Source organism: Polynucleobacter sp. AP-Titi-500A-B4, from assembly GCF_018688095.1.
GTDB lineage: Bacteria > Pseudomonadota > Gammaproteobacteria > Burkholderiales > Burkholderiaceae > Polynucleobacter.
This window is the reverse complement of the sequence record NZ_CP061311.1, coordinates 1,900,506-2,012,729: the sequence shown is the minus strand read 5'-3', so window position 1 is coordinate 2,012,729 and position 112,224 is coordinate 1,900,506. Positions and strand designations below refer to the sequence as shown.

Below are 112,224 nucleotides of genomic sequence, written 5' to 3'. Positions count from 1 at the left end.
ATTCAATCTTTTGATGACGATAGGCGCGCACACCGAGTTCGTTGACCACTTCGCCGTCTACCGTCACTAGGCCTTGCTCGATATATGAGTCGGCTTCGCGTCTGGAGCATAAGCCCAGTTCAGATAGCAATTTAGAAACGCGAACTTTTTCTTCCATGCATGCATTATCCGACAAAGCTAGAGCGCACTTGGTGCGGGGCACCATTTCAGAATGACTACACTACGACATTACCGAATATGAAATAAAGGAAAACGTAATGGCCGTTACATTAAAAAAGCCACCAATTTATAAAATCCTTTATTTTCAAGTGCTTGTAGCAGTTGTACTGGGTGTTTTACTGGGCCATTTGTACCCATCTTTGGGTACGGAGATGAAGCCATTTGGCGATGCCTTTATTAAAGGCATCAAGATGCTTATTGCTCCAATCATCTTTTGCACGGTAGTGGTTGGTATTGCTGGCATGGAAGACATGAAGAAAGTCGGCAAAACGGGCGGCATTGCACTTTTATATTTCGAGGTTGTGAGCAGTATTGCTTTGATAGTCGGCCTAGTGGTCGTGAATATTTTGCAGCCTGGCGCAGGAATGAATATCGATCCAGCTAGCTTAGATACTAAAGGGATTGCTGCTTATACCGGCCCAGGAAAAATGGGTACGACAACTGATTTTTTGCTCAACATCATCCCTAGTACTGCAGTAGACGCATTTGCAAAAGGTGAAATTTTGCAAGTCTTGTTCATTGCTATCTTGTTTGGTTTTGCTTTGCATCGCTTTGGCGGCCGCGGTACTTTGGTGTTTGATTTAATCGAAAAATTCTCACACGTACTGTTTGACATCATTGGCATCATCATGAAATTCGCGCCAATTGGTGCATTTGGTGCGATGGCATTCACGATCGGCAAGTATGGAGTTAGCTCCCTGTTTTCTTTAGGGAAGTTAATGGGCGCTTTCTATATCACCTGCTTATTATTCGTATTTGTTGTGCTGGGCATCATCGCACGATTCAATGGATTTAGTATCTTTAAGTTTGTGCGCTATATCAAAGAAGAGCTCCTGATTGTTTTGGGCACCTCTTCTTCGGAATCTGTCTTGCCACGCATGATGGAGAAAATGGAACTCTTGGGCGCCAAGAAAAGTTGTGTTGGTTTAGTCATTCCAACAGGCTATTCATTTAACTTAGATGGCACATCCATCTATCTCACAATGGCCGCAGTTTTCATTGCGCAAGCAACTGATACCCCGATGACGATCACCCAACAAATCACACTCTTATTAGTGCTGTTGCTAACCTCTAAGGGGGCTGCAGGAATTACTGGCAGTGGCTTTATTGTGTTGGCTGCGACCCTCTCGGCAGTTGGGAATGTTCCCGTTGCAGGCCTGGCAATCATTTTAGGTATTGATCGCTTTATGTCTGAGGCGCGCGCACTAACCAATTTGGTTGGCAATGGCGTAGCAACGATTGTGGTTGCGAAATGGACGGGTGAGTTAGATCAAAAACAATTAACCGATGTACTTAACAAAGATAATTGGATCGAAGCTCAAGACCCAGAATTGATTTTGGATCAGAAACAAGAAACGATGAAATAAATTAAGTGCGAACAATATGAACGCTGCAAGGAGCCTCTTCGACAATCTTTGTCATAGAGGTTCTCCAGGGCGTTACTTTATTGGGGAGCTTATGTGAGGCCCCAATCAAAATGAGCGAGGCATCATTGTCTTTAGCAAACTCAACAATGCGTGAAGCCGGATCCATCGCTTCTAGCACATGATATGAAATTCGCTCAGGTGGTAGCTTAAGGGGTTTGGCCCAATCCATTAGTTGTACTAGGTGGCCGCGCACAATACCACTTGCAGTTTCGTTTTCTTGATTTCCTTCAAACGTCGGTGTGCTGCTAATCGTGCTTAGGCAAACAAGACGACTTTCTGGATAGGCTAGCAAAAGATTCTTAGCAGTGAGCTGCATCCGCTCACGTAAATCTTCATCTGATTGGCGTGTATCAATTGCTGCAATCATTAATGGCGCATCATAGTTGCCCATGCTTGGTCTTGGACTGGGTGAGGGCTCATAGCCAGCAGCCTTAAACATGCCCTTGAGGTTGTCCCAGAAGCTCGGTGGCTCAACTTTATCTGCGCGTTGAGTGAGGGTGATGCCATCAGGGTCTCGTAATACCTGGCGTAAGCGTGCAGCGCTCTGATAACGATCAGCAGCACGAGGCTCTAGACATCTGAGTACGACTTCTTGTAGCCAGCGAGGAATTTCTCGGCGAATAGCGCGCGGCGGAAAAGGCTCAGCCCACATGCGCCTTCTGAGGCCACTCATCGTTTGAGGGTTCCCAAATGGCAACTCGCCCGTGAGTAATTCATACATGATGACGCCAATGGAATAAATATCACTCCGCGAATCAGAACGAATGCCAGCAACTTGTTCTGGCGAAATATACGGAGCTGAGCCAACTCCCTTACGCATCTCTTCAGCAAGCAAGTCGGGATAGCGAGCATGATGCGACAAGCCAAAGTCAATCAGTGTTAGTTTTCCCTTACTATCAATCAGAATATTTTCTGGCTTGATATCTAAATGAATAGCATCTTGTGAGTGAAGGGATTGCACGGCCTGTGCAAGATCTGCACCGATGCGCACTACTTCATCAATCGAAAATACTTTGCCTTCTTTGATAAGGTCTTCTAATGGATGCCCTGCAACCCGTTCCATTGCAATATAGGGGCGTGTTGCCATATTACCTGCCCCCAAATATCGGGGAACATAAGGACTTTTGAGCGAGCGCAAAATCGTGAGTTCAGTCTCAAACCCAATCAGACTTTCTACTGGCTGATCTTTTCCGACGCGTGGGATTTTGAGCAGAATCGGCACATCAATCCCATCTTTGGTGGCGGAAAAAAGGCTGGCCATTCCGCCACGATGAACTTCTTTCCCTATAACAAAACCATCAACAACCTTACCTTCTTGAAAGATGTCATCTACTGCTTCAATATCGGCATTGATCGGCATTACATTACTTGCCGGTGATTAAACGGTTTGCTAGATCTTCCGGCAATCCTGCCCGACGAACTTTATCTGCGGCTGTAAAGTGATCATAAGAAACACGGTGGAAGGTAAGTACTTCAATTTCAGGCTCAAAGACTGCGAAGCAGGCCTCTGGATTTCCGTCCCGTGGTTGTCCTAGCGAGCCAACCACACCAACCCATTGCCGATGGTGTAGCACAGGAATTTCATCGCCAGGATGTGGTGCGAAACGAATGAGTTTGCCAACAGCGCTTTGATAAAAGAGGGCTTGCTCGTGAGCATGCCCAACAAAGGTGTAACTTTTTCCTGAGCTTTGAGCACAACGCCATGCACTCATGCTGTCGGTAACGTAATTCCAATCGGCTGGATTGTGTGCAGAAGCATGCACAAAACAAATGTTTTCCTCTTGAACAATCAGTGGCAGATTTTTCAGAAACTGCACGTGACTTTCTTTAAGTTGAGTCTTAGTCCACTCAATAGCAGCGTTTGCGCTAGCATTCATCTGACTACGGCGATCTTTAAATACAGCCTCATCATGATTGCCTAGAATGGCAATCGCTTTTTTCGATTCAACGAGATCAAAAATGCACTCGATGAGAGCGGCTGGGTCAGCGTTGTAGCCAACTAGATCCCCTAAGAAAACCATGCGAGTGACACCTAGCTCTTCAGCTTTGCTGATACAGGCCTCAAAAGCCTCTAGGTTGCTATGGAGATCGGCGAATAGCCCAATACGCTCTGACATCTTCTAATGATAGGACAAAAGTCCTTTAGTTAGAAGGGTTATAGGGGTTTCTTTCATGATTGGGCCGATTTTTAAAGCGCTTATGAACCCAATAATATTCAGCGGGGCGAAGGCGAATTTCTTTTTCAAAAATTTGATTGAGTCGAGCGGTATCAGATTTAACATCAGTCCCGGGAAAATTTTCCAAGGGTTCGCTGATCTCGCAAAGGTATCCAGATTCATCAGCTTTAAGAGTGGTAACCATCATGCAAACATCTGCGCCAGTAATGCTTGCTAAACGGGAGATAGTTGTAATGGTATTTGTTTCAATGCCAAAGAAAGGTACGAACTCAGAGTCTTTCAGCCCTAAATCAATATCGGGGGCAATGATGATGAAATCACCATTACGAATTTCACGAATAATGGCTTTTGCATTGCCCTGGCGGTCAATTGAGTTGCCGCCAAAACGGTTGCGCCATTTCACAATCTTTTCATTAAAAAATGGATTTTTCATCCTCTGAAAAAAACCGGATGTGCGCGGCCAATCCATACGTTTTGCAAGAGCGCTCAAAATAATGCTGCCTTCAATTCCTGTGAAATGCATATTCACCAAAATGCGTGGCGTACGATTTGCTAGATCAACAGCCGATCTCACTTCAATCATGCTGCTTAATTGTTTTTCACTGCCAAACCAAATAATGCTTTTTTCTACCAGGCTGCGACCTAAAAGACGCCAGTGCTTTTTGCTGAGTACATCGATTTCATCTGCGTCGAGATTAGGAAAGCACAACTGCAAATTGGTTTTAACAACCCGGTTTCGATCTCCCGGAAATCTCGCCGCAATAAAGCCTAAGCCATATCCAATCGACACCAAAAGCTTGTAGGGCAGGAGCGACAGAAGTTTGAGAAAAGCAACTCCAACATAATTAGCAAAAGATTTGAGCAAATGAAAATTACTCTGAGTCGTAGCGTTTGATGGATTTAGCGTAGCGCTCAACCATTTCTTCTGTTGAGCTACTCGACATGCCTAAATCATTTACTAGGCCAGTTTCAAGACGATAGGCCCAACCGTGTACTGTGAGATCTTGACCGCGTGCCCAAGCATCTTGAACAATAGTAGTTTCACAGACATTCACCACTTGTTCGATGACATTAAGCTCACACAGTCTATCTTGGCGCTTTGGGGTTGGGATCATATCCCCTAAATAGCGCTCATGTTTTTGATGTACATCTTTGACATGACGTAACCAGTTATCGGCCAAGCCTACCCGTTTATCAGTCAGTGCCGCATGTACGCCAGAGCACCCATAGTGCCCAACAACCAATATATGCTTTACTTTGAGCAAGTCGATAGCAAATTGAATGACCGATAAGCAATTTAAATCGGTATGAACAACGACATTTGCTACGTTGCGATGAACAAATAATTCGCCGGGGAGCAAATTCACAATATCATTCGCTGGAACGCGACTATCAGAACAACCTATCCAAAGGTACTCAGGAGCTTGTTGAGATACGAGGCGCTTAAAGAAGTCAGCATCCTTTGCCACCATGCCTTCGGCCCAGGTGCGATTGTTGATAAATAGTTGTTCTAGAGCTTGGGAATTTTTGTATGGCATGGTTTAAGTTTAAAGTACTTTAATGACGCCGATTTGGTTAAAACAAACCCCCACTGGAATTGCCCTTAATTTGCATTGCCAGCCAGGCGCTAAACAGACGAAAGTGGTTGGCTTGCATGATGGTTGCCTAAAAATTTCTTTACAAGCACCTGCTATAGAAAATAAGGCAAATGAGCTTTTGTTGGCTTGGTTATCCAAGCAATTGAAAATCCCACAAAAGCAGATTCAATTCATTTCTGGACAAAATAGCCGCAAGAAACGATTAGAAATTTGGGGCCCCATTAGCCCCGAGCAAATTATTCAGCTTCTCAAGCCGTAAATGCATTTATTGCTTACCAAAAGATTGCCCATAAAATACCCAGGATGAGTACCCATTTGCCAATGTAATACACGGAGCGATGTTTGGCTTTCAGTTTTTTCGCTTGCGCTCTAAGGTGATAAAAGTAGGTAAACAAGATATTAACAAAGCCGACCTTTTCGCCTGCAACGTTTTGAGAAGCAGCAGCGCTCATAACATAGCGTCCAAACCAGCGGTTTAGCAGTTGCACTGGTTTTGTGTAAACGGGGCGCTCAATGTCACAAAACAAAACAATGCGTTGATGATCTGTTTCATTTGCCGCGAAATGAATATAGGTTTCATCAAACATCACCGCTTCGCCATCTTTCCAGTAATAGCGCTCCCCATCGACCTCAATAAAGCACTTAGGATCATTAGGGGTGACGAGGCCAATGTGATAGCGTAGTGACCCGGCATAGGGATCACGATGTCTTACCAGTGTTGCTCCAGGCGGTAGCGAGGCAAACATGGCTGCTTTAATCGAAGGAATGGATTTAAGTAGGGCCACAGTTTTAGGGCAGCTCGCTTGAGCTGAGGGGAGGTCTTTGCCATACCAATAGAGATGAAAACGCTTCCAGCCAGTCCTAAAGAAGGAATTAAAGCCAATATCGTTATATCCAGTAGCCGCCGCAATAGCGCCATCCGCGTTTAAGGAAAGCGCCTCTTGGCGAATGGTTTCCCAGTTATCTTGCAATGGTTGCAACTCAGGAAACTGGCTTACGGGGATATATGCGCTGGCTTTTACTTTGGAAAACAAATAGAGCAGCGAATTGACTGGTGCCAATAAGACTTGGTAGTCAGTAAGCGATCTAACCACCCCAAAGCGCACTCTACCCCTGAAATAGACATAAATTGCGGAGATTACAAATATAAAAAAGATGATGTGACGAGCTTGCATTCGATCTGCCAATCCAAAGTAATGACTAACATTTTAATTTGTATGCGTGTGCTCAATTGACTATTTCTTGTCTGTATATCCTCATATACTTGATGGAAATCAATTTTGTTACCTGCTTAGGGTTAATGTGGATATAGATCGGAGAAGATCGTATGAATAGCTTTATAAAGTGGCTCTTAAGCCTTGTTTTAATTGGCTTAGTGGGTATTTCTGCCTATACATGGCTGATGCTGACTTGGAGCTATGGAAGCGGTGAGCGAGCTGGTTATGTGCAGAAATTCTCTAATCGGGGATACATTTGCAAAACTTGGGAAGGTGAATTAGCGATGGTTTCGATGCCCGGAACCATGTCAGAAAAATTCCTCTTTACGGTGCGCGATGATGCTGTGGCGCAAAAAATAAATGCTAATTTAGGAAAAAAAGTAGCTCTAAAATACGATCAGCACATTGGATTGCCAACAACGTGTTTTGGGGATACTGAGTATTTCGTGTCCGGTATTGAAGTATTAGAAGAATAATTGGTAGTAGATTTAAAAATTGTTGTTACCCAGCTTTATTTTTGTAATTTTTTGTGGTTAAAATCATGTAAGCGCAATGTGCGCCTACATCAATATCTATAAGGAGCTTCACTTGAACAAAGCCGAACTAATCGCAGCGATTGCTGACGACGCGGAGATCTCTAAAGCCAAAGCTGAATTCGCATTGAATTCTGCTATTGAGACAATTATCAAAGCTGTTACTAAAGGTGATTCAGTACAACTGATCGGCTTCGGTACTTTCGCATCTGGTAAGCGTGCTGCACGTATGGGTCGTAACCCAAAAACTGGCGAGCCACTCAAAATCGCTGCTGCAAAAACTGTTAAGTTTTCTGCTGGTAAAGCATTTAAAGATTCAGTTAACAAGCGTAAGAAGTAATTCTTCCTTTGTTGATAAAAAAGCCCGGCATGCCGGGCTTTTTTATTTCCTCAAAAAATTGAAACTGAATTTCAGCGGCCGTTTACTTAACTTTGCACTAGACGGCGATGGCGATGAATGCTCATTAGGATGCCTGCACCAAATCCCAGCGTTACTAAGGCAGTGCCACCATAACTAATAAAAGGTAAAGGAACCCCTACGACTGGAAGTAAGCCACTGACCATACCAATATTCACAAAAGCGTAGGTGAAAAAAATCAAGGTGACTGCAGCACCCAGTAATCGTGTAAATAAATTGGGCGCGCTTGCGGAGATTGCTAAACCTCGCTTAATGAGCGCAAAGAACAGCGCAAGCAGTACGAGATTGCCAAGCAGACCAAATTCTTCGGAGAAAACAGCAAAGATAAAGTCAGTATGTTTTTCTGGAATGAATTCTAAGTGCGCTTGTGTTCCCTGAAACCAGCCCTTACCAAAAAAGCCACCAGAGCCAATGGCAATCATCGATTGAATAGTATGAAATCCTTTGCCCAGAGGATCACTGCTAGGGTCTAGCAAAGTACAAATACGATGCTTTTGATAATTGTGTACAAAGGGCCAGGCAACATCATGTGCACAAATCGTGCTGCCAAAAATAATAATTAACAGGATGCCAACAACGCCAATGCCTACGAAAGGCAAAATCCACTTCCAAGGAAGGCCCGCAAGAATGATGACGTAAAGACCTGCTGCAAAAACCAATAATGCTGTACCAAGATCTGGTTGACGTGCGATCAAGAAGACTGGAATAGCCAAAATAATTCCCGCGACTGCATAGTCCCAAGTTTTTTGAATGCCCTCACGTTTTTGAAAATACCAAGCTAGCATGAGTGGCATCGCAATCTTCATAATTTCAGATGGCTGAATCACGATACCAATATTGAGCCAGCGACGCGCACCTTTTTTGATTAATCCAAAGACTGCTACCGCAATTAATAGCGCAACACCAAGCCCGTAAATCCAAACGGCCCCCATCTCCAACCACTTTGGAGGAATACGGGAGACGATCCACATTACCAGAAAAGACAATGCGAGATTGCGTAACTCGTCTGCAATTTGAACGGGAGTATTTTGACTTGCCGATAAAAAAGTAAAAAAGCCTACGGCCGCTAAGCCAAGCAGAATAAGGCCTAGCTGGCGATCTAATCCTGAAAAAAAACTAAAGAAGAGCGATTGGATTTTTTTTACGGAGCTCTTTTCCATTCAGGAACCTCCTTAGGCCATTTGCCCTCAATGTAGTAATCCAATGCTTTACGTGCAATTGGAGCAGCATACTGAGCACCAAAACCCGCGTTCTCAACAACCATTGCGATCACAATCGTTGGCTTATCTGCTGGTGCAAAAGCAATATATAAAGCGTGGTCTCGCAAGAACTCTGCAGTAGAGCCATGCTTGTACTCTTTTGAGTTCAAGCTAAATACTTGTGCTGTTCCGGTTTTGCCTCCAGCAACATATCCCGCTCCTTTGAATGCTGCTGCAGATGTTCCAGAAACATTCACCTCAACCATAGCCTTTTTAATCACATCAATATTCTCTTGGCTAAGATCAATGCGATAACTCTCTTTTGGGGTGGTGAGAACTCTATTGCGAGTAAATGGATCTTCAATCGCTTTTACTAAATGGGGTTTCATGACAACGCCATTATTAGTAAGGTTAGCCATGGCGTGTGAGAGTTGCAAAATCGTGAAGGAGTTATAGCCCTGACCAATACCTAATGAAATCGTTTCGCCTTCATACCATTTTTGCTGCTCTGGTTTTTTGAAAGTATTTTTCTTCCATTCAGTGGATGGCAATACGCCTTTTGATTCGCCTTGCAAGTCGATGCCAGTAATTTGACCAAAACCAAAGGGCTTCATGAAGTCATGCATCATGTTCACGCCCATATCGCGCGCAAGCATGTAGTAGTAGGTGTCACAAGAGTCTACGATCGACTTTTGCATATCGACAATGCCGTGCCCACCTTTTTTGTCGTCACGGAAAGTGTGATTGCCAAAGTCAAAATAACCAGGATCAGAAATCGTTTGCGAAGGCGTGCGCTTTTTATTTTCGAGTGCAGCCAGCGCCATGAACGGCTTATAGGTTGAGCCTGGTGGGTAAATACCTTTTAGCGGGCGGTTATACAGTGGCTTTTGTGGAGAATCGTTCAACTCTTTCCAAGTCACTGAGTCAATGCCTTCAACGAAATCATTCGGGTTGAAGTTTGGTTTTGACACGAACGCGAGAATATCGCCCGTTTCAGGTTCGATGGCGACAAATGCCCCACGGAAATTTCCATATAACTGTTCAACTAGGTATTGCAGTTTGATGTCAACAGAAAGCACCACGTTTTTCCCGGGGATGGATGGTGAGCTTGAAAGTGTTCGTACAGGTTTACCCCCTGCGGTAATTTCAACTTGATCGTAGCCGGGTACACCACGCAAAACTGTTTCATAGCTTTGCTCTAGACCAATCTTTCCAACATATTGAATGCCAGGCAAGAAAGAGGCTTGTAATGCATCGGGATCATCTGCTTTTGAGCTCTCAATTTCAGACTGCATCCGTTCTTTGTCACGCTGGGATACACGACCGATATAGCCAATTAAATGGGAAGCTAACTCGTTATAAGGGTACTCGCGAAAGCTTCTGGCCCGTATTTCTACCCCAGGAAAACGGTAGCGATTGGCCATAAATCGGGCTGTTTCAGCTTCATTGAGCATCGCGCGCAGGGGAAAAGTGCCCATATTGCGAGAATCTTCTAAAGAGCGCTTGAAATTGCGCTTATCTCTGGGCGAAATATCAATGATTTCAGAAAGCTCGCTAATGAGCTGATCTACGTTGCCCTTAACCTCTTCGGCGTTTACGTCCAAGGTGAGGGCAGAGTAATTTCTGCCAATCACGATGCCATTGCGATCAATGATTAATCCACGATTAGCTGGCGCTGGAACAAGAGCAATGCGATTGCTTTCAGCAAGTAAAGCATATTTACCGTGGCTGACGAGTTGTAACCAGACTAAGCGGGTGACCAGCAGTAAAAAGCAAAACGTGACAAATAGTGTCGCAATATGAATGCGTTCTTGAAACGAATCGAGGTCAGGTTTTTTAAAAGAAACCATACAGCTTCTTAAAGTGGGCGATTGTGATCAACGTCAATTGGACGACGTTGAGGTGCCAGCAAAATACGAGTTGCGATTGGCCAAAGCATTGCCTCAATCAGGGCTTGAATAGCGCCTGTTAAGGCCCACCAGTAAAGCTCCCCACTCAATGCCCAATGGACTAGAACGGGAAATAAAGAGACCAATAAGAAGATTGGAATCAGATGTAGCGCTTGCGAGAGAACGGTAAGCGCAACAATGCGTCGATGCCATGAGATTGCAACATAGGCAACGAGAGAATAACTAAATGCGTGCAATCCCAATAAATCAGAATTGTGCACATCCATCATCAGGCCCAAGATAAACGCCCAGATCACACCAACATAGCGGTGTTGATGAATATTCCAAAACACAATACACAGAATTAACCAGTCAGGCACCCATCCATAGTTACCAATTGGCAAGAGATTGAGTAGGAGCGCACAAAACAAGCTGAAATAAATAAAGACCGGATTAACCGGGCGAAGAATGTAGCCGCTTTGAAAATCAATCATTGCATTCCTCGCGCACGAGTTTGGCGACGACCGGGCGTATTTGTCAGAGGTGCGCCTGTTGCAGATTTATTGCTAACAGAGGGTGCTTTGGCATCAAACTGTGGGTCATATAAAAAAGCAAGTGCTTGGCGATAGCGATTGACTGCAGCTACCGGTACGCAAAATACGTTTGAGGAATTTTTATCGGCATTGCGTTCGATTTTGCTAATAACGGCTACCGCAAAGCCCGGTGGATAAACCCCGTCAATCCCGGAAGTCAGCAAAATGTCCCCAACCTCAAGATCGCTGGCTACAGGTAAATAGCGTAATTCCAGAGGATTGCCGCGTCCAGCGCCAAAAACGGCTGCTCTCAGACCGTTCCTAGCCACTTGGACTGGAACTGCAAAGTCACGATCTTCTAAAAGCGACACCTCGGCAGAGCGATCGTAAAGACGCACTACCTGGCCAAGAATCCCAGCATCGTTGGCAATCGGATTACCTAACTTTAGGCCGTCATTACTACCGCGATTGATCACAATGCGTTGTGAAATTGGGTTAGGTGGGTTAAACAAAATTTCTACCGGCAGCGTTTTGAATGGGACCTGTTTTTGCAATGCCATTAACTCACGCAAATTTTGATTCTCAACCATCAAGAATTCAGATTGGTTGGCCAGCAAAGAGAGTTCGGCTTGGCGAACTTTCATTACTTGATTTTCTTGATCTAGAGTTGACCTAGTCGTGAAATATTCAGAGCTTGCTTCAAATGCATTGCGTGGCACCATCATGACGTATTCAAGCGGACGCAAAACCCAATTCACATTGTTTCTAATAGGATCGAGTGCTTTGAAACGAAAATCGATCAGCATCAGAGCGATGCTGATCGACAGACAGACAATCAGTTTGAGTAAGGCCGGAATGCCCTGTCTGAAAAGTGGTGGAGCGCTATGTTGCAATTCCCTGATCGACGTGTATGTCGCTTACTCGTGCGAGAACACTCCGCCTAACTTATCCATGCGCTCTAGTGCGATACCGCAACCGCGAGCCACGCAAGTTAATGGATCTTCTGCTACATGAATTGGCAAGCCAGTTTCTTCTAACAAGAGGCGATCAAGGTCGCGCAATAAGGCGCCGCCGCCTGTGAGCATCATGCCGCGCTCTGCAATATCGGATGCGAGCTCCGGAGGAATTTGCTCGAGAGCTGCTTTAACGGCAGTCACGATTTGATTTAATGGATCGGTTAATGCTTCCAGAATTTCATTGCTAGTGACAGTAAAACTGCGTGGAATACCTTCAGAAAGATTGCGACCTTTCACTTCCATCTCGCGCACTTCTGCGCCAGGGAATGCAGAGCCAATCGTTTTCTTAATTAACTCAGCGGTTTGTTCGCCAATCAGCATTCCATAGTTACGACGAATGTAGTTTGTAATCGCTTCGTCAAACTTGTCACCACCAACACGAACAGAACCTTTGTAAACCATGCCACCTAAAGACATCACGCCAACTTCAGTTGTGCCGCCACCGATATCGACAACCATCGAGCCAGCAGCTTCAGAAACTGGCAGGCCAGAACCAATTGCAGCTGCCATTGGTTCTTCAATCAAAAATACTTGTGATGCACCGGCACCCAATGCAGATTCACGAATTGCGCGACGCTCAACTTGAGTAGAGCCACAAGGAACGCAAATGATGATGCGCGGACTTGGCTTTAATAATTTGCTTTCGTGCACAAGCTTAATAAATTGCTTGAGCATTTGTTCAGTGATGGTGAAGTCGGCAATAACACCGTCTTTCATAGGGCGAATGGCTTCAATATTGCCTGGAACGCGACCCAACATCGCTTTTGCCTCTTTTCCGACTGCCAAAATGGTCTTTTTGCCATTTGGGCCACCTTCTTGGCGAATTGCCACAACCGAGGGTTCATCGAGGACAATACCCCGCTCACGCATATAAATTAAGGTGTTGGCGGTTCCTAGGTCGATGGCTAGGTCATTGGAAAAGTAGCTGCGGAAAAAACCAAACATGATGTAGTGGGAAAATAGAAAGTGTTAATAAAAATATATAGGAATGATACTCTAGCGCCCCATGAAACTTGATGATGTCCAGCGCATTGCGCACCTCTCTAGGCTTGAGTTAAATCAGGCAGAAGCCGAGGCAGTTTTGCCTCAATTGCAGGCTATTTTTTCTCTGGTTGAGGAAATGCAGGCTGTTGATACTAGTGGCCTAGAGCCGCTAGCTCACCCCATTCTATTTTTGCGTGAATTGTCTCAACCCTTGCGTGATGACCAGGTTACTGAATCTGACCACCGTTCTGAAAACATGCAATCAGCCCCTGCACAGCAGGATGGCTACTTCTTGGTTCCGAAGGTGATTGAATGAGTTGGCACAACACCCCAATCGCTTTAATGGCAAAAGCACTTGCTGCAAAAGAGGTCTCGAGCAAAGAGCTTACCCAGTACTTTTTAGACCGCATTGAGGCTGGAAAACTGTGGAACGCTTATATAGATGTGAATGCTCACTTAAGTTTAGAGCAAGCAAATAAAGCAGACCTAATGATTTCTGCTGGTAAGGCCGGGAAATTGACTGGTATCCCAGTGGCCCACAAAGATGTGTTCGTCACCCGGGGCTGGAAATCGACTGCAGCCTCCAAAATCCTGGCTGGATATCAAAGCCCTTTTGATGCTACGGTCGTTGCCAACCTCGGAATTCCTGACGAAAGTAACCCCCATGGTGCAGGCATGGTTTGCTTAGGCAAAACCAATATGGATGAATTCGCAATGGGTTCTTCTAATGAAAACTCTGCCTATGGTCCTGTTCTGAATCCCTGGAATGCTGCTCACGTTGCCGGCGGATCTTCTGGTGGTTCAGCGGCAGCAGTCGCTGCTGGCTTAGCCCCGATTGCAACCGGTACGGATACGGGTGGTTCGATACGTCAGCCCGCTGCATTTTGTGGTTTGACCGGAATTAAGCCAACCTATGGGCGCGTTTCTCGTTACGGCATGATTGCCTACGCCTCTTCTTTAGATCAAGCGGGCCCTATGGGCAAAACTGCTGAAGATTGCGCATTGTTACTTTCCGCCATGTCTTCCCATGACCCACGGGACTCCACTTCACTAGCAGATTCTGGCGAAGACTATGGCCGTTATCTCAACAAAGCTTGGCAAGAAGGCAATACTAATTCTGCAAAACCACTAGAGGGATTGCGCGTTGGTTTGCCAAAAGAATTTTTTGCTGAGGGTTTGGCTGCTGATGTTGCAAAGTCTGTGAATGAAGCAGTAAAAACATTGGAAGGTTTAGGTGCCAAATTGGTTGAAGTGAGTTTGCCTAAAACTAAACTCTCCATTCCGGTCTATTACGTTTTAGCTCCAGCAGAAGCTTCCAGTAACTTAAGTCGTTTTGACGGTGTTCGTTATGGCCATCGCGCAAATGAGTACAAAGATCTTGGCGATATGTATCAGAAGTCACGCACCCAAGGTTTTGGTGCAGAAGTCAGGCGCCGTATCTTAATTGGCACTTATGTTTTGTGCCATGGTTACTATGACGCGTACTATCTGCAGGCACAAAAAATTCGTCGCATTATTGCCTCAGATTTTCAGGCAGCATTTAAAGAATGTGATGTCATCCTTGGGCCTGTGGCGCCTGATGTTGCTTGGCGTTTGGGTGAGAAATCAAAAGATCCAGTGCAAATGTATTTAGAAGATATTTATACGCTCTCTACCAATTTAGCGGGCTTACCTGCTATGAGTGCGCCTTGTGGATTTAATGCAAACAATTTACCTATTGGTATGCAGTTGATTGGGAACTATTTTTCAGAGGCTCGCTTGCTACAAGTGGCTCATCAATATCAGCAGGCTACTGACTGGCATTCGCGTTCAGCAGGCGGGGTTGCATGATGGAATGGGAAGTCGTCATTGGTCTAGAGACCCACGCACAGCTGCAAACCCAGTCTAAGATTTTTAGTGGCGCAAGTACGCGCTTTGGTGCTGATCCTAATACACAGGCTTGCGCAGTGGATTTGGCATTGCCCGGTGTATTGCCGGTATTGAACCGTCAAGCCGTTGAGCATGCGATCCGTTTTGGACTAGCTGTAGGCGCAAAGATTTCACCAGCGAGTATTTTTGCGCGTAAAAATTATTTCTATCCTGATTTGCCTAAGGGATATCAGATTAGCCAGATGGAAATTCCAGTGGTGATTGGCGGTAAGTTAGAAATTCTTGTAGGCAATGAAGTGAAGTCGGTTGAGTTAACTCGTGCTCATATGGAAGAAGACGCTGGTAAATCCGTGCATGAAGAGGGTTTTATTGGACCGCATGGCGAGTCATCCAGTGGCATCGATTTGAATCGTGCCGGCACTCCGCTACTAGAGATTGTTACTGAGCCGGTGATGCGAAGCGCTGCTGAAGCGGTGGCGTATGCGAAAGCGCTACACACCCTGGTGGTTTGGTTGGGTATTTGTGACGGCAATATGCAGGAGGGTTCATTCCGCTGTGATGCCAACGTCTCGGTTCGCCCCAAAGGGCAACCTGAGTTTGGAACTCGCTGTGAGATTAAGAACTTGAACTCCTTCCGCTTCTTAGAAGAAGCCATTCAATATGAAGTGCGTCGCCAAATCGAATTGATTGAGGATGGTGGTACCGTTATTCAAGAGACACGTCTCTATGATCCCGACCGTGGTGAAACGCGCAGCATGCGCAGTAAAGAAGATGCGAACGACTATCGCTATTTCCCAGATCCAGATCTATTGCCAGTAGTCATTGATGATGCTTGGATTGCTCAGGTGCGTGGCAGCATGCCAGCTCTACCTGCCCAGTTGCGCGAGCAATGGCAAAGAGATTATGGTCTGAGTGCTTATGATGCGCAGTTACTCACTCAAGATCGCGACACTGCAAAAGTGTTTGAAGAGTTATTAGCCATCGTTGGCAAACAATTGGCAAAAGCAGCAGCCAATTTAATTGCCGGTGAGTTTGCTTCTTCTCTCAACCGCGCAGGCATCGATACTGCGAATGCCCCTTTGAAGGCAGGGCATTTAGCGCCATTACTGACTCGTGTAGCCGACGGCACAATCTCTAACAAGATTGCTAAAGATATCTTTGCCATTCTTTGGGAAGAGGCTGTCGCTGGAAAAGCCATCAGCACAGTTGATCAGATCATTGAAGCTAAAGGCTTAAAACAGATTAGTGATAGCGGCGCATTGGAGGCCATCATTGATCAAGTGCTGGCGGCCAATCAGAAGTCGGTAGAGGAGTTTCACTCTGGCAAAGAGAAAGCTTTCAATGCTTTGGTGGGTCAGATTATGAAAGCCTCTCAGGGCAAAGCTAATCCTGGGCAAGTGAACGAGCTGTTACGCAAGAAATTAAGTTAAGAAAGAAATTAATGAGTGCAATAGATCCAAAGCAGGCAGAGCAAGAAGAATTGGTTGCTGAATGGTTGCGTGCAACCCCAGGCTTCTTTGAGCGTTATGCCAATCTCTTTAATGAGATTCGGATTAAGCATCCTCATGAAGATCGCGCGATCTCTTTGCAAGAGCGTCAGATGACCCTGCTGCGCACTCAAAATCAAGAGCTCAATCGTCGTTTGAGTGAGATGTTGCACTTCGGTAGTCGCAACGATAAAACTCAGCAAAGCTTAGTAGCTTGGCTGTTGCGTTTGATGAAAGCCAACAATAAGGCGGATGTTGAGGCCGCCATTACTTCAGGTTTGGCTGAAGTGTTTGAAGTCGAATCAGCGCAACTACTTTCACCCAATTCTGCGTTTGGTCCTTGGATTGATACTCCTTTATGCGGTTCTGCAAAAGAGTTGGCTGCAGCAAGCGTTGATTTGCTGGCAAGTCAAACTAAGATTGACCCAGAGTGGCAAAGCATGGTGGCTATTGGTTTGCCGCTGGGTAAGAGTGTTGGTGTTAATCAGTCACCGGCGGTACTTCTGCTAGCCAGCAAAGACGAAACCCGCTTTACTGCAGACATGGGCGCTTTCTATTTGCGTCAAATTGCAGAACTGACTGCCGCAGCTTTGGATCGTATCCAAGCTTATGAAGCTAAAGCCGACTGAACTTCATCCACTCATGCAAGAGTATTTGCATGAGCTGCATGTGTTGCGACAGCTCTCTCAACATACCCTTAAGGCGTATGGCATGGATTTGAGTGACCTCCAAAATTTTGCCCTTGAGGATTCAGTTGATTTATTAAAGGTCAGTAATGCGCATGTTCGACGCTGGGCGGGCCGCCTACACTCTAAAGAAAAATCTTCTAGAAGTATTGCAAGAGCTCTTTCAGCATGGCGTGGTTGGTATGACTGGCTCACTGAAAAGGATGCCCGTCGTGATGCACGCGCTGGCAAGGTAACCAGTAATTTAATAGCCAATCCAGTTGATGACGTGAAGGCCCCTAAGCGCCTAAAGTCTTTGCCCAAAGCTTTGTCGGTTGAGCAAGCCCTGGCTTTAGTAAATCAAGCGGTCAAAGAGGCGCAGGAGAAAAAGGATTTTGAATCGATTCGCGATGCAGCGATTATTGATTTACTGTATTCCTCGGGGTTGCGACTATCTGAACTGTTGGGCATCGATGTCATGCAGAGCAAAGACCGTCAGCATGAGTCTGCCGGTTGGCTAGATTGGGATGCGGCTGAAGTCACAGTGTTGGGTAAGGGTGGAAAGAGGCGCTCCGTACCTGTCGGCTCGCCAGCAATGAAGTCCTTGCTTACTTGGCGGGAGATTCGTGATGCGGGTTCCTATGTCGAAGAATCGATCGCATTATTTTTATCTGCCACTGGTAAGCGTTTATCACCGCGCACTGTGCAGGCTCGCCTACGCTCTTTAGCAATCCGCGCTGGTCTACCTACGCATGTGCATCCGCACATGATGCGCCACAGCTTCGCCAGCCACGTTTTGCAATCCTCACAGGATTTGCGCGCTGTGCAAGAGATGTTGGGGCATGCCAGCATTGCCAGTACTCAGATTTATACCTCCTTGGATTTCCAGCACCTTGCTCAGGCATACGATAAAGCGCATCCGCGCGCAAAGGCTGGCAAAGGCTAAGGAACTCGGTAAGATAGTGGGTTTCCCAGTTGGGGAACGCAAGACTCTAGATTGTGATTGGATCATTCATGGCATTAATTCCGGTAACCATATTGACGGGCTTTTTAGGCAGCGGCAAAACCACTTTGTTAAAGCACATTCTCACTGAAGATCACGGTAAAAAAATTGCTGTGATTGAGAATGAGTTTGGTGAAGAGAATATTGACAACGATATTTTGGTTCAGGATCACGAAGAAAATATTGTGCAAATGAGCAATGGTTGCATTTGTTGCACGATCCGTGGTGATCTTGTTGAAGCTTTGAACGAGTTATGGGAACAGCGCAAAGATAAGAATATTAGCTTTGACCGTGTCGTCATTGAAACTACTGGCGTTGCCAATCCAGGCCCAGTAGCGCAAACCTTCTTTATGGATGATGATGTTGCAGACCACTATGTATTAGATGCAGTAGTCACATTGGTAGATGCTAAGCATGGCCAACAACAACTGACTGAGCATGAAGAAGCTCAGCGCCAAGTCGGCTTTGCGGACCAAATCTTTATTACCAAGACTGACTTGGTGACGTCTGCTGAAGTTGAGGCACTCCGCGGCCGCTTAATGCACATGAATCCAAGAGCGCCAATTAGCGCAATTTCAAAAGGTGTAGTGCCTTTGAATGCTGTATTGGATCTCAAAGGTTTCAACCTGAATGCCAAGCTTGATATCGACCCTCATTTCTTAGAGCAAGATGATCACGATCATGCTGATTGTGGGCACGATCACTCCCATGACCATGATCACAGCACTTGTGGGCATGACCATAGCCATGATCATCACCATGGCCATGCAGGCCACACAGATCGCATTCAGTCCTTCGTTTTTCGTAGTGATAAACCCTTTGATCATCAAAAGTTAGAAGACTTCCTGGGGGGCATTTTGGAGGTCTTTGGAGAAAAGATGCTGCGCTATAAAGGCGTGCTCTATGTGAAGGGAAGTAACCGTAAAGTGGTATTCCAGGGCGTTCATCAGATGATGGGCAGTGATTTGGCTGGTCCTTGGGGTGCGGAGCCCAAACAAACCCGGATGGTCTTCATAGGCATTGATTTGCCTAAGGACACCCTACTGGCTGGGCTTGAGGGATGTTTGGTCTAGGCAGATTCGGGTACAATCCGCCGCCACGGTCTAGATTGATGAATATCTAAGAATATTGGTTAAAGGGCAGTAAAAGTTTGGCAGAATGAGGCAATAATGCTTCAAACCCAGGAAAGAATGAGATGACGGCAAAAACAGCAACAAAACCTGCAAGCACTGCAAAGGCAAGCAGCAAAGCAACCAGCACTAAAGCTGTTAAAGGCGCGGCTTTAACTGAAGCTGAATTGCTCAAGATGTCTGACAAGGACTACATGAGTGCTGCCCAGTTAGATTTTTTCCGTCAAAAATTATTAACTCTGAAAGAAGACATTTTAAAAAATGCTTCCGAGACAACAGAGCATTTGCGTGAAAACATTTTGGTTCCAGATCCAGCAGATCGTGCAACGATTGAAGAAGAGCACGCATTGGAATTGCGCACCCGTGATCGTGAACGCAAGTTATTGAAAAAAGTTGAGCAAGCGCTTGGACGTATCGAGTCTGGCGACTATGGTTGGTGCGAAGAAACTGGTGAGCCAATCGGCTTGAACCGTTTAATTGCAAGGCCTACAGCCAACTTATCTCTTGAGGCTCAAGAGCGTCGCGAACTCCGTCAAAAATTATTTGGCGAATAAATTCTATTTGTAATGACTAAGCATTTACCTACTCTTAGCGATATCTCACCTTTGTTAAAAGCAGAGATTCTTGCTGAAGCTTTGCCTTACATCCGTGCATATCACGGTAAGACTATCGTGATTAAGTACGGCGGAAACGCAATGGTGGAAGAGCGTCTTAAAGAAAGCTTTGCCCGCGATGTGATCTTATTGAAATTGGTTGGTATGAATCCTGTAGTGGTTCATGGCGGCGGCCCACAAATTGATGAGGCACTCAAAAAGATTGGCAAGACCGGCACCTTTATTCAGGGCATGCGTGTTACCGATGAAGAAACCATGGAAGTAGTAGAGTGGGTTTTGGGCGGGGAAGTTCAGCAAGATATCGTGATGTTGATCAATCACTTTGGCGGTCAGGCGGTTGGCTTGACAGGCAAGGATGGCGGACTCATTCACGCTAAGAAGATGATGATCCCAAGCGACACAGAGCCAGGCAAAAAGGTCGATATCGGTTTTGTCGGTGAGATTGAGTCTATCAATCCAGCGGTGGTTAAAGCCTTGCAAGATGACGCCTTCATCCCCGTGATTTCACCGATTGGTTTTAGCGCGGAAGGCCAAGCGTACAACATTAACGCTGACTTAGTAGCTGGCAAGATGGCTGAAATTCTTCATGCAGAGAAGTTGGTCATGATGACCAATATTCCGGGTGTGATGGATAAAGACGGTAAGTTATTGACAGATCTCACTGCGAGAGAAATTGATGCATTGTTTGCCGATGGCACTATTTCTGGAGGCATGTTGCCAAAGATTTCGTCTGCCTTAGATGCTGCTAAGAGTGGTGTGAATTCTGTACATATTATTGATGGCCGGATTGAGCACTCTTTGTTATTAGAAATTCTCACTGAACAAGCGTTCGGTACGATGATTCGTTCTAGATAAGTAGATGACTATGCGTGAATCTTTACAGCCGGCAGACATCGACAGCAGCAGTGCTGACGCTGGTAAAACACGCAAGCGCCCTCGCCCAGGCGAGCGTCGCCTACAGATTCTGCAGGTTCTTGCAGAGATGTTGCAAAATCCAAAAGGTGAGCGAGTAACGACTGCAGCTTTGGCGGCCAAGATTGATGTTTCTGAAGCGGCTTTATATCGCCACTTTGCGAGCAAAGCGCAGATGTTCGAAGGCTTAATTTCTTTTATTGAGCAGACTGTTTTTGGTTTAATTAATCAGATTAATCAAAAAGAAGAATCCGGCCTTGCACAAGCGCGCGGCATCTTACAAATGCTTTTGTTCTTTGCTGAAAAGAATCCTGGCATGACGCGTGTTTTATTAGGCGACGCTTTATTGCAGGAGGATGATCGCTTGCAAGAGCGCATCACTCAAGTGCTAGATCGTGTAGAGGCCTCACTTAAACAGGCCTTACGTATTGCTCAAACTCAGGGTGGAGTCTGGGCCCAGCTGGGTCAAGAAGAGGTGAGTATTCGTGCAGCCATGTTGATGAGTTTTGTTTTGGGTCGTTGGCATCGATTTGCCCGTAGCGGCTTTAAAAAATTGCCAACCGATGCTTCTGATGTCAGTTTGCGTTTGCTCTTGTCAGAATGAGCGAGCTACACCTCTCTAGAAATACCATCCACTTTGCCGAGCCCCTGCCTTTGCAGAGTGGCGCCATGTTGTCTGGCTATGACTTAGTCATTGAAACCTACGGCAAACTTAATGCTGATAAAAGTAATGCTGTATTAGTTTGTCACGCCCTCAATGCCTCGCATCACGTAGCGGGACCAAGCCCAGAAAACCCTGAAGATATTGGTTGGTGGGACAACATGATTGGTCCTGGCAAACCAGTTGATACCAATCACTTCTTTGTCATCGGCGTTAATAATTTAGGTTCGTGCTTTGGCTCTACTGGACCGATGAGCATTAATCCTGCGACTGGTAAACCATACGGCGCAGACTTTCCAGTAGTAACTGTAGAGGATTGGGTCAATACGCAAGCACGCTTAGCTGACAAGTTAGGCATTCGTAAATTTGCTGCAGTCATGGGCGGGAGTTTGGGCGGCATGCAAGCCATGGCTTGGGCAATTCAATTTCCTAAGCGTCTAGATCATTGTGTCGTCATTGCATCTACTCCAAAGTTAAGCGCACAAAATATTGCCTTCAATGAAGTAGCTCGTAACGCTATTTTGTCGGATCCCGATTTTCATGGGGGCAACTATTACGAGCACGGTGTAGTGCCCAAGCGAGGTCTGCGTTTGGCTAGGATGGTTGGGCACATCACGTATTTGTCTGATGATGATATGGCTGAGAAATTTGGGCGCGAGTTACAACGTCCCAATGGCGAGTCAAACGACTATCGCTTCAGCTTTGATGTGGAGTTTGAGGTGGAGAGTTATTTGCGCCATCAGGGCGATAAATTTTCCACTTACTTTGATGCCAACACCTATTTACTGATTACACGCGCCCTAGATTACTTTGATCCTTCACGTCGTTATGACGGCAGTTTGAACCGCGCACTTGCTGAAGTGCAGGCGAAGTTCTTAGTGGTGAGTTTTTCGACTGATTGGAGATTCCCGCCTAATCGCAGTCGCGAGATTGTGCAATCCTTATTGAGCAATAAGAGCGAAGTGACATACGCAGAGATTGATGCACCCCATGGCCATGATGCATTCTTGTTAGATGATGAGCGTTATCACAATTTAGTAAGGGCCTATTTCAAGCAAATGCGCGAGGTGCAATCATGACCATGAGTAAGCGCGCCGATTTCGCAGCCATAGCCAAATGGATTGCCCCTAATAGCCAAGTCCTCGATTTGGGTTGTGGTGATGGTAGCTTCCTTGAGTTTTTGCAAAAGCAAAAGCCGGTTCATGCCTACGGTGTAGAGATTGATGATGCACGTGTACTTTCTTGCGTGCAAAAAGGACTGAACGTGCTGCAGCAAGATTTAGAAGGTGGCTTAGCCCTTTTTGAAGACAATAGTTTTGATACGGTTGTTTTATCGCAGACAGTGCAAACGATTCATCAAACAGAAAAGATTTTGCGTGAAGTGGTACGCGTTGGCAAAGAGTCGATCGTGTCGTTTCCGAACTTTGGTCATTGGTCTCACCGACTGGCGGTAGGTCTTGGACGTATGCCTGTATCAAAGAGCTTGCCATATCAGTGGTACAACACGCCTAACGTGCGCGTCTTGACAGTGGCAGACTTCGAGAAGTTGGCTTCCAGCCTCGGCCTTAGGGTAATAGATCAGTGCATCTTGCATGAAGGTCGACAAGTGACTCTTATGCCAAATCTTTTTGGTAGCTTGGCTTTATTCCGCGTTAGCCGTGCCTAAAATGGTTCGGTCTTGGTTACAAGACTTTCGGGTGTATCTCGAATGGCCTTGTTTGCGAATGCTCTTCCTTGGTTTTTCAGCCGGCTTGCCTCTCTTGCTGATACTCGGAACATTAAGCTTCTGGTTGCGTGAGGCTGGCATTGATCGCAGCACGATTGGTTACTTAACTTGGGTTGGCTTGATCTATGCATTTAAGTGGGTGTGGGCGCCCTTGGTGGATCGTGTACAAATTCCATTTCTAACGAAATGGTTAGGCCGTAGAAGAAGCTGGCTGATTTTTGCGCAAGCACTCATTATTCTTGGCTTGGTTGGAATGTCGACCCTTGATCCCAAGCTCGCTCTGAACCCCATTGTTTGGTGTGCTCTTTTGGTGGCTTTTGGGTCGGCGACACAAGATATTGCTTTAGATGCTTTCCGCATTGAATCAGCAAATAGCGATCATCAAGCCGCCTTGGCGGCAACGTATCAAACTGGCTATCGATTGGCCTTGATCTGGGCTGGTGCAGGCGTTCTGTGGCTTGCTGCTAGAGCTGAAACAGGTAGCGGGTATGACGCTGGCGCATGGCAGTTTGCCTATCTTTGCATGGCCGCTTCTATTGGAGTGGGTGTCTTAACAACTTTATTGAGCACGGAACCTGCGCAATATCAGTTAGCTAAGGCGCGCAATGCAAAAGCATGGTTGTACCAAACCTTGATTGAGCCTTTTGCAGAGTTCATTACACGATATCGTTGGCATGCTATTTTGATTTTGTCTCTGATTGCTGTCTATCGGATTAGTGATGTGGTGATGGGCATTATGGCCAACCCCTTTTATGTCGATATGGGCTATACCAAGGACGAAGTCGCGGCAGTGAGCAAGGTGTTTGGCGTCATCATGACTTTAGTCGGCGCATTTGTAGGCGGAGTTCTCACTTTGCGTTTTGGCGTTTTACGAATTTTATTTGTGGGTGCAGTGCTATCAGCCGTTAGCAATTTATTGTTTGCCTGGCTTGCAACTCAAGGGCATGATTTACATGGCTTGATATGGGTAATCTCAGCGGACAATTTAAGTTCTGGCATTGCTAGCGCTGCCTTTATTGCTTTCTTGTCATCGCTGACCAATATTCGTTATTCGGCTACTCAATACGCCTTGTTTAGCTCCATGATGCTGCTCTTACCTAAATGGCTAGCAGGCTTCTCGGGCGTGTTTGTTGATAACTTTGGATACCAGGCCTTTTTCTACGGCACCGCCATTATTGGCGCACCAGTCCTCATTTTGATTTGGGCAACGATTCACTTCAAGATCGTTCAGATCAAAAAAGTAGACGATTAACCCTGTTTTTTACTACTTAAATTTTCCAGTCGTAATCCACGATCAGTGGGGCATGATCTGAAAAGCGCTCATCTTTGTAGACAGCAGTTTTCTTGGCAGTAGCTGCGATGCCAGGTGTGCTGATGTGATAGTCAATACGCCAGCCAACATTTTTTGCGTAGGCTTGACCGCGATTACTCCACCAGGTGTAGCAAGACTCGCCAGCCTCAGGCTCTAGTTTGCGATAGACGTCTACATAACCCACTTTGTTAAAGAGATTAGTAAGCCATGCACGCTCTTCTGGTAAGAAACCAGAATTCTTAACATTACCTTTCCAATTTTTTAAGTCGATCTCGTGATGGGCGATATTGACGTCCCCACAAAGAACAATTTCTCTCCCAGATTTTTTAAGCTTGATGAGGTGGGGCAAAAAGCTATCAAGATAACGATATTTAGCCTCTTGGCGCTCGGGCGAGCTTGAGCCTGAGGGCATGTATACCGAGATCACAGAAAGCCCTTTAAATCTGACTTCCACATAACGACCTTCAGCATCGAACTCCTCATTGCCATAACCGTATAAGACCTCATCTGGTTTGTGGGGTGTATAGATGCCGCAGCCGCTATAGCCTTTCTTCTCGGCATGATGAAAGAAGCCATGCATGCCATCGGGGTTGAGGATGACATCTTCTAGATCATCTCTCTGAGCCTTGAGCTCTTGCATGCAGATGAAGTCTGCTTTCTGCTTCACAGCCCATGGTAGAAAGCCTTTTTTGACTGCAGAACGGATACCGTTGAGGTTCGCTGAAATGATGCGTAACATGTAGGCCTATGAGCTCAAATAATTCAAATCAAGATAACTTTATTCGTTTTGCCTTAGAAGCAAAGGTTTTGTCCTTTGGGGAGTTTAAAACCAAAGCTGGAAGACTTTCGCCTTATTTCTTTAATGCTGGTGGTTTTGATGATGGGGCTAGTTTAGGGGCCTTAGGTCGTTATTACGCCAAAGCCTTGCAAGAATCTAAACTTCAATTTGACATGCTTTATGGACCAGCTTACAAGGGCATCACGCTTGCAGCCGCTACAGCCATTGCATTAGCTGATAACGGTATTAACGTTCCGTATGCCTATAACCGCAAAGAAGCCAAAGATCATGGAGAGGGCGGTGTTTTAGTGGGCGCGCCGGTGAAGGGCAGAGTGGTTATTGTTGATGATGTGATTTCTGCTGGTACTTCAGTCAGGGAATCTGTAGAGCTCATTCGTCAGGCGGGTGCAGAGCCTGCAGCGGTATTGATTGCTTTGGATCGCATGGAAAGATCAGGCACGGCAACCGAGATTGGCGACAAGTCGGCGGTACAAGCGGTTGAGCAAGAATTTGGTTTACCAGTGATTTCAATTGCGAACCTGACTGGCTTGATGTCTTTCTTAACTGCATCTAGTGACGCTCAGCTCACGAATTACTTACCAGCAGTCAAAGCCTATCGCGAGAAATATGGCGTCTAGGAAAAACAAAGTAGTTTTCCTAGATTACTGTTTCACCTTCAAATACGGTGACAGCCGGACCAGTCATGATGACGGGTTGAGCGACATTATTGACAATACCGCCCCAAGTAATTTGTAGATTACCGCCACGGGTGCGAACCTTAACAGGGGAATCCAATAGACCTCTGCGAATACCTGACACCACAGCTGCGCAAGCACCTGTGCCGCAAGCGAGCGTCTCACCAGCACCGCGTTCATAGACGCGCAATTTGATTTCATTGCGATTGACGATTTGCATATAGCCCGCATTTACCCTTTTTGGAAATACAGAATGCCGCTCAATCTCAGGACCTTCTTCTAAAACAGGGGCGCTTTCAATATCGGCGACTACTTGTACCGCATGGGGATTACCCATTGAAAGAACGCCAACAAAACTGTCATGAGTAGCGGGCTGTTCGAGCGGAAGCGCATAAAGCATTTCTTGGAACTCTTGCATGCTGGCTAATCCGTTTGCATTAAACGGGATTTGATGATGTTCAAAAATGGGAGCGCCCATATCTACCTCAACCTGACCATCTGGATGAGATTTAAGGGTGAGGACGGTATGCGCAACCTCAACACGCAAGGGGTTCTTCTTAGATAGCCCTTGATCAAGAACAAAGCGTACAAAGCAACGAGAGCCATTACCGCACTGCTCTACCTCACCACCATCCGCATTAAAAATTCGATATTTGAAATCGGCATCTGCCCTAGAAGTTTTTTCTACCAAAAGAATTTGATCGGCACCGATGCCAAATTGGCGATGCGCCAGAGCTCGCCATTGTTCGCTTGTAATGCCACTCAAATCCTGATCAATCCCATTGAGCACAATGAAATCATTGCCGGCACCATGCATTTTGGTGAAGCGAAGTTTGCGTCCGGCGTTAGATTGATCAGTGCTCAAAATATCTCTTTATTCGTAAAGGCTAGCTTCGCCGGGAGGGCGATGCTTAAAGCGTTTATGTACCCAATAGTACTCTGCTGGCCTTTCTCGAACAAGATCTTCAATGTATTGATTTAATCGCGCAGTATCTTTTTCTACGTCATCGCTTGGAAAGTTCGGCAAAGGTGCGCTGATATGACAGGTATAAGCTTTGCCATCTTTGTTGAGGGTTGTGGTCATTAAACACACTTCCGCCCCGCTTAGTCTTGCTAGGCGAGACACCGATGTAATTGTATTGGTCTGAATGCCAAAGAAAGGCACAAAGACTGAATCCCTGGGACCCAAATCAATATCGGGCGCAATAAAAATAAAGTTTCCCGTTTGAATTTCTCGAATCAGGTCGCGCAACCGACTTTGTCTTTCAATTGATTTTCCGCCAAACCGGTTTCGCCATTCAATCATTTTTTGATTGAAAAAAGGATTTTTCATGTTTTGGTAAAGACCTGCGCCCCTTGGCCAATCGTGCTGGTTGGCCAATACAGATAGCGCCATAAATCCACCCTCTAGACCAACAAAGTGAGGGTTGATGAGCAGACGAGGCTTGCGATCTCCCAAGGTGATTGCAGAATCTATTGTCACGATATCCGTGATCTGTTTTCCACTGCCAAGCCAGATGCGGCTTCTTTCTAATACGCTACGACCAAATAATTTCCAATGCTCGAGCGCAAGCGTATCAATTTCTTTTTCGTTTAGATTGGGAAAACATAAACGTAGATTGGTTTTCACGACTCGGGTGCGACTATTTGGAATATGCGCGGCAAGCCAACCAAGACCATAGCCAACATAGACAGTTATTGCATAAGGAAGAAAGGCAAACAAGCGCAACAAGCTGAGCGCTAAGAAATTGAAGAGGTTAGATAACCAAGCCATTCTAAAAATGATAATGAATCTATTGAATGCTTGGAGGCAATTCTGCACCAGCTGGATGCTTATAGCGGTTATATGACCAGATAAATTGTTCTGGCGCAATCAGTACTGCGTTTTCAATGGCGACGTTGAGTTCAGCCGCAGCGATAGTTGCATCTTCCGAAAGGGGGGCAAGACGGGTTGCTTGCATCAACCAGCCTTGTCCAATGGCTTTACGTTTAGCTGTAAACATGATTACTGGAGTGTTGTTTCGATTGGCTAAGCGGGCAGGTAATGGAGTGGTGTAGGCAGGGCGTCCAAAAAAAGGAACCCATACGCCTTCACCGCCACTGGGGACTTGATCCGGAAGAATGCCGATTGCTTCGCCCCGAGTTAGCGCCCTCGTCATTTGGCGAACGCCATTGAGATTGGTTGGAACAAAGTGCATATTAGGATAGGCGCGACCCTCTTCAACAACTTCGTTCAGCCATTCTTGTCGTGAAGGGCGATACAGAATCGTTGCAGGAAAATGTTGGGCTAATACTCGCGGAATAATTTCAAAGCCACCAAGATGTGGGGTTAGCATCACGAGGCCATGCCCCTCTTGAATCGCCATCTCTACTAAATTCCAGTTTTGCACTTCAACTAAAGTGAGTGCCTTTTGCGGGTTTCGCCAGATCCACAGGCTATCTGAGAAGAGCATGCCAGATGCCCGCACTGCTTCCCAAAGCTTTAGCGGGAGCTTTCGCGCCTTCACGACAGCTTCGTATTGAGGTCTAAAAAGTGAGCGATATTGTTTAGAGCCTACATAAGCTAGAACGCCCAAAAGAGCGCCCAATACCTGCACTACCGCAAGGGGGAGCGCAGCAATGATGTTCAGGCCGATCTTCAGTAGGATTTTTCGCACCCCCCAATGATATTCAATGCGGCTGCATAGACCAAATTTAGGCGCATCTTGATGGATTACACCCTTTTCAGATAGAATTACTCCATCGCCGAGTTAAGACAACTTGCAGGGCGATTCAAACATTCTGCTAAAGCGTCGCCGTTGTAGTTCCTGGCACGTCGAGTTGTCCTATAGATCGTGTTAATTTTTAAAGGAATATGCAATGGCAAATGATTACTTCTTCACCTCAGAGTCAGTCTCTGAAGGCCACCCCGATAAAGTAGCAGACCAAATTTCGGATTCGATTCTGGATGCCATCTTGGCCCAAGATCCAACTGCTCGTGTTGCTGCTGAAACTTTATGTAATACCGGTTTAGTAGTCTTAGCCGGTGAAATTACTACGAATGCTAACGTTGACTACATTCAGGTAGCTCGCAACACCCTGCGCGAAATTGGTTATGACAACACCGCTTATGGAATTGATTACAAAGGTTGTGCTGTCTTGGTTGCTTATGACAAGCAAAGCCCTGATATTGCACAAGGCGTTGATAAGGCCCATGACGACGGTTTAGATCAAGGCGCTGGCGACCAAGGCTTAATGTTTGGTTACGCTTGCGATGAGACTGCTGAACTCATGCCTTTGCCAATTCACTTGTCGCACCGCTTGGTAGAGCGTCAATCTCAATTGCGTCGCGATGGCCGTTTGACATGGTTACGTCCCGATGCAAAGTCACAAGTGACATTACGTTATGTAGACGGAAAGCCTGACTCTATTGATACCGTGGTGCTATCTACTCAGCACGATGAAGACATTTCTCTCGAAAAGTTGCGTGAAGCTGTAATCGAAGAAATCATCAAGCCAGTTTTACCTAAGCATTTGATTAAAGGTGCGATTAATTTTCTGGTCAACCCAACAGGTCGTTTCGTTATCGGCGGCCCACAAGGTGATTGCGGTTTAACTGGTCGCAAAATTATTGTGGATACCTACGGTGGTGCAGCCCCTCACGGTGGTGGTGCTTTCTCAGGCAAAGATCCATCAAAGGTTGACCGCTCTGCTGCATACGCTGGTCGTTATGTTGCGAAGAACGTAGTTGCTGCTGGTTTAGCAAGCAAGTGTTTGATTCAGATCTCTTACGCGATTGGTGTTGCAAAACCAACATCAGTGATGGTGAGCACTTTTGGCACAGGCAAGATTTCTGATGAGAAGATTGCGCAGTTGGTTTCAGAGCACTTTGACTTGCGTCCAAAGGGCATCGTAAAAATGCTCAATCTCCTGCGTCCGATTTATCGTAAAACTGCTGCTTATGGCCACTTTGGTCGTGAGGAGCCAGAATTCACGTGGGAGCAGACGGATAAAGCTGCAGCATTACGTGCAGCAGCTGGCTTGTAAGCATTAAAAAGCAGTTTATTGGTGTATTGAGGCGAAATATGACGTAATTGTTTACAATTACGTCATACCTTCAAGGAGCGTTGCAAGGAATGTTGAAACCCAGCATTTCCCCAGGCTTGAAGGGAGTGAGTTCTGAGGCAATCCCCAGAATTTGCTAATTGCAACTGCGCTCGCTAACCCATGGTTCAACGGCTAGCGAGTTTGCACTCCAGCATTGGATCGTATTTAGCTGGAGCATTAATGAATACCGTTTCTGATTTAAATAACTTTGTTGCAACTCGTTGCGCAATTGCCGATATTTCTTTGGCTGACTTTGGTCGTAAAGAAATTGCGATTGCTGAAACTGAGATGCCTGGATTGATTGCGATTCGTGATGAGTTCGCTGCACAACAGCCATTGCGTGGTGCACGCATAACTGGTTCATTGCATATGACCATTCAAACCGCGGTATTGATTGAAACTCTCGAGGCGCTGGGCGCCGAAGTGCAATGGGCTTCTTGCAATATTTTCTCAACACAAGATCATGCTGCTGCAGCGATTGCCGCTAATGGCACGCCAGTATTCGCAATCAAGGGCGAAACCCTAGAGCAATATTGGGACTTCACCCATCGCATCTTTGAATGGGCTGATGGTGGTTACACCAATATGATTTTGGATGACGGTGGCGATGCAACTTTGCTATTGCACCTTGGTGCTCGCGCTGAAAAAGATCAAGCTTGCTTGAATCATCCTACCAGCGAAGAAGAAACCATTTTGTTTGGCGCTATCAAGAAAAAATTGGCACAAGATCCAACTTGGTATTCAACACGTTTGGAAAAAGTAAAGGGCGTTACAGAAGAGACGACTACTGGTGTGCATCGCCTGTATCAGATGTTTGCTAAGGGTGATTTGAAGTTCCCTGCAATCAACGTAAACGACTCTGTTACTAAGAGCAAGTTCGACAACCTCTATGGTTGCCGCGAGTCTTTAGTAGACGCCATTAAGCGTGCTACTGATGTGATGGTTGCTGGTAAGGTTGCAGTAGTTTGCGGCTACGGTGATGTAGGTAAAGGCTCAGCTCAAGCATTGCGTGCTTTGTCTGCTCAAGTTTGGGTTACTGAAGTAGATCCAATCTGCGCCTTGCAAGCAGCGATGGAAGGTTATCGTGTCGTGACTATGGATTACGCTGCTGACAAAGCAGATATCTTTGTTTCTGCAACTGGCAACTACCATGTGATTACACATGACCACATGGTTAAGATGAAGAATCAAGCCATCGTTTGTAACATTGGCCACTTTGATAACGAGATCGATGTAGCGGGTATTGAAAAATACAAATGGGAAGAAATCAAGCCACAAGTTGACCATGTGATTTTCCCTGCAAGCAATGGTAAACCTGAAAAGCGCATCATTATTTTGGCTAAGGGTCGTTTGGTAAACCTGGGTTGCGGTACAGGACACCCTTCTTATGTCATGAGCTCTTCATTTGCAAACCAAGTGATTGCGCAAATCGAATTGTGGAATGCAGTAGGTACAGATAAATACCCAATCGGTGTTTACACATTGCCTAAGCATTTGGATGAGAAGGTTGCGCGTTTACAGCTCAAAACTCTCAATGCAGAGTTAACGGTGCTGTCTGACCAGCAGGCCTCTTACATTGGCGTAACCAAGGAAGGCCCATATAAGGCTGACCACTATCGTTATTAATCCATCCATTCAATAGATACCTAGGCCCAAGATCATGGAATTAAGCGTCGAGTTCTTTCCTCCAAAAACACCTGAAGGTGAGAATAAGTTACGCCTCGTGCGTGAGCGTTTCAGCGAAACACTCAAGCCAGCGTTTTATTCCGTGACTTTTGGTGCCGGTGGTTCTACTCAGTCTGGCACCTTAAAGGTGGTGAGTGATATTCATGCGGCAGGTGCTGCAGTTGCTCCCCACCTGTCTTGTGTTGGTAGCTCACGCGATAGCGTGAAAGAGATGTTGAAGCAGTATCAAGCCTTAGGTATTAAACGAATTGTTGCTTTGCGTGGTGACTTGCCTTCTGGCATGGGCCAGTATGGCGAGTTTCATCATGCTAATGAATTAGTGGAATTTATTCGCACTGAAACAGGCGATTGGTTTCATATTGATGTAGCCGCTTATCCAGAAACTCATCCACAGGCAAAGTCGCCTGCAAGCGATGTAGATTTCTTTGTACAAAAAATGAAGGCAGGCGCTAATTCTGCTGTGACTCAGTATTTCTATAACAGTGACGCCTACTTCCGGTTTGTTGATGAAGCTTATGACCTGGGCGTGACTCAGCCGATCATTGCTGGCATCATGCCGATCACTAATAGCACCCAGCTGCTCCGATTCTCAGATGCCTGTGGCGCTGAAATCCCACGTTGGATTCGGTTGCGTCTTCAGTCCTATGGTGATGACATCGCTTCGATTCGCGCATTTGGCGAAGAGGTGGTGACAGATTTGTGTGATCAGCTTCTGACTGCCGGTGCTCCAGGCCTACATTTCTATTCACTGAATCAAGCCGATGCTGTTTTAGCTATCGCAGATAACTTGGACTTAGTGAAGTAAATTAGCGCAATAAGCCTGACTCAGTCAGCAGCATATCCAAGGGCTCATCATGAGTTTGAGCTGCCCATTGGGCATCATTTAGTTTCTGCCAATCAAATCCAATCCCAATGCAAACGAGCTTGGGATTTTTTTTTCTTAGATCAGCAAGGGTGCGATCAAAATATCCGCCACCGTAACCTAAGCGCCAGTAATGAGTTTTGCCGTTTTTATTTGAACTAGACCAGCCAACGCAAGGAATCAGGATACAGTCCGGTGTGATGGCGGGTCGATCTAAGTTATTGGGGTCTGGTTCTGGCACGCCATGTTTGCTAGGAATTAGGCTGTCGCCATCCTGCCATTCATAAAAGTCGAGATGTTTATCAGGACGAGCAAAGGGGAGCGCCAGTCGACGCCCGACTACATTTGTGGACCAAGCCATTAAGGCGGGGCGCAGATCCAATTCATCCTGAATAGGCCAATAGAGAGCAACTGAGCGGTAGGACGCACCTTCTTTTTCTAATAAGGTAGTTAGGCTGCTAAGGATGGGTGCTGTTGCTTGGACGTAATTTATTCGCGACGCAAATTCTTTGCGTTGCTTTAATAATTCTTGGCGAAGTGTTTTTGGTGAATTACCGTGCATATCGACCATTATCAGGCGAAAATTAGAAGATATAGTAATCAAGTTAATGCGAAGTAAATGCCTAATTTATCAATACAGGGTTCGATAGTGGAAAAGAAGTTAAAAAATCGCATATGCCATCAATGGGCCAAGATTCTGATTTTGGGCCTGGTTCTCAATGCGCCCTTAGCATTGGCTGAAAAGTCCAAAAAGCCACAACTGCCCAAATCTTATGAAAGCAAGGCTGCCCCAGCTGAAATTACTGACACCGATCGAATGTTTATCGACTTGCGTGAGGCTGCCAGAAAAAATGATGTATTTCGTACTCAGCAGTTGTCATCCAATCTCGCCAATTACCCCTTTGATGACTATGTTGCTTACTTTCGCATAAAGCCCCAGTTATTTGATAGTGCTGGCGGAGCGCGTAATGATTACAGCGCTGACGCACAAGTGGTTGCCTTTTTAAATCAATACCAAGGTACTGCGCTAGCGGATCGTATGCGCAATGACTGGTTGTTGGTTTTGGGTAAGAGAAAAGACTGGGCGCGTTTTGATGCTGAGTACGCAAAGTTTGTTCTGGATGATGATACTCAAGTGAAGTGCTATTCCTTGTTATCCAAATTATCTCAAGGTGAGAACCCCACGAAGTTAGCAATTGATTCACGCGCAATATTATTGGACCCTAGTTACTTTGGCCAAGCTTGCCAAGAGCTTGTACCTTCGCTAGTCGCTGCAGGCGGAATGACACCCGGTGAGGCAAAGGCGATTGGTCGTGCTGCCAGTGAAAGAGGCTTTGATACCATGGCCAAGCGACTTGGAGGTGATGATCCTGTTGGTGAGATTGTGAAGGCTGCTAAAGCGGATCCTTCAAAAGCGTACCGAGATTTTTTACAAACTTCTTCGCGCTATAGTAAAGAAAATCAAGCAGTTGCTTGGGGTGTGATTGGACAATTTCTGGCGAAGAAGTTGGATCCCAATGCAGATGATGCATATCGATTCCAGCAAGAGCTGGGCTATAACGAACTACTCTCTGTTGAATCACAAGAATGGAAAGTGCGTGCTGGCCTGCGTGCCAAAGATTGGGTTCTCGTAAAGAATGCCATTGATGGTATGAATCCTGCCGTACGCAGTAAAGATCCCGCTTGGACTTATTGGTATGGCCGCGCACTAAAGGCTGAGGGCCAAGACGTAAAGGCGAAAGATAGTTTTGAAATGATTGCCGATCAATACAACTTTTATGGGCAGTTAGCTCGTGAAGAGTTGGGTAAATCGAATCAGGCGCCAGCGCGTACCAAGGTGACTGAACAAGAGATTGATGCCATGGCTAGTCGCAAAGGGTTTATTCGTGGTGAGCGCTTATATGCCATGAACTTACGTTTTGAGGGTAATCGTGAGTGGAATTGGGAATTGCGCAATATGACGGATAAGCAACTGTTGGCTGCCGCAGAATATGCCAAGCGTGTCAATTTGTATGATCGCGTAGTCAACACTGCTGATCGTACAAAGCAAGAACATGATTTTAGTTTGCGCTACCCAACACCATTTCGAGATGAGCTTTCTCCAATTGCAAGGCAGATAGATTTAAACCTTGCTTGGGCTTATGGGCTCATTCGGCAAGAGTCACGCTTTATCATGAACGCCTCCTCTTCTGTAGGGGCCTCTGGTTTGATGCAGGTTATGCCAAATACTGCGAAGTACGTAGCCAAGAAAATTGGCATGACTAATTACACCAACGATAAGTTGAGCGACACCAACACCAATCTGACTTTAGGTAGTAATTATCTGAATATGGTGCTGATTGATCTTGATGGTTCATGGGTTTTAGCATCTGCTGCTTATAACGCAGGACCCTCACGGTCTAAGGCTTGGCGTGAAAAGCTGACTAGCCCTACTGAGGGAGCAATTTTTGCTGAAACTATTCCATTTAATGAAACACGTACTTATGTAAAGAATGTCTTGTCTAATGCAAATTATTATTCTTCAGTGATGAATGGACAGGTGCAATCTTTAAAGCAACGTTTAGGGGTTATTACGCCTAAAGCAGCAACGCAATCTGAGTTACCTTAACGAAACATTTATAAGCGAAGGCTCTATGCAATATGACATTTTGCTCATTGGTGGCAATGGATTTGTAGGCCATGTTTTAGCTGCACAACTCCAAATAGTCGGCTACTCAGTATTAATCCCATCCAGTCATCTAGCGGCAGGACGTTCGCTACGAATGTTACCCAAGGTGCATATTGAGGATGCTGATGTTCATGATTTTGATGAATTACAGTCTTTGTGTGCTCGCATCAGGCCCAATGGAGCGGTTATCAATTTAGTGGGTGTGTTGCACGATAAACCGGCGCAGCCATATGGCAAAGTCTTTAAGTCTGCTCATGTAGATTTACCAAAAAATATTATTACCGCGATGCAATTGCATGGACTAAAGCGTTATCTGCACATGAGTGCGCTTGGTGCTGACTCTCATGGACCCTCTATGTATCAGCGTAGTAAAGGTGACGGAGAAGCGGCGGTCAAAGCAAGCAATCTTGATTGGACTATTTTTAGACCTTCAGTGATTTTTGGTGCGCAAGACCAATTTATTAATTTATTTGTTAGGCTCACCAAATTATTTCCGGCGATGCCATTGGCCAATCACCAAGCCAAGTTTCAACCGGTGAGTGTTGATGATGTCGCGGGTGCATTTGTGAAATCTTTAGCGATGCCGCAAACGATTCATCAATCCTATGATTTGGTAGGCCCCATGGTCTATACGATGAAAGAGATCGTTGAATTTGCCGCTCGTAAAGCCAAAACATCTTGCGCCATTATTCCCGCCCCGGCATTTGTTGGTTACTTGCAGGCCTTGGCATTTGAGTTCTTGCCTGGCCCAACCTTGATGTCGCGGGACAACATTGCCTCAATGCAATTACCTAACACTTTGCCTGTAAATGGTAGGGATGCTTTAACTGAAGTATTCAAAATGAGTCGTCGCACTTTAGAGGGTATGCAGTAATGAAGATCTACGCCGTTGGCGGAGCTATTCGAGACACCTTAATGGGTTTGCCCGTTCACGACATTGATTATGTGGTGGTGGGCTCTAGTGTTGATGAAATGATTGCTAAAGGTTTTCGACCAGTTGGAAAAGATTTTCCTGTCTTTTTACATCCTGAGACGCAGGCTGAATATGCTTTGGCGCGTACTGAGCGCAAGACCGGTAAAGGCTATAAAGGCTTTCATTTTTATGCCGATCCCTCAGTTACCTTAGAGCAAGATTTGCAGCGTCGCGATTTAACGATTAATGCGATGGCGCAGGAAGTGGGTGTCGATGGTAGTTTGACTGGCCCAATTCTGGATCCTTATAACGGCCGAGAAGATTTGGCAGCAAAAGTATTTCGTCATGTATCTGATGCTTTTGCAGAGGATCCTTTGCGCCTACTACGTATCGCTCGGTTTGCGGCTCGCTTTCCAGAATTTAGTGTGGCCGATGAAACGATGCTGGCATTAAAAGCCATTGTTCAGGCCGGAGAATTAAACGCTTTATCAGCAGAGCGTATCTGGCAAGAGCTCGCCAGAGGTTTGGTTGCCAGCAAACCTATGCATATGTTTCAGGTGTTATTAAATACTGGCGCTGCTAAAACGATTCTATCGTCAACGTTAAATACCCAACTACTTCAAGAGTCAGATCGCCAAATTCTCATCGCCCATTTAGACTCCGTTGGAAATCGCTTAGATGACCGCTGTGCAATTATCTTAATGAAGGTGCCTGCAAGTGAAATTCGTTCATGGGCAGAATGTGTTCGCATGCCAACTGAAGTGCGTGACTTTAGTGAAATTTTTAGTGAGCTCATCTCATTCATTAACAAATGCAACAGTACTTATAGGGCGGTAGATGTTTTGGCTTGGTTTAATCGTGCTGATGTTTGGCGAAAGCCTGATCGCGGGCAGGAGCTATTAAATCTTGCAGAAAAGTTAGGATTTAAAGTAACTCCTTTAATTAAGGCAATGCGCGATGCGCAGGCACTGAATACAGCCGAAATTATTTCTGGCGTTGCAGCGCAAGACCGATCAAATGGTGAGCGAATTGGTAGTGCTTTTGAGCTTGCAAGATTAGCTGCAATTATTGCTGCACTTCAGAGTTAATTTTTAGAGTCGATTTCTGCCGCGCAATCCAGGCAGATCCTCAAGCGTGAAGCCTGGCAATAATTGATCTAAGTTCTTCGAGAAAGCAAAAGCCTTAAATAGCTCACCCATTTCTGCTTCAGATAATAATTTTTGTAGTGAGTTGGAAATTGGCAAGAATGTCTCTGGATTGCCAGGGTCACCAATCTCCAAGGCAATATCACCAATGCCTGCATCCAATAAATAGGCAGCTTGGTTTGTCAGGAATACATCATCAGCATTCTCTGCAAGAGCACAGCGAGCGATTTGTGACCACTCTACGTGGGTGGTGAGATCGCAAAGACCGGGCAGATGAAATGGATCTTGTATTGCATGATGGCGATGGTGTGCCATCAATGTGCCTTCCAATCTTTGTGGGTGGTAATACTCGCTCTCTGGAAAGCCGTAATCAAAGGTGAGAAACAGGCCGGCATTTAAATGATGGGCTACTTGTCGCATCCATGCATTTGCAGGAGTATGTAATTCGGTGACATAGCCTTCTGAAAAATTGCCATTTAATAAGGTTTCGGGAAGCAAAGCTTGCTCAACAGGCAATCCTGTTTTCCAGATCAGTTTTCCATCTTCAAGAGAGACCCCATGCCAATACCAAAACCCATTTTGAAAAATGATGGCATCACATGGAATGGCATCAATGACTTCATTTGCCAAGATGACGCCCTTAAAATTTTGGGGTAGTTCATTTAGCCAATGACATTGAGTTGAGATATTGCGCTCTGTAGTGGCATTGCTAATTCTTTCCTGCTGGCGCTGTGCTAAGTCGGGAGAGATCTCCACGATGTCATAGCGATCTAATGTGAAATCGAGATCCTGAAGACGGCCCAAAATAGATGTGGCGAGCTTGCCGGTGCCTGCACCAAATTCCAATACTTGAGTTGGCAGACCTTGCGCCTTGAGGCCCTCTAGAACTGGGATGAGGGTTGAGCAAATCGCTGCGCCGAATAAAGGACTCAGTTCGGGGGCCGTAGTGAAGTCGCCACCAGCGCCTAGCTTATGAGCCCCTGCGCTGTAGTAGCCCATTCCGGGCTCATATAACGCCATTTCCATATAACGAGAAAAGGGTATCCAGCCGCCCCGAGAGACGATCTGAGAGGCTATTTTGGCCTTCAGAAGCTCACTGTGCTCCGTTTCGAGGCTGGTCAAGGTAATATCCATAGCTCGCTAGTCTAAGAGAATTTAATTGAACCCCAGTTCAACCGCCCTTTCCCAGCAACGAAAAGCCGTTTTAGTGACTGGCGCTGCCAAGCGCCTCGGTCGAGAAATCGCTTTGCAATTCGCACGTCAGGGATGGGATGTGGCTGTTCATTATGGGCGATCTGAAAAGGAAGCCTTAGAAACAGTTGGCCAAATTCAGGGTTTTGGGGTCCAGTCCGCAGCATTTCAAGCTGATTTGGCAAATGAGCAGTCAGCTCAAAATCTTTTTTCTCAAGTCAGCAAGGAATTCACTCATCTACATTGCTTGGTTAATAGCGCATCAATTTTTGAATATGACCGTGCCAGCACAAATACGCCGCTAACAACAAAGACGCTGCAAGACCACATGCAGGTTAATTTAACCGCGCCTGTTTTATTGGCTCAACTCATGTTTCAGTTCCAGAAAAAGAATGGTAGTAAGTTCGATGTCATTCCTTCGGTAATCCAGTTGCTAGATCAAAAGCTCATCAATTTAAATCCGGATTACTTGTCATACACTTTATCGAAGGCTGCATTAGCAACTTCTGTGGAGATGTTGGCAATGGATTTTGCGCCGTACCTAAGGGTAGTGGGTTTAGCGCCCGGCATTTCTTTGCCTTCTGGCGAACAGACCGATGAAGGTTTTTCTAAAGCGCATCAAATGACGCCATTAGGTAAGTCATCTACACCAGCAGACATTGCAAAGGCTGCAGTATTTTTGGCTGACTCAAATGCAATTACTGGCACCACTCTTTATGTGGATGGTGGGCAACACTTATTACCTTCATCACGTGATGTGATGTTTAAAACTAATTAAAGAAACTACTATTCATGCATGCCATTCTTTCCCATCCCGCTCTGATTGATTGTCGCCGTCTATTTTTGCGAGACTATGAGATCTATATCAATATCGGCGTCCATGACTTTGAGAAAAAAGCTGAGCAGCGTGTCATTTTGAATGTAGATTTGTATATTCCATTGGCAATGAATACGCCTACGAACGATCAATTAGATGAAGTGGTGGATTATGACTTTATGCGCGAAACTATTAAAGCTCGCGCCTCTAAGGGGCACATTCATTTACAAGAGACTTTTTGCGATGATATTGTGAGTGCAATGTTGTTACATCCCAAAGTCTTAGCTGCACGTGTTAGTACCGCTAAGCCTGACGTCTATCCCGATTGCCATTCGGTAGGGGTTGAAGTCTTCCGAATTAAACAATCTTAAAAAGAATTCAAGAAGAATTAAATTTCATGGGCGATATTCGTAAAGTTATCTTCGAAGAAAACAAGCTAGAGAAAAAACTCTGTCGCTTGGTAGGTCAAGCTATTGGCGACTTTGGCATGATCGAAGATGGCGATAAGGTGATGGTGTGTCTATCTGGCGGAAAAGATAGCTATGCCATGCTCGACATATTGATGAAGCTTCGTGAACGTGCCCCAATCAATTTTGAAATCGTTGCCGTGAATTTGGATCAAAAGCAACCGAATTTCCCTGCAGAGACATTACCTAACTACCTTAAGAGCCTAGGCATTCCATTCCATATTGAAGAGCAAGATACCTACAGCATTGTTAAGCGTGTTATCCCTGAAGGTAAAACGACTTGCGGCTTGTGTTCCCGATTGCGTCGTGGCATTTTGTATCGCGTTGCCGATGAGTTAGGTGCAACAAAGATTGCTTTAGGTCATCATCGTGATGACATCTTAGAAACCTTAATGCTTAATATGTTTTATGCGGGCAAGTTAAAAGGTATGCCACCTAAGTTGCGATCAGATGATGGTAAACATATTGTGATTCGCCCCCTCGCTTATGTTCCAGAAAAACTGTTGGAACGATATGCGGTCGATATGAGCTTCCCAATCATTCCTTGTGATTTATGTGGTAGCCAGCCCAACCTACAGCGCCAAGTGATGAAAGAAATGCTCCGCGATTGGGAGAAGAAGCACCCTGGTCGTGTAGAGAATCTATTCCGGTCAATGCACCACATCGTGCCTTCCCATTTAATGGATGGGGAAGCGTTTGATTTTCAGAATCTCGAGATTTCTACTGAGTTGACTGGAATTGCCGCCAGGTCAGCAGGCGACAAGGCAATTGATGAGGCAGATTTGGACGAATTGGCTTGTGGAACTATTATTCAGGGGACTTATAATCCCCCTTTATGAATATCGTCATATTGGCTGCTGGGCAAGGAAAGCGGATGAAATCTGCGTTGCCCAAGGTCCTGCAAACTTTGGCAGGCAAGCCCCTTCTGCAGCATGTCCTCAATACTGCTTTATCCCTCCAAGGCAAGTCCGCCAAAAATGGACCCGTTGTGGTGATTGGACATGGTGCCGCAGACGTTAAAGCATTCTTGGCAAACACCGCAAAAGAAGATTCTAGATTTAGCAAAGTAAGCACAGCCCTTCAGGCGCAACAAAAAGGAACTGGCCATGCTTTACTACAGGCGTTGCCTAAACTCGATGAAAAAGAGCCCACCTTAGTTTTGTATGGTGATGTGCCCTTAACGACCCAAAAGACTTTAAGTAAGTTGGCTAAGCTAGCTGACGGTGTGCGTGGCAAAGATTCTGCTCTGGCGCTCCTTACTCAGACTTTAAGCAATCCAACAGGTTATGGCCGTATCGTGCGCGATGCTGATGGTTCGGTAAAAGCAATTGTTGAAGAGAAGGATGCGGCGCCTACTCAAAAAGCGATTCAAGAAATTAATACCGGCATTATGGTTTTGCCAACCAATTCTCTGAAGAAATGGCTTAAGGCATTGCGTGCCAGCAATGCTCAGGGCGAGTATTACCTAACGGACGTTATCGCCATGGCTGTTAAAGATGGCGTACCTATTCGCACTACTCAAGCCGACGACGAGTTTGAAACTGTCGGTGTCAATAGTCGTGATCAATTGGCTGCGTTAGAACGAGTTCATCAACTCAACATTGCCAATCAATTAATGGATGCGGGCGTATCGCTTGCTGATCCTGTGCGGATTGATGTGCGCGGTACCTTAGAGTGCGGCACTGATGTTTCAATTGATGTGGGTTGCGTATTCGAAGGCTGTGTCACTTTAGCATCTGGAACCAAGATTGGTCCTTACTGTGTGATTCGCAATAGCGTCATTGGTAAGGATGTATCGATACATGCTTATAGTCATTTGGATGGCGCAAAGGTTGGCAACCAATCGGTCATTGGGCCTTATGCTCGTTTACGTCCCGGCGCAGATCTATCGAATGATGTTCACATTGGCAATTTCGTTGAGGTGAAGAACAGCAAAATTGCTGCCAATAGCAAAGCTAACCACCTAGCCTATGTTGGCGACTCTATTGTTGGCTCAAGAGTCAATATTGGCGCTGGCACGATTACTTGTAATTACGATGGCGTCAATAAGCATCAAACCATTATTGAAGATGATGTCTTTATTGGTTCGGACACACAATTGGTTGCCCCTGTTCGGGTTGGTCGCGGCGCTACTTTAGGTGCTGGTACCACGTTAACTAAGGATGCACCACCCAATCAATTGACGATCTCAAGAGCAAAACAAATCTCTTTGCAATGGCGGCGCCCTGTAAAGAAAGCAACAACAGAGACGACAAAAAAAATAAGTGCAAAAAAAGTTGCCGCTAAAAAGACTGCTAAGAAACCCATTAAAAAAGCAGCCAAGAAGGTAGTAAAGGGCAAAAAATAATGTGCGGCATTGTTGGGGCAGCATCCCATAAAAATATTGTTGATGTTTTAGTTGAGGGATTGCGCCGCCTTGAGTATCGTGGATATGACTCTTGCGGTTTTGCAGTAATTAATGGTAACGATGCTCAACATCCTATCGAAAGAGCTCGCACGACTGCGCGCGTTTCCGAGCTAGCCGAGCAAAGTAAAGATTTTTGCGGAACCCTAGGTATTGCCCATACTCGCTGGGCCACTCACGGGAAACCAGACACACAAAATGCCCACCCCCATATTTCTAACAGCTTGATTGCCGTTGTACACAATGGCATTATTGAAAACTATGAAGCCCTCAGAGCAGAATTAAAAGCGGCTGGATATGTGTTTACATCCGAGACCGACACAGAGGTGATTGCGCATTTAATTCATCAACAGTATGTCGGGTCTGGACAAAAAAATATTGCGCAATCTGTACGTGCTGTACTGCCAAAATTACATGGTGCGTATGCTATTGGTGTGATTGCAAAAGACAGTCCAAGTACATTAGTTGGTGCACGTGCGGGATCTCCGTTGGTTGTTGCCTTGGGCGATCAAGAAAACTTCCTGGCTTCAGATGCCTTGGCGTTGGCTGGTCGCGCTCACGCAATGATGTATTTAGAAGAAGGTGATGTTGCTATTCTGAAGGCCGATAGCGTTGAGGTTATTGATCAGGCTGGAAGTCATGTAAAGCGTGAGCAAAAGCCAATGCCTGCTCAGGCTGACTCTGTCGACCTTGGCCCTTATCAGCATTACATGCAAAAAGAAATCTTTGAGCAGCCTAGGGCGATTGGCGATACTCTTGCGAATATTGCTTCATTTGGGCCAGAATTGTTTGGTGCAAATGCTAATGATTGGAAAGCTTTCGATCAGATTCTCATTCTGGCATGCGGCACTAGCTATTACTCTGCATGCGTTGCCAAGTATTGGTTAGAAGACATTGCAGGCATTCCGACGCAAGTAGAAATCGCAAGCGAATATCGCTATCGGATAACAGTTCCAAATCCAAAGACCTTGATCGTGGTGGTTTCACAATCAGGCGAGACAGCAGATACCTTGGCCGCCTTGCGCCATGCTAAAGCTCTTGGTCATAAATACACTTTAGCCATCTGCAACGTTGCAAGCAGTGCGATGGTTCGCGAAACTGACTGGCACTTCTTAACAAAAGCAGGTGCTGAGATTGGCGTTGCCTCTACTAAGGCATTCACTACGCAATTACTGGCGCTGTATCTCTTAGCGGTTTCGATTGCGAAGCGTGCTGGCAGAATTTCTGTGGAAAAAGAAAAAGAGCTTCTTCGAGAATTACGTCATTTACCAAAAGCCTTGCACGCAGTGCTTGCACTTGAGCCACAAATCATTGCTTGGAGTGAAGCATTTTCTAAGTGTGAGAACGCACTCTTCTTAGGCCGCGGGATGCATTACCCAATTGCACTTGAGGGCGCATTGAAGTTAAAAGAGATTTCTTATATCCATGCAGAAGCCTATCCCGCAGGAGAGTTAAAGCATGGGCCGCTAGCATTGGTTACTGACAAGATGCCAGTGGTTACGGTTGCTCCTAAGGATGACTTGCTAGAGAAGTTGAAATCTAACATGCAAGAGGTTAAGGCGCGCGGTGGTAAGTTATACGTTTTCGCTGATCATGACACGGAGATAGTCAGCAGCGATGGCATCAATGTCATTCGATTGCCAGAGCATTACGGCAACCTCTCACCTATTCTGCATGTAGTTCCTCTGCAATTATTGGCGTATCACACAGCATGCGCCCGTGGCACGGATGTAGATAAGCCTAGAAACTTGGCAAAGAGTGTGACGGTTGAATAAAGCGTTGAGTTTGACTTTCATTCAAACTTATGTACAAATTTAGGTAGATAAATCAGGGCTTTACAGGGTCCCGGGATCATTTTTGTGTTCAAATATCTCTTGTAAAAGAGGATATTTGCTGCAATCCATGTTTCTTTCAAAAGTACCCACGCTCCCACGCTTGCAGTTATTGGCACTGATTTGTATAGGTGTGCTTTCTGCGTGCGCAGTAGGACCAGATTTTAAGCAGCCCGAAGCCCCTAAAACATCTTCCTATACCGAAGGCCCTTTATCTAAAAAACTCGTCACTGCTCCTGGTGTGCCTGGTGGAACTGATCAAGAGTTTGTTGAGGGCGCAGATATTGAGGCGCAGTGGTGGGAGCTGTATAAGTCCCCCGAATTAGATGCCTTAATTAAAAAAGCCTTACAACAAAATCCGAATTTAGGTGCTGCTGATGCCGCATTGCGTGCCGCTCAGGAAAACGTGAGCGCGCAAATTGGCGGGCAATATTTTCCGGCGGTAAGTCTGGGTGGTGCAGCTACTAGGCAGCTTCAACCCTCCGCCATCTATGGCTTGCCTTATGGTTCTGATACCTACAACCTTTACAACACCTCAGTAAACGTTACCTACAAGCTCGATGTATTTGGTGGTGCTCGTCGTGCAGTCGAGGGCGCAAGAGCTCAAGCGGAGGTTGCGCAGTATCAATTAGAGGGTGCCTATCTATCTTTAACAGCTAACGTTGTCACTAGCGCAGTCAAAGAAGCGGCACTGCGCGCACAAATGCAAGCAACCGAAGAAATTCTGAAAGCGCAAACAAACCTTGCGGAAGTAACCGAGAAACAATTAGTGATTGGTACGGTATCTAAGGTAGATGTCACATCACAACGCACTTTAGTTTCATCTTCTGAGGTGGATCTCTTTAACTACGAGAGAAATTTAGCTTTTGCGCGCAATCAGTTGGCGGTGCTTGTCGGTGAGTTACCGAGTAATGCCGACATTACAAAGTTCGATTTAAGTAAGTTACACCTCCCGGCAAAGTTGCCACTTTCAGTGCCATCCAGCTTGGTACGGCAACGTCCTGACGTACGTGCCGCCGAAGCGCAATTGAAAGCGCAGAACGCATTTGTAGGTGTTGCTACAGCAAATTTATTACCTCAATTTAATATCACGGGGGCCATCGGTTCAGCTGCGCTGACTTCAGCAGCGTTATTCGGTCCTAACTCAGCTTTATGGTCTATCGGTGGCGGTATCTTGCAGCCCTTGTTTCAGGGTGGACAATTGTTAGCTCAACGTCGTGGTGCGATTGCCAATTACGAGCAGGCGGCTTTTCAATATCAAGCAACAGTATTAAATGCCTTTCAAGAAGTTGCCAATGCCTTACGTGCACTTGAGACAGGAGCTCAAGCGCTCAAGTCGGCATCTGATGCTGAGCGCTATGCCTACGAGACATTGGACCTTGTTCAGCAACAATACAAATTAGGTACAGCTAGTTATTTGGCGGTGCTTTATTACCAAAATCAGTATCAACAAGCAAAAGTGAAATCTGTGGCTGCGCAGGCTACAAGATTTTCTGATACAGCAGCATTATTTACAGCATTAGGCGGCGGCTGGTGGAATCGTGAGGGCCCCGCTTTTAAACCAAAAGCCATAGCGAATAAAGATCAAAATGAAACTTCTGGAAACAATTAAGAGCAAGCTGATTGCTGCCGTTCTTGCCTTATGGGCTTGGATGAAACTCAAGGCTGAGCAATGGAAATTGCGTGATAAGGCAATTGCGATTTGGGAAAAAGCAAAAGCCTTCTATGCCCGTATGGGGGCTAAATGGCGTGGTACTAAAGCGTATGCCAAGCTCATGGCAATGGAGCCACTTCAGCGTCGTATGACGATCATGCTGTGTGGTGTTTTCTTGTTGCTAGGCCTGATATTTGGCTTTAATCAACTGAAGACTTTCATGATTAAGCATTTCATCTCAGGAATGGGTTTGCCGCCAGCAACGGTTTCTACCATGGTGATTGCTACATCAGAGTGGCAGCCAAAATTGACCAGTGTCGGTAATGTTCGCGCTTTTAGAGGTGTTGAGTTGAGCACCGAGATTGGTGGTCTTGTGCAAACAGTACCCATTAAGTCTGGTCAAGATGTAAAAGAAGGCGAGTTATTAATTAAGCTGAATGATGCTTCAGATGTTGCGCAATTAAATTCCTTAAAAGCCATGGCCGACCTTGCCAAGGTCATCAATGAGCGGGATAAGCAACAATTGGCAATTCAGGCAATTAGTAAGAATGTATTTGATACAAGCAAGGCAGATGCACAATCAAAGCAAGCACAGGTAGAGGCGCAAACCGCATTAGTAGCCAAGAAAAATCTGAAGGCGCCATTTAGTGGGCGAGTCGGTATTGTTTCGATTAATCCTGGTCAGTATGTCAATCCAGGTGATAAGCTGCTGACGCTCCAGACTTTGGATCCTATTTTTGTGGACTTTACTTTGCCACAAGGCAACGCCGAGCAGATTCAGGTTGGTCAAGAGGTCGTTGTCACCACTGACGCATTTAAGGAGGCCAGTTTCACTGGCAAGATTACAGCCGTAAGCCCCAAAGTAGATACCAATACCCGCAATATTCAAATTGAGGCTCAGCTTGCAAATCCAGACAAGAAAGTTCTCCCAGGGATGTTTGCAAATGTGAATATTAAGCTGGGTGACCAAGTAAAGTTGCTCACTTTGCCGCAGACTGCTGTGACTTATAACCCATATGGCTCGACAGTTTTCATAGCAAAAGAAACCGGGAAGAAAGATAAACAAGGCAAGCCTGCTTTAGAGGCGCAGCAAGTGTTTGTCACTACGGGTAACACGCGTGGTGATCAGGTAGCTATTCTCAAGGGTATTAATGAGGGTGACACGGTGGTAACGAGCGGTCAATTGAAGTTGAAGAATGGCACCCCATTAATTATTAACAATAAGGTGCAGCCTGCAAATTCACCTGATCCTAAACCACAGGAATAAGTAGCAGATGAATTGGACTGACATATTCATTCGCCGACCAGTGCTTTCGCTGGTGGTGAGCGCTCTCGTATTGGTATTTGGCTTAAAGGCGATTGGATCTCTGCCAGTTAATCAATACCCGCAAACACAAAACGCGATTGTGACCATTACGACCGCTTACTATGGCGCTGATCCTGAAACGATTGCAGGCTTTATTACACAGCCACTAGAGGCCTCAATTGCACAGGCTCAAGGTATTGATTATTTATCTTCGGCTAGCGTAAGTGGTGTATCGACCATCATTGCTACGTTAAAACTGAACTATGACTCCAATGCCGCATTGACACAAATTCAAACGCAAATTAGTGCAGTTAAAAATCAATTACCACCTCAGGCGCAGCAACCTATTCTGACGGTACAAGTGGGCCAATCTACGGCAGCGATGTATATGGGCTTTTATAGCGATCAATTGCCCAATAACGCCATCACCGATTACCTGCTTCGAGTTGTCAAGCCGAAGCTCGATTCTGTTGAGGGCGTGCAGAATGCTGAAATTATTGGTGGCAGAAAGTTCGCCTTACGCGCCTGGTTGGATCGTGAAAAGATGGCTGGCTTGGGTGTTGGTGCAGACGATGTCTATAGCGCAATGTCTGCTAATAACTATTTATCAGCAGTGGGCAGTACCAAAGGCGACATGGTCTCCGTTGACTTGGTCGCAGGGACTGATCTTCACACGCTAGATGAGTTTCGCAAGCTGGTGGTTAAAAAAGATGGCATCAATATTGTCTATTTAGATCAGGTTGCCAATGTATCTTTGGGGTCTGAAGACTACAACACAAATGTGGCATTTAGCGGCAAGCAGTCAGTTTTCATTGGTATTAAGGTCGCCCCTCAGGCTAACTTACTTGATGTTGCGCAGCGCGTTAGAGATGCTGTTCCTGATATTCAGAAGCAATTGCCTATTGGTATGAATGGCAAGATTGTGTATGACTCCACTGAATTTATTACCAGCTCCATTGATGAAGTTGTTTCGACTTTGCTCGAAGCCTTAGTCATTGTCACGGTAGTGATTTATCTCTTCTTAGGTAGTGTACGTGCGGTTGCTGTACCCGTCATTGCGATGCCACTTTCTTTGATTGGCACTTTTTTCCTGATGCAAGTGCTGGGCTATTCCATTAACTTATTAACCCTGCTTGCTTTGGTATTGGCAATTGGCTTGGTAGTGGATGACGCCATCATCGTAGTAGAGAACGTTGACAGACATATGAAGGAAGGTAAATCGCCCTTAGAAGCGTCATTGATTGCCGCCCGTGAATTGGGCAGCCCCATTTTGGCTATGACTGTTGTATTGATTGCAGTCTATATTCCAATTGGCTTCCAGGGTGGTCTAACGGGTGCGCTCTTTACTGAATTTGCTTTCACCTTGGCTAGCGCGGTTGCCGTGTCAGGTTTAATTGCTCTCACTTTATCTCCCATGATGTGCTCACGCATCTTTACTGAGGAGCAAGAAGCATCTGCTTTTGTGCAGAAGATTGATCGCATTTTCGATAAGGTGCACCACAGTTATCAAACTACTCTGCGTGATCTATTGAGCACATGGCAAGTCATTATTGTGATGGGCGCTATTTTGTTGGGTGGCGTTGCGTACCTATATGCAACTGCTCGATCAGAGCTTGCCCCTACTGAAGATCAAGGTATCGTTTTGATGCAGGCATCAGGGCCACCCAATAGCACCGTGAATCAGATGCAGACCTATGCAGATCAAATTTACGCTATTGCAGCAGCGGAGTCTGAGTACGAGCAAGCATTTCAGATTACCAGCCCTACCTCTAGCTTCGGCGGTATCTTGCTTAAGGATTGGAGTCAGCGCAGTCGGAACGCAACCAAGTTCCAAGAAGATATGCAGCAAAAGTGGAACTCTATTGCTGGCGTTCGTGTGGCAGCATTCCAATTCCCAGCCTTACCAGGAGCGCAAGGCTTGCCGGTACAGGTGGTGATTAACACAACTGAGTCTTATGAGCAGTTAAATGAAGTATCGCAAGCGGTATTAGATAAAGCACGTCGTAGCGGCAACTTTTTCTTTGTCGACTCTGACTTAAAGATTGATAAGCCACAAGATGTATTGGTGATTGATCGTGAAAAAGTGGCTGCTTTGGGGATGACTCAGCAGCAAGTGGGCTCAGCATTATCTGCAGCTCTGGGCGGCGGTTATGTGAATTACTTCTCAGTCGCTGGACGCTCTTACCGTGTCATTCCGCAAGTCAAACAGGTAGATCGCTTGAACCCTGATCAGATATTGGATTACTACATTCGTACTCCTAGCGGTGCAATGATTCAGGCGAGAACGATTGCAAGCATTAAGCAAAGAGTTGTTCCTCAATCGATTAATCACTTTCAGCAATTGAATTCTGCGACGATTTCAGGTGTTAGTACCCCTTTCATTTCTGAAGCAGATTTATTAGAGTTCATGCGTCAGACTTTAAAAGAGGTGGCTCCGAACGGTTACACCATGGACTACGCAGGCCCATCTCGTCAGTTTATGGCCGAGTCTGGGGGATTCTTGGTCACCATGTTCTTTGCGATTTTGATTGTGTTCTTAGTTCTAGCGGCGCAGTTTGAAAGCTTCCGCGATCCGATTGTGATTCTAGTTTCCGTGCCCTTAGCACTCTTTGGCGCACTCATCTTTATTAATCTCGGCTTTACAACCTTAAATGTGTATACGCAAGTTGGTCTAGTGACCTTGATGGGGCTGATCAGTAAACACGGCATCTTGATCGTAGAGTTTGCTAACGTTTTGCAAGAAGGCGGGCGTAGCAAGCTTGACGCGATTATTGAGGCTGCTAGCGAACGTTTAAGACCAATTTTGATGACTACTGCTGCGATGGTTTTAGGTGTTCTGCCACTGGTTATTGCTTCTGGGGCTGGTGCTGCCGGACGTCAATCCATGGGTATTGTGATCTTCACTGGGCTATCCATTGGAACCTTGTTTACTTTATTCGTAGTGCCTGCCATGTACCTCTTCATGGGTGCCGATCACCATCAGAAGAAGTTCAAGCAAGAGTAAGGGCGGGAATAGCTCCTAACTCAATATCACTTACTAATAATATTGAGTTCCTTCTCTGCGAATTCTTGAAAGTGTGTTTCAGTACGTAGTTCTTTTAGCCACCGGTCAATATTTTTGAGATCTGCACGTAATCCCGTTTGCTTGGGGAATGACTCATTTAATAAAATCCAACGGTGTACGCATAAAGCGAGAACAATATCGCCAATATGAAATTGCTGTCCCGAGCAATAGGCTTGCGCTGCTAGGGTTTGATCCAGTAGGGTGAATAACTGATTGGTGTCTTGATATGCCTTTTGAATTGCTGCGTGATCACGCTCCGCCTCTGGTACTCGAGTAAGACCTAGAAAAGAGGGGCGCAAGGTAGGCCATAGCGTGCCAACTTGCCAGTCCATCCACTTTTCAGAACCATATTGTGATTTTGTATCTGCTGGAAAGCGTTTATTTTTATCGTACTGTGCTGCCAGGTAACGCATGATGGTATTCGATTCCCAAAGTACGATATCACCATCTTCTAGGGTTGGAACAAGCCCATTAGGGTTGAGTTTTAAGAATTCTGGAGAGCGAACGATTCCAAATTGCAGGCCTGCATCAATCCGTTCAAAATCTATGCCCTCCTTCAGTCCTAGCTCGGCTAGACACCACAATACTTTTTGAACATTGATGGAACTTTTACGACCCCACAAACGCATCATGGTATTTCCTTGAGATAGTTTTTGATGTTAGCTAGATTTGATTTCAGAAAAATCAAGGCCAACAAATTGGCTGCGCGCAAAAATCAGCGGCTCTTTTTCTGGATGATTTTTTAGGTTAATGACTTTAGCAACAATGATGTTGTGATCGCCGCCAACATGAACTGTAATTGTCTCGCACTCATAATATGCGACGCAATGGTTAATCTGCGTAAGGCCGCTGACTGCAATTTTGTGATCAACGCCAGCAAATTGATCTACTTTTACAGTTGCAAAGTGCATTGCCAAGTTTTCTTGAGAGCGTTCTAGAACATGAATTAAATGCTTCTTGCCAACCTCGACCCAGGGCATGAGCCGGGAGTGCTTCTTAAGACTCCACAAAATGAGGGGCGGCTCTAGAGATACGGTATTGAAAGAGCTGATGGTGATGCCATGAGAGTTTTGATCCTCATCAAGGCAGGTGATGACCGTTACCCCGGTGGCAAAAGAAGCAAATCCTTTGCGAAGCTCTTGTGAGGTGAACGGAGCCATCAACTGCTTACTTTGCTGCTACTGGAGCGATAGTAGTTCCTGGAATTGGAATCAACACTTCGTTTTCTTCAGCCTTCACGCACTTAAAACGATATTCCTTGCCAGCCTTAGATAAGAAGCTGGCACCTTCATAAAAGTCGCTTTTGCAGGTCTTGGTCGCAAAATCCATCACGTCTTGTGGATCGGCACTAGAAGTGATGAGGCGCATATTTCCCATAGACATGTTGATCTGGGTCGAATAGCACCCAACAAGCATCAAGCCAGAAATCGTAGTTAATAGTAGAATTTTTTTCATGGAAGCCTCCATAATCAGCAATGCTCGTTAGGATAAACCTATTAAGCAAAAGCTGCGGGGAATTGTCTCGTTTGAAAAGGAAGACACATGTTTAAAGCAATATTGATTAATAAAGATGACCAAGGCTATCGCGCTGAGCTGGGCCAGGCAGATGAAGCCAATCTCCCTGAAGGAGATGTTCGGGTCAAGGTTCTATATTCCACTCTCAATTACAAGGATGGTTTGGCCATTACTGGCAAAAGCCCCGTAGTACGTAGCTTTCCAATGGTTCCTGGAATCGATTTTGCTGGTGAAGTGATGGAAAGCTCTAGCCCAGACTTTAAAGCTGGTGATTTGGTCCTATTGAATGGCTGGGGGGTTGGTGAGGGGCATTGGGGCGGATTGGCACAACAGGCTCGTGTGAAGGCTGATTGGCTCATTCCATTACCCAAAGGATTTAGCGCTAAACAGGCTCTAGCAATTGGTACTGCTGGCTATACCGCAATGCTTTGTGTAATGGCTTTGCAAAAGCACGGCCTCAAACCAAGCGATGGTGAAGTATTAGTGACTGGTGCTGCGGGTGGCGTGGGCAGTTTTGCGGTGCACTTACTAAGTAAGTTAGGTTTCACAGTGGTGGCTAGCACGGGTCGAATGGCTGAGGCGGGCTATTTGAAAAAATTAGGTGCTACTGAAATCATTGATCGAGCCACTTTGTCCGAGCCTGGAAAGCCTTTGGCCAAAGAGCGCTGGGCTGCTGTTTTGGATAGCGTTGGAAGCCACACTTTAGCAAATGCCTGTGCACAAACAAAGAGCAATGGCGCAGTTGCCGCCTGTGGTCTTGCGCAAGGCATGGATTTTCCATCTAGTGTTGCCCCATTTATTTTGCGAGGCGTCACTTTATACGGTGTTAATAGTGTTACCGTCCCACGTGAAAAACGAATTGCAGCCTACGAGCAACTCAGCAAATTGGTTGACTTGAAAACTCTTGATGAAATCTCTCATGAAATTACTTTAGAGGAGTCCCTAAAGTATGCAAAAGAGTTAATGGCTGGTAATGTACGAGGACGTTTGATTGTGGACGTCAATAAATAAAGAATTGAAAAAGCTTTTATTGGGCTATTGAGTTACTTGAGGTTTGCGAGTTTTTAGTTGTGACCAAACTTCGAGCTTCTCTGCATTTGAAAGCTCTGACCAATCTGCGATTTCAGTAAGCGTACGATAGCAACCTCGACAATATCCATTTTCAGGATTGATGTCGCACCAGTTAATGCAAGGTGACGGTACTGAAGTCAAAGTAAGCCTAGGTGTAAAAGATAAGAACGAAAAAACTAAACATGAGCCCTCAAAAACAAACTGCTGCAGAAAGCGCTATTCATTATCCCTTAGGCGAGGAGCTTCCTCAGGTAGGAGAATCTATTGAGGTGGCGCCAGGCGTGCGTTGGCTCAGAATGCGTCTACCTTTTGCCTTGGACCATATCAATTTGTGGTTATTGAGAGATGAAATAGAGGGTGTAGCGGGTTGGACCATCGTTGATTGTGGTATTGCAAATGATGAAACCAAGGCCTCATGGGAGCAGATTTTTGCAACCCAACTAGAGGGTCTGCCAGTGCTAAGAGTGCTTGTGACTCACATGCACCCTGATCATGTTGGCTTATCACAATGGCTGTGCGAAAAGTGGAATGCGCCTTTGTGGATTTCTATGACAGATTATTTAACAGCGCAATGGTTGAGCTGCAAAGAGGGTGGCGCTGCTATTGGTGCGCGTGCTGGTGGCGGTGGCTCAGCAGATCATTTTCAGAAGCATGGTTTGACTACATCAGATGATTTAGAAAAAATTCGGGCACGTTCAAATTACTATAGCAATATGGTGCCCGGTGTTCCCCGTCAATATCGTCGCATTCTTGATGGCGAATCGATTGTGATTGGTGGACATGCTTGGCAAATCATTATGGGTTACGGCCATGCGCCCGAACACGCATCCCTTTTTTGTAAAACGCTGGGCGTTTTAATATCTGGAGACATGTTGTTGCCTCGTATCTCTACGAACGTTAGCGTGTTCGATGCGGACCCAGATGCTGATCCACTGGGGCTTTACTTGCAGTCCCTAGAAAAATACTTACCCTTGCCTGACGATACCTTAGTACTGCCCTCGCATGGCAAACCTTTTATTGGAATGAAACCTCGGATTGCACAGCTTAATGCGCATCATGATGATCGATTGGCAGATACGCTTGGGGCATGTAAAAAACCGGCAACTGCTCGTGAGATAGTGCCGGTTTTATTTAAACGTGAATTAGATATTCACCAACTCACTTTTGCTATGGGTGAGGCTATTGCTCACCTGAATTACCTACTTCGTCGAGGAAAGTTGGATCGCCAGCTTTGCGAGGACGGCGTGTTGAGGTTTTCCGCGGTTTAGCTTTAACGCTGCTAGTCTTGTTGCTAGAAGATTCTTCTTTTGGCGCTGTAGCTGCTGCACCTGCAGCTGATACGGCGTCCCCAAAGGACTTTAACGCCATCATCGTGGCGTGTTGCACTTCAAGACCTTGAATCGTTGACTTCAGAATATTCAGATTGAGGTTAAGCCAGTTCTCGACGCTTTTGAGGTCCTTAATACGCTTCTCGAGCTCTTCAATGTCCATGCCAGGAAAGGCTGATCCAAATCCACCAGCAGCCTTTGAGGCATCCGCAGTAAAGGGAAACTGCCCAGCTTGACCTGCTGCGCCTTGTCCCCACATGGTTTTAAACATTTCAAGGCTTTGATTGAATTCTGGAATGGTTCCAAACATAAGGGCTCCGAGGTAAATGAAAAGTGGCTTTTCCAATAGAATAAGGGATTCTAGAGATTAATCCCGGTTAAGCAATGCAATTTAATGGTTTGTCCCAGCCCTATACCCGTGGTCAGGTACTTCCTGATCTACTAAAGCAGCGCATCCTAATATTGGATGGCGCGATGGGAACCATGATTCAGCAATACAAGCTAAGCGAAGCTGATTACCGTGGTCTCCCAGGTAATACTCGTTTTGCTGATCATCCAGGTGACATTAAGGGCAACAATGAGCTCTTGGTTTTGACTCAGCCACAAATTATTAGCAAGATCCATGAGCAGTATTTGGATGCCGGCGCAGACATTATTGAGACGAATACCTTTGGTGCAACTTCAGTAGCCCAAGAAGACTACAAAATGGCAGGCTTAGCACGAGAGATGAATGAAGTCTCCGCGAGACTTGCCCGTGCCGCTTGTGAAAAATACAGCTCACCAGAAAAACCACGTTTCGCTGCAGGAGCAATTGGCCCTACTCCCAAGACCGCTAGTATTTCGCCGGATGTGAATGACCCGGGCGCCCGTAACGTGACCTTTGATGCTTTGCGCGCATCTTATCGTGAGCAGATTGAAGGTTTATTCACTGGTGGTGTGGATTTATTTTTGGTGGAAACGATTTTTGATACGCTCAATGCAAAAGCAGCTTTGTTTGCCCTTGATGAATTTTTCGAAGAAACAGGCGAACGTTTGCCCGTGATGATTTCAGGGACAGTAACTGATGCTTCAGGCCGAATTCTTTCGGGACAAACCGTTGAAGCATTCTGGAATAGCTTGCGTCATATCAAGCCACTGACATTTGGCTTGAACTGCGCCCTCGGTGCTGCACTAATGCGCCCTTACATTGCGGAGCTTTCACGTATTTGTGACACAGCAGTGTCTTGCTACCCTAATGCCGGTCTGCCTAACCCAATGAGTGATACGGGTTTTGATGAGACGCCCGATATCACCTCAAGTTTGGTAGATGGCTTTGCTAAAGATGGCTTGGTGAATTTGGTTGGCGGTTGCTGTGGTACTACCCCCGATCATATTCGTGCCATTGCTAATGCAGTTGCTAAGCGGAAGCCACGTGCGTTCTATCGTGAGAATGCTGAGGCATCAGTATGAGCAAAATCAATAAAGCAATGCCAGCCATGAAGCTCTCTGGCCTTGAGCCATTTAACGTGACTTCTGCTGTTGGATTTGTGAACATTGGTGAGCGCACCAATGTAACCGGATCTAAGGCATTTGCGCGCATGATTTTGAATAATCAATTTGATGAGGCGCTTGCAGTAGCGCGCCAGCAAGTTGAAAATGGCGCCCAAGTGATCGATATCAATATGGATGAGGCCATGTTGGATTCAGAAGCAGCGATGACGCGCTTCTTGAATCTGATTGCATCCGAGCCTGATATTGCACGTGTTCCTATCATGATCGACTCTTCTAAGTGGAGCGTGATTGAGGCTGGCTTGAAGTGTATTCAAGGTAAGCCAATTGTGAATTCGATTTCATTAAAGGAAGGTGAAGAGCCTTTCCGCCACCAAGCCCGTTTGATTCGTCGCTATGGTGCGGCCTCAGTAGTGATGGCTTTTGACGAAGTAGGCCAAGCAGATACGTTTAAGCGTAAGACAGAAATCTGTCAGCGTTGCTACAACATCCTCGTCAATGAAATCGGCTTTCCAGCCGAAGATATTATTTTCGACCCCAATATCTTTGCGATTGCGACAGGTATTGAAGAGCATGACAACTACGCTGTAGATTTTATTAATGCCACTAGTTGGATTAAAGAAAATCTACCAGGCGCAAAGGTGAGTGGTGGCGTTTCAAACGTGAGCTTCTCTTTCCGCGGAAATGATCGAGTTCGCGAAGCAATTCACACAGTATTTTTGTATCACGCTATTCAAGCTGGCATGGATATGGGCATCGTCAATGCTGGTCAGTTGGGCGTATACGCTGATTTAGACCCTGAGTTGCGTGAGCGTGTAGAAGACGTAGTGCTAAATCGCTTCAAAGAAAAAGATGGCAAAACACCAACCGAGCGTTTATTAGATATAGCCGATCAATTCAAGGGCGGCGGCGCTAAGCAAGTGGAAAACTTGGCATGGCGTGAGGGTCCAGTTCGCGAACGCTTAACGCATGCATTGGTGCATGGGATTACAACATTCATTGAAGAAGATACCGAAGAATTGCGCGCAGAAATTATGGGTGCCGGCGGTAGACCAATCGAGGTCATTGAGGGCCCTCTAATGGATGGCATGAATGTCGTTGGCGACTTGTTTGGCGCCGGCAAAATGTTTTTGCCACAAGTGGTCAAGAGCGCGCGCGTCATGAAGCAGGCAGTTGCCATTCTGATTCCTTATATTGAAGAAGAAAAGCGTCAACACATTGCAGCAGGCGGCGAAGCAAAGGCTAAGGGAAAAATTGTCATGGCGACTGTGAAGGGCGACGTTCACGATATTGGCAAAAACATTGTGACGGTTGTGCTGCAATGTAATAACTTTGAAGTAGCTAATATGGGTGTGATGGTGCCTTGCGCAGAAATTCTCAAGCGTGCCAAAGAAGAGAATGCGGACATTGTGGGTTTATCTGGCTTGATTACACCTTCGCTTGAAGAAATGACATATGTTGCGCAAGAGATGCAGCGAGATGATTATTTCCGTGAGCGTCAAATCCCCTTAATGATTGGTGGCGCTACCACTTCGCGCGTACATACGGCCGTAAAGATTGCCCCCCATTACGATGGCCCAGTGGTTTATGTGCCCGATGCTTCTCGTTCGGTTTCTGTTGCATCTAGCTTATTGTCTGATGAAAGCGCGAAAAAGTTTATTCAAGACATGCGTGATGACTATGAGCGTATTCGTGAACAACATGCGAATAAGAAGGCTGCACCTACTATTTCTCTGGAGGCGGCACGTAAAAACCGCGAGATGATTAATTGGTCTACTTATGTTCCAGAAAAACCAAAATTCATAGGGCGACGTATCTTTAAAAACTTTGCGCTTGGCGATATCGCTAAGTATATTGATTGGACGCCATTCTTCCAAACCTGGGACTTAGCTGGTAAGTTCCCTGCAATTTTAGATGACGAGATCGTTGGTATAGAGGCGCGTAAAGTCTATGCAGATGCGCAGGCTATGTTGGATAAATTGGTCAAAGGCCAGTGGCTACAAGCAGATGCTGTGGTTGCTTTTTATCCAGCCAATACCGTAGGTGATGACATTGTTTTGTACAGTGATGAAGCGCGTCAACATCCCTTGTTTGTATGGCACAACTTACGGCAACAATCTGAACGTCCAGTGATTGATGGCGTGCGTAGGCCTAATCGTTGTCTTGCAGATTATGTAGCGCCAAAAGATTCTGGAGTTGCCGACTATCTTGGTTGCTTTGCAGTGACTACGGGTCATGGGGTTGAAAAGAAAGTCGTCGAGTTTCAAGCAAAACATGATGATTACAGCGCCATTATGTTGAAGGCTTTAGCGGATCGTTTGGCAGAGGCCTTTGCCGAATTGATGCACCATCGTGTGCGCACTGACTTATGGGGCTATGCAACGGATGAGATTCTGACAAATGATCAGATGATTAATGAAGAGTACCGTGGTATTCGTCCTGCCCCGGGCTACCCTGCTTGTCCATCACATGAAGTGAAGCAAGATTTATTAAGAGTTATCGGCTCAGAAGACATTGGTATGACTTTGACCGAGTCCATGGCAATGAATCCAGCCTCGAGCGTGAGCGGTTTCTATTTGGCTCATCCAGATGCTCAATACTTCAATGTTGGAAAAATTAACAACGATCAGCTCGAGGATCTTGCTAAGCGACGCGGGCAGTCGGTAGAGGATGTTCGTCGTCAGTTGGCTAGCTTAGTAGATTAAACGCCCCACAAGATGGGTTCGTTTTTGGCATTGGCCTGCTTCATCAGCTCTAAAAATGGATAAGCTCTTTGACCTAAGCGGTCTGCCAGCTTTGGTTGTTCAGATCCTTCATTTTTTGATTTAGAGCGTTCTTCAAGATCTTGAAGGATGGCAGTCTCTAAGGCTGTGATGAGGGTGGGTAGTTGCTCCTGCATCAGAATTCCTCTGGGTTCGAGCGGGCGACCCAAAATATCAAAAATCCGCTTAGTCAGATCCGCCAGCATGATGACGTCCGGACCAGCTTTGGAGCGAAATTGATAGATCATTTCAATAGCTTACCACCTGATAAACTCACTTATCTATGTTGCTGACCAATAAAAACCGATTAATTGAAATGCTGAGTGGGGCCCTGCAAGGCTTGGCTCAGGAGCGCGGGCTAGGTGAGTCACCAGTCCCCCGTTTAGAGCGTCCTAAAGCTGCAGATCATGGCGATGTCGCTTGTAATATTGCGCTCCAGCTTTCAAAGGCCTGGAAGCTGAATCCCCGCGAATTAGCCCAATCGTTGGTGGAGCGTTTGCAAAAACAACCAGGATATGACCAACTAATCTCATCCTGTGAGATTGCTGGCCCTGGATTTATGAATTTCCGTTTAAGCAATGCGGCTAAAACTGCCGTCGTTGGAGAGATCCTTTCTGCAGGCACTCATTTTGGCGAGCTTACCCAAGGTAGTGGCCCAATTACCAGTGCAATGATTGAATTCGTTTCAGCAAACCCAACCGGCCCATTGCATGTTGGCCATGGCAGACAGGCTGCGCTGGGCGATGCTTTGGCAAATTTATTGGCAACCCAGGGAATCAAAGTGCATCGTGAGTTTTATTACAACGATGCTGGCGTACAAATTGCTAACCTCGCTTTGTCTGTGCAAGCGCGCTTAAATGGCTTGAAGCCGGGTGACGCTAATTGGCCTGAGCAGGCTTATAACGGTGAATACATTGCAGAGATTGCAACAGCCTTTAAAACTTCTCCTGAATATCGAGATGATCTTGAAGCAATCCGTCAATTTGCTGTTGCGTATTTACGCAATGAGCAAGATATTGATTTGAAAACATTTGGCGTGAAGTTTGATTGCTATTACTTAGAATCTTCCTTATATACAGATGGTAGTGTTGAGCAGATTGTTCAAGATCTGCAAAGTATTGGTAAGACCTATGAGTCAGAGGGTGCTTTGTGGCTTAGGACTACTGATGATGGCGATGATAAAGATCGGGTGATGCGTAAGTCTGATGGAAGCTTTACGTATTTCGTGCCTGACGTCGCATATCACACGAGTAAATGGAATCGTGGTTTTACAAAGGTCATCAATGTGCAAGGTAGCGATCACCACGGTACGATTTCACGTGTGCGTTCAGGCTTGCAGGGTGTTGCTCAGAAGCGTAGTTGGGATATTCCGAAAACGTATCCAGATTATGTGCTGCACAAAATGGTTACGGTGATGCGTCACGGTGAAGAGGTCAAAATTTCTAAACGCGCAGGCTCTTATGTAACTGTGCGCGACTTGGTTGAGTGGTCTGGTGGCGTTACTCCAGAAATGACGCCTGAGGAGAGAGAGTTAGCACTCCAGCGTGGCCGTGATGCCGTACGCTTTTTCTTAATCTCTCGCAAAGCAGATACTGAATTTGTATTCGATATTGACCTTGCGCTCCAGCAAAATGATGAGAACCCTGTGTTCTATGTGCAATATGCCCATGCACGCATTAGCTCCATCCTGCAGCAATGGGATGGTCATGCAGCAGATTTAGCCGGTGCCGATTTGTCTTTATTGCAAAGCAAAGCCTCGGACCATTTGTTAAGACGTCTCGCAGAGTATCCCGAAGTATTGACAGATGCAGCAGCTGAATTAGCTCCCCATGCACTGGCTTTCTATTTGCGTGATTTGGCGGGAGATTTTCATACCTTCTACAACGCGGATCGGGTATTGGTTGATGATGAAAAACTGAAACTCGCTCGCCTTGCTCTGTTATCAGCAACCCGTCAAGTTTTACAGAATGGTTTAAAGGTTCTAGGGGTATCTGCACCAGCCAAGATGTAGTGGCAAAGTATGAAGTGAATAGGTAAGATGAGGAAATGATGAAAAAACCGAATCAACAATCTGGCTTCATGAAGCGGGACAGCAGCATTCCTGTAAGTAACGCTCAATATGGTGGCACTATCCTGGGCTTTGTATTGGGCTTAGGCGCCGGACTTGGTATCGCGTTTGTCATTGCTTTCTACCTATCTAAAAATACGCCACAAGAAAGACCGGGTGTGCGCGCACCCAATTTACCAATGACGATTAAGCCGGCTGTCCCAGCCGAAGGAGAGCCAACCGCTCCTGCAGAACAATTGGATTTGAATAAACCCTTGCAAGGCAAAAGCCCTGCTCAGCCCTCTACTGATCCAATTGGAGATTTGGTCAACGGTAAGAAGCCGGCCGAAAGTGCTTCTGCTCCTGCCGCTTCAAAAGGTGATGCCATTTACTTTCTGCAGGTTGGCGCTTTTACAAAACGTGCTGATGCAGACGCACAAAAGGCAAGCTTAGCGATTCAAGGTATTCAAACACAATTAAGCGAGGTTACTGCTGATGGTAATACGCTATGGCGTGTTCGCTCTGGTCCCTACAACAGCATTGAAGAAAGTAATCCAGCGCGTGATAAGTTAAATACTATGGGTATCAAACCCACCCTCATTAAGGCTAGTAAGTAAGTTAAAGATCATGATCTCATTTAGCAAAAGAGTATTAGTTGTATTCACCCTGATTTTTTTAAGTGGTCTTGCCAGCGCGCAGGGGCAGAAAATTGAAGAGGGATTTGATTACCGCATCTTGCCTGTTCCACAGCCCGTGGAAACAAAGGGAAAAGTCGAGGTTATTGAATTCTTTTGGTATGGCTGCCCACATTGCTATGACTTTGAGCCCGAACTGAGTGCTTGGGTGAAGCGCCAACCAAAAGACGTCGCTTTCCGTAGAGTGCCAGTAGCTTTCCGAGATGATTTCTTGCCGCATAGCCAGCTTTACTATGCCCTTGAATCTATGGGTAAGGGCGATGCCTTAAACGAAAAGGTGATGTATGCGATGCATAAGGAAAATAAGCGCTTGCTGACTGAGCCTGAAATTGCAGATTGGGTCGCTTCACAAGGTGTTGACCGCAATACCTTTTTGGCTACCTATCGTTCGTTTGCCGTCGTATCCAAAGCCAGGGCTGCTAAGCAGTTAGCAGAGGCTTATCGTATTGATGGTGTTCCTACGATTGTGATGCAGGGTAAGTACGTTACTTCGCCTTCTATTGCTGGGACTAAGGCTAAAGCTATTGCGGTAATGGACTATCTTGAAGAAAAAATTCGCAAAGATAAGTACCGGTAAGTATTTCGCTTTGACGTTTTTAGGTGCTAATTAGATTTTGACAAAGCGTCGCACAATCCAGAAATAGAGCGGATAGGGCAGGATTCTCAAGAACTTTAAGAATCGTGAGAATCGCTTCGGAAAGTGAATGTCAAACTCCCCCCTTTCAATTCCACTAATGATTTCAGCGGCCGCTTCTTCGGCGCTAATTAATGCTGGCATCTCAAAATCATTTTGAGCAGTAGCCTCAGTCGCAACAAAGCCTGGAGAGATCATATGAACGCTAATACCTTGCGGAAGCAAGTCGTAATAAAGCGTTTCACAAAAATTGATAATCCCAGCTTTACTAGGACCATAAGCGAGCGCTTTAGGCAGACCACTATATCCCGCAACACTTCCAACGATGGCAATATGACCAGTATGTGCTTTCAGCATTGCAGGAAGCACTAGTGCCACTGCTCTCATCGGACCAAGAAGGTTTGCTTCAATTGTTTGCTCTGCGGCATCGATCTCAAAATTGTCTGCGCGTAAGGGCACATACATTCCCGAGACAAATAGCAATAAATCCAAGCCGCCCCAGGTTTTCAGAAGAGTCTCATAGCCTTGAGTGAGTTGATCGTGATTTGTGACATCTAATGGAATGACCAAGGTTTGATCGGCTTTTGCATGTGCTGCTATTGCATTTAAGCGATCTGCCCTCCGACTTGAGAGCGCAACTTTGGCACCTTCTAGTAAGAGTGCCTTTGCACAGGCTTCGCCGATGCCACTTGAGGCACCAATGACCCAAACACGCTTACCAGTAAAACGGTTTATACCCTTTTGTTTCATGCTTGAAGCGCATCTGGAGATGCTGCAGATTTCTGATGGCTTAGTGTAAATTGCACAACATCAATATTGCGCTCTGCAAATCCAGCAGCACAATACATTAAATAGAAGTTCCATAATCTAATAAACGCTTCATCAAATCCTAATTCATGAACTTCTTGGAGTCTTTGATTGAAACTGTCGCGCCAAAGGCAAAGTGTTTTTGCATAATCGGCTCCAAAAGCAAATTCCCCTTCAATCTGGAGACCTGCTTTTGCGGCACTTTCTTTAAAACTGGTGCGTGATGGCAGCATGCCACCTGGGAAAACGTATTGCTGAATGAAGTCGGTATTGTGGCGGTAACGATCAAATAGCTCTTCAGCAATCACAATCGTTTGGATGCATGCTTTACCACCAGGCTTTAAGCATTTTGCAATGGTCTGAAAATATTCGGGCCAATGTTTTTCTCCAACGGCTTCAAACATTTCAACAGAAGCAATGCCATTGAATGTCTCTTGGCAATCTCGATAATCCTGCAGACGAACTTCAAAAGATTGAGGATTATTTATTTGCGATTTGATTTTTGTTAAGCGGTCTTCTGCGTAGGCCTTTTGTTCGGTAGAGAGTGTGAGGCCAGTAATGGCAATATTGCTACGCAGAGACTCTTCCATGACGCCACCCCATCCACAGCCAATTTCTAGAATATGGTCACCGGGCTTAGTATCGAGAGATTCGAGAATGCGGCTGATTTTGGCTCGCTGTGCGTCAGCAAGAGATTGTTTCTCGCCCTCTGAGAACCAAGCGCTGGAGTAGCTCATAGAGGGATCTAACCACAATGTATAGAAAGCATTACCTAAGTCATAGTGCGCATGAATATTTTTACGACTGCCAGTTTTACTGTTATCGCGCAACCAGTGTCTGAGGCGATAAAGAATTGATCCGTACCAACTGCCATAAATGGCCTTTTCTAAGATTGTGCGATTACGAATTGCAAGCTCCAGAATAGCTTTGAGGTCGGGAGTATTCCACTCCCCGCGGATGTAGCTTTCGGCAAAACCAATATCACCGTGAGAAAGCACTTGCTTAAATACAGACCAATCCAAAATTTGAATCTCAGCATGTAAGTTATCAGACTTATTGCCGAATTCTCTAATGTTGCCATCAGGCAAAACCATTTTTAAGTGACCGCTACTCAGTTGGGATAGCAGACTTAACAGCGTCTCCGTACCCAAGCGAGATTTATTTGCTTGGGTACGTCTTTGCGACCTTGAGAAATTCAGGCGAGAGAGTAAGGATTGTCCTGGACGATTCATCTGCTAACTTCAAATTCTGGTGGTTTGGGCTTTGAATGAAAGGGTACACCTTTTAGCCATAATTTCAATGCTTGCCAGTGAATACGAAAAATCACTCCTAGGCTCATTAATGGGTATCGCAAGAGTGCTAAATAAAGTGTGGATTTGGTAAGGGGGCGACTTTTTCCACTAATACTAGTGTTAATGAGGGGGAGGCCATCCTCATGAAGCTCAATGCGGGCAACGGAGTGTTGCTTAGAGCTACTATCTTGCGCAAACAGAAACCGAAAACGGTATTCTCCGCGTACTTCACAAAAAGGAGATACGTGAAAGACTTTCTTGCTGGTAAGTGTTTCGCCAGATAGTAGCGCCTCACCAGAATCTTTGTGCAATAAATAACAGTGCCGCTCGCCAAAGGTGTTATTGACTTCGGCTAATACGGCATAAACCTTTCCATCTGCCCGAGAGCAGATCCAAAAGCTGACTGGGTTGAAAACATAACCCAGCACTCTAGGAAAGGTTTGTAACCAGATCTCCCCATCTGCATCAAGTAGATTATTTTCTTGCAAAATATTTTCAATCCACGCCAGGCCATCAGAGCCTCCAAGCCCATGGTCTTTATCGAAAAATGAGCATAAGCCCAACCGATTGTCCTTTAAGCCGCCGCTACTAAGAAGTGAGGGATTTTCTCTGCGAGCTCGCATGGGAATAGAGATAGTGAATACGCCATATCCAAATGCATTTTGAGCGGGTCGTAAGCGGCGGTGCTTAACATCCCCAAAGTTAATCTTCACTTGATTCATTTAGCGTGCATCTTGTCTCGGAATGCTATTGAGAGGAGATCGAATACTTTCAATTAAAGCTTCAGCTACTAATTCTCCAGAGCGAAGACCATCTTCATGAAAACCAAAACCAGTCCATGCCCCGCAATACCAGATAGAAGAGGTGCCTTGGATGAGTGGTAATTCTTTCTGTGCTTGAATCGCGCTCATATCGAATATGGGATGTGAGTAGTGAATTTCTTGATGCACTAATTTTGGATTAGGCTCGGTCGAGGGGTTAAGGCTCACAATAATTTGGGTATCTTTGAGCGCATCAGGTAAGGGTTGTAAACGATTAATGAGGTAATTGACGCTCACATGTTGCTTAGAGCTTGGCGCTGCTCCAGCCTTTGCCGTGTAGTTCCAGGCAGCCCAGCAACGTTTCGCATCAGGTAAAAAGTTGGAGTCTGTGTGCAAAATTGCACGATTTTTTTGATAGGGGATAGCAGCTAAGATATTTCTGGCTTGTTGATCAATTCCATGAACAAGCTCTAAGGTTTGATCGCTATGGCAAGCCATGACTACCTCATCAAACCATGCTGAGCCCGATGGACTAATGACTTCCACTTGAGAGGTTGCATCATGACTTGTATTGACTCGCTGCACAGATTCACGTTTGATCGCGACACGATTTTTTTCTAAGACACTGACCATGCGCTTAACATATTCGCGTGATCCCCCTTTGATAGTGAGCCATTGTGGGCGATTTTGGATTTGCAATAAGCCGTGATTGTGGCAAAAACGCACCATGGTCTGAATTGGAAATTCCAGCATTTGCTCAACTGAGCAAGACCATATTGCACCAATCATAGGTAAGAAATAATTTTCTCTAAAGCTTTGACTGAAGCGATTTCGGTTTAAGAAATTGACAATCGTTTCATCTGGCTCTATCAAGTGATGGCCAGCAGTAATCTGCTGCTGAGCAAGCCGAGTCGCCAAGCGATTAAAGCGCAGGATGTCATAAGCCATACGCCAAAAAGATGGTGAAAGTAAGTTGGAGCGTTGTCCAAAAAATGAGTTGATGTCATTGCCAGCCCATTCAATTTTTGGATGTGCAGGATTTTTTTCGGAAACATCAATCGATACAGAAAATGACATTTCTGACGGAGCAACGGGTGCTTGGATTTCTTCAAACAGTCTTACAAGCCGGGGGTAAGTTTTGCGATTAAAGACCAGAAAGCCAGTGTCAACACCGTGCGTAATTTCTTGACCATCAATATGGCAAGTGAAGTCAACGGTATTGCTATGGCCACCAATATGGTTGCCGCCTTCATATACAGTCAACTCAATATCTGCATGTTGTCTTAAGGCATAAGCACAGCCAAGTCCAGAGATGCCCGCGCCAATGATGGCAATTCTTTTTTTACTCACTGAACTTTTTCCTCTAGAAGCTTTTCTATTTGATTGGTGATGCTGCTGCTGGTGGGCTTGGTTACGCTTCCAAATGAATCGATCACATTGCCATTTCGGTCTATCAAATATTTATAGAAGTTCCATTTCGGAGTGGTGCCTGTTTTGGCGATCAACATCTTGAAGAGTGGGTTTGGGTTACTCCCTGAAACATTACTCTTGGCAAACATCGGAAACTTCACGTCGTAAGTATTTTTGCAAAAGTCAGCAATCTCTTTATTGCTACCTGGCTCTTGCTGACCAAAGTCATTGGAGGGAAACCCAAGAACAACAAAACCCCGATCTTTGTATTTAGCGTAAATTTTTTCGAGGCCCTCGTATTGGCTCGTAAATCCGCAAAAGCTTGCCGTGTTGACTGCTAGGATTACTTTCCCTTGATATTGACAAAGATTTTGTGGTGCTTCATCTTGTAGCCGAAGAAAGGTATGAGACAAGAGCGGACTACAGCTTGGGCCTGCATTTGCTAGCTGTATTCCAGTAGCAGTAAGAAAAAGGGCAAATAGCCAGCCAGCTACTCTACTGCTTACCGTGCGGTTCATATTGTCTCTTTATTCTTTGGTTGATGGGTATCCAAGTCTAAGACATTCTAGGCAATATCGCAGGACATCTCACAATGCCATTAATATTACGTTATGAGCCCTTTGCCCCCACCATCATTTGAGTCTAAAGTTTGCCCAACCGAGCAGCTTGAGGCGCGTATCACTAAATTACCAAGGCCATTGGTTTTTACTAATGGTGTGTTTGATATTTTGCATCGTGGCCATGCGAGTTACTTGGCGCAAGCGCGTGCTTTAGGCGCCAGTCTCGTTGTTGGCGTGAACTCGGATGCTTCGGTCAAGATGTTAGGCAAGGGTGACGATAGGCCCATTAATTCTGAGGCTGATCGACAGGCTTTATTGGCAGCCCTTGAAAGCGTTGATATGGCAGTATTGTTTACGGAGCAAACCCCAGTAAATTTGATTGAAAAAATACGCCCTGATATTTACGTTAAGGGAGGTGATTACGAGATTGATACTTTGGCTGAAACGCATCTCGTTAAAACCTGGGGAGGCAAAGCGATTGCCATCCCATTCTTGTATGAGCGCTCTACTACTAGCTTATTGGGAAAAATTCGTTCTTAAAGATTGTTTAAGAGCCAGAACCAAATACCGCGTAGCACTAGCCCCTCGCTGGTTTCGATCTTTAAGGCATTCAGTTTACTGAGCTGCGCAATTTCAGTTGCCAGAATTTTAGCGTTACCACCATCAAGCCAAATTTTTTCAATGGGTTGATTCATTTCTTTTGCTACATCGATTGCATATTGAATTGCGCCGATTTGTGCGGCATCACATCCACCAATAATTGCATCGTTTGTAGATATGCCAAAACCATGGTGCACCTCTCCTCGTGTGGCTAAAGGGAGTTGCGCGGTATTGTTTTCCAAGCTCTTCCGCATCAACTCAAGGCCAGGCAATATCCAGCCACCATAATGAACACCATTAGCGCCAAGTAGATCAATGGTTGTGGCTGTGCCAGCATTGATGATCAATGTGTTTACTTTTGATAATGCCCGTGCTGCGATGATGGCTGCCCAACGATCGGCTCCTAATTTGCTGGGGTCTTGATAGAGACTGCGCATTCCATCAATAGCACTATCACCTCTGAGTTGTCTCCATTCGACATCCTGCCATTGAGGAAAGAGCGATTTGAGATTATCAATCGCCTCATGTCCAGCGACGCAGCTAAATGCAATGACACTGGGCTTAGGTAAAGTTTTTGAAATGTAATCTGCTAGCTCGGCTCGATGCTCTGCTGATTGCAATGACTTACTGCTGATAGATCCAGAATAAGCCCATAATTTTTTTTGTTGATCAGATGGATGCTGATTAGACTCAACGGCCGCCCACTTGAGGCGTGTATTACCGACATCAAATAATAAGTACAGACTCATGATTGAACTCTCAGGGATACATCGCCAGCATAAATGGCAATCATTTTGTCTTCCTGCTCTAGTAGCAGGGCGCCATTGATATCAGCGCCTTTAGCAATACCGCAAATAGAATCTTTACCAGCGCCGGAAATGCAGACCTTCTGATCTAGAAACGCATCCCACTCAAGCCATGCTTGTTGGAAAGCTGCAAAACCCTCTTGATCAAATTTTTTGAAATGTTCCTCAAATGATTCTAGTAGGGATAACCAAAGATATTCAAGGTCAGGAAGACTCATCTCTTTTGGAAGTAGCTGATCTATAGAGCCAACTTGGATTTCGCTTTGCTGAAGCTTTTCTTGTATCGCATTTGCATTACGCAAGTTCATGCCGACACCAATAATCATCCAGCTGGGATCTCCCGCTTTTGCTTGTCCGCCCTCAATCAGAATTCCAGCGAGTTTCGCATTATTGAGTAATAAATCATTGGGCCATTTGAGGCGCAGGCCAGCTTGATGAAGATCAGATAATTTGAGTTTGCATGCTTTTGCAATGCCTTGAATGACAGCAAGGCCAACTGATAGGCTAAGCCCAGTCAATTCTGCGGGACTTCTACTAAAGGGAAATGCCATTGAGAAGCAAATTGAGTCCTCAGGATTCGCGAGCCATGTACGCCCAGCCCGCCCCTTGCCGGCAGTCTGTTTGTGGGCAATGCGAGCTACGGGGTCTATGAGCTCGCCAGCTCGCCAGCGTTCCAATAAATCATCATTGGTCGATCTGGTCTCGGTAACGCGTTCAAGGATGCAATTAGCAGTCATTTCGTCATTGTAGAAAGGTCTGACCTAGAATTGGGGGAATGGATGCAAATGATCAGCGCCCCCGAAAGCTAGTATGGCCTCTGCAGGCCATGCCGCTTGCTCGTGCGATGAGTCTTGCCTATGCATTGCTGATTCTTTATGTGAGTCTAAATCCATTTGATTTTGATTTTCAGAATGGGATCACTGCAGAGGCCTGGATTGGTGCTCCTTTGCCACGCTTTATTACGATTTTTGATGTTTCGGTCAATATCTTGGCCTATATCCCATTTGGATTTCTGCTGGTCTTTTCCACATATCCTCGCTGGAGAAACTTTGTTGCCTTGGGTATAGCCATTAGCCTGAGTGCCTGGTTGGCTTTTAGTGTTGAAACACTCCAAACTTGGCTACCTACTCGCATTCCAAGTTTGATGGATTGGTGGGCCAATGTATTTGGAGGCTTATTGGGCGGACTGTTAGCAATCCCTCTTGGGCCAGAGTGGCTTTCTGGAACTGCGATACGACGTAGGTTTGATCAATGGTTTGGTTTGAATTGGGCGATATGCGCACTTTTTCTCTTATTCCCTTGGTCGCAGATTTATCCCCAAAGTTCGTGGCTTGGCGTTGGGGTTTGGGGGCATGTCATATTCGGTTCCATTGATTGGGGTACGACGGTGATTAATCAAGTCGTTCAAGAAACCCTCATTACTGGATTTTGTTGGTTAGGCGTTGCGCTTTTGCTCTCCACTGGAATGCGAGTCAAGGCGCCCCAATGGCAAATATTGAATGGCCTACTGGGGCTCACGGTGCTACTAAAGACACTTTTCACAGCCCTTCAGTTCGGTTGGGAGTTCAGCCTCCTCTGGTTTACAGCAGGAGCCTTTTGGGGGATGCTGCTGGCTACAGTTGCTTTGAGATGGGCTTTGCGACTTCGACTAAGAACAAAGCAGCTTTTAGCTATAGTTTGTTTACTCGGCGTCACCGTTGCAATCAATGTAATGCCTGATAATCCCTATTTCATCCTAACCCTCAGGCATTGGAATCAAGGGCGACTATTACATTTCAATGAGTTGATGCAATGGGTTTCGGTAATATGGTTACCACTAGCCTCTATTTGGATGATTCGAAACTTAAGAGATCTAAAGTCAAAATATTAATGAATACAATTTTTTTATGAGCTTTTCACATCACCTATTTTTTTGCTTGAATCAACGAAGCAATGGCGAAGATTGTTGCGATCGGCATAACGCTTTTGCTTTATTTGAATATGCTAAGAACAGGGTAAAAGAGTTGGGCTTAGCTGGTCCCGGAAAAATTCGCGTGAATAAAGCCGGCTGCTTAGACCGTTGTGCTGACGGCCCAGTGATGGTGGTTTACCCAGACGGCATTTGGTATACCTTAGTGGATAAAGAAGATGTAGAAGAAATCATCCAATCCCATTTGTTGAATGGTGCTCCAGTAGAGCGTCTGCAGTTGACATAGCTGTCCTTAGATTTTTCCAGAAATTATTTATCGTCATCATCGAAAGTTTTCTTCATGAATAGCCGTACCAAAGTAATTCATATAGATGGCATTGTGGGTGCAATGGAAATGTCCATTGATCTGCCTGATGAGTTAAAGAGCAATCCATCATTTGTAGTACGCGGACTCGCCTTGGTTGCGCATCCCCATCCTTTATTGGGCGGCACAATGGACAATAAGGTTGCACAAACAATGGCACGTGCATTTAATCAATTGGGTTACGTCAGTGTGCGGCCAAACTTTCGTGGTGTTGGCGGTACTGCTGGCGTACATGATGACGGCGTTGGCGAGTTAGAAGACTTACTCTATGTCACTGAGTGGATGCAAACACCTTCTAGCTGGTCTGACTTTGAAGCAACGGCAGATCAGCCGTGGGTAAATTCAGCTAATACTTTACCGCTGGTTGTTTCAGGTTTTTCGTTCGGCAGTTTTGTGGGCAGCCATTTAGTGCAAAGACTGGCAGAGCTCGGACGTCCCGCTGAACGCTTGGTGATGGTGGGAAGTGCTGCTGGCAAGTGGACTCTCGCTCCGGTGCCCGCTGACACCATTCTGATTCATGGTGAATTGGATGAAACCATTCCCTTAAAAGATGTCTTTGATTGGGCTCTTCCACAAGAGCTCACAGTGCAAGTAGTACCAGGTGCCGATCACTTTTTTCATCGTCGATTGCATTGCATTCGCAACATTATTACTGGCGCTTGGTTAGGTATGCCAGATCATCGTCAGAACTGATTAGAACAATAGAATCGAGCTACTCAATATTATGTCCGAAGAAAAATCCCTGATTGAATACCCGTCCCTTTTTCCAATTAAGGTGATGGGTAAAAATAATCCCGAATATCTGCCCGCAATCATTCATATTGCAAGGCAGTTTGATCCTACATTTGACGAGAGTAAAGTCGAACAAAGACCGTCAAAGGATGGAAATTATCTTGGTATCACTTTGCCTATTACGGCAACTAGTCGTGAACAGCTCGATGAGCTTTATCGAACCCTCTCTACACATCCACTAGTGAGCATTGTTCTTTAGCTGCAACTCATGACGGTTTTGGTAAAACATCTTGGCTTGGCTGATTACGCTTTAACGTATGAAGCCATGCGTGTCTTCACAAAAGAACGAAATAGCGCTACTCCAGATGAGATTTGGATCTTAGAGCATCCACCCGTTTTTACTTTAGGCTTAGCTGGCGATGCTAGCAACTTGCATTCTCCAAGCAATCAAATTCCAATGGTGCAGGTTGATCGTGGTGGTGAAATCACTTATCACGGACCAGGACAGATCGTTGTCTATTTATTACTTGATTTGAAACGTCTTGGGATATTTGTAAAGGAGTTGGTCTCGCGCATTGAGCAGGCTTTGATCGATACCTTGGCAGATTTCGGCATAGAGGCTGAGAGAAAGTCGGGCGCTCCCGGAATTTATGTGTCTGAGCAATCGAGTATCCCGCCTGAATGGTTTGGTGCAAAAGTAGCCGCACTTGGCCTAAAGGTCTCTAAAAGCTGCTCCTATCATGGCCTGGCATTGAATGTGGCAACAGATCTTGAGGCATTTGGGCGCATCCACCCTTGTGGTTATGAGGGCTTAAGAACGGTAGATATGCAAACCCTTGGGATCAAGGACAATATAGATTCAATTAGCCAAAAGCTTTTGGAGAATTTGCAAAAGCAACTAATACCATCATGACCGCAAATAAGACCGATACCAAACAATCTCTTGAGGAGCGCCAAGATCTTCAGTATGACGCTACTCGTAAACAAAAATCGAGTGAGAAGACTGCGCGCATTCCAATCAAGATAGTGCCCCTCGAAGAGATACTTAAAAAACCAGATTGGATTCGGGTAAAGGCTGCATCAGGTAATTCACGTTTTGCCGAAATCAAAAAGATTTTGCGTGAAAACGAATTAGTGACGGTTTGCGAAGAAGCGAGCTGCCCTAATATTGGCGAGTGTTTTGGCAAAGGTACGGCGACATTCATGATCATGGGCGATAAGTGCACTCGCCGTTGTCCATTTTGTGATGTTGGGCATGGCAGACCAGATCCCCTTGATGTAAAAGAGCCTGCAAACTTGGCACGCACTATCGCCGCCTTGAAATTAAATTACGTTGTCATTACTAGCGTAGACCGTGATGACTTGCGTGATGGTGGGGCGATGCATTATGTCGACTGTATCTCCCAATCGCGTGATCTCTCTTCAAGCACGCGCATTGAAGTATTGGTTCCAGACTTTCGTGGCCGTTTAGATAAGGCACTGGATATCTTTGCTGAGCATGCGCCAAAGGGTTTACCAGATGTTATGAATCACAACTTAGAGACGGTTCCGCGTTTATATAAACAAGCTAGACCAGGCGCTGACTATTTGCATTCCCTTAAGTTGCTAAAAGACTTTAAAGAGCGCTTTCCACACATCCCTACAAAGAGTGGCTTGATGGTTGGTTTAGGCGAGACTGATGAAGAGATTCTTGAAGTGATGAAGGATATGCGTGAGCATAATATTGATATGCTCACTATTGGCCAGTACCTTGCGCCATCTGGCCACCATCTCCCGGTTCAGCGCTATGTACACCCTGATGTATTCAAGATGTTCGAAGAGCGAGCTTATGAGATGGGCTTCTCACATGCAGCGGTTGGGGCGATGGTGCGCTCTAGTTACCATGCAGATCAACAGGCGCATGGAGCGGGTATTGTTTAAAAGCGTTTTAAGAGCTTGGCTACTTTTAGCAATATGTATTTTTTTATCGGCCTGCAGCCCTAAGCTGAATTGGCGCACAGTCCAGTCTCCTGAACAGCGATACACGGCGCTGTTTCCAGCTAAGCCAGCTAAGCTTGAGCGCAATATTCCATATCAAGGACAAGAGTTAAAGCAATTTCTTGAAGCAGTGAAAATTGAGGATGATATTTATTCCATCAGCTCGATTCAAGTGCCGCCCAATCAATCGAATTTAGCTCAGAAAATCATCGATCAATTGCAAAGCCACCTATTAGATAAAGCAAGGGGATCGGGTGGCAATGTCTTGATAGAAGATGCCTTCTATCAAACTGCTAGTCGCCAAAGATTTCCGACCAAAGACTATTTCATTGCGGTTAGTGCAAGCGGAAAAATTCAGCAGACCATGAGAGTGCGTTGGATATTGAGACCAACTGATAGTGGTGGAGTTTGGATATATCAAGCATCCGTACTACATATAAATGCAAACAATACTGATATAAAAACGGCGCTATCTACAGAAGAGTACGTAAACTTTTTTAACGAGTTTCATCCAGAGTAAAGCTCTAGATCGCCAAACTATACGAAATTAATTTTTCTCTAAGGCGGCTACTTTTGCTTCAAGTGCCTCTAACTTTTCTCTCGTCTTAGCTAGCACCTTACTTTGCAGTTCAAATTCTTCACGAGTAACCAAATCCATTTTCTGAAAACCTTGATTCATCATTGCGCGCACGTTCTTTTCAATTTCCTGTGCCGGTGAATTGCGAATGGCATCGCCCACTTTATTTTGCATATCGCTAGCAATGCGTTGGATTTGCTCGAGGATTTCGCCAGGTTTTTGCATGATGGGCTTTTTAGTTAGGTTAAGAGTTGCATAAAACACACACATTGATATTTTATGTTGAGCCGTCCAAAAGGGTGAAAAAGGTCAAAAACAGCCAAAAATCCCCTAATTTCCCTAGCGTGGTGCAATAAAAAGCACTAATTAGGTGCATCGGCATTAATAAGGGGAATAGGCTCAAAAACGGTTTTGGCCAAGCCCGCATGATCACTCCATGCAATATGCATTCAACCCATTTTTTATTACAACCAGTAAGGAGTATTAGATGAAAACTTTACACAAGACAGCAATTTCTGCAGTCGCTGCAGGCTTGTTAAGCGGATTGGCATATACGCCAGCTTTCGCGGCCGATGAGCCAGAGGCTAGCCCGATTACTGCAAACGTAACCGTTGTAAACGACTATCGTTATCGTGGTTTGACCCAGTCAAACTTTAAGCCAGCGATTCAAGGCGGTTTTGACTATGCTCATGAAAGTGGCTTTTACATTGGTAACTGGAACAGTTCAATCAGCTGGATTAGTGATTCTTCTACCTATACTTCTGGTGGTACAAAGTCAGTTTCCGCCCCAATAGAAATGGATTTCTACGCCGGCTTTAAGAAGGAGTTCATTGGCGAAGGCTTCGCCTCTGATTTTGGAGTTCTACAGTATTACTACCCAACATCTGGGTTGGCTAATGGAACAACAAATCCGAACTCAACTGAGTTGTATGCTGCGCAAAACTTTACTTTCGGTCCCGTGACTGGATTCGTTAAGTTTTCTTATGCGGTTACCACCTTATTTGGTACAACCAATAGCACTGGATCGTACTATCCAGATCTGACGGTTAATTACGATACAGGCGTCTGGGGATTGTCACTTAATGGCCACGTTGGCTATCAATATATTGCTGGAAATACTAATGCTGCTCCTGGTGTGAGTAGTTTAAGCAACAGCACCTTGTATTCATATACTGATTGGAAGGCTGGCGTAACTAAAGACTTTGGTGGTGGATTATCTGGCTCTTTGGCATATGTTGGTACAAATGCACAAACATACGGCGGGTCATATCAATATGGAACACCACAGGGCAAGAATCAGGGTCGCGCAGGTGGCTTGATTTCCTTAACAAAGACTTTCTAATTTCCACCTCTGAACGGAGAAACATATGAAATTAATTACCGCAATTATCAAGCCCTTCAAGCTTGACGAAGTGCGCGAAGCTCTCTCGGAAGTGGGAGTTTCGGGCATCACCGTCACTGAAGTTAAGGGCTTTGGTCGTCAAAAGGGTCACACCGAGTTGTATCGCGGTGCTGAGTATGTTGTCGACTTTTTGCCTAAGGTAAAAATTGAAGCTGCTGTTGAAGATGGCATCTTGGAGCGTGCGATTGAAGCAATTGAAAAATCAGCACGTACTGGCAAGATTGGTGATGGCAAGATTTTTGTCTCTCCAGTTGAGCACGTCATTCGTATTCGTACCGGTGAAACCGGCGCGTCAGCACTTTAAAGAGAGGTTCAAAATGTTAACTTGGATGAAACGACTCGTTGCTGGTGGTGCTATGGCCTTGGCCATCGGTGCTACTGGTGTAATGGTTACTTCGCCAGCGCATGCTGATGAAGTTAAAAAACCAGCAGTTACTGCTCCTGCCGCAACTCCAGCAGCTGCAGAACCTGCACCCGTTCTTTGTTCCGAAAAGTGCAATAAAGCCGATTCCGCATGGATGATGGTATGTACAGCTTTGGTGTTGCTAATGACACTGCCTGGCTTGGCTTTGTTCTACGGCGGTTTAACACGTAGCAAGAACATACTGTCTATCTGTATGCAATGCTTCATGGTGTTTTCTTTGATTACAGTGCTCTGGTCTATTTACGGCTATAGCTTTGCATTCACGGAAGGTGGGGCATTCATTGGTGGACTTGATCGTCTGTTCTTGGGTGGTATGAATCCAGATTCAGTAGCGGCAACCTTTAGTAAAGGCGTTGTAATTCCTGAGTTTATTTTCATGGCTTTCCAAGCAGTGTTCGCAACCATCACTTGCTGCTTGATCATTGGTTCATTTGCTGAACGCGCTAAGTTCTCTGCAATTCTGGTGTTCATGGTGATTTGGTTCACATTCAGCTACTTGCCAATTGCTCACATGGTTTGGTTCTGGCCTGGTCCTGATGACATCAAAGATGCTGCATCACTCGAAGCAATTACTGCTCGTGCTGGTTGGTTATGGCAAAAAGGTGTTCTCGACTTTGCTGGCGGTACCGTTGTGCATATTAATGCTGCGGTTGCTGGTTTAGTTGGCTCCTTTGTTGTTGGCAAGCGTTTGGGTTACGGCAAAGAAGCAATGAAGCCACATAACTTAGTTTATGTAATGACTGGTGCAGCACTCTTGTGGTTTGGCTGGTTTGGTTTCAATGCTGGTTCAGCTCTCGAAGCAAACGGTAGCGCAGCATTGGCTTTCGTAAATACTTATTTAGCTACTGCTGCCGCTGTATTGGGCTGGTCTGTTGCTGAGTGGGTTCTCAAAGGCAAGCCTTCTATGTTGGGCGCTGCTTCTGGTTGCGTAGCTGGCTTAGTTGCTATTACTCCTGCTGCTGGTTTTGCTGGCCCAATGGGTTCCATCATTATTGGCTTGATCGCTGGTGTAGTTTGCCTCTGGGGTGTTACTGGTCTCAAGAAAATTTTGGGATCAGACGACAGCTTGGACGTATTTGGTGTTCACGGCGTAGGCGGTATTACTGGTGCATTGTTGACCGGTGTATTTGCTGATCCAGCATTGGGTGGTTCAGGTATTTGGGATTATGTGGCTAATGCCGTTGCTCCTGATTACTCGATTGCTAGCCAATTATGGATTCAAGCCCAAGGCGTGATTACCACTGTAATTTGGTCTGGCGTAGTTTCTTTCGTTGCCTTCAAATTGATCGATATCGTGATCGGGTTGCGTGTCAAGGAAGAAGAAGAGCGCGAAGGCTTGGATATCAGCTCACATGGTGAGACTGCTTACGAGTCTTAATCAGTAGATTTACCCCTCACTGGGCGATTTTAGTTAGTTGCCTAGTTTTAAGCGCGGGATCCTAGGATCCCGCGTCTTTCTTTTAATAATCTTACAATGGTGGAATGGTTCCACATCTCATCACTGCCCTAAGCGGCCCTTTGCTCGAATTAGAGTCAAAGGTACTAGAAGCTACCCCAACGATTGAGCGCTGGTTTAGGCTGGAATGGCAAGAACATACTCCGCCATTCTATTGTTCGGTAGATTTACGAAATTCTGGCTTTAAGTTAGCCCCGGTTGATACCAACCTATTTCCAGGTGGATTTAATAATCTTTCTCCCCAGATGTTGCCCTTGGCTGTTCAGGCGGCCATGGCTGCGATCGAGAAGATTTGCCCAGAAGCTAAAAATTTATTGCTGATTCCTGAGCGCCACACGCGCAATACCTTTTATTTGCAGAATATTGCACGACTATCTTCTATCTTGCGTCAGGCTGGACTCAATGTTCGACTTGGCACCTTTTCTGAAGAGATTAAAAAGCCAACTTGGATTGAGTTGCCCGATGGCAATCGTTTGTTAATGGAGCCTTTATCGCGCCTTGGTTTGAAGAAACAGCGTTTGGGTTTAAAGGATTTCGATCCTTGCTCTATTTTGCTCAATAATGATTTGTCGGCTGGCATCCCACCAATCCTTGAAAATATTCACGAGCAATACCTATTGCCTGGCTTGCATGCTGGCTGGCATGTCCGTCGCAAGTCTAATCACTTTGCTGCGTATGAAGAAGTGGCAAAGAAGTTTGCAAAAGTAGTGGATATCGATCAATGGATGATTAATCCGTATTTCACAAGCTGCTCGAATATCAATTTTCATGAGCGTAAAGGCGAAGATGAACTGCAAACCGCAGTCGAGCAGGTTTTGAAAAAGACTGCCAAGAAGTACCGCGAATACGGTATCAAAGAAAAACCATATGTCGTTGTGAAAGCAGATGCCGGCACTTATGGAATGGGAGTCATGGTCGTTAACGATCCCGCCCAACTTAAGGGCTTAAACCGTAAAGACCGTAATAAGATGAGCATTGTCAAAGAAGGTCTTGAGGTAAGCGATGTCTTAATTCAGGAAGGCGTTTATACCTTTGAGAAAGTGAATGAAGCCGTGGCTGAGCCTGTGGTGTATATGATTGATCGCTATGTGATCGGCGGTTTTTATCGTGTTCACACAGATCGCGGGCCAGATGAAAACTTAAATGCTCCTGGCATGCACTTTGTGCCTCTCGCATTTGAGCAAAACTCCATGCCAGATCTCGGCGCTAAGCCAGGCAGTGCTGCCCCAAATCGCTTCTACCTATACGGCGTTGTTGCTCGCTTAGCCTTGCTAGCAGCCTCTCTAGAGCTTGAAAGAACTGACCCAGATATGGAAGCGGCATAGTTTGATGCTGATTGCTTAATAGAAGAATATGGATCTTTTATTTATTGCCGACCCTCTAGAATCTTTTAAGATCAAAAAAGATTCCACTTTAGCGATGATGCGGGTTGCTCAAGAAGCTGGGCATCGCTTGTGGTTCTGCCAGAGTCGCAATATTTTATGGAAAGATAAGCTGGTGGTTGCTGACTGCCAGTCTTTATTACTCAAACCAAGCTCTACATCTTGGTTTGAGATGGGCGCGGTTGAATCAAAAGCACTCAATACATTTTCTGCAGTGCAGATGAGAACGGATCCACCTTTTGATATTGAGTATCTCAATACAACATGGCTCTTATCTGCAGCAAAAAGACAGGGCGCGAGAGTATTTAATGACCCAGCTGCTGTTCGTGATCACTCTGAGAAACTGTCAATTACGGAATTTCCAGAGCTGATCCCGCCAACACTAGTGACTCGAGAGCTGAGTGCGGTAGAAGAGTTTCATCGAATTCATAGCGATATCGTGATCAAGCCCCTTGATGGTATGGGCGGTATGGGTGTATTTCGGGTCGGTCCTGACGGCTTAAATTTAGCCAGTATTGTGGAAACTCTTGGTGAGGATGGCTCTAGAACCCTGATGGTTCAACGCTTCTTGCCGGATATTGCTGATGGTGACAAGCGTGTTCTATTGATTGGTGGCGAGGTTGTACCATTTGCCTTGGCACGTATTCCTCAGGGTAAAGAAATTCGCGGTAATTTAGCTGCAGGCGGTAAAGGGGTGGCAATGCCTTTAAACGCTGACGAGAAAAGAATTGCTGAGAAACTAGCACCTATTCTGAATCAACGCGGTTTATTCTTAGTTGGCCTGGATTTAATCGGAGGTTATTTGACAGAGATTAATGTCACTAGCCCAACGTGTTTTGTTGAAATTACTGACCAAAGCAAATTCGATGTTCCACAGTTTTGGTTGAAAGCCCTTGAGAGGACATTGTCATAATATGGCTGGAATCGTAATTGTTTCTCACACGCCTATTGCAAGCGCAATGCTGAGTTTTGCAGAGCATACTTTTGGTGTAGTGCCGGAACGTGTCAGGGCGGTTGATATACCCCCACATGAAGATACTAAGGTGAGCTTTGATCGTGTACTCAAAGCTGCTTATGGCGTCAATACTGGCAACGGCGTACTCATCTTGACTGATGTGATGGGGGCAACTCCAGCGAACGTAGCATCAAAGCTCGAAAGCTTGGGCCCTTTGTCTGGGTTAAATGCTCCCGTGATTGTTTTGGCGGGATTGAATCTGCCTATGCTGATGCGCTGCATATCCCATCGCGGTGAAGGCCTGGAAGAGTTAGCGAAGAAAGCCCTGGCTGGTGGTCAGAATGGAATCTTGCGTCTAGGCGCAAAAGTAGATCAAGCATTAAAGGAGCAGTTGTAATGCCAGTTGCTGAAATTGAGATTATTAATAAGTTGGGACTGCATGCCAGAGCGTCTGCTAAGTTGTCTCAATTGGCGGCCCAATTTCCCTGTGAAATATTTCTGTCACGAAATGGGCGTCAAATCAACGCTAAGAGCATCATGGGCGTCATGATGCTGGCAGCAGGTATTGGTAGCACGATTACCCTGGAGACGGTGGGTGATAAGGCAGATGAGGCTATGGAAGCCCTCACGGCATTAATTAATGACCGCTTTGGAGAGGGTGAGTAAAAATGACTTTTGCGTTGCACGGAATTCCAGTATCGAAAGGCATTGCCATTGGCAAGGCGGTACTGATTTCGCGCGCAGCACTAGAAGTCAGTCATTATTTAGTTGAGCCCGGTAAAGAAGAGGCGGAAGCCCAAAAATTATTAGACGCATTTCAGCAGGTTCGCTTAGAGCTTGATCAGTTGCGTTTGGGGTTGCCAAAAGATGCACCTCAAGAGATGGCGGCATTCTTAGACGTGCATGGCATGATCTTGGCTGATCCAGCTTTGGCGGAAAAACCCATCAAGCTGATTCGCGCTCAACGATTAAATGCTGCTTGGGCTTTGACTACTGAGTTAAATGATCTGCTGGAGCAATTTGCCGAGATTGAAGACCCTTATTTAAAAGAGCGTGCGAATGATATTCGTCAAGTAGCTGAGCGTGTGATTAAGGCGCTCAATGCACAAAAAGACGCGCTAAAAGGAGCTGACTTTTTACCCTCAAGTGATGTTGGTGTGGAATCCATCATTGTGGCTCACGATATTGCACCGCATGATATGTTGCGCTTCAAGGAGCATGCCTTCACCGGCTTTGTGACTGATCTTGGTGGCAAAACTTCGCATACCGCTATCGTAGCCCGTAGCATGGAAATTCCAGCAGTAGTGGGTGTGCGCCATGCCAGTGAAATGATTCGTCATGGCGATTGGTTGATTTTAGATGGTGAACAGGGCGTAGTCGTTGTTGCTCCAGATGAACAGCTGTTGGCTGAATATCGAAAGCTACAAACTCAAGGAGCAAAGGAAGCTCGTAAGCTTCAACAGCTAAAGCATGCCAAAACAGAAACACTTGACCGAGTAGATATTGAGCTTTTCGCTAATATTGAGTTGCCTGAAGATGCCGTGCAGGCAATAAAACTGGGTGCATTGGGTGTAGGCTTATTCCGTTCTGAGTTTTTGTTTATGGATCGTAAGCAAGCATTGCCAGATGAGGAGCAACAGTATCAAGAATATCGTCGCGTAGTCGATCTCATGCATGGTTTGCCAGTTAACATTAGAACGATTGACGTCGGTGCTGATAAAGCATTGGGTGCAGGCGGAACAGATGTATCTCAAACGGGCACGTCACCATTGGGTTTGCGGGCTATTCGTTGGTCATTAACTGAGCCAGAAATCTTCTTGACACAATTAAGGGCTATTTTGCGAGCATCTGCTCACGGGCAAGCGCGCATCATGATTCCAATGTTGGCGCACGCAAAAGAAATCGATGAAACATTCCGCCTGATCGAAAAAGCAAAGCAACAATTACTGCAGCGTGGACAATCGTTCAATCCGAATATTCAAGTTGGTGCGATGATTGAGATTCCAGCAGCTGCTCTGGTGTTGCCATTGTTTATCAATCGCTTTGATTTTCTATCGATTGGTACGAATGACTTAATTCAGTACACCTTGGCAATTGATCGTGCTGATCATGCAGTAGCCCATTTGTATGATCCATTGCACCCAGCCATTTTGCATTTGTTAGCAAATATTATTGAGCAAGCAAAACGCGCTAATGTGCCGATTGCAGTATGTGGCGAGATGGCTGGAGATCCTGCCCTCACTAAGCTTTTGCTGGCAATGGGATTGACAGACTTTTCAATGCATTTCAGCCAATTATTGTTAGTTAAACGTGAGATCCTGAAAGCCAATGTCGGTATGTTGAAGGCTCGATTCCCAAGAGTTCTCAAGGCCTATGAGCCTGAGGCTCAAGCCAAGGCTTTGGAGCGATTGCTGGCATAAATCTTCAGTGGCTTCAGTGTTTTTGGCTACAGACTGGACAGTCTGGGTTGCGGGCAATACGAATCTGATCGACCTGAGTAGTACGCGCATCCCAAAGTAACATTCGTCCGACTAGAGGCTCTCCGAATTGAATTAATACTTGCAAGGCTTGGGCTGCTTGAATGGCGCCAATAATGCCAACAAGTGGAGAGAAAATCCCCATGCTTGCACAGCTTACTTCTTCAAAATTTTCATCTGGAGAAAAAATACAGGCATAGCAGGGAGAGGTAGTCATGCGCGGATCGAACACCGATACTTGGCCATCAAAGCGCAAGGCTGATCCTGAAACTAAAGGTTTTTGATATTTAACGCAGCTGGCATTAATGAGGTGCCGTGTAGAAAAGTTATCCGTGCAATCTAAAACAATATCCACGCTGGGTAGAAGCTCATCCAATAATGATGCAGTTGCTTTTGCTTGTATGGTTTCAATCTGAATGCTGGGATTAAGTTGATTCAGAAATTGCTTACCAGATACAACTTTACTTTTACCAACCATTGCATCGGTATGCATGATTTGGCGCTGTAAATTAGTGAGTTCTACTTCATCGTGATCTACGAGGGTGATGTGTCCAACTCCAGCAGCCGCTAGATAGGGGGCAGCAGCACTTCCTAATCCGCCCGCCCCGATGACTAATGCATGTGCATTAAGGAGTTTTTCTTGGCCTTCAACGTCAATATCCTCAAGCAGTAAATGCCTTGAGTAGCGAAGTAGCTGCGCATCATTCATTTGCTGACCAAAAAGAATTACTCAAGCTTGGATGATGAACGTTTTACTGGTTGACCATTAATAAAGGCAACCGCCTGAGAAAGCATGAAGTCATCTGCACTTCCGAGCTCCGGAGGCTTTTTATTCTTTTCTTTCTCTTTTTCTTCAGGAGTCTTCTTGGCATTCTTCTCTTCAATGCGCTGTAACTCTTCGAGACGGCGTTGCTCCCGATCTTTAATTAACTTATCTTCAGCCGATTGTTTATTGCGTAAATGCTTTTCGCTATCAATCTCACGTGTGATCAGTACATCATCTGGATCGCCATCTTTATTTTGATCTACTGGGATATCTGGTTTGATGCCATATGCCTGAATCGACTTACCACTGGGTGTGTAGTAATAAGCAGTGGTGATCTTCAGGGCTGAGTCATTGGTGAGGGGGCGAACGGTTTGTACGGAGCCCTTGCCAAAGGTTGTTTTTCCAATGATCGTAGCGCGTTTGTAATCTTGTAATGCACCAGCCACAATTTCAGATGCAGAAGCTGAATAGGCATTTACTAAAACGACCATCGGTAGTTTTTTATACATCTCAGGCACTCCTGCCAGAGGGTCGCCAGGTTCGCTCAATCGATACATCGCTGGCGTGGCATTAAAGACTTGTTTTGAGTCAGCCGCTTGACCCTTTGTTGAAACAATCACAGCATCAGCTGGCAAGAAGGCTGCTGCTACGCCAACAGCTCCTTGCAACAAGCCGCCTCCATTGTTACGGAGATCCAAAATGATGCCCTTCATTTTGGGATCCTGGTTAGCAAGATCAATTAGTTTTTTTGCTAAATCTGGAATGGTTCGCTCTTGGAAGCTAGTAATACGCACCCAGGCAATATCGTTATCTAATATCTTTGCTTTAACCGACTGAACCTTGATCTCTGCACGGGTAATCGTTACTGGAAAGCTGCGCTCTTCACTCTTGCGATAAACGGTCAAAGTAATTTTGGTGCCAGGTGTGCCCCGCATTGTGCGTACTGCTTTATCAAGAGACATGCCACGAACGGGTTTGTCATCTAGGCGAGTAATTAAGTCACCAGCTTGCAGGCCTGCTCGTGCAGCAGGGCTATCTTCAATCGGGTTGAGAACTTTAACAACACCATCTTCTGAAGTAATTTCAATTCCGAGGCCAGCAAACTTTCCAGAAGTTTGTTCCTGCATTTCCGCAAAGTCTTTTTTATCTAAAAAGGTTGAGTGAGGATCAAGGCTGCTCACCATGCCTTTGACGGCATCGGTTAAAAGTTGTTTATCTTCAATTGGCTCCACGTACTCACGTTTAATTTGTGCAAATACATTAGAGAGCGTCCGCAATTCATCTAAAGGTAATTGAGAGCCTTGTTGGGCAGTCGCCGAGAGTTGAATAGTAGCAGCTACACCAGCAATGAGGCCAACCGCTATCAGGGCAAAGTTCTTCAGAAAGTGACGCATATTATTTATCTTAGTCCAGGTAAAAATGTTGTATTGGCTTGAGGTTGTCATCCAACTCGTAAACCAGTGGAATGCCATTAGGAACATTGACTTCCATGATGGCCTCATCGGACATCTGGTCTAAATATTTAATTAAGGAACGAATGCTATTTCCGTGTGCTACCAACAAAACACGCTTATTCGCTTTCAGTGCTGGGGCGATAGATTCATTCCAAAGTGGCAGCACGCGTTCAACGTTGTCTTTCAGGCACTCACCAAGAGGAATATCAGCAGCATTTAATTTTGAATAGCGGCTGTCATTTTTTGGGTTGCGTTCATCATGCGCTTCTAGTAGCGGTGGTCGAACATCGTAAGAGCGACGCCAAATGTGGACTTGTTCGTCGCCATACTTGGCAGCAGTTTCTGCTTTGTTTAGGCCGGTCAGCGCACCATAGTGGCGCTCATTTAATCGCCAGCTATGTACTACTGGGATCCACATGAGGTCCATGGCGTCCTGAACATGCCATAGCGTCTTAATAGCGCGCCTTAAAACAGAGGTGTAGGCGATGTCAAATTCATAACCTGCTTTTTTGAGGCTTTCTCCTGCAGCTTGGGCTTGTTCTGCGCCTTTGGGGGTTAAGTCGACATCCGCCCAGCCAGTGAAGCGGTTTTCAAGGTTCCAGGCGGATTCGCCATGACGAATAAGGACAAGTTGTTTCATAGAGCCATTCTATAATCCGGTGATGAACTTTCTCACGCAAATTGATAATTTAGCGCTTATTGCCCTGTTGCTGACTTCGGGCCTAGCGCTTTTCCTACCCACATTATCTACGCTTATTAGCGGAAAAGGCTTATCGCCTACCGAAGCGACGATTTGGATTAATCGCCGTAAAGCCCATGTTTTGGATTTGCGTGCTGAAGATGCATATAAAGCAGGCCATTTGCCTGGTGCAAAGTTGGCAAGCGCTGCTAATCTTGTGAGTGCTATTGAAGCCCTGAAGCTCGATCGCAAGCGTCCCTTAGTATTGGTGTGCGATACAGGCGTTCAGTCACGTAAAGCCTTGGCGCAAGTACAAAAACTCGAATTTGTTGAGGTCGGCGTTTTGGACGGAGGCGTCCAAGCGTGGAAAACTGCTGCCCTGCCATTGGTTAAGTAAGGGAAGATATGCCACAGGTAACGATGTACAGCACACAGGTTTGCCCATACTGCGTCATGGCAGAAAAACTGTTGATCAAAAAGGGCGTTGGAAATTTAGAAAAGATTTTGATTGATCGCGATCCTTCACAGCGTGAAATCATGATGACTCGTACTGGTCGCCGCACAGTTCCGCAAATTTATATTGGCGAGACTCATGTGGGTGGCTATGATGATTTAGTAGCTTTGGATCGCGCTGGAAAGCTTGATCCTTTATTGGCTTAATAGATTAAAAACATAAAGAAAGTTTGTAATGACTGAACAATCTTCCACCCCTGGTGCAGCCAGTACTGATTCTAAGGCTCCTGCATTTAGCATCCAACGTATTTTTCTAAAGGATTTATCTTTAGAGCAACCCAACGCTCCTGAAATATTCTTAGTAGTGGCTGAGCCACAGGTGCAGGTAGAGGTCGACATTGCTGTAAATCGAATTGGCGAAGAACTTTTTGAGGTGGCATTAAGTTCTACTATGACAGCACGTGTTGAAGGCAAGGTGCTCTTCTTGGTTGAGGCCAATCAAGCCGGTATTTTTGAGTTCAGAAATATTCCAGCAGAGCAAATTGATCCAATGTTAGGCATTACTTGTCCAACGATTCTCTATCCATACCTACGCTCGAATATGGCTGATGTGATCAGTCGCGCAGGCTTCCAGCCTATCCATTTGAATGAAATTAATTTTCATGGCATGTATGAGCACAGATTGATGCAAGCTCAGCAAGCATCTGGTGAAAAATCTGACGATGGTGCGGATGAAAGCAAAATTATTCTGCCTAACTAAGCGAGTAAGGCTAGGTCACCCATTATGAAAGTGACATTGCTCGGTGCAGGTGCTTGGGGGACTGCAATGGCCTCTCAAGCTGCGCGCCAGCTTCGAGCAGAAGATGTTTGCTTATGGTCTCGTAGTACAGAACAGCTAAAAGCTATCGCCCAAGGAGGTGAAAATCATACTTATCTTCCAGGCATTGCTTTACCCAAACATTTGCAGTTAGAAAGTGACTTTGCAGCTGCAGTCAAACGACTTGGGCGCGAAGATCTTTTGGTGATTGCAACACCAATGTCCGGGCTTTCGGAAACGATTGCCAAGGTTCTGAAGATTACAGACCATCCCCTGAATATTATTTGGTTGTGTAAAGGGTTGGAGCCAGCGACTGCGTTGTTACCGCATCAAGTGGTGGAGCGAGAGGACCAGCTTCATAGTCATGGTTTAAAACACTCTTATGGTGCCTTGTCTGGACCCAGCTTTGCACATGAAGTTGGCGCAGGAATGCCATGTGCATTAACGGTAGCCAGCTCTTCTGAGGAGCTTTGCAAAATTGTTCAAGCCGCTTTTCATCATGGAAATATGCGTGTGTATTCAAGTGATGATCTGATTGGTGTTGAATTAGGCGGGGCTGTGAAGAATGTATTGGCAATCGCTGCGGGTATTGGCGATGGCTTAAGCCTTGGTTTAAATGCTCGAGCGGCAGTGCTCACGCGTGGTTTGGCTGAGATGATGCGTTTGGTAAAAGCAGCCGGCGGTAAATCAGAGACTTGTATGGGCTTAACCGGTGTTGGCGATTTGATTTTGACTGCAACGGGAGACCTCTCTCGCAATCGCCGTGTTGGGCTTGAGTTGGCTAAAGGTAAATCTTTAAATCAGATCCTAGCTGGCTTAGGTCATGTGGCAGAGGGCGTCTTATGTGCTGCTGCTGTAGGTGATCTAGCCAAGCGTTTGCAGGTAGAGATGCCTATTACTGCCATGATGGGTGAAGTGCTTGCTGGCAAGCTTGATGCTAAGGATGCCGTCAGAAAGCTGATGGGCCGCGACCCAAAAATTGAGACTTAAGACTGTTTAAGTTTTACTTGCCGCCTGCAAGACCATTTTGGCGCCAAGCTTCATACACGACAATTGCAACCGTATTCGATAAGTTCAGGCTGCGACTGCTGTCTTGCATTGCAAGCCGCATTTGATTGACCGCTGGAATTGAGTTACGTACCTCATCTGTGATTCCTTTGGTTTCTGAGCCAAAGATGAAATAGTCATCAGGCGAATATTTACCCTCATGAAACTTTCCATTGCCTTTCGTAGTTAAAGCAAAAAGATGCTGAGGGTCAGGATTTTCATTGGCAAGAAACTGTGCCCAATTGGCATGCACTTTAATGCTTGCGAACTCGTGGTAGTCCAAGCCAGCGCGGCGTAATTTAGCATCCTCCATTGGAAAACCTAAAGGCTCAATCAGATGGAGTTTTGCCCCAGTATTGGCGCACAAGCGAATGATGTTGCCCGTGTTGGGAGGGATTTCGGGTTCGAATAAAACAATATTAAACATGCTGCATTATCAATTCTTTAGCGCTTGATCAAGTAAATCGCGTTGTTCTCAGTATTACCCAGTTAATCACATGTATGGCTCCTAGGGCTTTGAGAATACGCGCAATTTCATTTAGTGTCGCCCCGGTGGTCATCACATCATCAAAGACAATGACCGTCTTGTCCGCTAAACGGTCTGCATATTGAGGATCAATATAAAACATCTGGCGAATGGCCTCTTGCCTTGCGCTAAGAGGATTGCCTGCTTGATGGTCTTCATGATGATGACGCTTTAAGGCATAAGGCAATTTTTCTACATACTGATTACAAGCAATTCTTCTTGCTAACTCCCAGCTTTGATTAAATCCTCGGGCGAGTAATTTGTGGTCACTGAGTGGCACTGGTAACAAATAGTCCGCTCTGCATTGATCTAGTCGATTGGCTTGAATTTGATTCCATGCTTTAGCTATCCCATGCGCAAATACAATTCTTTTTTGATATTTGAGTTGATGAAGGGCCTCTTGCAAAATGCCGTCGTAGCGATCAAGACAGTAGGTCTCATCAAAAAATGGGGATCTTATTTTGCAATTGTCACAACGCCGATCAACAAGTTCTTGGGTTTTGAGTGGGATGCTACATTGATAGCAACACTCATAGTGAATAAGACTGTTGCTTTCTAGTGCAACAAGGCAAGAAGTGCAAATAGAATCCGATTGAAATTTCTGACAGGCAATACAGGCTGTCGGTAATATTTGCGCACTAATCGCTTGAGCAAGATTCTCTAGAAATTGCATGGGGCGCTGAGTATACTGAGTCAATGACCCAGCCGATCAGATGGTTACAAGACGAAATTGCATACCGTATGTTGCAAAAACTCGATATCGTCAAATTAGACGTGAAAGATATATTAGTCATTCCAGATTTTTCTGGAAAACATTTTTCTGCTTTTGCGAAACGTTTGCCAAGCGCATGTATTCATAGTATTGCTGAGGATGGCTTAAGTGGATTGCAGTTAAAGATCGCAAAAACAATTGCTAATTGGCGTTCAATTTTCCGGGGTGGTCGAGTAAGTCCAATGACAAACTATCTCTCTACGGGCAAATTTGACGTTCCTGATAATTCTGTTGATTTGGTATTTAGCGATCTCCTGTTGCAAGACTTAGTGGATCCCAAAAGTTTCTTGCAGGAGTGTCGACGGGTTCTTCGAGAAGGCGGCCTTATTGCGTTTAGTTACCTAGGTCCCGATACCGGAAAAGAATTGCGTTCGCTACAAACCACCCCTTTTCAGTTGAAAAATTTATTGAGCCCCTGGGATATGCACGATATAGGGGACGCGCTGATGGGCGAGCGTTTTTCTGACCCAGTTATGGATATGGAATACCTGACCTTGGATTATGAAACGCCAGAGCTTCTATTGGCTGATTTAGAGGCCTTAAAGTTGGTCACCTTGAACCCGCAATTGGAGTCTGAAATGACAGTTTTACCTCAAAAAATCACCTTAGAGGTGGTTTATGGGCATGCTTGGGTCCTTGGTAAGGGCCTTTCTAAGTCGCAGGACAGCGTTACTTATATTGACGTAAATCAAATTGGACGCAAGACTAGGTAATATCCTGCTTAAGTGTAAGTGCTTACTATCATTTAAACCTTGACCAAGATTGGATGCTGGTAGCTTGCCCCTGTTTGTTCTTGATCCTAATTGACCCTATAATCACGGCTGGATGTATTGGCTTGAGACCGCATTTTGAGCATTTTGTAGCGTGTTTTGCTGCAGTGCTCATGACAATCAACAGAGAATAAGATGAATTTATTTGGAAAAGTCACTAGGGCTTCGCTCTATTTAGTAGCAGCCTTCGGCACTGCTTTTGCACACGCCTCAGAAAACATGCCTGGCGGCCCAGCTGTAAATCAGCTCAATTTCACTGCCCCAGCCACCAAAATCATGCAAGAAATCCATTGGTTGCATTGGATGATGTTGGTGATTTGCGCACTCATTTTTGTGGGTGTATTTGGTGTCATGTTCTATTCGATTTTGAAACACCGCAAATCATTGGGTCACAAGTCAGCCTCTTTTCATGAGAGCACAACCGTTGAAATTATTTGGACAGTAATCCCATTACTCATCGTGATCGGGATGGCATTGCCTGCAACTAAAACGGTTGTTGCAATGAAAGACACCACAAACTCTGACATCACTATTAAGACTACTGGCTATCAGTGGAAGTGGGGTTACGACTACATTAAAGGTGAGGGCGAAGGTATTAGCTTTTTGTCTACCTTAGCTACTTCACGTGAAGCCATTAACAATCTTGCACCAAAATCAAATACGTATTTGATGGAAGTCGATAACGAAATGGTTGTACCGGTTGGCAAAAAGATTCGTTTGATTACTACAGCGAACGACGTGATTCATGCTTGGACTATTCCGGCTTTTGGCGTCAAGCAAGATGCAATCCCTGGATTCGTTCGCGATACTTGGTTTAAAGCAGAAACCATCGGCACATTCCGCGGCCAGTGTTCTGAGCTTTGCGGTGCTGAGCACGCCTTTATGCCAATCGTTGTAAAAGTTGTTTCAGAAGAGGACTACACCGCTTGGGTTGCACAGAAGAAGAAAGAAATGGGCGCTGGCGGCGATGATCCGTCTAAGGTTTATACCTTGGATGAGCAAAAAGAACGCGGCGCTAAAGTGTATGCAGCGAACTGTGCTGCATGTCACCAAGCAAACGGCAAAGGCGCAGGCGCATTCCCAGCATTGGATGGCAGTAAGGTGGTGAATGGTCCTAAAGCAGGCCAATTCAACATCCTCATCAATGGTAAGGGCGCGATGCCGAAGTGGGCTGGCGTAATTTCTGATGGCGATATCGCTGCAGTGATGACCTATACACGTAACGCATGGGGTAATAAGACGGGTGAAGTGATTCAGACCCAAGAAATTATTACTGCGCGCGGCGGCAATTAATTCAGATTAACCAATACAGATAAAACGAAACCGGAGTAATTTATGAGCACAGTCTCTACTACCCACGATCACGCACACGATCACGCGCATGATGATCACACGCCACATGGTTGGCGTCGTTGGTTGTTCGCAACCAACCATAAAGACATCGGCACGATGTACCTGATCTTCTCGTTTGTTAGCTTATTGGCTGGCGGCGTGATGGCCCTGGGAATTCGTCTGGAATTATTCCAACCTGGCTTGCAATTCCTGCGCCCTGAATTCTTTAACCAATTAACCACGATGCATGGTTTAGTCATGGTGTTCGGTGCGATCATGCCAGCCTTCGTTGGCTTTGCTAACTGGATGGTGCCTTTGCAAATCGGCGCATCTGATATGGCGTTTGCACGTATGAATAACTTTAGCTTCTGGATCTTGCCGGTCGCTGCGACATTGTTGCTGAGTTCATTCTTGGTTCCTGGTGGCGCACCAGCAGGTGGCTGGACTATTTACGCTCCATTGACATCACAAATGGGTCCTGGCATGGATATGGCGATTTTTGCGCTCCACTTGCTAGGTGCTTCTTCCATCATGGGCTCGATCAACATCATCGTAACTATCTTGAATATGCGCGCGCCTGGTATGAGTTTGATGAAGATGCCAATGTTCTGCTGGACTTGGTTGATCACCGCGTATTTGTTGATTGCTGTGATGCCTGTGTTGGCTGGCGCAATCACGATGGTTTTAACTGATCGTCACTTTGGTACTTCATTCTTCTCCGCTGTTGGTGGTGGCGACCCAATCATGTTCCAGCATATCTTCTGGTTCTTTGGGCACCCAGAGGTCTACATCATGATTCTGCCTGCATTCGGAATCGTCAGTGAAATCGTTCCTGCTTTCTCCAGAAAGACTTTGTTTGGTTATAGCTCCATGGTTTATGCAACATCGTCTATTGCGATCTTGTCATTTATCGTTTGGGCTCACCATATGTTTGCAACGGGTATGCCAGTAACAGGCCAATTGTTCTTCATGTACGCAACGATGTTGATTGCAGTTCCAACTGGCGTGAAGATTTTTAACTGGGTTGCAACAATGTGGAAAGGTTCAATGACCTTTGAAACTCCAATGTTGTGGGCTATTGGCTTCATCTTTGTGTTTACGATGGGTGGTTTTACTGGTTTGATTCTCGCAATGGCTCCAATTGATATTGGCCTGCAAGATACTTACTACGTTGTAGCGCACTTCCACTATGTGCTGGTAGCGGGTTCATTGTTTGCTATGTTTGCTGGTTTTTATTACTGGTGTCCAAAGTGGACGGGCTATATGGCTAGTGAAACTCGTGGCAAGATCCATTTCTGGACCTCCATGATTTTCTTCAACATTACCTTCTTCCCAATGCATTTCCTGGGCTTGGCAGGTATGCCACGTCGTTATGCTGATTACCCAACTCAGTTTGCTGATTTCAATTCGATCGCTTCGATTGGCGCCTTAGGCTTCGGTCTTTCACAGGTTTATTTCCTGCTCTTCGTTGTGATGCCAGCATATCGCGGTCAAGGTGAAAAAGCGCCGATGAAACCATGGGATGGTGCTAAAGGCTTGGAGTGGACTATTCCTTCCCCTGCACCTCATCATACTTTTGAAACTCCGCCAAGCGCAGAGCAATTGCGTGAAGCTGGAATCTAATTTGTCTTCAAAACAAGCCCAAGCTGCGAGTAATCGTCGCCTAGGCTTGATTTTGTTGAGTGTCGCAATCGTTTTCTTTATCGGTATCGTGATGAAGTGGAGTGTGTTGGGACAAGCCTAGCTAATGAAAATGATTTCAACTCAATCGCTAAATCGTCAAATCTTAGTCAAGCTCTTAATTGCAGCGGTGATGATGTTTGGCTTTGGGTATGCTTTAGTGCCAATGTATAAGGCTCTATGCGAGGTCACTGGAATTAACGTAGTAACGAATAAGAATGACTATGGCATTAGAGCTTATAGCCCTAATAAGGTCGGCAATACCCAGGTTAACTATGCTCGTACTGTAACGATTGAGTTTGATTCTAATAGTCGTGGCCCTTTTACATTCAAGCCGGTCAAGAATTTTTTAGAAGTGCATCCTGGTGAGATGACAGAGATTGTTTATGAAGTTACCAACAATCAGAATCGTTCAGTAAGGGCGCAAGCTATACCGAGTTATGCGCCTAAAAGTGCGACAGAGTTTTTTACGAAATTAGAGTGTTTTTGTTTTCAAGAGCAAACGCTGGCGGCAAATGAAACCAAGAAGATGCCAGTTGTTTTTGTAATTGATGCAGGTTTGCCGGATGATGTAAAAACCATCACCTTGTCGTACACCTTTTTTGAGTTAGGCTTGGGCGGTACTCCACCAGCTCCTAAATCAAAGGTTGTTTCGTGAAGAAGAAAAGTAGTTTTATGCAGTCTATGAAAGCCGTGATGTGGGGTTTTTTAGGGGTGCGTAAGAAATCAGGTTTGCAGGAAGATGTAGCTTCATTGAGTTTTGTACACATTATTATTGCGGGTGTTCTTGGGGCCATAATTTTTATGGCCATCCTGCTCTTAATAGTGAAAGCAGTTGTGTCCCATTGATTATTTTTTGATTGAATAGAGAGAATAAGATGTCATCCAATTCAACCCCACACTATTTCGTCCCAGGACTATCTAGACATCCAGCGATGGCTGCGCTTGGCCTCATTGGCTTTGCTTTCGGTATCTCTGGCTGGGTTAATCACGCTTCTTGGGGCGGTCCACTAACCCTCACAGGTGTGGCCTGGGTTATCTTCGTTCTGTACCACTGGTTTGGTGACACAATTGCTGAGTCAAACTCGGGCAAGAATGGCGTAAACGTCGATGTCTCCTACCGTTGGTCGATGGCTTGGTTCATCTTCTCGGAAATCATGTTCTTCGGCGCATTCTTTGCAGCCTTGTTCTATGCTCGGAATATTGCGATGCCTTGGATGGGTGACGTTGAGAGCAAGTTACTTTGGCCTAATTTCCAAGCGGTTTGGCCAAACGATGGTCCTGCTGGTTTGGTTGAGAAATTCACAACCATGGGTCCCTGGCCAATTCCAACTATCAATACCTTGTTATTGTTGAGCTCAGGTGTAACGATCACGATTGCTCACCATGCATTAGTTGAGAACCATATGAAGAAAGCCATCATTGGCTTGGCTGCAACCGTTGGTTTGGGCGCAATCTTCTTGGGCTTCCAAGTTTATGAGTACTATCATGCTTATCACGAGTTGAACTTGAAATTGACTTCAGGTATCTACGGTTCAACATTCTTCATGTTGACTGGTTTCCACGGCTTCCACGTGTTCCTCGGCGGGACAATGTTGGCGATTGTCTTGCGTCGTATGATTCGCGGAGATTTCACTGCTAAACACCACTTTGCATTTGAGGGTGCTGCTTGGTACTGGCACTTTGTTGACGTCGTATGGCTTGGTCTGTATATCGCTGTTTACTGGATGTAATCGGAATAAAAAATCGGGGCTTAAAGCCCCGATTCCTTTTTTGAGTACCGCTATACCTGGCAACAAATTAGTTTGTACCAACCTTGATTCCAGTAGCTTGAATGAGTCCAAAGTAATGGGCCAGTAGGATACCTAGAAACAGCGCAATAGATAAGCCAATGCGCAGCATGAGAGAGTGAACCATTCTGGCGCTATTGCCTTTATCTTTCATCATGTAATAAAGCGCCGAGCCTAAGCTAGCAACGATCATTAGTAGGACAATTGGAATAATCCACTTCATCTGAAATCCTTATCTTGAATCCTTTAAATAGCCTGTTTGACAGCCTTGTCACAAAGCGCATAGTTGCTACTGTATCAGCCTTGCTGGTGATTGCGCTTGGTTGTGGAGCGGGTATCTGGCAGTTGAGCAGAGCGAATACCAAAATTGCTTTAGCTGCTAATTTATTGGCCAAACAACAAATGCCTATTTTGAATGCCAATACTGGAACTTGGGCTTTAGAGGAGGCGAGTGAGCGTCGCATGATTGCACGTGGCCAGTTCATTCCAGAGGCGGCAATCTGGTTGGACAACCGACCAAGGCCCATGCCTGCAGCAGGTGCTAGTGCATCGCAAGCCGGCTTTTATTTAATGATGCCCTTGCGTCTCGAAGCTCGTGATGAAGTGCTTTGGATTAATCGAGGTTGGGCCCCGCGCAACAATGAGAATCGAGAGACTTTGCCTTCTGTTAAAACGCCGGCTGGTGTAGTGAATGTCGAGGGTATTGTATTTGCTCACCCAGGCAAGGTTTATGAGTTGGGCGATGGTAAGCCATCGGCTGATGTTGGCAAGCCAAAAATCGAGCAAAATTTTTATTTGGTAGCAGAAGGTAGTCTTCGTGGCTGGACTCAAGCGCCCTTCATCTTGCGTGAAGAAGAGGCAGGTCTTAATGATGGCCTGTTGCGCGAGTGGGCTCCTCTGACAAGCGGAGTCGATCGCCATTATGCTTATGCATTCCAGTGGTTTGCTTTAGCCGTCTGCGGTTTTTTGTTTTGGTTAATTACTGGTCTACGGCAATATTGGCGCCAACGCGCTGGGAATGGGGTTTAAGGGTGAGTGATAAAGAGTTATTAATTCCGGCTTCACAGATGGATACAGCAGCAATCAATGCGCGGACTCGCCGTGGCCGCATTCAAATGCTCTTGCTATTGCTTGCTTGCGCGAGTCCTGTAATTGCATCCTACTTTGCGTACTACGTGATTAAGCCTGAGGGCGGAAAAACAAATTTTGGTACTCTGGTTTATCCCGCTCAAGAATTTAATAGTGCTTGGCTCGAAGTTCCTTTACAAGGTAAATGGACTTTGTTAATTGCGCGACCTGCAGGTGAGTGCCAAATTAAAGATACAAAGTGTGTTGAGGCATTATTTCTTATGCGCCAGACCAGAGTCGCAATGGGCAGAGAGAGTAAGCGGGTCCAGCTTGTGTGGGTCAATACGGATGGCAAGCCAGTTGATCCTGAGGTTTCTAAGGCTTATGACGAGCAGACGGCAGGACTCAAGGTAGTGTCATTGCCTGCAGATCCAAAGTCTCGATCTGAATTCGAGGCGTGGCTTAATAAAGAGGGTGCTGGTAAAGAGATTCAGTTGATTGATCCAAGTCCAGCGAAGATGATGTATTTCCCTGTCACGAATTCACCTAAAGAATTTTCTAGTTTTAAGAAAGATTTAGAAAAGCTCTTAAAGTTAAATCATAAGGGCGAGAATTTGTAATGCCCAATCTGGTTTTATTCTTAGAGTTGGCTGCTATTGCAATCCTATTTGCTGGCTTGCCATTGGCCTATCTTTGGACAAGACCGGGCTATAGTTTTTTTCAGAAACTCAATTGGGTCTTAGTATTTATGACCTTCGATCTGATTGTATTTGGCGCCTTTACCCGTTTAACCGATTCGGGTCTAGGTTGCCCAGATTGGCCTGGTTGCTATGGCACCTCTAATCCGTTTCATGCATTAAGCGATATACAACGGGCTGAAAGCGCCTTACCTAGTGGCCCTGTCACCGTGATGAAAGCCTGGATAGAAATGATCCATCGCTATTTAGCAATGACTGTGGGCGCGCTGATTTTGGTGCAAGTGGCATTGGCCTTGAATAAAGTCAAAACCTTAGGCAGGGTTCCGCTCATTGGTAGCTTGGGATTACTCTTGTTGGTATGTATTCAAGGGGCTTTTGGTGCTTGGACGGTAACTCTTAAATTGCAACCCATTATTGTGACCATTCATTTGATGTTAGCTTTACTTTTATTAGCTTGTTTAACTGCTTATGCACAGCAAGCCTGGGAAGAAAAAATTTCTGCTGTGCGCACATTGCGCATTAAGCCATTGCCGGCAGCTTTGTTATTGCTAGCGTTTCTGGTGCTTGCCATTCAGGTCTTCTTAGGTGCTTGGGTAAGCACCAATTACGCCGTTTTGGCTTGCCCAGATTTTCCAACCTGTCTGGGCGCAGCTTGGCCAGAAACTAATTGGGCCGAGGGCTTCACGCTTTGGCGTCAACTAGGCTTAAATGCGCAGGGAGAGTTTATTTCGCCGGTGGCGCTACAGACGATTCACTGGGCACACCGCCTCTTTGCTGTGCTGCTATTGCTGATATTTTCATTCTTAGGATGGAGGGCTCTTAAACTCTCAACGCCCGCAACACCAGGTTTGAGACGCTTCGCCAGACTTTTATTTAGCTTGCTCGTTTTGCAGATTTTGACTGGGATCTCCAATGTTGTCTTTCAGTGGCCTTTATTGGCTGCCTTATTACATACCGCAGGCTCTGCTGCTTTGGTATTCTGCTTAGTCAGATTGAGTTATTGGACTTCTTGGAAGTCACTATGAGTACATCAAATACAAAAATACCAATGGCGATGCCACGTTGGCGTCAGTACTGGGTTCTCACAAAACCTAGGGTGACTCAACTCGCAGTTTTCTGCGCAATCATTGGCATGTTCTTGGCAACACCGGGTATGGTCCCTTACCCAGTGCTCTTGGGTGGCATTGTTGGTATCTGGTTATTAGCCAGCGCAGCATTTGCAGTGAACTGTTTAATTGAGCAGGCAGTAGATGCCAAGATGAAGCGCACTTCATGGCGTCCATCTGCAACTGGTGAAGTAACACCATTTCATATTATTGTTTTCTCGATCATTCTTGGCTCATTAGGAATGATTATTCTCTGGAATTTCTGTAACCCATTAACCATGTGGCTGACGCTCGCAACCTTTGTTGGTTATGCCGTTATTTACACTTGGCTATTAAAGCCTGCCACCCCTCAGAATATTGTGATTGGTGGTCTGTCTGGTGCGATGCCGCCAGCGCTGGGCTGGGCAGCAGTAACCAATACGGTTTCAGCCGAAGCTTGGCTTTTGGTGCTTATTATTTTTGTATGGACGCCACCCCATTTTTGGGCCTTGGCTTTATATCGGCGTGATGACTATGTTCAATCGGGCTTGCCGATGCTCCCGGTAACTCATGGTGAGCGTTTTACCTTACTCAACATCTTGCTCTACACCTTAATTTTGATTGCGGCAACTTTATTGCCTTATATCTATGGCATGAGTGGCATGGTCTACTTGGTATCGTCAATTATTCTGGGTTTGATTTTCTTGGCGTATGTCATTGCGCTATTTATTTCCTATAGCGATGCCTTGGCTAAGAAAACGTTCCGTTTTTCAATTACCTATTTGTCTTTGCTCTTTGCGGCGCTACTCATAGACCATTACTTCCTCTAAGATGAAACTCACTTTTCTGCGCACTTGCTTCATTACTGCATTTTTAGTCCTTCTCGCTGGCTGCAGTCCGAAGCCTGAGTTTAAAAATATCGACATCACTGGTAGCACCGCATTTGGTAAAGACTTTAGCTTGGTTGATCCAGATGGAAAAGTGAGAACGCTCGCCGACTTTAAGGGCAAGGTCGTGGTGATGTTCTTTGGTTATACCCAATGCCCTGATATTTGCCCAACTACTTTGACAGAGATGCAGCAGGTCATGACCTTATTGGGTCCGAAGTCAGATAAGGTGCAAGTGCTATTTGTAACGGTTGATCCTGAGCGCGATACTGCGGCTATTTTGAAGCAATATGTGCCGTCTTTTGATTCACGCTTTCTAGGTTTACGTCCTGCAGACGAGGCTGCACTAGAAAAAGTGACTAAGGACTTCAAGATTTATTACAAGAAGGTTCCAGGTGCTAGCCCGGGCTCTTACACCATGGACCACACTGCTGGTAGTTACGCGTTTGATCCCGAGGGACGCTTACGTTTATATATCAAGCATGCTCAAGGTCCTGAGACCTTGGCGCATGACTTGAAAGAACTTCTAAAGTAAGCAGGAGTAATTAGAGTGGCTTTAAGCTGCTTGTGCTTGCAACATGCCGCGCATCTTTTTGAGGGCGGCTGTTTCAATTTGGCGAACACGTTCTGCAGAGATGCCATATTCATCAGCAAGGTCATGCAAAGTCTTGGTGCCATGACCATCAGCATCCATGGCCAGCCAGCGTGACTGCACAATGTTGCGACTACGCTCATCTAAGGCCATCAAGGCTTGATCTAATTTAGGGCCCTGTAATGCGTCTGTCTCTGCATGAGCAATACGCTCAGTAGGCTCTTGACTGTTGTCAGCAAGCCATTGGATAGGTGCATACGCAGCATCTTCATCGCTATCATCGCCTTCAAGTGCAACATCACCACCAGCAAGGCGCATTTCCATTTCTTTAACGTCTGAACCTTTTACATCAAGCGCTTTTGCTAAAGCATCCACTTCAGCAGGTGTGAGTGCACTCAAAGTAGGTTTATTGCTGCGTAAGTTAAAGAACAGTTTGCGTTGTGCTTTGGTTGTTGCCATTTTGACCAAGCGCCAATTCTTGAGAATGTACTCATGAATTTCTGCTTTGATCCAGTGGATTGCGTAAGACACTAAGCGGGCGCCATTGTTTGGGTCATAACGTTTGACCGCTTTCATCAAACCAATGTTCCCCTCTTGAATGAGGTCAGCATGTGGAATGCCATAGCCAAGATATTGGCGCGCAACAGAAACGACGAGACGCAAATGTGAAAGCACTAAAGTTTTAGCGGCCTCTACATTTTCAGTGCGACGAAATTCCTGCGCAAGATGTAACTCTTCTGCAGCACTAAGCATGGGTACGCGATTAACGTAAGCAATATATGAATCGAGCGTGCCAACCCCAAGGGATGGCAGCATCGGAAATGCGGACGCCGCTGCAGCCTGCGCTACAGGCAGCCTTTGCAAATTCGGTTTGTCAGATTTCTTTTGAACCATTTTTTTATCGATATGAGGTGTTAATAGAAGACTATTTTAGCACTCTTGTCAAGAGAGTGCTAATGCTTTAGATGATCTGTAAGTGGTTGAATTAATTGAATAATTCAGAAGAATATTGCCTCGCTGTGAATGGGGCTAAATCTTCAATTCCCTCACCTTTGCCTAGGGCTAAAACAGCCGGTTTTGGACCATCTTTAAGGGTATGGGCTAGGGCACAGATTACGCCGCCTTTAGCGGTGCCATCAAGCTTGGTCACAATGATTCCCGTGAGCCCCAAGGCTGCATGGAAGGCCTTCACCTGGCTTAAGCCATTCTGACCCGTATTGCCATCCAAAACTAATAAGGTGTGGTGAGGGGCTCCAGGAAGCGCTTTACCGATGACGCGCTTTACCTTCTTCAGTTCCTCCATCAGGTGATCTTGAGTGGCAAGGCGTCCAGCTGTATCGATAATCAGAATATCGCTTTTACGAGAGATGGCTGAATGGATTGCATCGTGCGCTACTGCTGCTGCATCACCACCTTCTTGCGTGATGACATCAACCTGATTACGTCCACCCCATTCTTGCAATTGATTGCGTGCCGCCGCTCTAAAAGTGTCGCCTGCTGCAAGAAGCACTGATTTGTCTTGAGATTGAAAGAGCCTGCAAAGCTTACCAATGGTGGTTGTTTTGCCTGCGCCATTGACTCCAACTACAAGCCAAACCTCAGGAATGCTGTCTTGGTGGCTTTTAAATAATGGGTTCGGAGACGGCTCTAAAACCCGTAATAGAGCTTCAACCTCTTGAATGAGGAGTGTCTGTAGCTCTTCTGGGCTTGAGGCTTTCTCAGATTTAGCCGCTTTACGTAACTTGCTAATCAATTGCTCAGTCGTGGGTAAGCCCACATCACTTTGAATGAGTGATTCTTCTAAGGTATCAAACCAAGCATCATCAGTCTTGCTGGATTTGAATAGAGATCCGAGGGTTTTACGTAAGCCGAACATAATCGATACAATTTAATCCTTGCATCTTATCAATTTAATTCTTGGGATATGGTGATTTAGCAGATGCGTTCCAATTTACTCCGAATTTCTTTCCTGTTATTGCTGTGTACTCAATTATCTTGGGCGGCTGGCAAAGATCCTGCAGATACCCATGAATTTGTGCTCAGCAATGGCCTCAAACTCATTGTGAGGGAAGACCATCGTGCTCCAACTGTGGCGCATATGGCATGGTATCGCGCTGGTTCGATGGATGAGGTCAATGGTAAAACCGGCGTTGCTCACGTTCTTGAGCACATGATGTTTAAGGGCACCCACAAGGTAAAGGCGGGTGAGTTTTCTCGTTTAGTGGCTGCTGTTGGCGGCCGCGAAAATGCATTTACTTCTCGAGATTACACCGCTTACTTTCAGCAAGTTGAAAAATCAAAGTTGGATGAAGTCATCAAGTTAGAGGCAGATCGCATGTCAAACTTGAATTTCGATGATGCAGAATTCTTAAAAGAAATTCAGGTGGTGATGGAGGAGCGCCGATTACGGACGGAAGATAACCCTAGCAGTCTGCTAAATGAATCGCTGATGGCAACTGCTTATATGAGCTCTCCATATCGCCATCCAGTGGTTGGTTGGATGAATGATTTACAAAATATGACTGCTGCTGATGCCAGAGATTGGTATCGTAGTTGGTATAAACCAAACAATGTAACGGTAGTGATTGCTGGCGATGTTGATCCCAAAAAAGTGTTAGCGACTGTAGAAAAATATTACGGTGCAGTAGCTCCACAAGAATTACCAGTTCGTAAGCCACAAGTTGAGCCGCCACAAAAAGGCGTGAAGCAGGTCCAAGTAAAGGCTCCAGCAGATAGTGCACAATTTACTATGGCCTGGAAAGCTCCGCGCCTTGAGCCTGGCAAGCTAGACAATCCTGAGCCATATGCACTTGAGTTGCTCACTGCGGTACTGGATGGCTACGACAATGCACGTCTGAATCGCTCACTCGTAAAGCAAGAGAAAGTTGTTAATGATGTGGGTGTTGGATACGATATGGTCTCGCGTGGGCCAGAGTTATTTCTGATTAGCGCCACAATGGCTAAAGGAAAAACGGTTGCACAAGCGCAATCTAGCATTCGTAAAGCCATAGAAGAGATTAAGCAAAAGGGTATTTTGGAGTCTGAGCTCAAGCGCATCAAGGTACGCATCCTCTCGGATCAGATTTATAAGCGTGATTCTATTTTTGGTCAGGCGATGGAAATTGGCAGTACTGAGATGGCTGGGTTCTCCTGGAAAGATATTGATTCCATGCTGGAAAAAATGCAAACCATTACTCCAGAGCAAGTACAAGCTGTTGCCAAAAAATATTTAGTAGATGACGGTTTGACGATTGCTGTTTTAGATCCTCAAGCGCGCAAGGCTGTTAGTAAGGAGAGCAAATAATGAGAGCTCTCAAGCAATGTATTGCCACAACGCTTTTGGTATTTGGTGTGGTTACGAGTGCAAATGCCATATTGCCGATCGAGAAGCTTGATCACTATAAGGGTGCTAAAGCCTATTTAGTTCAAACCAAGGCACTGCCGATGGTCGATATTGAGGTCAGCATTGACGCCGGCGATCGGTATGACCCAGCGGGTAAAAGCGGCTTAGCGGATATGGCTGCAGGCCTCATGAATTATGGGGTTCGTGGTGACAAGGGCTTATTGAACGAAGCTCAAATTGCTGATGAGATCGCCGATCTTGGTGCAAATATTGGCTTATCAGTAAGTGGTGAACGCGCTATTTTGCGTATTCGCACTTTGAGTAGAAAAGATTTGCGAGATCGGGCTGTGCAACTTGCGGCATCAATGTTGAGCGCACCAACATACGATGCCAATATTCTTGCTCGAGAAAAGCAAAGAACCATTACTAGTTTGCTTGAAGCAGAAACGAAGCCAGAATATGTATTGGAGCGCCGTTTCAAAAAAATGGTCTACGGTTCTTATCCTTTAGCAGATACCCCATCAGTTAAATCAGTCAGTACTATTACTACGGGAGACTTACAGCAATTTTATAAACAGTTCTACCGCGGCGATAGAATGATTGTCAGTATTGTGGGCGACGTTGATTCAACTCAAGCAAATGAGATTGTGCAGACGCTATTAAAAAGAATTCCACAATCAGGAGGCCCTGTGATTGCATCTTTACCGGACTTTCAGCGTTCACCAGCAGAGCCTTTAAGCCAGCGTGAGGCGCAGATTCCATTTGACTCCCAGCAAGCGCATATTACGATGGGCATGACGGCAATAGCACGCAACAACCCTGATTACTTTCCACTGTTAGTGGGTAATTATGTTTTGGGTGGTGGTGGATTTGTGTCTCGTTTGATGGGTGAGGTTCGTGAAAAACGTGGGCTTGCCTATAGCGTGTTTAGTTATTTTGCGCCAGGCAAAGATACCGGCATCTTTCAGGCTGGCTTGCAAACCAAGAGCGATCAGGGAGCCTTAGCTCTTGATGTGATGAGTACTACGATCGCAAAATTTATTGCTGATGGTCCCACTGCTACTGAGCTTATTGCAGCAAAAGCGAATTTGATTAATGGTTATCCGTTGCGTATTGATAACAATCGCAAGCTCCTGGATAACGTGTCATCCATTGCTTGGAATGATTTACCGCTTGATACGATGGAGATTTGGACTAAACAAGTTGAGGCGGTTACCTTAGAACAAGTGACTGCTGCATTCCAAAAATATCTTGCGATGGATCGTATGAAGATTGTTGTCTTGGGGGCGCAAAATAAATAAGCCTAAGTCTCTCAAGGCAGAGCCCCCTAAAAAGGTGCGCATCATTGGAGGCGCTTGGAGAAGCCGCTTATTAACAGTATTAGATTTGCCTGGCCTACGCCCAACGACGGATCGCATTCGAGAAACTGTATTTAACTGGCTTGGTCAAGATTTAACGGGCTTGCGCTGTTTAGATTTATTTGCAGGAACAGGGGCTCTCGGTTTTGAGGCGGCTTCACGTGGTGCAAGTTTTGTTGCGCTTCTGGAGAAAGATAAAAAAGCTTATAAAAACTTGGTGACTAATTTATCACTACTGCAATCATCGCCTGTAACTGGAGTGGTGGAAATTTTGCAAAGAGATAGCGTAGAGTTTTTAAAACAACAGGTAGATCGCTCAAGTAACCTCATCTTTATTGACCCCCCCTTTCAAGACGCATCATTGCTAGATCACGCCGTCATTGAGGCCGGCAGAATTTGCGATGACTCTGGTGGCGGGGGCATTTATGTCGAATTTCCCTCAAATCGACCTCGCGAAGAGATAGAAGCCCTACTGCCAGACTGGCATTGTGGAAAATACTTAGAGGCGGGGCAGGTAAAAGCCTGCCTTTTCCGGTCTGGAAGAGGCTAAACTCTTGCCTGTAGCCGATAAAGCCTTAGGAGAGTTATGACTGTCGCTGTATATCCAGGAACATTTGATCCATTCACACGTGGTCACGAGGATTTAGTTCGTCGCGCCTCCAGTATTTTTGATGAGCTGATTGTTGGTGTTGCCTCAAGTCGTAGCAAGCATCCTTTTTTCACTCTAGAAGAGCGAATTGATATTGCCAGGGAAGTGCTGGGGCATTACTCCAATGTGAAGGTGGTTGGCTTTCAAGGCTTGTTAAAAGATTTTGCTCGCGAACACAATGCACGGGTCATCGTACGTGGTTTACGCGCAGTATCGGACTTCGAATACGAGTTTCAGATGGCGGGCATGAATCGCTATCTCTTGCCAGATGTAGAGACACTATTTTTGACCCCATCTGATCAATATCAATTTATCTCTGGCACTTTTGTTCGTGAGATTGCTTCTATGGGTGGTGATGTGAGTAAGTTTGTTTTCCCATCTGTCGAAAAGTGGCTTGTTCAAAAGATTGCTGCTGCCAATCAAAACAATAAGTAAGGCCATCGAGTAAAAAATGGCTCTCATGATTACCGACGAATGCATCAATTGCGATGTATGCGAGCCAGAATGCCCTAATGATGCAATTTATATGGGCTTAGAGATTTATGAGATTGATCCTAGTAAATGCACGGAGTGTGTGGGTCACTACGATGCGCCCCAGTGTCGTCAGGTTTGTCCGGTGGATTGCATTCCATTTAATCCCGAACATACAGAAACCCAAGAGCAGTTAATGGTGAAGTTCAAACTCTTAACTGCCGCCAAAAAGGCCAATACAGCCTAGCCTTTCGAGTGAAGTTCCATCATCGCGGTTTGAGTATCACCCTTTAAAAATAGCGGCAAAATTTGCAAACCATTTTCAATGCTGGTTTCAATAAGTTTTTGCTCGGCTAATTGCGGTCTACGTAAAACATAGTCAGCAACATCCATGGGTCGCCCATCACCAGCGACATCTCTCGGATGCCCGATGCCTAGACGCAGACGCCAGTAATCTGGTGTACCCAAATGCGCTTGAATATCTTTAAGGCCATTGTGACCACCAGTACCTCCGCCCAACTTGATCCGAGCAGTTCCCGGTTTGAGATCAAGTTCATCTTGCACCACCAAAATATCTGCGGGCGTGATTTTATGGAAGCGACAGAGTGCGCCAACGGCTTGTCCGCTCAGATTCATGTATGTACCAGGCTTTAATAGAAAAAGATCTTCCCCTTCCCATTTCGCTTTTGCTACTTTTCCGTGAAAGCGTTTTTCTGATTCAAAGCGAGCGTTTAATTGTTTTGCTAAGGCATCGACAAACCAGAAGCCAGCATTGTGCCGATCTTCTTCGTGTTCATCGCCCGGATTGCCAAGGCCAACTATTAATTTTGTCATGATGAGAGTGTAAAGATATAAGTGGATTTCGACAAAAAGAAGCAAGAGATAAAAAGAAAGCCCGCTTGCGCGGGCTTCTTTCGCAAACAGATGACTTAATAAATTAAGCTTTGTCCTTTGCATCAGCAGCAGGAGCGGCTGGAGCTGCAGCGGCTGCTGGAGCAGCTTCTTCAGTCTCAGCAGCTTTAACAGCTGGGATACGTGCATTTGCAATCACTGGGTTCTCTTGCTCAACATGCAATACCAAAGCAACACCTTTTGGCAATGCCACGTCTTTAGCGTGAATAGAGTGACCCACTTCAATTTTGCTCAAGTCCACCTCAAGAAACTCTGGTAAGTCTGCTGGTAAGCAAGAAACTTCGAGATCATTGAGGATGTGGCTAATAACGGCACCTTGCAATTTCACGGCAGCTGAAGTGTCAGCATTAGTGAAGTGCAATGGAACGCGCATATGAACTTTCTCAGTCGCAGAAACGCGCTGGAAGTCAATGTGCAAAACCAATGGCTTGAATGGATGCATTTGGTAATCGCGCAACAACACTTTTTGTGTCTTGCCACTAATTTCCAAATCCAAAATAGATGAGTGGAATGCTTCCTTGCGGAGAGCATGGAACAACGCGTTATGGTCTAACTCGATGACCAAGGCTGGATCTTTACTACCGTAAACGATTCCCGGAGTTTTTCCGGAATTGCGCAGACGGCGGCTCGCACCCGTTCCCTGTACGCTTCTTTCAAAGGCTACAACTTTCATATTAAATTCCCTTTTAAGGTTAATTTCCGTTCGCGACCAAACGGAAAAGCCTTCAATTATATCGTGGGAATGAAGATTTTTGCCTACAAATGCCCTAAAACTGCCAAAAAACGGGGTAAAACGGGGTTTTTTGGCTTATTCAGCAAACATAGACATAACTGAGTCACCCTTGCTGATGCGAGAAAGGGTCTCGGCTAGCAATGGGGCTACCGTCAATTGACGGATTTTGCTCACTTTTAAGGCTTCTGCAGTTAATGGGATGGTGTCGGTGACAACCAACTCATCTAATTCGGAGGCGGCAATACGAGCTACAGCTCCGCCTGATAGAACGGCGTGAGTACAGTAAGCAGTCACACCCTTGGCACCACGCTCTTTAAGCGCTTCAGCAGCCTTACAGAGGGTTCCGCCGGTATCAATGATGTCATCCATGATGACACAATGGCGACCTTCTACTTCGCCAATAAGGTGCATTACTTCAGATACGTTGGCCTTAGGGCGGCGTTTATCAATAATCGCCAAATCCGTGCCTAATTGTTTTGCCATGGCGCGAGCGCGAACCACGCCACCGATGTCTGGAGAAACAATGATCAAGTCTTTTTTAGTCTTTTGTGCTTCTAAGTCAGCCAACAGAACAGGGGAGGCATAAATGTTATCTACTGGAATATCAAAAAAGCCTTGAATTTGGTCGGCATGGAGATCCATGGTGAGAACGCGCTCAATGCCAGCAACGGATTGCAGCATATTTGCCACGATACGAGCGGAGATAGCAACACGCGCGGAGCGTGGGCGGCGATCTTGACGTGCGTAACCAAAGTAAGGGATTACTGCGGTGATACGACTTGCAGATGCACGCTTCAACGCATCAATCATGATCATCAATTCCATCAAGCTGTCGTTCGTTGGAGCGCAGGTTGATTGAATCACCACGACATTTTTGCCACGAACGTTTTCTTGAATTTCTACTTGGATTTCACCGTCTGAGAAACGACCTACAAAGGCTTTGCCCATTGGCAACTTGAGCTCTTTGGCTACAGCCTCAGCCAAAACCGGATTTGCGTTGCCTGTAAATAAAGTCAATAAATCAGAGTTTGTGGAGGACATAGTCTTAAGGATTTTGTAGGGTCAAAAGGTTATCTTTGTCATTTCTACAGTATTTGGCAGGGGAAGAAGGATTCGAACCTTCGCATGCTGGAATCAAAATCCAGTGCCTTAACCAGCTTGGCGATTCCCCTACGGATCAATCTGAAGAAATCAAATTGTAAGCGGGATTTTTATTTAGCCCCCGAACAACCCGACCTATCCACCCTTTAGGAAGATTTTGTAGAAGATTTTCCAGTTTTGCGATATCAGCCTTAGGGTCTAAGACTGTAAAAACGCTACTTCCAGAGCCTGACATACGGGGTTCTGAGCCCGGTACCGCCTGACTAATCCAATCCAAAGCTTGCTTCACTTCAGGACAAATCCGCATCGCTACTGCCTGACAATCGTTTGAAAGATCTGACCATGGCGATGCAAGAAAGCCATCAATTGTAATCTGACCGTGATCTCGGGTCAATTCAGGGTCTTGAAAAATACTCTTGGTGGCGATCCCTTGATTGGGGAAGATCACCAAAAATTCACGGTCACCCAAGGAAATTTCGCGCATTTGTTCGCCAATTCCTTCAACAAACGCATTTTGGCCAAAAATGAAAAATGGCACATCAGCACCAAGTTTTAGGCCTATGTCGCAAAGCGTCTTTTGGTCTAAATTGAGATTCCAAAGGTGATTTAAGCCAATCAGAGTGGTGGCCGCATCCGATGATCCGCCTCCCAATCCTGCACCCATCGGAATTTCTTTTTGCAGATTAATTTCAACCCCAGAGTCAATCTTGGCAAAGTCTTTTAATAACTTTGCGGCGCGAACAACTAAATCTTGATCAGCTTGAACTCCAGTGATTGGATTAATGCGACGCACTTCATTTTCTGGGATGAGTTTTAAGTGAATGGTATCGCACCAATCAATCAACTGAAAGACGGATTGCAGCAAGTGATAATCATCGGCCCTGCGCCCAACGATGTGTAGAAATAAATTTAGCTTAGCTGGTGAGCGAAGCCTTATGGACTGGTGGTTCACTTCACTCATTTGGGTTGTCAAAGACTAGGCGAATATCAATTGATCCAATGTTTGAGCTACGACTCATGTTAAGTTTTTCAAGACGATTTTTATTGCCCCAGGTATAAACCAAGTCCCAGCCATCTTGATTGATTTTGCTCACTTGCCCCTTGGGATTTCTCTCAATGCTTGCCTCGCCACCTGGTCGGACTTCACCTCTTAGCCAGTTAGATAAACCTCTTGCTGGTAAGGGAAGCCCTAGGGTATTTTGAACAAGGGTATCTGCATCAATCGCAGTAACTACTTGGCCATCGCGCTCAAGAGTTGCTTCGCCAGGCATGATCGTAATTTTTGCAATAGATCCGCCAACAGGATTGCGTATTTCTAGGACGTCTTTAAGCTGTTCTTGTGTGAGCGTAAAGCCGCCCGATCCGCCCTGAGTTTGCGCATCGGTAAGGCCTGTGACCTTAACGGCGAAGCGCCCATCCCAAGAGCCGGAAGCTGCTTGATTCGTATTGGACCAATCCGGCTTTAAGCGTTTTAAAGTTTCTTTCAGCGTGGGATTATTAGCATCTAATTTTTGACCTTGTTGCCACATCTCTTCTGCTTCAGTGCGACGACCCATTACCCACAATACCTCACCGGTATGTGCTGCAATGTCAGCCTCGGGTTTCATTCGGAATGCTTGTTGAAGTTGCTCTAAAGCAAGCTCATTTTTTCCAAGACGAAAGTTAACCCAACCCAGGCTATCCAAAATGAAGCCATCTTTAGGTGAGAGCTGATGAGCTTTGCTAATGAGAGCAAAAGCTTCTGGTAGTTTGATATTTCGATCCGCGAGGCTGTAACCCAAAGCATTTAAAGAGTTGGCATCATTTGGGCTCTTGCGCAAAATTTCACGCAAGGTTTTTTCCATCACATCTAGACGCCCAGCTTTTTCTGCTGACATGGCATAGGTGTAGAGAAGTCCTGGATCTTTGGGTAGCGGTTTTGCGGTTGATGCGATTTCATAGAAAGCGCGCAATGCATCTGACTCATCTTTTGCTTTGCTGAGCAAAGCTTGTAGCTGCAGTAATGTATTTTCTTGCTGCGCTGGAGTTTGCTGTTGAAGCAAAGCAATTGCGGGCTTTACCGCATCAGACCAACGATTGCTTAAGACGAGCAATGTGATCAGAACTTCTTTGGGTTTAGTTTGAGATGCCGGAGATAGGCTATCCCACGTTTTGGCAGCATTTAAAGCCAATTCAGGGGAGCCGCCGGCAATTCCAATTTCCATCGCTCTTTGGGCAAGTCGCGGGTCCTTATATTGGCGGGCTAATTCCATATAGGTGTTGTACGCCAAGCCAGCTTCACCTCTTTGCAAAGCGATTTCTGAGGCTAATACTTCAAAAATAGCTTGCCCAGACTGTCCTTCGTCTGCTTGAGCAAGCGCATACCCAGATACAGCACTCAGGCAGGCAGTAAAGAGAAGTAATAAACCCTTGAAATAGGATTTAAGTAAAAATTTGCTCATAAGCACATTCTAATCTGCGAATCTACAATTGATTTATGCCAGAACTTCCAGAAGTTGAAGTCACCAGATTGGGAATTACCCCTCACCTACAGGGGCGTGCTATTAGTGCTGTCAAGGTCCTTGATGGGCGCTTGCGTTGGCCTGTCCCTAAAACCTTGCCAAAGATCTTGCCCGGTCAAAAAGTGCATGCTATTGAAAGGCGCGGTAAGTACCTATTAATTGAACTGGATACGGGCCATCTCTTAGTCCATTTAGGAATGACGGGCACCTTGCGTGTATTACCTAGTACCGACCCCTTGAAGTTGCATGATCGTGTGACTTTAGAGTTTGGAAACTTGAGTCTGCGTCTGCATGATCCTAGAAAATTTGGCGCGGTGTTGTGGCATCCAAAAACCAAAGGCCCAATAGAAAAAAATGTTCTCCTGCAAAAGTTGGGGGTTGAACCTTTTTCATCAGCCTTTGCTGGAGAACTTGGCGCTGAAATCTTGTATCAAGCCTCTCGTAAACGTAGCGTTGCTGTTAAACAATTTCTATTGGCTGGTCAAGCGGTAGTTGGTGTTGGCAATATTTATTGCTCCGAAAGTTTGTTTGAGGCTGGCATTCATCCAGCAAAACCAGCGGGGAAGCTGACGCGTCCTCAATGTTCTCGCTTAGCTGAAGCGGTGAGATTGATTTTGAAAAAAGCGATTGCTGCTGGCGGTAGTAGCTTAAAAGACTTTGTCAATAGTGATGGTGACCCAGGACATTTCATGGTGCAAACCAAAGTCTATGATCGCAAAGATCAGCCATGTAAAGTTTGTAAAACACCGATCAAGCAGATTGTGCAGGGTCAGCGCTCCACCTATTTTTGTCCTGCATGTCAAAAGCGCTAATCAATACTTTTTCTGAAAAGCTGATTGCTTGGCATGCTCGCAGTGGCCGGTCGGGTCTACCTTGGCAGGGCAATAGAGATCCTTATGCGGTGTGGGTTTCAGAAATTATGTTGCAACAAACTCAAGTGGCAACTGTCCTAGAGCGTTACCCCCGGTTTATGAAGCGCTTTCCGACAGTGAAAAAATTAGCTAGCGCGCATATTGATGAGGTATTGGCAGAGTGGGCTGGATTGGGCTATTACTCGCGGGCTAGAAATTTACATGACTGTGCGCAGCAAGTCGTTAAAGAGTTTGCCGGACAATTTCCGAGTGATCCAATCTTGCTTGAGCAACTTAAAGGCATAGGACGCTCAACAGCAGGCGCCATTGCTGCATTTGCATTTCATGTGAAAGCCCCAATTCTCGATGCGAATGTCAAAAGAATTTTGGCGCGCTTGTTTGCTGTTGAGGGTCCTTTGCAAGATAAGGCAGTGAATGATCGTTTATGGCAATTGGCTGGTCAGCTCTTGCCCGCCAAAGCTAAGGATATGCCGGTGTATACCCAGGCGCTAATGGACTTTGGTGCTACTTGGTGCACTGCTCGTAAGCCCGTTTGTCTGGACAATGAAAAAAAGTGTCCATATGAGAAACAATGCCAAGCAAATTTAAGCGATCAAGTCTTGTCTTTACCGCACAAGACTTTGAAAGCGAAGTCACCCGAGTTTGACTGTGACATGCTCCTAGTGAGGTCGGGTAATTTCATTCTTTTACAAAAGCGTCCAAGTAAAGCTATCTGGGGCGGCTTATGGTCTTTGCCAGAGTCTGTCTGGATCACGAAATCTACCCCGAAAAAATCAATTCCAAGGCTTCAGAATTTATTTGCAGCGGCTTTACCAGAGGAGGGGGCTACTCCGTGGCTGAAGGCCTGTAAAGTTGTCAAGGCAGGACCTCAAATCAAGCATGTATTTACCCACCGACGCTTGTGGATGCAGATTTGGCATGTAAATGCCCCTAAGCTTGTAGAGCCTCAAAGCAGCAATCTAAAGTGGGTTCCCTTAAGTCAATTGGGGCGCTATGGTCTCCCGCAACCGATTAAGGTTTTGCTGCAGGGATTGAGTCTAGTTCGCGGTGACGATCTAAAAAATTAAGCTGTAGATCAATAAATTCTTTTTGGGCACGGAAGTGTTCGCTAATTCGGTTGACTAAATAGACCGAGCGATGTTGTCCACCAGTACAGCCAATCGCAACGGTTAGGTAACTGCGCCCATCTGCGATGTAGTGCGGTAACCATTTCTCAATAAATTGAGTGATGTCAATTTCCATGCTGACTACCTCTGGAATTTTCTCCAGAAATTCTTTTACGGGTTTGTCGTTACCGGTTAAGGGTCTTAAGACCTTGTCGTAATGGGGATTAGGCAAACAACGTACATCAAATACAAGATCCGCTTCGCTAGGCACGCCCTTTTTAAAACCAAAGGATTCAAAAATGACTGTCAGGCCAACGGGTTTATCTTTGAGTAGATCCTGAATCCAAGAGCGCAATGCATGTGCTGGTAGGTTGCTGGTATCAATACTATGTGCTTGTGTGCGGAGAGGTTCTAACAATCCCCGCTCTTTATCAATGGCTTCGATTAAGGTTGCCGATTGAGTTTGCTTGGCACTTGTTGAGAGGGGATGTCGCCGGCGGGTTTCAGAGAAGCGTTGTACCAAGGTGTTGGTATCTGCATTTAAGAAGACGATTCTTACTTGGTGACTACGTTTCAGATTTTCTAGAATCGAAGGGAGCTCCGCAATCGATTGACCGCGGCGAGCATCAATAGCAACGGCAACACGCTCACAATTTTCATTTGCAAGAGTGCTAATGAGATTTTCTAGAAGCGAGACGGGGAGGTTATCAACACAATCGTAGCCTGCATCTTCAAACGCCCTTAAGGCTACTGATTTACCTGAGCCTGAGATTCCGGTAATCAGATTGATTTGCATGGCTTAAAGTAATCGCCCTTGGGCTTTAATGGAATCTGCCTCGGCATTCATTTGCAGTCGTTGGCGCTCGATAAATTCTTTGAGTGTATCGATGCCACGTAATTGCAAAATCGTATTACGTACAGCCGCTTCTACTAGTACGGCTAAGTTTCGGCCTGCCGCCACTTGAATTTTCACCATCCGAATCGGAATACCCAAAACATCAATATGTTGAGCTTCTAGTGGCAATCTCTCGAATTCACCATCGGTGCGTCGAACCAATTGCACGATGAGGCGTAGTTTCAGTTTACGGCGCACTGCTGTTTCACCAAAAATCGTGCGAATGTCCAGCAGACCGAGTCCGCGAACCTCAAGGAGATTACGCAGAATTACTGGACA

At 45.7% G+C, this 112,224-nt stretch carries 123 protein-coding genes, 1 tRNA gene and 1 riboswitch (2 of these 125 running past the window's edge); of the genes, 77 read left to right on the top strand and 47 right to left on the bottom strand.

The features are described from left to right. Positions 1–157: the 5' end (the start) of a pseudouridine synthase gene (locus FD968_RS10105; RefSeq protein ID WP_215366119.1), read on the bottom strand. 581 nt of this gene lie to the left of the window's left edge; only the first 157 of its 738 coding nucleotides appear in the window; the start codon lies at positions 155–157; its stop codon lies off the left edge, out of view. Between the two features lie 100 nt (positions 158–257). Here FD968_RS10105 and FD968_RS10100 point away from each other — a divergent pair, with 100 nt between their 5' ends. Next, a complete protein-coding gene (locus FD968_RS10100) occupies positions 258–1,586 on the top strand; it encodes a dicarboxylate/amino acid:cation symporter (RefSeq protein ID WP_215366118.1) in 1,329 nt (442 codons plus the stop codon). A gap of 1 nt (position 1,587) precedes the next feature. Here the strand turns inward: FD968_RS10100 and FD968_RS10095 are convergent, their stop codons facing one another. The 4 genes from FD968_RS10095 to can are packed head-to-tail and all read right to left on the bottom strand — an operon-like array spanning position 1,588 to position 5,361. Next, positions 1,588–3,006: a serine/threonine-protein kinase gene (locus tag FD968_RS10095; protein ID WP_215366117.1), complete on the bottom strand. Its 1,419-nt coding sequence runs from the start codon at positions 3,004–3,006 to the stop codon at positions 1,588–1,590. Between the two features lie 4 nt (positions 3,007–3,010). Then, on the bottom strand, positions 3,011–3,763 hold the full coding sequence (locus FD968_RS10090; RefSeq protein ID WP_215366116.1) for a metallophosphoesterase: 753 nt from the start codon (positions 3,761–3,763) through the stop codon (positions 3,011–3,013). Positions 3,764–3,788: 25 nt separating this feature from the next. Next, a complete protein-coding gene (locus tag FD968_RS10085; protein WP_251367573.1) occupies positions 3,789–4,739 on the bottom strand; it encodes a lipid A biosynthesis acyltransferase in 951 nt (316 codons plus the stop codon). Next, positions 4,696–5,361: a carbonate dehydratase gene (gene can / locus FD968_RS10080; RefSeq protein WP_215366115.1), complete on the bottom strand. Its 666-nt coding sequence runs from the start codon at positions 5,359–5,361 to the stop codon at positions 4,696–4,698. The genes FD968_RS10085 and can overlap by 44 nt, the downstream gene beginning before the upstream one ends. Before the next feature lie 22 nt (positions 5,362–5,383). On the opposite strand from can, the gene FD968_RS10075 reads away from it, so the two are divergent. Continuing rightward, entirely contained in the window at positions 5,384–5,680 is a 297-nt protein-coding gene (locus tag FD968_RS10075; protein WP_215366114.1) for a DUF167 domain-containing protein, read from the top strand. Positions 5,681–5,693: 13 nt separating this feature from the next. On the opposite strand, the gene FD968_RS10070 is transcribed toward FD968_RS10075, so the two are convergent. Then, entirely contained in the window at positions 5,694–6,596 is a 903-nt protein-coding gene (locus FD968_RS10070) for an aspartyl/asparaginyl beta-hydroxylase domain-containing protein (protein WP_215366113.1), read from the bottom strand. Between the two features lie 152 nt (positions 6,597–6,748). Between FD968_RS10070 and FD968_RS10065 the strand changes: the two genes are divergently transcribed. After that, on the top strand, positions 6,749–7,114 hold the full coding sequence (locus FD968_RS10065; RefSeq protein WP_215366112.1) for a hypothetical protein: 366 nt from the start codon (positions 6,749–6,751) through the stop codon (positions 7,112–7,114). Positions 7,115–7,226: 112 nt separating this feature from the next. Next, positions 7,227–7,511: an HU family DNA-binding protein gene (locus tag FD968_RS10060; RefSeq protein ID WP_068320646.1), complete on the top strand. Its 285-nt coding sequence runs from the start codon at positions 7,227–7,229 to the stop codon at positions 7,509–7,511. Positions 7,512–7,597: 86 nt separating this feature from the next. Here FD968_RS10060 and rodA read toward each other — a convergent pair whose 3' ends face one another. The 5 genes from rodA to FD968_RS10035 are packed head-to-tail and all read right to left on the bottom strand — an operon-like array spanning position 7,598 to position 13,171. Continuing rightward, positions 7,598–8,749 (bottom strand): rod shape-determining protein RodA, encoded by a 1,152-nt coding sequence (gene rodA / locus FD968_RS10055; protein ID WP_215366110.1) that lies wholly within the window; start codon positions 8,747–8,749, stop codon positions 7,598–7,600. Then, a complete protein-coding gene (gene mrdA / locus FD968_RS10050; protein WP_215366109.1) occupies positions 8,731–10,638 on the bottom strand; it encodes a penicillin-binding protein 2 in 1,908 nt (635 codons plus the stop codon). Before mrdA ends, rodA begins: the two co-directional genes overlap by 19 nt. An 8-nt stretch (positions 10,639–10,646) precedes the next feature. Further along, on the bottom strand, positions 10,647–11,171 hold the full coding sequence (gene mreD, locus FD968_RS10045) for a rod shape-determining protein MreD (protein ID WP_215366108.1): 525 nt from the start codon (positions 11,169–11,171) through the stop codon (positions 10,647–10,649). After that, entirely contained in the window at positions 11,168–12,103 is a 936-nt protein-coding gene (mreC, locus tag FD968_RS10040) for a rod shape-determining protein MreC (protein WP_215366107.1), read from the bottom strand. Before mreC ends, mreD begins: the two co-directional genes overlap by 4 nt. Before the next feature lie 24 nt (positions 12,104–12,127). Continuing rightward, positions 12,128–13,171 (bottom strand): rod shape-determining protein, encoded by a 1,044-nt coding sequence (locus tag FD968_RS10035; RefSeq protein ID WP_068319852.1) that lies wholly within the window; start codon positions 13,169–13,171, stop codon positions 12,128–12,130. A 61-nt stretch (positions 13,172–13,232) separates the two neighbouring features. Here FD968_RS10035 and gatC point away from each other — a divergent pair, with 61 nt between their 5' ends. The 12 genes from gatC (at position 13,233) to FD968_RS09975 (ending at position 24,529) form a co-directional block, all read left to right on the top strand. Beyond that, positions 13,233–13,526, top strand: coding sequence for an Asp-tRNA(Asn)/Glu-tRNA(Gln) amidotransferase subunit GatC (gene gatC / locus FD968_RS10030; protein ID WP_215366104.1), 294 nt, complete (start codon positions 13,233–13,235; stop codon positions 13,524–13,526). Next, entirely contained in the window at positions 13,523–15,040 is a 1,518-nt protein-coding gene (gene gatA, locus FD968_RS10025; protein ID WP_215366101.1) for an Asp-tRNA(Asn)/Glu-tRNA(Gln) amidotransferase subunit GatA, read from the top strand. The genes gatC and gatA overlap by 4 nt, the downstream gene beginning before the upstream one ends. After that, on the top strand, positions 15,040–16,509 hold the full coding sequence (gene gatB / locus FD968_RS10020) for an Asp-tRNA(Asn)/Glu-tRNA(Gln) amidotransferase subunit GatB (protein WP_215368143.1): 1,470 nt from the start codon (positions 15,040–15,042) through the stop codon (positions 16,507–16,509). The genes gatA and gatB overlap by 1 nt, the downstream gene beginning before the upstream one ends. Before the next feature lie 11 nt (positions 16,510–16,520). Beyond that, entirely contained in the window at positions 16,521–17,195 is a 675-nt protein-coding gene (locus tag FD968_RS10015) for a DUF484 family protein (protein WP_215366098.1), read from the top strand. Beyond that, positions 17,176–18,177, top strand: coding sequence for a tyrosine recombinase XerC (locus tag FD968_RS10010; RefSeq protein WP_215366095.1), 1,002 nt, complete (start codon positions 17,176–17,178; stop codon positions 18,175–18,177). The genes FD968_RS10015 and FD968_RS10010 overlap by 20 nt, the downstream gene beginning before the upstream one ends. 68 nt (positions 18,178–18,245) lie before the next feature. Then, the gene (locus tag FD968_RS10005; RefSeq protein ID WP_215366093.1) at positions 18,246–19,307 is read left to right on the top strand and encodes a GTP-binding protein; all 1,062 of its coding nucleotides are present in this window, start codon (positions 18,246–18,248) and stop codon (positions 19,305–19,307) included. 122 nt (positions 19,308–19,429) lie between these two features. Next, positions 19,430–19,918 carry an RNA polymerase-binding protein DksA gene (gene dksA / locus FD968_RS10000; RefSeq protein ID WP_215366091.1) on the top strand — a complete coding sequence of 163 codons (489 nt, stop codon included), beginning with the start codon at positions 19,430–19,432 and terminating at the stop codon, positions 19,916–19,918. A gap of 12 nt (positions 19,919–19,930) precedes the next feature. Next, positions 19,931–20,833, top strand: coding sequence for an acetylglutamate kinase (gene argB, locus FD968_RS09995; protein WP_215366089.1), 903 nt, complete (start codon positions 19,931–19,933; stop codon positions 20,831–20,833). Positions 20,834–20,843: 10 nt separating this feature from the next. Continuing rightward, positions 20,844–21,494 (top strand): nucleoid occlusion factor SlmA, encoded by a 651-nt coding sequence (gene slmA / locus FD968_RS09990; protein WP_215366088.1) that lies wholly within the window; start codon positions 20,844–20,846, stop codon positions 21,492–21,494. Continuing rightward, positions 21,491–22,630, top strand: a complete 1,140-nt coding sequence (locus tag FD968_RS09985) for a homoserine O-acetyltransferase (RefSeq protein ID WP_215366084.1) — start codon at positions 21,491–21,493, stop codon at positions 22,628–22,630. Before slmA ends, FD968_RS09985 begins: the two co-directional genes overlap by 4 nt. Beyond that, on the top strand, positions 22,627–23,217 hold the full coding sequence (gene metW, locus FD968_RS09980; RefSeq protein WP_215366082.1) for a methionine biosynthesis protein MetW: 591 nt from the start codon (positions 22,627–22,629) through the stop codon (positions 23,215–23,217). Before FD968_RS09985 ends, metW begins: the two co-directional genes overlap by 4 nt. A gap of 1 nt (position 23,218) precedes the next feature. Then, the gene (locus tag FD968_RS09975) at positions 23,219–24,529 is read left to right on the top strand and encodes an MFS transporter (protein ID WP_215366079.1); all 1,311 of its coding nucleotides are present in this window, start codon (positions 23,219–23,221) and stop codon (positions 24,527–24,529) included. A gap of 16 nt (positions 24,530–24,545) precedes the next feature. Here FD968_RS09975 and FD968_RS09970 read toward each other — a convergent pair whose 3' ends face one another. Continuing rightward, positions 24,546–25,328 (bottom strand): exodeoxyribonuclease III, encoded by a 783-nt coding sequence (locus FD968_RS09970; RefSeq protein WP_215366077.1) that lies wholly within the window; start codon positions 25,326–25,328, stop codon positions 24,546–24,548. A gap of 8 nt (positions 25,329–25,336) precedes the next feature. Between FD968_RS09970 and pyrE the strand changes: the two genes are divergently transcribed. Next, a complete protein-coding gene (pyrE, locus tag FD968_RS09965; RefSeq protein WP_215366075.1) occupies positions 25,337–26,005 on the top strand; it encodes an orotate phosphoribosyltransferase in 669 nt (222 codons plus the stop codon). Between the two features lie 19 nt (positions 26,006–26,024). On the opposite strand, the gene dapF is transcribed toward pyrE, so the two are convergent. From dapF to FD968_RS09950, 3 genes are read right to left on the bottom strand one after another with little or no spacing between them, the layout of a single operon-like run. Continuing rightward, positions 26,025–26,879, bottom strand: coding sequence for a diaminopimelate epimerase (gene dapF, locus FD968_RS09960; RefSeq protein ID WP_215368142.1), 855 nt, complete (start codon positions 26,877–26,879; stop codon positions 26,025–26,027). Between the two features lie 57 nt (positions 26,880–26,936). Further along, entirely contained in the window at positions 26,937–27,836 is a 900-nt protein-coding gene (locus tag FD968_RS09955; RefSeq protein ID WP_215366074.1) for a lipid A biosynthesis acyltransferase, read from the bottom strand. A 19-nt stretch (positions 27,837–27,855) separates the two neighbouring features. Continuing rightward, positions 27,856–28,719: a lysophospholipid acyltransferase family protein gene (locus FD968_RS09950; RefSeq protein WP_251367572.1), complete on the bottom strand. Its 864-nt coding sequence runs from the start codon at positions 28,717–28,719 to the stop codon at positions 27,856–27,858. A gap of 202 nt (positions 28,720–28,921) precedes the next feature. On the opposite strand from FD968_RS09950, the gene metK reads away from it, so the two are divergent. From metK to metF, 3 genes are all read left to right on the top strand, one after another. Beyond that, positions 28,922–30,088: a methionine adenosyltransferase gene (metK, locus tag FD968_RS09945; protein WP_215366072.1), complete on the top strand. Its 1,167-nt coding sequence runs from the start codon at positions 28,922–28,924 to the stop codon at positions 30,086–30,088. 66 nt (positions 30,089–30,154) lie between these two features. Next, positions 30,155–30,267, top strand: a riboswitch (S-adenosyl-L-homocysteine riboswitch). Positions 30,268–30,328: 61 nt separating this feature from the next. Then, complete coding sequence (gene ahcY, locus FD968_RS09940; RefSeq protein WP_215366071.1) at positions 30,329–31,774, top strand: adenosylhomocysteinase; 1,446 nt, start codon at positions 30,329–30,331, stop codon at positions 31,772–31,774. 34 nt (positions 31,775–31,808) lie between these two features. Then, positions 31,809–32,639: a methylenetetrahydrofolate reductase [NAD(P)H] gene (gene metF / locus FD968_RS09935; RefSeq protein WP_215366068.1), complete on the top strand. Its 831-nt coding sequence runs from the start codon at positions 31,809–31,811 to the stop codon at positions 32,637–32,639. A gap of 1 nt (position 32,640) precedes the next feature. Here the strand turns inward: metF and FD968_RS09930 are convergent, their stop codons facing one another. Next, positions 32,641–33,258, bottom strand: coding sequence for a 5-formyltetrahydrofolate cyclo-ligase (locus FD968_RS09930; RefSeq protein WP_251367571.1), 618 nt, complete (start codon positions 33,256–33,258; stop codon positions 32,641–32,643). A 57-nt stretch (positions 33,259–33,315) separates the two neighbouring features. Between FD968_RS09930 and FD968_RS09925 the strand changes: the two genes are divergently transcribed. From FD968_RS09925 to FD968_RS09915, 3 genes are read left to right on the top strand one after another with little or no spacing between them, the layout of a single operon-like run. Next, positions 33,316–35,304, top strand: coding sequence for a lytic transglycosylase domain-containing protein (locus FD968_RS09925; RefSeq protein WP_251367570.1), 1,989 nt, complete (start codon positions 33,316–33,318; stop codon positions 35,302–35,304). 25 nt (positions 35,305–35,329) lie between these two features. Next, the gene (locus tag FD968_RS09920; protein ID WP_215366062.1) at positions 35,330–36,238 is read left to right on the top strand and encodes a complex I NDUFA9 subunit family protein; all 909 of its coding nucleotides are present in this window, start codon (positions 35,330–35,332) and stop codon (positions 36,236–36,238) included. Further along, positions 36,238–37,365, top strand: a complete 1,128-nt coding sequence (locus FD968_RS09915; RefSeq protein ID WP_215366059.1) for a polynucleotide adenylyltransferase — start codon at positions 36,238–36,240, stop codon at positions 37,363–37,365. Before FD968_RS09920 ends, FD968_RS09915 begins: the two co-directional genes overlap by 1 nt. 3 nt (positions 37,366–37,368) lie before the next feature. Here the strand turns inward: FD968_RS09915 and FD968_RS09910 are convergent, their stop codons facing one another. Beyond that, entirely contained in the window at positions 37,369–38,556 is a 1,188-nt protein-coding gene (locus tag FD968_RS09910; RefSeq protein ID WP_215366055.1) for a class I SAM-dependent methyltransferase, read from the bottom strand. Between the two features lie 25 nt (positions 38,557–38,581). Here FD968_RS09910 and FD968_RS09905 point away from each other — a divergent pair, with 25 nt between their 5' ends. The 8 genes from FD968_RS09905 (at position 38,582) to FD968_RS09870 (ending at position 50,097) form a co-directional block, all read left to right on the top strand. Then, positions 38,582–39,391, top strand: a complete 810-nt coding sequence (locus tag FD968_RS09905) for an SDR family oxidoreductase (protein WP_215366052.1) — start codon at positions 38,582–38,584, stop codon at positions 39,389–39,391. A 14-nt stretch (positions 39,392–39,405) separates the two neighbouring features. Next, entirely contained in the window at positions 39,406–39,801 is a 396-nt protein-coding gene (locus FD968_RS09900) for a dihydroneopterin aldolase (RefSeq protein ID WP_215366049.1), read from the top strand. Positions 39,802–39,827: 26 nt separating this feature from the next. Further along, positions 39,828–40,736 (top strand): tRNA 2-thiocytidine(32) synthetase TtcA, encoded by a 909-nt coding sequence (gene ttcA / locus FD968_RS09895; RefSeq protein ID WP_215366045.1) that lies wholly within the window; start codon positions 39,828–39,830, stop codon positions 40,734–40,736. Continuing rightward, positions 40,733–42,244: a bifunctional UDP-N-acetylglucosamine diphosphorylase/glucosamine-1-phosphate N-acetyltransferase GlmU gene (gene glmU / locus FD968_RS09890; RefSeq protein WP_215366042.1), complete on the top strand. Its 1,512-nt coding sequence runs from the start codon at positions 40,733–40,735 to the stop codon at positions 42,242–42,244. Before ttcA ends, glmU begins: the two co-directional genes overlap by 4 nt. Beyond that, positions 42,244–44,076 (top strand): glutamine--fructose-6-phosphate transaminase (isomerizing), encoded by a 1,833-nt coding sequence (glmS, locus tag FD968_RS09885; protein ID WP_215366040.1) that lies wholly within the window; start codon positions 42,244–42,246, stop codon positions 44,074–44,076. The genes glmU and glmS overlap by 1 nt, the downstream gene beginning before the upstream one ends. A gap of 127 nt (positions 44,077–44,203) precedes the next feature. After that, positions 44,204–45,745, top strand: coding sequence for an efflux transporter outer membrane subunit (locus FD968_RS09880; RefSeq protein WP_215366038.1), 1,542 nt, complete (start codon positions 44,204–44,206; stop codon positions 45,743–45,745). 169 nt (positions 45,746–45,914) lie between these two features. Continuing rightward, positions 45,915–47,054: an efflux RND transporter periplasmic adaptor subunit gene (locus FD968_RS09875; protein WP_215368139.1), complete on the top strand. Its 1,140-nt coding sequence runs from the start codon at positions 45,915–45,917 to the stop codon at positions 47,052–47,054. A 7-nt stretch (positions 47,055–47,061) separates the two neighbouring features. Next, on the top strand, positions 47,062–50,097 hold the full coding sequence (locus tag FD968_RS09870) for an efflux RND transporter permease subunit (RefSeq protein ID WP_215366036.1): 3,036 nt from the start codon (positions 47,062–47,064) through the stop codon (positions 50,095–50,097). 26 nt (positions 50,098–50,123) lie between these two features. Here the strand turns inward: FD968_RS09870 and FD968_RS09865 are convergent, their stop codons facing one another. The 3 genes from FD968_RS09865 to FD968_RS09855 are packed head-to-tail and all read right to left on the bottom strand — an operon-like array spanning position 50,124 to position 51,612. Next, positions 50,124–50,789, bottom strand: coding sequence for a glutathione S-transferase family protein (locus FD968_RS09865; RefSeq protein WP_215366034.1), 666 nt, complete (start codon positions 50,787–50,789; stop codon positions 50,124–50,126). Positions 50,790–50,816: 27 nt separating this feature from the next. Beyond that, positions 50,817–51,317 (bottom strand): flavin reductase family protein, encoded by a 501-nt coding sequence (locus FD968_RS09860; RefSeq protein ID WP_215366032.1) that lies wholly within the window; start codon positions 51,315–51,317, stop codon positions 50,817–50,819. Positions 51,318–51,324: 7 nt separating this feature from the next. After that, positions 51,325–51,612, bottom strand: a complete 288-nt coding sequence (locus tag FD968_RS09855) for a hypothetical protein (protein WP_215366030.1) — start codon at positions 51,610–51,612, stop codon at positions 51,325–51,327. An 87-nt stretch (positions 51,613–51,699) separates the two neighbouring features. Between FD968_RS09855 and FD968_RS09850 the strand changes: the two genes are divergently transcribed. Then, positions 51,700–52,683: an MDR family oxidoreductase gene (locus FD968_RS09850; protein WP_215366028.1), complete on the top strand. Its 984-nt coding sequence runs from the start codon at positions 51,700–51,702 to the stop codon at positions 52,681–52,683. Between the two features lie 24 nt (positions 52,684–52,707). Here the strand turns inward: FD968_RS09850 and FD968_RS09845 are convergent, their stop codons facing one another. Then, positions 52,708–52,884, bottom strand: coding sequence for a DUF1289 domain-containing protein (locus tag FD968_RS09845; protein WP_215366026.1), 177 nt, complete (start codon positions 52,882–52,884; stop codon positions 52,708–52,710). Positions 52,885–52,925: 41 nt separating this feature from the next. On the opposite strand from FD968_RS09845, the gene FD968_RS09840 reads away from it, so the two are divergent. Continuing rightward, positions 52,926–54,011 (top strand): MBL fold metallo-hydrolase, encoded by a 1,086-nt coding sequence (locus tag FD968_RS09840; protein WP_215366024.1) that lies wholly within the window; start codon positions 52,926–52,928, stop codon positions 54,009–54,011. On the opposite strand, the gene FD968_RS09835 is transcribed toward FD968_RS09840, so the two are convergent. Beyond that, positions 53,923–54,381, bottom strand: a complete 459-nt coding sequence (locus tag FD968_RS09835; protein ID WP_215366022.1) for a PhaM family polyhydroxyalkanoate granule multifunctional regulatory protein — start codon at positions 54,379–54,381, stop codon at positions 53,923–53,925. The two genes, FD968_RS09840 and FD968_RS09835, sit on opposite strands and share 89 nt — an antisense overlap. Positions 54,382–54,455: 74 nt before the next feature. On the opposite strand from FD968_RS09835, the gene FD968_RS09830 reads away from it, so the two are divergent. Together FD968_RS09830 and metH are read left to right on the top strand one after the other, a co-directional pair. Continuing rightward, positions 54,456–55,520, top strand: a complete 1,065-nt coding sequence (locus tag FD968_RS09830; RefSeq protein ID WP_215366019.1) for a homocysteine S-methyltransferase family protein — start codon at positions 54,456–54,458, stop codon at positions 55,518–55,520. Further along, positions 55,517–58,264: a methionine synthase gene (gene metH / locus FD968_RS09825; RefSeq protein WP_215366017.1), complete on the top strand. Its 2,748-nt coding sequence runs from the start codon at positions 55,517–55,519 to the stop codon at positions 58,262–58,264. Before FD968_RS09830 ends, metH begins: the two co-directional genes overlap by 4 nt. On the opposite strand, the gene FD968_RS09820 is transcribed toward metH, so the two are convergent. Beyond that, positions 58,261–58,569 carry a DUF1840 domain-containing protein gene (locus tag FD968_RS09820; RefSeq protein WP_215366015.1) on the bottom strand — a complete coding sequence of 103 codons (309 nt, stop codon included), beginning with the start codon at positions 58,567–58,569 and terminating at the stop codon, positions 58,261–58,263. The two genes, metH and FD968_RS09820, sit on opposite strands and share 4 nt — an antisense overlap. Positions 58,570–58,604: 35 nt before the next feature. Between FD968_RS09820 and argS the strand changes: the two genes are divergently transcribed. The 3 genes from argS to FD968_RS09805 are packed head-to-tail and all read left to right on the top strand — an operon-like array spanning position 58,605 to position 61,640. Then, positions 58,605–60,332: an arginine--tRNA ligase gene (argS, locus tag FD968_RS09815; protein WP_215366013.1), complete on the top strand. Its 1,728-nt coding sequence runs from the start codon at positions 58,605–58,607 to the stop codon at positions 60,330–60,332. Positions 60,333–60,367: 35 nt separating this feature from the next. After that, complete coding sequence (locus tag FD968_RS09810) at positions 60,368–60,985, top strand: SPOR domain-containing protein (RefSeq protein WP_215366011.1); 618 nt, start codon at positions 60,368–60,370, stop codon at positions 60,983–60,985. A 10-nt stretch (positions 60,986–60,995) separates the two neighbouring features. Continuing rightward, positions 60,996–61,640 (top strand): thiol:disulfide interchange protein DsbA/DsbL, encoded by a 645-nt coding sequence (locus tag FD968_RS09805; protein WP_215366008.1) that lies wholly within the window; start codon positions 60,996–60,998, stop codon positions 61,638–61,640. A 30-nt stretch (positions 61,641–61,670) separates the two neighbouring features. Here the strand turns inward: FD968_RS09805 and FD968_RS09800 are convergent, their stop codons facing one another. Genes FD968_RS09800 through FD968_RS09780 form a run of 5 tightly spaced genes read right to left on the bottom strand, consistent with a single transcriptional unit; the run spans position 61,671 to position 66,485 of the window. Continuing rightward, positions 61,671–62,447, bottom strand: a complete 777-nt coding sequence (locus FD968_RS09800) for an SDR family oxidoreductase (protein ID WP_215366006.1) — start codon at positions 62,445–62,447, stop codon at positions 61,671–61,673. After that, complete coding sequence (locus tag FD968_RS09795; protein ID WP_215366004.1) at positions 62,444–63,736, bottom strand: cyclopropane-fatty-acyl-phospholipid synthase family protein; 1,293 nt, start codon at positions 63,734–63,736, stop codon at positions 62,444–62,446. The genes FD968_RS09800 and FD968_RS09795 overlap by 4 nt, the downstream gene beginning before the upstream one ends. Beyond that, positions 63,733–64,518 carry a DUF1365 domain-containing protein gene (locus FD968_RS09790; protein ID WP_215366002.1) on the bottom strand — a complete coding sequence of 262 codons (786 nt, stop codon included), beginning with the start codon at positions 64,516–64,518 and terminating at the stop codon, positions 63,733–63,735. The genes FD968_RS09795 and FD968_RS09790 overlap by 4 nt, the downstream gene beginning before the upstream one ends. Next, on the bottom strand, positions 64,519–65,907 hold the full coding sequence (locus tag FD968_RS09785) for an NAD(P)/FAD-dependent oxidoreductase (protein WP_215366000.1): 1,389 nt from the start codon (positions 65,905–65,907) through the stop codon (positions 64,519–64,521). Then, positions 65,904–66,485, bottom strand: a complete 582-nt coding sequence (locus tag FD968_RS09780; RefSeq protein WP_215365998.1) for a glutathione peroxidase — start codon at positions 66,483–66,485, stop codon at positions 65,904–65,906. Before FD968_RS09780 ends, FD968_RS09785 begins: the two co-directional genes overlap by 4 nt. Positions 66,486–66,578: 93 nt before the next feature. Between FD968_RS09780 and rfaE2 the strand changes: the two genes are divergently transcribed. Beyond that, the gene (gene rfaE2 / locus FD968_RS09775; protein WP_215365996.1) at positions 66,579–67,067 is read left to right on the top strand and encodes a D-glycero-beta-D-manno-heptose 1-phosphate adenylyltransferase; all 489 of its coding nucleotides are present in this window, start codon (positions 66,579–66,581) and stop codon (positions 67,065–67,067) included. Here rfaE2 and FD968_RS09770 read toward each other — a convergent pair. Then, positions 67,064–67,876, bottom strand: coding sequence for a type III pantothenate kinase (locus tag FD968_RS09770; RefSeq protein ID WP_215365994.1), 813 nt, complete (start codon positions 67,874–67,876; stop codon positions 67,064–67,066). The two genes, rfaE2 and FD968_RS09770, sit on opposite strands and share 4 nt — an antisense overlap. Next, entirely contained in the window at positions 67,873–68,670 is a 798-nt protein-coding gene (locus FD968_RS09765; RefSeq protein ID WP_215365992.1) for a biotin--[acetyl-CoA-carboxylase] ligase, read from the bottom strand. Before FD968_RS09765 ends, FD968_RS09770 begins: the two co-directional genes overlap by 4 nt. A 38-nt stretch (positions 68,671–68,708) precedes the next feature. On the opposite strand from FD968_RS09765, the gene FD968_RS09760 reads away from it, so the two are divergent. The 7 genes from FD968_RS09760 to FD968_RS09730 are packed head-to-tail and all read left to right on the top strand — an operon-like array spanning position 68,709 to position 73,435. Continuing rightward, a complete protein-coding gene (locus FD968_RS09760; RefSeq protein ID WP_215365990.1) occupies positions 68,709–69,803 on the top strand; it encodes a VanZ family protein in 1,095 nt (364 codons plus the stop codon). Between the two features lie 16 nt (positions 69,804–69,819). Next, the gene (locus tag FD968_RS09755; protein ID WP_215365988.1) at positions 69,820–70,128 is read left to right on the top strand and encodes a ferredoxin; all 309 of its coding nucleotides are present in this window, start codon (positions 69,820–69,822) and stop codon (positions 70,126–70,128) included. A 54-nt stretch (positions 70,129–70,182) separates the two neighbouring features. Beyond that, positions 70,183–70,899, top strand: a complete 717-nt coding sequence (locus tag FD968_RS09750; protein WP_215365986.1) for an alpha/beta hydrolase — start codon at positions 70,183–70,185, stop codon at positions 70,897–70,899. Between the two features lie 31 nt (positions 70,900–70,930). Next, positions 70,931–71,197, top strand: a complete 267-nt coding sequence (locus FD968_RS09745) for a YbeD family protein (protein ID WP_215365984.1) — start codon at positions 70,931–70,933, stop codon at positions 71,195–71,197. A gap of 9 nt (positions 71,198–71,206) precedes the next feature. Then, the gene (gene lipB / locus FD968_RS09740; protein WP_215365982.1) at positions 71,207–71,851 is read left to right on the top strand and encodes a lipoyl(octanoyl) transferase LipB; all 645 of its coding nucleotides are present in this window, start codon (positions 71,207–71,209) and stop codon (positions 71,849–71,851) included. Then, positions 71,848–72,858, top strand: a complete 1,011-nt coding sequence (gene lipA / locus FD968_RS09735) for a lipoyl synthase (RefSeq protein WP_215365981.1) — start codon at positions 71,848–71,850, stop codon at positions 72,856–72,858. Before lipB ends, lipA begins: the two co-directional genes overlap by 4 nt. Further along, positions 72,851–73,435, top strand: a complete 585-nt coding sequence (locus FD968_RS09730; protein WP_215365979.1) for a hypothetical protein — start codon at positions 72,851–72,853, stop codon at positions 73,433–73,435. The genes lipA and FD968_RS09730 overlap by 8 nt, the downstream gene beginning before the upstream one ends. 27 nt (positions 73,436–73,462) lie before the next feature. Here the strand turns inward: FD968_RS09730 and FD968_RS09725 are convergent, their stop codons facing one another. Continuing rightward, complete coding sequence (locus FD968_RS09725) at positions 73,463–73,717, bottom strand: accessory factor UbiK family protein (protein WP_215365977.1); 255 nt, start codon at positions 73,715–73,717, stop codon at positions 73,463–73,465. A gap of 262 nt (positions 73,718–73,979) precedes the next feature. Between FD968_RS09725 and FD968_RS09720 the strand changes: the two genes are divergently transcribed. The 8 genes from FD968_RS09720 (at position 73,980) to ptsP (ending at position 81,531) form a co-directional block, all read left to right on the top strand. After that, positions 73,980–74,834, top strand: a complete 855-nt coding sequence (locus FD968_RS09720; protein ID WP_215365975.1) for a TorF family putative porin — start codon at positions 73,980–73,982, stop codon at positions 74,832–74,834. Between the two features lie 25 nt (positions 74,835–74,859). Next, positions 74,860–75,198, top strand: a complete 339-nt coding sequence (locus FD968_RS09715; protein ID WP_011903792.1) for a P-II family nitrogen regulator — start codon at positions 74,860–74,862, stop codon at positions 75,196–75,198. A 13-nt stretch (positions 75,199–75,211) separates the two neighbouring features. Continuing rightward, positions 75,212–76,696 (top strand): ammonium transporter, encoded by a 1,485-nt coding sequence (locus tag FD968_RS09710; protein ID WP_215365973.1) that lies wholly within the window; start codon positions 75,212–75,214, stop codon positions 76,694–76,696. Positions 76,697–76,800: 104 nt separating this feature from the next. After that, a complete protein-coding gene (gene gshA, locus FD968_RS09705; RefSeq protein ID WP_215365972.1) occupies positions 76,801–78,099 on the top strand; it encodes a glutamate--cysteine ligase in 1,299 nt (432 codons plus the stop codon). Between the two features lie 28 nt (positions 78,100–78,127). After that, positions 78,128–79,069 (top strand): glutathione synthase, encoded by a 942-nt coding sequence (gene gshB / locus FD968_RS09700; RefSeq protein ID WP_215365970.1) that lies wholly within the window; start codon positions 78,128–78,130, stop codon positions 79,067–79,069. Position 79,070: 1 nt separating this feature from the next. Then, positions 79,071–79,508 (top strand): PTS sugar transporter subunit IIA, encoded by a 438-nt coding sequence (locus FD968_RS09695; RefSeq protein WP_215365968.1) that lies wholly within the window; start codon positions 79,071–79,073, stop codon positions 79,506–79,508. Further along, positions 79,508–79,777, top strand: coding sequence for an HPr family phosphocarrier protein (locus FD968_RS09690; protein WP_215365966.1), 270 nt, complete (start codon positions 79,508–79,510; stop codon positions 79,775–79,777). Before FD968_RS09695 ends, FD968_RS09690 begins: the two co-directional genes overlap by 1 nt. Positions 79,778–79,779: 2 nt before the next feature. Continuing rightward, a complete protein-coding gene (gene ptsP, locus FD968_RS09685) occupies positions 79,780–81,531 on the top strand; it encodes a phosphoenolpyruvate--protein phosphotransferase (protein WP_215365964.1) in 1,752 nt (583 codons plus the stop codon). A gap of 13 nt (positions 81,532–81,544) precedes the next feature. Here the strand turns inward: ptsP and FD968_RS09680 are convergent, their stop codons facing one another. The 3 genes from FD968_RS09680 to gpmA are packed head-to-tail and all read right to left on the bottom strand — an operon-like array spanning position 81,545 to position 84,448. Continuing rightward, positions 81,545–82,297, bottom strand: coding sequence for a HesA/MoeB/ThiF family protein (locus FD968_RS09680; RefSeq protein WP_215365962.1), 753 nt, complete (start codon positions 82,295–82,297; stop codon positions 81,545–81,547). Positions 82,298–82,314: 17 nt separating this feature from the next. After that, entirely contained in the window at positions 82,315–83,748 is a 1,434-nt protein-coding gene (locus tag FD968_RS09675; RefSeq protein WP_215365960.1) for a S41 family peptidase, read from the bottom strand. Positions 83,749–83,758: 10 nt separating this feature from the next. Then, positions 83,759–84,448, bottom strand: coding sequence for a 2,3-diphosphoglycerate-dependent phosphoglycerate mutase (gene gpmA / locus FD968_RS09670; protein WP_215365958.1), 690 nt, complete (start codon positions 84,446–84,448; stop codon positions 83,759–83,761). Between the two features lie 22 nt (positions 84,449–84,470). Here gpmA and FD968_RS09665 point away from each other — a divergent pair, with 22 nt between their 5' ends. Genes FD968_RS09665 through FD968_RS09650 form a run of 4 tightly spaced genes read left to right on the top strand, consistent with a single transcriptional unit; the run spans position 84,471 to position 86,747 of the window. Further along, positions 84,471–84,884 carry a rhodanese-like domain-containing protein gene (locus FD968_RS09665; protein ID WP_215365956.1) on the top strand — a complete coding sequence of 138 codons (414 nt, stop codon included), beginning with the start codon at positions 84,471–84,473 and terminating at the stop codon, positions 84,882–84,884. 8 nt (positions 84,885–84,892) lie between these two features. Then, the gene (gene grxC, locus FD968_RS09660) at positions 84,893–85,147 is read left to right on the top strand and encodes a glutaredoxin 3 (protein WP_215365954.1); all 255 of its coding nucleotides are present in this window, start codon (positions 84,893–84,895) and stop codon (positions 85,145–85,147) included. A 28-nt stretch (positions 85,148–85,175) separates the two neighbouring features. Next, positions 85,176–85,700: a protein-export chaperone SecB gene (gene secB / locus FD968_RS09655; RefSeq protein ID WP_215365952.1), complete on the top strand. Its 525-nt coding sequence runs from the start codon at positions 85,176–85,178 to the stop codon at positions 85,698–85,700. Positions 85,701–85,724: 24 nt separating this feature from the next. Further along, positions 85,725–86,747 (top strand): NAD(P)H-dependent glycerol-3-phosphate dehydrogenase, encoded by a 1,023-nt coding sequence (locus FD968_RS09650; protein ID WP_215365950.1) that lies wholly within the window; start codon positions 85,725–85,727, stop codon positions 86,745–86,747. Positions 86,748–86,760: 13 nt separating this feature from the next. Here the strand turns inward: FD968_RS09650 and trmL are convergent, their stop codons facing one another. Further along, positions 86,761–87,231: a tRNA (uridine(34)/cytosine(34)/5-carboxymethylaminomethyluridine(34)-2'-O)-methyltransferase TrmL gene (trmL, locus tag FD968_RS09645; RefSeq protein WP_215365948.1), complete on the bottom strand. Its 471-nt coding sequence runs from the start codon at positions 87,229–87,231 to the stop codon at positions 86,761–86,763. A 28-nt stretch (positions 87,232–87,259) separates the two neighbouring features. After that, the gene (locus FD968_RS09640; RefSeq protein WP_215365946.1) at positions 87,260–88,003 is read right to left on the bottom strand and encodes a ComF family protein; all 744 of its coding nucleotides are present in this window, start codon (positions 88,001–88,003) and stop codon (positions 87,260–87,262) included. Positions 88,004–88,026: 23 nt separating this feature from the next. On the opposite strand from FD968_RS09640, the gene FD968_RS09635 reads away from it, so the two are divergent. The 7 genes from FD968_RS09635 to FD968_RS09605 all read left to right on the top strand — a co-directional run bounded on the left by FD968_RS09635 (position 88,027) and on the right by FD968_RS09605 (position 93,617). Then, positions 88,027–88,815 carry a methyltransferase domain-containing protein gene (locus FD968_RS09635; RefSeq protein WP_251367569.1) on the top strand — a complete coding sequence of 263 codons (789 nt, stop codon included), beginning with the start codon at positions 88,027–88,029 and terminating at the stop codon, positions 88,813–88,815. 192 nt (positions 88,816–89,007) lie between these two features. Beyond that, positions 89,008–90,165, top strand: a complete 1,158-nt coding sequence (coxB, locus tag FD968_RS09630; protein WP_215365943.1) for a cytochrome c oxidase subunit II — start codon at positions 89,008–89,010, stop codon at positions 90,163–90,165. Between the two features lie 42 nt (positions 90,166–90,207). Next, entirely contained in the window at positions 90,208–91,827 is a 1,620-nt protein-coding gene (gene ctaD, locus FD968_RS09625) for a cytochrome c oxidase subunit I (protein ID WP_215365941.1), read from the top strand. A 1-nt stretch (position 91,828) separates the two neighbouring features. Further along, complete coding sequence (locus FD968_RS10580) at positions 91,829–91,948, top strand: cytochrome oxidase small assembly protein (RefSeq protein WP_251367568.1); 120 nt, start codon at positions 91,829–91,831, stop codon at positions 91,946–91,948. A 9-nt stretch (positions 91,949–91,957) separates the two neighbouring features. Beyond that, positions 91,958–92,542, top strand: a complete 585-nt coding sequence (locus FD968_RS09615) for a cytochrome c oxidase assembly protein (protein ID WP_215368136.1) — start codon at positions 91,958–91,960, stop codon at positions 92,540–92,542. 17 nt (positions 92,543–92,559) lie between these two features. Further along, on the top strand, positions 92,560–92,733 hold the full coding sequence (locus FD968_RS09610) for a DUF2970 domain-containing protein (protein WP_215368137.1): 174 nt from the start codon (positions 92,560–92,562) through the stop codon (positions 92,731–92,733). Between the two features lie 29 nt (positions 92,734–92,762). Next, positions 92,763–93,617: a cytochrome c oxidase subunit 3 gene (locus FD968_RS09605; RefSeq protein ID WP_215365937.1), complete on the top strand. Its 855-nt coding sequence runs from the start codon at positions 92,763–92,765 to the stop codon at positions 93,615–93,617. 67 nt (positions 93,618–93,684) lie between these two features. On the opposite strand, the gene FD968_RS09600 is transcribed toward FD968_RS09605, so the two are convergent. Further along, positions 93,685–93,897 carry a twin transmembrane helix small protein gene (locus FD968_RS09600; RefSeq protein WP_215365935.1) on the bottom strand — a complete coding sequence of 71 codons (213 nt, stop codon included), beginning with the start codon at positions 93,895–93,897 and terminating at the stop codon, positions 93,685–93,687. 14 nt (positions 93,898–93,911) lie between these two features. Here FD968_RS09600 and FD968_RS09595 point away from each other — a divergent pair, with 14 nt between their 5' ends. The 5 genes from FD968_RS09595 to FD968_RS09575 are packed head-to-tail and all read left to right on the top strand — an operon-like array spanning position 93,912 to position 97,947. Continuing rightward, positions 93,912–94,703, top strand: coding sequence for an SURF1 family protein (locus tag FD968_RS09595; RefSeq protein ID WP_251367567.1), 792 nt, complete (start codon positions 93,912–93,914; stop codon positions 94,701–94,703). Between the two features lie 2 nt (positions 94,704–94,705). Beyond that, the gene (locus FD968_RS09590; protein ID WP_215365933.1) at positions 94,706–95,362 is read left to right on the top strand and encodes a hypothetical protein; all 657 of its coding nucleotides are present in this window, start codon (positions 94,706–94,708) and stop codon (positions 95,360–95,362) included. Continuing rightward, positions 95,362–96,465, top strand: a complete 1,104-nt coding sequence (locus FD968_RS09585) for a heme A synthase (protein WP_215365931.1) — start codon at positions 95,362–95,364, stop codon at positions 96,463–96,465. Before FD968_RS09590 ends, FD968_RS09585 begins: the two co-directional genes overlap by 1 nt. Continuing rightward, positions 96,462–97,355 carry a heme o synthase gene (gene cyoE, locus FD968_RS09580; RefSeq protein WP_215365929.1) on the top strand — a complete coding sequence of 298 codons (894 nt, stop codon included), beginning with the start codon at positions 96,462–96,464 and terminating at the stop codon, positions 97,353–97,355. The genes FD968_RS09585 and cyoE overlap by 4 nt, the downstream gene beginning before the upstream one ends. Position 97,356: 1 nt before the next feature. Beyond that, entirely contained in the window at positions 97,357–97,947 is a 591-nt protein-coding gene (locus tag FD968_RS09575) for an SCO family protein (protein ID WP_215365927.1), read from the top strand. Between the two features lie 21 nt (positions 97,948–97,968). Here FD968_RS09575 and rpoH read toward each other — a convergent pair whose 3' ends face one another. Both rpoH and ftsY read right to left on the bottom strand, forming a co-directional pair. After that, complete coding sequence (gene rpoH / locus FD968_RS09570) at positions 97,969–98,898, bottom strand: RNA polymerase sigma factor RpoH (protein ID WP_215365925.1); 930 nt, start codon at positions 98,896–98,898, stop codon at positions 97,969–97,971. Between the two features lie 91 nt (positions 98,899–98,989). Further along, entirely contained in the window at positions 98,990–99,880 is an 891-nt protein-coding gene (gene ftsY / locus FD968_RS09565; protein ID WP_215365922.1) for a signal recognition particle-docking protein FtsY, read from the bottom strand. Positions 99,881–99,943: 63 nt separating this feature from the next. Between ftsY and FD968_RS09560 the strand changes: the two genes are divergently transcribed. The 5 genes from FD968_RS09560 to FD968_RS09540 are packed head-to-tail and all read left to right on the top strand — an operon-like array spanning position 99,944 to position 104,072. Further along, entirely contained in the window at positions 99,944–101,308 is a 1,365-nt protein-coding gene (locus FD968_RS09560) for a pitrilysin family protein (protein WP_215365919.1), read from the top strand. After that, positions 101,308–102,648 carry a pitrilysin family protein gene (locus FD968_RS09555; protein ID WP_215365917.1) on the top strand — a complete coding sequence of 447 codons (1,341 nt, stop codon included), beginning with the start codon at positions 101,308–101,310 and terminating at the stop codon, positions 102,646–102,648. Before FD968_RS09560 ends, FD968_RS09555 begins: the two co-directional genes overlap by 1 nt. Before the next feature lie 34 nt (positions 102,649–102,682). Then, a complete protein-coding gene (gene rsmD, locus FD968_RS09550) occupies positions 102,683–103,255 on the top strand; it encodes a 16S rRNA (guanine(966)-N(2))-methyltransferase RsmD (RefSeq protein WP_251367566.1) in 573 nt (190 codons plus the stop codon). 36 nt (positions 103,256–103,291) lie between these two features. After that, complete coding sequence (coaD, locus tag FD968_RS09545; protein ID WP_215365915.1) at positions 103,292–103,789, top strand: pantetheine-phosphate adenylyltransferase; 498 nt, start codon at positions 103,292–103,294, stop codon at positions 103,787–103,789. Positions 103,790–103,805: 16 nt separating this feature from the next. After that, positions 103,806–104,072: a YfhL family 4Fe-4S dicluster ferredoxin gene (locus tag FD968_RS09540; RefSeq protein WP_215365912.1), complete on the top strand. Its 267-nt coding sequence runs from the start codon at positions 103,806–103,808 to the stop codon at positions 104,070–104,072. On the opposite strand, the gene pth is transcribed toward FD968_RS09540, so the two are convergent. The 6 genes from pth to FD968_RS09510 all read right to left on the bottom strand — a co-directional run bounded on the left by pth (position 104,069) and on the right by FD968_RS09510 (position 109,012). Next, positions 104,069–104,659 carry an aminoacyl-tRNA hydrolase gene (gene pth, locus FD968_RS09535; protein WP_215365910.1) on the bottom strand — a complete coding sequence of 197 codons (591 nt, stop codon included), beginning with the start codon at positions 104,657–104,659 and terminating at the stop codon, positions 104,069–104,071. The two genes, FD968_RS09540 and pth, sit on opposite strands and share 4 nt — an antisense overlap. 103 nt (positions 104,660–104,762) lie before the next feature. Continuing rightward, positions 104,763–105,410 (bottom strand): 50S ribosomal protein L25/general stress protein Ctc, encoded by a 648-nt coding sequence (locus tag FD968_RS09530; protein WP_215365908.1) that lies wholly within the window; start codon positions 105,408–105,410, stop codon positions 104,763–104,765. Between the two features lie 135 nt (positions 105,411–105,545). Next, complete coding sequence (locus FD968_RS09525) at positions 105,546–106,511, bottom strand: ribose-phosphate pyrophosphokinase (protein WP_215365906.1); 966 nt, start codon at positions 106,509–106,511, stop codon at positions 105,546–105,548. Between the two features lie 54 nt (positions 106,512–106,565). Next, positions 106,566–106,642, bottom strand: a tRNA-Gln gene (locus FD968_RS09520). A 5-nt stretch (positions 106,643–106,647) separates the two neighbouring features. After that, a complete protein-coding gene (gene ispE / locus FD968_RS09515; protein ID WP_215365904.1) occupies positions 106,648–107,532 on the bottom strand; it encodes a 4-(cytidine 5'-diphospho)-2-C-methyl-D-erythritol kinase in 885 nt (294 codons plus the stop codon). Then, on the bottom strand, positions 107,525–109,012 hold the full coding sequence (locus tag FD968_RS09510) for a lipoprotein insertase outer membrane protein LolB (RefSeq protein ID WP_215365902.1): 1,488 nt from the start codon (positions 109,010–109,012) through the stop codon (positions 107,525–107,527). Before FD968_RS09510 ends, ispE begins: the two co-directional genes overlap by 8 nt. Positions 109,013–109,047: 35 nt before the next feature. On the opposite strand from FD968_RS09510, the gene mutM reads away from it, so the two are divergent. Beyond that, a complete protein-coding gene (gene mutM / locus FD968_RS09505; protein WP_215365900.1) occupies positions 109,048–109,884 on the top strand; it encodes a bifunctional DNA-formamidopyrimidine glycosylase/DNA-(apurinic or apyrimidinic site) lyase in 837 nt (278 codons plus the stop codon). Continuing rightward, positions 109,869–111,011: an A/G-specific adenine glycosylase gene (gene mutY, locus FD968_RS09500; RefSeq protein ID WP_215365898.1), complete on the top strand. Its 1,143-nt coding sequence runs from the start codon at positions 109,869–109,871 to the stop codon at positions 111,009–111,011. The genes mutM and mutY overlap by 16 nt, the downstream gene beginning before the upstream one ends. On the opposite strand, the gene rapZ is transcribed toward mutY, so the two are convergent. After that, complete coding sequence (gene rapZ, locus FD968_RS09495; protein WP_215365896.1) at positions 110,956–111,846, bottom strand: RNase adapter RapZ; 891 nt, start codon at positions 111,844–111,846, stop codon at positions 110,956–110,958. The two genes, mutY and rapZ, sit on opposite strands and share 56 nt — an antisense overlap. 3 nt (positions 111,847–111,849) lie before the next feature. Beyond that, positions 111,850–112,224 carry the 3' portion of an HPr(Ser) kinase/phosphatase gene (gene hprK, locus FD968_RS09490; RefSeq protein ID WP_215365893.1) on the bottom strand. 612 nt of this gene lie beyond the right edge of the window, so the window shows 375 of its 987 coding nt (coding positions 613–987); its start codon lies off the right edge, out of view; its stop codon occupies positions 111,850–111,852.

Bases quoted from the DNA above. Each gene is read 5' to 3' on its own strand.
- FD968_RS10100 (WP_215366118.1), top strand. From the start codon at position 258: ATGGCCGTTACATTAAAAAAGCCACCAATTTATAAAATCCTTTATTTT.
- FD968_RS10095 (WP_215366117.1), bottom strand. From the start codon at position 3,006: ATGCCGATCAATGCCGATATTGAAGCAGTAGATGACATCTTTCAAGAA.
- FD968_RS10090 (WP_215366116.1), bottom strand. From the start codon at position 3,763: ATGTCAGAGCGTATTGGGCTATTCGCCGATCTCCATAGCAACCTAGAG.
- can (WP_215366115.1), bottom strand. From the start codon at position 5,361: ATGCCATACAAAAATTCCCAAGCTCTAGAACAACTATTTATCAACAAT.
- FD968_RS10075 (WP_215366114.1), top strand. From the start codon at position 5,384: ATGACGCCGATTTGGTTAAAACAAACCCCCACTGGAATTGCCCTTAAT.
- FD968_RS10070 (WP_215366113.1), bottom strand. From the start codon at position 6,596: ATGCAAGCTCGTCACATCATCTTTTTTATATTTGTAATCTCCGCAATT.
- FD968_RS10065 (WP_215366112.1), top strand. From the start codon at position 6,749: ATGAATAGCTTTATAAAGTGGCTCTTAAGCCTTGTTTTAATTGGCTTA.
- rodA (WP_215366110.1), bottom strand. From the start codon at position 8,749: ATGGAAAAGAGCTCCGTAAAAAAAATCCAATCGCTCTTCTTTAGTTTT.
- mrdA (WP_215366109.1), bottom strand. From the start codon at position 10,638: ATGGTTTCTTTTAAAAAACCTGACCTCGATTCGTTTCAAGAACGCATT.
- mreD (WP_215366108.1), bottom strand. From the start codon at position 11,171: ATGATTGATTTTCAAAGCGGCTACATTCTTCGCCCGGTTAATCCGGTC.
- FD968_RS10035 (WP_068319852.1), bottom strand. From the start codon at position 13,171: ATGTTTGGTTTTTTCCGCAGCTACTTTTCCAATGACCTAGCCATCGAC.
- gatC (WP_215366104.1), top strand. From the start codon at position 13,233: ATGAAACTTGATGATGTCCAGCGCATTGCGCACCTCTCTAGGCTTGAG.
- gatA (WP_215366101.1), top strand. From the start codon at position 13,523: ATGAGTTGGCACAACACCCCAATCGCTTTAATGGCAAAAGCACTTGCT.
- gatB (WP_215368143.1), top strand. From the start codon at position 15,040: ATGGAATGGGAAGTCGTCATTGGTCTAGAGACCCACGCACAGCTGCAA.
- FD968_RS10015 (WP_215366098.1), top strand. From the start codon at position 16,521: ATGAGTGCAATAGATCCAAAGCAGGCAGAGCAAGAAGAATTGGTTGCT.
- FD968_RS10010 (WP_215366095.1), top strand. From the start codon at position 17,176: ATGAAGCTAAAGCCGACTGAACTTCATCCACTCATGCAAGAGTATTTG.
- FD968_RS10005 (WP_215366093.1), top strand. From the start codon at position 18,246: ATGGCATTAATTCCGGTAACCATATTGACGGGCTTTTTAGGCAGCGGC.
- dksA (WP_215366091.1), top strand. From the start codon at position 19,430: ATGACGGCAAAAACAGCAACAAAACCTGCAAGCACTGCAAAGGCAAGC.
- argB (WP_215366089.1), top strand. From the start codon at position 19,931: ATGACTAAGCATTTACCTACTCTTAGCGATATCTCACCTTTGTTAAAA.
- slmA (WP_215366088.1), top strand. From the start codon at position 20,844: ATGCGTGAATCTTTACAGCCGGCAGACATCGACAGCAGCAGTGCTGAC.
- FD968_RS09985 (WP_215366084.1), top strand. From the start codon at position 21,491: ATGAGCGAGCTACACCTCTCTAGAAATACCATCCACTTTGCCGAGCCC.
- metW (WP_215366082.1), top strand. From the start codon at position 22,627: ATGACCATGAGTAAGCGCGCCGATTTCGCAGCCATAGCCAAATGGATT.
- FD968_RS09975 (WP_215366079.1), top strand. From the start codon at position 23,219: ATGGTTCGGTCTTGGTTACAAGACTTTCGGGTGTATCTCGAATGGCCT.
- FD968_RS09970 (WP_215366077.1), bottom strand. From the start codon at position 25,328: ATGTTACGCATCATTTCAGCGAACCTCAACGGTATCCGTTCTGCAGTC.
- pyrE (WP_215366075.1), top strand. From the start codon at position 25,337: ATGAGCTCAAATAATTCAAATCAAGATAACTTTATTCGTTTTGCCTTA.
- dapF (WP_215368142.1), bottom strand. From the start codon at position 26,879: ATGCATGGTGCCGGCAATGATTTCATTGTGCTCAATGGGATTGATCAG.
- FD968_RS09955 (WP_215366074.1), bottom strand. From the start codon at position 27,836: ATGGCTTGGTTATCTAACCTCTTCAATTTCTTAGCGCTCAGCTTGTTG.
- metK (WP_215366072.1), top strand. From the start codon at position 28,922: ATGGCAAATGATTACTTCTTCACCTCAGAGTCAGTCTCTGAAGGCCAC.
- ahcY (WP_215366071.1), top strand. From the start codon at position 30,329: ATGAATACCGTTTCTGATTTAAATAACTTTGTTGCAACTCGTTGCGCA.
- metF (WP_215366068.1), top strand. From the start codon at position 31,809: ATGGAATTAAGCGTCGAGTTCTTTCCTCCAAAAACACCTGAAGGTGAG.
- FD968_RS09930 (WP_251367571.1), bottom strand. From the start codon at position 33,258: ATGCACGGTAATTCACCAAAAACACTTCGCCAAGAATTATTAAAGCAA.
- FD968_RS09925 (WP_251367570.1), top strand. From the start codon at position 33,316: ATGCCTAATTTATCAATACAGGGTTCGATAGTGGAAAAGAAGTTAAAA.
- FD968_RS09920 (WP_215366062.1), top strand. From the start codon at position 35,330: ATGCAATATGACATTTTGCTCATTGGTGGCAATGGATTTGTAGGCCAT.
- FD968_RS09915 (WP_215366059.1), top strand. From the start codon at position 36,238: ATGAAGATCTACGCCGTTGGCGGAGCTATTCGAGACACCTTAATGGGT.
- FD968_RS09910 (WP_215366055.1), bottom strand. From the start codon at position 38,556: ATGGATATTACCTTGACCAGCCTCGAAACGGAGCACAGTGAGCTTCTG.
- FD968_RS09900 (WP_215366049.1), top strand. From the start codon at position 39,406: ATGCATGCCATTCTTTCCCATCCCGCTCTGATTGATTGTCGCCGTCTA.
- ttcA (WP_215366045.1), top strand. From the start codon at position 39,828: ATGGGCGATATTCGTAAAGTTATCTTCGAAGAAAACAAGCTAGAGAAA.
- glmU (WP_215366042.1), top strand. From the start codon at position 40,733: ATGAATATCGTCATATTGGCTGCTGGGCAAGGAAAGCGGATGAAATCT.
- glmS (WP_215366040.1), top strand. From the start codon at position 42,244: ATGTGCGGCATTGTTGGGGCAGCATCCCATAAAAATATTGTTGATGTT.
- FD968_RS09880 (WP_215366038.1), top strand. From the start codon at position 44,204: ATGTTTCTTTCAAAAGTACCCACGCTCCCACGCTTGCAGTTATTGGCA.
- FD968_RS09875 (WP_215368139.1), top strand. From the start codon at position 45,915: ATGGAGCCACTTCAGCGTCGTATGACGATCATGCTGTGTGGTGTTTTC.
- FD968_RS09870 (WP_215366036.1), top strand. From the start codon at position 47,062: ATGAATTGGACTGACATATTCATTCGCCGACCAGTGCTTTCGCTGGTG.
- FD968_RS09865 (WP_215366034.1), bottom strand. From the start codon at position 50,789: ATGATGCGTTTGTGGGGTCGTAAAAGTTCCATCAATGTTCAAAAAGTA.
- FD968_RS09860 (WP_215366032.1), bottom strand. From the start codon at position 51,317: ATGGCTCCGTTCACCTCACAAGAGCTTCGCAAAGGATTTGCTTCTTTT.
- FD968_RS09855 (WP_215366030.1), bottom strand. From the start codon at position 51,612: ATGAAAAAAATTCTACTATTAACTACGATTTCTGGCTTGATGCTTGTT.
- FD968_RS09850 (WP_215366028.1), top strand. From the start codon at position 51,700: ATGTTTAAAGCAATATTGATTAATAAAGATGACCAAGGCTATCGCGCT.
- FD968_RS09840 (WP_215366024.1), top strand. From the start codon at position 52,926: ATGAGCCCTCAAAAACAAACTGCTGCAGAAAGCGCTATTCATTATCCC.
- FD968_RS09835 (WP_215366022.1), bottom strand. From the start codon at position 54,381: ATGTTTGGAACCATTCCAGAATTCAATCAAAGCCTTGAAATGTTTAAA.
- FD968_RS09830 (WP_215366019.1), top strand. From the start codon at position 54,456: ATGCAATTTAATGGTTTGTCCCAGCCCTATACCCGTGGTCAGGTACTT.
- metH (WP_215366017.1), top strand. From the start codon at position 55,517: ATGAGCAAAATCAATAAAGCAATGCCAGCCATGAAGCTCTCTGGCCTT.
- FD968_RS09820 (WP_215366015.1), bottom strand. From the start codon at position 58,569: ATGATCTATCAATTTCGCTCCAAAGCTGGTCCGGACGTCATCATGCTG.
- argS (WP_215366013.1), top strand. From the start codon at position 58,605: ATGTTGCTGACCAATAAAAACCGATTAATTGAAATGCTGAGTGGGGCC.
- FD968_RS09810 (WP_215366011.1), top strand. From the start codon at position 60,368: ATGATGAAAAAACCGAATCAACAATCTGGCTTCATGAAGCGGGACAGC.
- FD968_RS09805 (WP_215366008.1), top strand. From the start codon at position 60,996: ATGATCTCATTTAGCAAAAGAGTATTAGTTGTATTCACCCTGATTTTT.
- FD968_RS09800 (WP_215366006.1), bottom strand. From the start codon at position 62,447: ATGAAACAAAAGGGTATAAACCGTTTTACTGGTAAGCGTGTTTGGGTC.
- FD968_RS09795 (WP_215366004.1), bottom strand. From the start codon at position 63,736: ATGAATCGTCCAGGACAATCCTTACTCTCTCGCCTGAATTTCTCAAGG.
- FD968_RS09790 (WP_215366002.1), bottom strand. From the start codon at position 64,518: ATGAATCAAGTGAAGATTAACTTTGGGGATGTTAAGCACCGCCGCTTA.
- FD968_RS09780 (WP_215365998.1), bottom strand. From the start codon at position 66,485: ATGAACCGCACGGTAAGCAGTAGAGTAGCTGGCTGGCTATTTGCCCTT.
- rfaE2 (WP_215365996.1), top strand. From the start codon at position 66,579: ATGAGCCCTTTGCCCCCACCATCATTTGAGTCTAAAGTTTGCCCAACC.
- FD968_RS09770 (WP_215365994.1), bottom strand. From the start codon at position 67,876: ATGAGTCTGTACTTATTATTTGATGTCGGTAATACACGCCTCAAGTGG.
- FD968_RS09765 (WP_215365992.1), bottom strand. From the start codon at position 68,670: ATGACTGCTAATTGCATCCTTGAACGCGTTACCGAGACCAGATCGACC.
- FD968_RS09760 (WP_215365990.1), top strand. From the start codon at position 68,709: ATGGATGCAAATGATCAGCGCCCCCGAAAGCTAGTATGGCCTCTGCAG.
- FD968_RS09755 (WP_215365988.1), top strand. From the start codon at position 69,820: ATGAGCTTTTCACATCACCTATTTTTTTGCTTGAATCAACGAAGCAAT.
- FD968_RS09750 (WP_215365986.1), top strand. From the start codon at position 70,183: ATGAATAGCCGTACCAAAGTAATTCATATAGATGGCATTGTGGGTGCA.
- FD968_RS09745 (WP_215365984.1), top strand. From the start codon at position 70,931: ATGTCCGAAGAAAAATCCCTGATTGAATACCCGTCCCTTTTTCCAATT.
- lipB (WP_215365982.1), top strand. From the start codon at position 71,207: ATGACGGTTTTGGTAAAACATCTTGGCTTGGCTGATTACGCTTTAACG.
- lipA (WP_215365981.1), top strand. From the start codon at position 71,848: ATGACCGCAAATAAGACCGATACCAAACAATCTCTTGAGGAGCGCCAA.
- FD968_RS09725 (WP_215365977.1), bottom strand. From the start codon at position 73,717: ATGCAAAAACCTGGCGAAATCCTCGAGCAAATCCAACGCATTGCTAGC.
- FD968_RS09720 (WP_215365975.1), top strand. From the start codon at position 73,980: ATGAAAACTTTACACAAGACAGCAATTTCTGCAGTCGCTGCAGGCTTG.
- FD968_RS09715 (WP_011903792.1), top strand. From the start codon at position 74,860: ATGAAATTAATTACCGCAATTATCAAGCCCTTCAAGCTTGACGAAGTG.
- FD968_RS09710 (WP_215365973.1), top strand. From the start codon at position 75,212: ATGTTAACTTGGATGAAACGACTCGTTGCTGGTGGTGCTATGGCCTTG.
- gshA (WP_215365972.1), top strand. From the start codon at position 76,801: ATGGTTCCACATCTCATCACTGCCCTAAGCGGCCCTTTGCTCGAATTA.
- gshB (WP_215365970.1), top strand. From the start codon at position 78,128: ATGGATCTTTTATTTATTGCCGACCCTCTAGAATCTTTTAAGATCAAA.
- FD968_RS09695 (WP_215365968.1), top strand. From the start codon at position 79,071: ATGGCTGGAATCGTAATTGTTTCTCACACGCCTATTGCAAGCGCAATG.
- FD968_RS09690 (WP_215365966.1), top strand. From the start codon at position 79,508: ATGCCAGTTGCTGAAATTGAGATTATTAATAAGTTGGGACTGCATGCC.
- ptsP (WP_215365964.1), top strand. From the start codon at position 79,780: ATGACTTTTGCGTTGCACGGAATTCCAGTATCGAAAGGCATTGCCATT.
- FD968_RS09680 (WP_215365962.1), bottom strand. From the start codon at position 82,297: ATGAATGATGCGCAGCTACTTCGCTACTCAAGGCATTTACTGCTTGAG.
- FD968_RS09675 (WP_215365960.1), bottom strand. From the start codon at position 83,748: ATGCGTCACTTTCTGAAGAACTTTGCCCTGATAGCGGTTGGCCTCATT.
- gpmA (WP_215365958.1), bottom strand. From the start codon at position 84,448: ATGAAACAACTTGTCCTTATTCGTCATGGCGAATCCGCCTGGAACCTT.
- FD968_RS09665 (WP_215365956.1), top strand. From the start codon at position 84,471: ATGAACTTTCTCACGCAAATTGATAATTTAGCGCTTATTGCCCTGTTG.
- grxC (WP_215365954.1), top strand. From the start codon at position 84,893: ATGCCACAGGTAACGATGTACAGCACACAGGTTTGCCCATACTGCGTC.
- secB (WP_215365952.1), top strand. From the start codon at position 85,176: ATGACTGAACAATCTTCCACCCCTGGTGCAGCCAGTACTGATTCTAAG.
- FD968_RS09650 (WP_215365950.1), top strand. From the start codon at position 85,725: ATGAAAGTGACATTGCTCGGTGCAGGTGCTTGGGGGACTGCAATGGCC.
- trmL (WP_215365948.1), bottom strand. From the start codon at position 87,231: ATGTTTAATATTGTTTTATTCGAACCCGAAATCCCTCCCAACACGGGC.
- FD968_RS09640 (WP_215365946.1), bottom strand. From the start codon at position 88,003: ATGCAATTTCTAGAGAATCTTGCTCAAGCGATTAGTGCGCAAATATTA.
- FD968_RS09635 (WP_251367569.1), top strand. From the start codon at position 88,027: ATGACCCAGCCGATCAGATGGTTACAAGACGAAATTGCATACCGTATG.
- coxB (WP_215365943.1), top strand. From the start codon at position 89,008: ATGAATTTATTTGGAAAAGTCACTAGGGCTTCGCTCTATTTAGTAGCA.
- ctaD (WP_215365941.1), top strand. From the start codon at position 90,208: ATGAGCACAGTCTCTACTACCCACGATCACGCACACGATCACGCGCAT.
- FD968_RS09615 (WP_215368136.1), top strand. From the start codon at position 91,958: ATGATTTCAACTCAATCGCTAAATCGTCAAATCTTAGTCAAGCTCTTA.
- FD968_RS09610 (WP_215368137.1), top strand. From the start codon at position 92,560: ATGCAGTCTATGAAAGCCGTGATGTGGGGTTTTTTAGGGGTGCGTAAG.
- FD968_RS09605 (WP_215365937.1), top strand. From the start codon at position 92,763: ATGTCATCCAATTCAACCCCACACTATTTCGTCCCAGGACTATCTAGA.
- FD968_RS09600 (WP_215365935.1), bottom strand. From the start codon at position 93,897: ATGAAGTGGATTATTCCAATTGTCCTACTAATGATCGTTGCTAGCTTA.
- FD968_RS09585 (WP_215365931.1), top strand. From the start codon at position 95,362: ATGCCCAATCTGGTTTTATTCTTAGAGTTGGCTGCTATTGCAATCCTA.
- cyoE (WP_215365929.1), top strand. From the start codon at position 96,462: ATGAGTACATCAAATACAAAAATACCAATGGCGATGCCACGTTGGCGT.
- FD968_RS09575 (WP_215365927.1), top strand. From the start codon at position 97,357: ATGAAACTCACTTTTCTGCGCACTTGCTTCATTACTGCATTTTTAGTC.
- rpoH (WP_215365925.1), bottom strand. From the start codon at position 98,898: ATGGTTCAAAAGAAATCTGACAAACCGAATTTGCAAAGGCTGCCTGTA.
- ftsY (WP_215365922.1), bottom strand. From the start codon at position 99,880: ATGTTCGGCTTACGTAAAACCCTCGGATCTCTATTCAAATCCAGCAAG.
- FD968_RS09560 (WP_215365919.1), top strand. From the start codon at position 99,944: ATGCGTTCCAATTTACTCCGAATTTCTTTCCTGTTATTGCTGTGTACT.
- FD968_RS09555 (WP_215365917.1), top strand. From the start codon at position 101,308: ATGAGAGCTCTCAAGCAATGTATTGCCACAACGCTTTTGGTATTTGGT.
- coaD (WP_215365915.1), top strand. From the start codon at position 103,292: ATGACTGTCGCTGTATATCCAGGAACATTTGATCCATTCACACGTGGT.
- FD968_RS09540 (WP_215365912.1), top strand. From the start codon at position 103,806: ATGGCTCTCATGATTACCGACGAATGCATCAATTGCGATGTATGCGAG.
- pth (WP_215365910.1), bottom strand. From the start codon at position 104,659: ATGACAAAATTAATAGTTGGCCTTGGCAATCCGGGCGATGAACACGAA.
- FD968_RS09530 (WP_215365908.1), bottom strand. From the start codon at position 105,410: ATGAAAGTTGTAGCCTTTGAAAGAAGCGTACAGGGAACGGGTGCGAGC.
- FD968_RS09525 (WP_215365906.1), bottom strand. From the start codon at position 106,511: ATGTCCTCCACAAACTCTGATTTATTGACTTTATTTACAGGCAACGCA.
- ispE (WP_215365904.1), bottom strand. From the start codon at position 107,532: ATGAGTGAAGTGAACCACCAGTCCATAAGGCTTCGCTCACCAGCTAAG.
- FD968_RS09510 (WP_215365902.1), bottom strand. From the start codon at position 109,012: ATGAGCAAATTTTTACTTAAATCCTATTTCAAGGGTTTATTACTTCTC.
- mutM (WP_215365900.1), top strand. From the start codon at position 109,048: ATGCCAGAACTTCCAGAAGTTGAAGTCACCAGATTGGGAATTACCCCT.
- mutY (WP_215365898.1), top strand. From the start codon at position 109,869: ATGTCAAAAGCGCTAATCAATACTTTTTCTGAAAAGCTGATTGCTTGG.
- rapZ (WP_215365896.1), bottom strand. From the start codon at position 111,846: ATGCAAATCAATCTGATTACCGGAATCTCAGGCTCAGGTAAATCAGTA.